Annotated in this window: 86 protein-coding genes and 1 tRNA gene (2 of these 87 cut by a window edge); 52 read left to right on the top strand and 35 right to left on the bottom strand. The window is 58.9% G+C overall.

The window, feature by feature from the left end; genetic code table 11:
• On the bottom strand, nt 1–243 hold the start of the coding sequence (locus tag JF535_RS07140) for a hypothetical protein (protein WP_207000713.1). 273 nt of this gene lie to the left of the window's left edge; only the first 243 of its 516 coding nucleotides appear in the window; it begins with the start codon at nt 241–243; its stop codon lies off the left edge, out of view.
• A 375-nt stretch (nt 244–618) separates the two neighbouring features.
• Between JF535_RS07140 and JF535_RS07145 the strand changes: the two genes are divergently transcribed.
• Complete coding sequence (locus JF535_RS07145) at nt 619–1812, top strand: tetratricopeptide repeat protein (RefSeq protein WP_207000715.1); 1194 nt, start codon at nt 619–621, stop codon at nt 1810–1812.
• A gap of 86 nt (nt 1813–1898) precedes the next feature.
• Here the strand turns inward: JF535_RS07145 and JF535_RS07150 are convergent, their stop codons facing one another.
• The 10 genes from JF535_RS07150 to JF535_RS07195 form a co-directional block, all read right to left on the bottom strand.
• Nucleotides 1899–4601, bottom strand: a complete 2703-nt coding sequence (locus JF535_RS07150) for a TonB-dependent receptor plug domain-containing protein (RefSeq protein WP_207000716.1) — start codon at nt 4599–4601, stop codon at nt 1899–1901.
• 491 nt (nt 4602–5092) lie between these two features.
• A complete protein-coding gene (locus JF535_RS07155) occupies nt 5093–5677 on the bottom strand; it encodes a MarC family protein (RefSeq protein WP_207000718.1) in 585 nt (194 codons plus the stop codon).
• A gap of 164 nt (nt 5678–5841) precedes the next feature.
• The gene (locus tag JF535_RS07160) at nt 5842–6990 is read right to left on the bottom strand and encodes a hypothetical protein (protein WP_207000720.1); all 1149 of its coding nucleotides are present in this window, start codon (nt 6988–6990) and stop codon (nt 5842–5844) included.
• A 98-nt stretch (nt 6991–7088) separates the two neighbouring features.
• Nucleotides 7089–7505, bottom strand: coding sequence for a hypothetical protein (locus tag JF535_RS07165; protein WP_207000722.1), 417 nt, complete (start codon nt 7503–7505; stop codon nt 7089–7091).
• A 1111-nt stretch (nt 7506–8616) separates the two neighbouring features.
• Nucleotides 8617–9654 carry a class I SAM-dependent methyltransferase gene (locus JF535_RS07170; RefSeq protein WP_207000723.1) on the bottom strand — a complete coding sequence of 346 codons (1038 nt, stop codon included), beginning with the start codon at nt 9652–9654 and terminating at the stop codon, nt 8617–8619.
• Nucleotides 9655–9721: 67 nt separating this feature from the next.
• Nucleotides 9722–12625, bottom strand: a complete 2904-nt coding sequence (locus tag JF535_RS07175) for a TonB-dependent receptor domain-containing protein (protein WP_207000725.1) — start codon at nt 12623–12625, stop codon at nt 9722–9724.
• 332 nt (nt 12626–12957) lie between these two features.
• Nucleotides 12958–15738, bottom strand: a complete 2781-nt coding sequence (locus tag JF535_RS07180) for a TonB-dependent receptor plug domain-containing protein (RefSeq protein WP_207000727.1) — start codon at nt 15736–15738, stop codon at nt 12958–12960.
• 406 nt (nt 15739–16144) lie between these two features.
• Nucleotides 16145–19036, bottom strand: coding sequence for a TonB-dependent receptor (locus JF535_RS07185; protein WP_242523750.1), 2892 nt, complete (start codon nt 19034–19036; stop codon nt 16145–16147).
• A gap of 137 nt (nt 19037–19173) precedes the next feature.
• On the bottom strand, nt 19174–20247 hold the full coding sequence (locus JF535_RS07190; RefSeq protein ID WP_207000729.1) for a FecR domain-containing protein: 1074 nt from the start codon (nt 20245–20247) through the stop codon (nt 19174–19176).
• A gap of 426 nt (nt 20248–20673) precedes the next feature.
• Nucleotides 20674–21201, bottom strand: a complete 528-nt coding sequence (locus tag JF535_RS07195) for an RNA polymerase sigma factor (RefSeq protein WP_207000732.1) — start codon at nt 21199–21201, stop codon at nt 20674–20676.
• 301 nt (nt 21202–21502) lie between these two features.
• Here JF535_RS07195 and dnaX point away from each other — a divergent pair, with 301 nt between their 5' ends.
• The 10 genes from dnaX (at nt 21503) to JF535_RS07245 (ending at nt 30510) form a co-directional block, all read left to right on the top strand.
• Nucleotides 21503–23641: a DNA polymerase III subunit gamma/tau gene (dnaX, locus tag JF535_RS07200; RefSeq protein WP_207000734.1), complete on the top strand. Its 2139-nt coding sequence runs from the start codon at nt 21503–21505 to the stop codon at nt 23639–23641.
• 99 nt (nt 23642–23740) lie between these two features.
• On the top strand, nt 23741–24088 hold the full coding sequence (locus tag JF535_RS07205; protein ID WP_066966865.1) for a YbaB/EbfC family nucleoid-associated protein: 348 nt from the start codon (nt 23741–23743) through the stop codon (nt 24086–24088).
• Nucleotides 24089–24201: 113 nt separating this feature from the next.
• Nucleotides 24202–24804 carry a recombination mediator RecR gene (gene recR / locus JF535_RS07210; RefSeq protein ID WP_207000736.1) on the top strand — a complete coding sequence of 201 codons (603 nt, stop codon included), beginning with the start codon at nt 24202–24204 and terminating at the stop codon, nt 24802–24804.
• Nucleotides 24805–25962, top strand: a complete 1158-nt coding sequence (gene rnd, locus JF535_RS07215; protein WP_207000737.1) for a ribonuclease D — start codon at nt 24805–24807, stop codon at nt 25960–25962.
• Between the two features lie 45 nt (nt 25963–26007).
• Complete coding sequence (locus JF535_RS07220) at nt 26008–26298, top strand: YcgL domain-containing protein (RefSeq protein WP_207000740.1); 291 nt, start codon at nt 26008–26010, stop codon at nt 26296–26298.
• Nucleotides 26299–26308: 10 nt separating this feature from the next.
• Nucleotides 26309–26761 carry a YcgN family cysteine cluster protein gene (locus JF535_RS07225; RefSeq protein ID WP_340674137.1) on the top strand — a complete coding sequence of 151 codons (453 nt, stop codon included), beginning with the start codon at nt 26309–26311 and terminating at the stop codon, nt 26759–26761.
• Between the two features lie 61 nt (nt 26762–26822).
• Nucleotides 26823–27185, top strand: a complete 363-nt coding sequence (locus tag JF535_RS07230) for a hypothetical protein (protein WP_066966850.1) — start codon at nt 26823–26825, stop codon at nt 27183–27185.
• 280 nt (nt 27186–27465) lie between these two features.
• Nucleotides 27466–28146 (top strand): YEATS-associated helix-containing protein, encoded by a 681-nt coding sequence (locus JF535_RS07235; RefSeq protein ID WP_161859294.1) that lies wholly within the window; start codon nt 27466–27468, stop codon nt 28144–28146.
• Nucleotides 28147–28317: 171 nt separating this feature from the next.
• On the top strand, nt 28318–29163 hold the full coding sequence (locus JF535_RS07240; RefSeq protein WP_207000743.1) for an AAA family ATPase: 846 nt from the start codon (nt 28318–28320) through the stop codon (nt 29161–29163).
• A gap of 165 nt (nt 29164–29328) precedes the next feature.
• Entirely contained in the window at nt 29329–30510 is a 1182-nt protein-coding gene (locus JF535_RS07245) for a vWA domain-containing protein (RefSeq protein WP_207000745.1), read from the top strand.
• A 359-nt stretch (nt 30511–30869) separates the two neighbouring features.
• On the opposite strand, the gene JF535_RS07250 is transcribed toward JF535_RS07245, so the two are convergent.
• Entirely contained in the window at nt 30870–32351 is a 1482-nt protein-coding gene (locus tag JF535_RS07250) for a peptide MFS transporter (RefSeq protein ID WP_242523751.1), read from the bottom strand.
• 245 nt (nt 32352–32596) lie between these two features.
• Between JF535_RS07250 and hrpA the strand changes: the two genes are divergently transcribed.
• The 7 genes from hrpA (at nt 32597) to JF535_RS07285 (ending at nt 42342) form a co-directional block, all read left to right on the top strand.
• A complete protein-coding gene (gene hrpA, locus JF535_RS07255; protein ID WP_207000747.1) occupies nt 32597–36496 on the top strand; it encodes an ATP-dependent RNA helicase HrpA in 3900 nt (1299 codons plus the stop codon).
• Between the two features lie 338 nt (nt 36497–36834).
• Nucleotides 36835–37158, top strand: a complete 324-nt coding sequence (locus tag JF535_RS07260) for an HvfA family oxazolone/thioamide-modified RiPP metallophore (RefSeq protein WP_207000749.1) — start codon at nt 36835–36837, stop codon at nt 37156–37158.
• A gap of 181 nt (nt 37159–37339) precedes the next feature.
• Nucleotides 37340–38212, top strand: coding sequence for an HvfB family MNIO-type RiPP peptide maturase (locus tag JF535_RS07265; protein WP_207000751.1), 873 nt, complete (start codon nt 37340–37342; stop codon nt 38210–38212).
• Nucleotides 38202–39032 (top strand): HvfC family RiPP maturation protein, encoded by an 831-nt coding sequence (locus tag JF535_RS07270; protein WP_207000761.1) that lies wholly within the window; start codon nt 38202–38204, stop codon nt 39030–39032. The genes JF535_RS07265 and JF535_RS07270 overlap by 11 nt, the downstream gene beginning before the upstream one ends.
• A 127-nt stretch (nt 39033–39159) precedes the next feature.
• A complete protein-coding gene (locus JF535_RS07275) occupies nt 39160–40113 on the top strand; it encodes an MlaA family lipoprotein (RefSeq protein WP_242523752.1) in 954 nt (317 codons plus the stop codon).
• 66 nt (nt 40114–40179) lie between these two features.
• Nucleotides 40180–41406, top strand: coding sequence for a PP2C family protein-serine/threonine phosphatase (locus tag JF535_RS07280; RefSeq protein WP_207000762.1), 1227 nt, complete (start codon nt 40180–40182; stop codon nt 41404–41406).
• A 294-nt stretch (nt 41407–41700) separates the two neighbouring features.
• Nucleotides 41701–42342 (top strand): STAS domain-containing protein, encoded by a 642-nt coding sequence (locus JF535_RS07285; RefSeq protein WP_340674138.1) that lies wholly within the window; start codon nt 41701–41703, stop codon nt 42340–42342.
• A 37-nt stretch (nt 42343–42379) separates the two neighbouring features.
• On the opposite strand, the gene JF535_RS07290 is transcribed toward JF535_RS07285, so the two are convergent.
• From JF535_RS07290 to JF535_RS07310, 5 genes are all read right to left on the bottom strand, one after another.
• Nucleotides 42380–42841: a tellurite resistance TerB family protein gene (locus JF535_RS07290; protein WP_207000764.1), complete on the bottom strand. Its 462-nt coding sequence runs from the start codon at nt 42839–42841 to the stop codon at nt 42380–42382.
• Between the two features lie 22 nt (nt 42842–42863).
• A complete protein-coding gene (gene tal / locus JF535_RS07295) occupies nt 42864–43808 on the bottom strand; it encodes a transaldolase (protein WP_207000767.1) in 945 nt (314 codons plus the stop codon).
• 58 nt (nt 43809–43866) lie between these two features.
• The gene (gene dusA, locus JF535_RS07300; protein ID WP_207000769.1) at nt 43867–44895 is read right to left on the bottom strand and encodes a tRNA dihydrouridine(20/20a) synthase DusA; all 1029 of its coding nucleotides are present in this window, start codon (nt 44893–44895) and stop codon (nt 43867–43869) included.
• Nucleotides 44896–45015: 120 nt separating this feature from the next.
• Nucleotides 45016–46224, bottom strand: a complete 1209-nt coding sequence (locus JF535_RS07305; RefSeq protein ID WP_207000771.1) for a glycerol-3-phosphate dehydrogenase/oxidase — start codon at nt 46222–46224, stop codon at nt 45016–45018.
• Nucleotides 46208–46900 (bottom strand): glycerophosphodiester phosphodiesterase family protein, encoded by a 693-nt coding sequence (locus JF535_RS07310; RefSeq protein WP_207000773.1) that lies wholly within the window; start codon nt 46898–46900, stop codon nt 46208–46210. Before JF535_RS07310 ends, JF535_RS07305 begins: the two co-directional genes overlap by 17 nt.
• A 243-nt stretch (nt 46901–47143) precedes the next feature.
• Here JF535_RS07310 and gltX point away from each other — a divergent pair, with 243 nt between their 5' ends.
• The 7 genes from gltX (at nt 47144) to rfbB (ending at nt 53757) form a co-directional block, all read left to right on the top strand.
• Entirely contained in the window at nt 47144–48619 is a 1476-nt protein-coding gene (gltX, locus tag JF535_RS07315; protein WP_066966799.1) for a glutamate--tRNA ligase, read from the top strand.
• A gap of 230 nt (nt 48620–48849) precedes the next feature.
• Nucleotides 48850–49761: a UTP--glucose-1-phosphate uridylyltransferase GalU gene (galU, locus tag JF535_RS07320; protein WP_207000775.1), complete on the top strand. Its 912-nt coding sequence runs from the start codon at nt 48850–48852 to the stop codon at nt 49759–49761.
• A 184-nt stretch (nt 49762–49945) separates the two neighbouring features.
• Nucleotides 49946–50021, top strand: a tRNA-Ala gene (locus JF535_RS07325).
• A gap of 308 nt (nt 50022–50329) precedes the next feature.
• Nucleotides 50330–51244, top strand: coding sequence for a glucose-1-phosphate thymidylyltransferase RfbA (rfbA, locus tag JF535_RS07330; protein WP_207000777.1), 915 nt, complete (start codon nt 50330–50332; stop codon nt 51242–51244).
• A 1-nt stretch (nt 51245) separates the two neighbouring features.
• Nucleotides 51246–51794, top strand: coding sequence for a dTDP-4-dehydrorhamnose 3,5-epimerase (gene rfbC / locus JF535_RS07335; RefSeq protein ID WP_207000779.1), 549 nt, complete (start codon nt 51246–51248; stop codon nt 51792–51794).
• Nucleotides 51795–51807: 13 nt separating this feature from the next.
• Nucleotides 51808–52677 carry a dTDP-4-dehydrorhamnose reductase gene (rfbD, locus tag JF535_RS07340; RefSeq protein ID WP_207000782.1) on the top strand — a complete coding sequence of 290 codons (870 nt, stop codon included), beginning with the start codon at nt 51808–51810 and terminating at the stop codon, nt 52675–52677.
• Nucleotides 52678–53757, top strand: coding sequence for a dTDP-glucose 4,6-dehydratase (rfbB, locus tag JF535_RS07345; protein ID WP_207000784.1), 1080 nt, complete (start codon nt 52678–52680; stop codon nt 53755–53757).
• Between the two features lie 62 nt (nt 53758–53819).
• On the opposite strand, the gene JF535_RS07350 is transcribed toward rfbB, so the two are convergent.
• Complete coding sequence (locus JF535_RS07350) at nt 53820–55292, bottom strand: PKD domain-containing protein (RefSeq protein ID WP_207000786.1); 1473 nt, start codon at nt 55290–55292, stop codon at nt 53820–53822.
• A 608-nt stretch (nt 55293–55900) separates the two neighbouring features.
• Here JF535_RS07350 and JF535_RS07355 point away from each other — a divergent pair.
• Entirely contained in the window at nt 55901–57685 is a 1785-nt protein-coding gene (locus tag JF535_RS07355; RefSeq protein ID WP_207000788.1) for a DEAD/DEAH box helicase, read from the top strand.
• An 80-nt stretch (nt 57686–57765) separates the two neighbouring features.
• Here JF535_RS07355 and JF535_RS07360 read toward each other — a convergent pair whose 3' ends face one another.
• Nucleotides 57766–58314 (bottom strand): cytochrome b, encoded by a 549-nt coding sequence (locus JF535_RS07360; RefSeq protein ID WP_207000789.1) that lies wholly within the window; start codon nt 58312–58314, stop codon nt 57766–57768.
• A gap of 35 nt (nt 58315–58349) precedes the next feature.
• A complete protein-coding gene (locus JF535_RS07365) occupies nt 58350–59285 on the bottom strand; it encodes a LysR family transcriptional regulator (RefSeq protein WP_207000791.1) in 936 nt (311 codons plus the stop codon).
• Nucleotides 59286–59416: 131 nt separating this feature from the next.
• Between JF535_RS07365 and metE the strand changes: the two genes are divergently transcribed.
• A complete protein-coding gene (gene metE / locus JF535_RS07370; RefSeq protein WP_207000793.1) occupies nt 59417–61666 on the top strand; it encodes a 5-methyltetrahydropteroyltriglutamate--homocysteine S-methyltransferase in 2250 nt (749 codons plus the stop codon).
• Between the two features lie 61 nt (nt 61667–61727).
• Here metE and nagA read toward each other — a convergent pair whose 3' ends face one another.
• From nagA to agaR, 5 genes are read right to left on the bottom strand one after another with little or no spacing between them, the layout of a single operon-like run.
• Complete coding sequence (gene nagA / locus JF535_RS07375) at nt 61728–62963, bottom strand: N-acetylglucosamine-6-phosphate deacetylase (RefSeq protein WP_207000795.1); 1236 nt, start codon at nt 62961–62963, stop codon at nt 61728–61730.
• 29 nt (nt 62964–62992) lie between these two features.
• Nucleotides 62993–63910, bottom strand: a complete 918-nt coding sequence (locus JF535_RS07380; RefSeq protein WP_207000797.1) for an ROK family protein — start codon at nt 63908–63910, stop codon at nt 62993–62995.
• Between the two features lie 5 nt (nt 63911–63915).
• On the bottom strand, nt 63916–65046 hold the full coding sequence (locus JF535_RS07385; protein ID WP_207000799.1) for an SIS domain-containing protein: 1131 nt from the start codon (nt 65044–65046) through the stop codon (nt 63916–63918).
• Nucleotides 65047–65062: 16 nt separating this feature from the next.
• Nucleotides 65063–66337: a D-tagatose-bisphosphate aldolase, class II, non-catalytic subunit gene (locus tag JF535_RS07390; protein WP_207000801.1), complete on the bottom strand. Its 1275-nt coding sequence runs from the start codon at nt 66335–66337 to the stop codon at nt 65063–65065.
• Nucleotides 66338–66397: 60 nt separating this feature from the next.
• Entirely contained in the window at nt 66398–67168 is a 771-nt protein-coding gene (gene agaR, locus JF535_RS07395) for a transcriptional repressor AgaR (protein WP_207000803.1), read from the bottom strand.
• A 261-nt stretch (nt 67169–67429) separates the two neighbouring features.
• Here agaR and JF535_RS07400 point away from each other — a divergent pair, with 261 nt between their 5' ends.
• From JF535_RS07400 to JF535_RS07410, 3 genes are all read left to right on the top strand, one after another.
• Nucleotides 67430–68803, top strand: a complete 1374-nt coding sequence (locus JF535_RS07400) for a Gfo/Idh/MocA family protein (RefSeq protein WP_207000805.1) — start codon at nt 67430–67432, stop codon at nt 68801–68803.
• A gap of 174 nt (nt 68804–68977) precedes the next feature.
• Nucleotides 68978–71809 carry a TonB-dependent receptor gene (locus JF535_RS07405; RefSeq protein ID WP_207000806.1) on the top strand — a complete coding sequence of 944 codons (2832 nt, stop codon included), beginning with the start codon at nt 68978–68980 and terminating at the stop codon, nt 71807–71809.
• A gap of 123 nt (nt 71810–71932) precedes the next feature.
• On the top strand, nt 71933–73195 hold the full coding sequence (locus JF535_RS07410) for a sugar MFS transporter (protein WP_207003622.1): 1263 nt from the start codon (nt 71933–71935) through the stop codon (nt 73193–73195).
• A 137-nt stretch (nt 73196–73332) separates the two neighbouring features.
• Here the strand turns inward: JF535_RS07410 and pepQ are convergent, their stop codons facing one another.
• Nucleotides 73333–74646, bottom strand: coding sequence for a Xaa-Pro dipeptidase (gene pepQ / locus JF535_RS07415; RefSeq protein WP_207000808.1), 1314 nt, complete (start codon nt 74644–74646; stop codon nt 73333–73335).
• A 100-nt stretch (nt 74647–74746) separates the two neighbouring features.
• On the opposite strand from pepQ, the gene purU reads away from it, so the two are divergent.
• Nucleotides 74747–75583, top strand: a complete 837-nt coding sequence (gene purU / locus JF535_RS07420) for a formyltetrahydrofolate deformylase (protein ID WP_207000810.1) — start codon at nt 74747–74749, stop codon at nt 75581–75583.
• A 20-nt stretch (nt 75584–75603) separates the two neighbouring features.
• Complete coding sequence (locus JF535_RS07425; protein ID WP_207000812.1) at nt 75604–76008, top strand: hypothetical protein; 405 nt, start codon at nt 75604–75606, stop codon at nt 76006–76008.
• 206 nt (nt 76009–76214) lie between these two features.
• Here JF535_RS07425 and gcvP read toward each other — a convergent pair whose 3' ends face one another.
• Nucleotides 76215–79106, bottom strand: coding sequence for an aminomethyl-transferring glycine dehydrogenase (gene gcvP, locus JF535_RS07430; RefSeq protein ID WP_207000814.1), 2892 nt, complete (start codon nt 79104–79106; stop codon nt 76215–76217).
• Nucleotides 79107–79610: 504 nt separating this feature from the next.
• On the opposite strand from gcvP, the gene JF535_RS07435 reads away from it, so the two are divergent.
• A complete protein-coding gene (locus tag JF535_RS07435; protein ID WP_207000822.1) occupies nt 79611–81368 on the top strand; it encodes a diguanylate cyclase domain-containing protein in 1758 nt (585 codons plus the stop codon).
• A gap of 244 nt (nt 81369–81612) precedes the next feature.
• Nucleotides 81613–81831 carry a putative signal transducing protein gene (locus JF535_RS07440; protein ID WP_207000824.1) on the top strand — a complete coding sequence of 73 codons (219 nt, stop codon included), beginning with the start codon at nt 81613–81615 and terminating at the stop codon, nt 81829–81831.
• Between the two features lie 27 nt (nt 81832–81858).
• Here the strand turns inward: JF535_RS07440 and argS are convergent, their stop codons facing one another.
• The gene (argS, locus tag JF535_RS07445; RefSeq protein WP_207000826.1) at nt 81859–83595 is read right to left on the bottom strand and encodes an arginine--tRNA ligase; all 1737 of its coding nucleotides are present in this window, start codon (nt 83593–83595) and stop codon (nt 81859–81861) included.
• Nucleotides 83596–83762: 167 nt separating this feature from the next.
• On the opposite strand from argS, the gene sbcB reads away from it, so the two are divergent.
• From sbcB to JF535_RS07485, 8 genes are all read left to right on the top strand, one after another.
• A complete protein-coding gene (gene sbcB, locus JF535_RS07450; RefSeq protein ID WP_207000828.1) occupies nt 83763–85202 on the top strand; it encodes an exodeoxyribonuclease I in 1440 nt (479 codons plus the stop codon).
• Nucleotides 85203–85345: 143 nt separating this feature from the next.
• Nucleotides 85346–86362, top strand: a complete 1017-nt coding sequence (locus JF535_RS07455) for an aspartate carbamoyltransferase (protein ID WP_066966679.1) — start codon at nt 85346–85348, stop codon at nt 86360–86362.
• 115 nt (nt 86363–86477) lie between these two features.
• Complete coding sequence (locus tag JF535_RS07460) at nt 86478–88853, top strand: marine proteobacterial sortase target protein (RefSeq protein ID WP_207000830.1); 2376 nt, start codon at nt 86478–86480, stop codon at nt 88851–88853.
• Complete coding sequence (locus tag JF535_RS07465; protein ID WP_207000832.1) at nt 88850–89452, top strand: class GN sortase; 603 nt, start codon at nt 88850–88852, stop codon at nt 89450–89452. The genes JF535_RS07460 and JF535_RS07465 overlap by 4 nt, the downstream gene beginning before the upstream one ends.
• Before the next feature lie 626 nt (nt 89453–90078).
• Nucleotides 90079–92748 carry a pyruvate dehydrogenase (acetyl-transferring), homodimeric type gene (gene aceE, locus JF535_RS07470; protein WP_207000834.1) on the top strand — a complete coding sequence of 890 codons (2670 nt, stop codon included), beginning with the start codon at nt 90079–90081 and terminating at the stop codon, nt 92746–92748.
• A 30-nt stretch (nt 92749–92778) separates the two neighbouring features.
• On the top strand, nt 92779–94428 hold the full coding sequence (gene aceF, locus JF535_RS07475; protein ID WP_207000836.1) for a dihydrolipoyllysine-residue acetyltransferase: 1650 nt from the start codon (nt 92779–92781) through the stop codon (nt 94426–94428).
• 628 nt (nt 94429–95056) lie between these two features.
• Nucleotides 95057–95317: a hypothetical protein gene (locus tag JF535_RS07480; RefSeq protein WP_207000838.1), complete on the top strand. Its 261-nt coding sequence runs from the start codon at nt 95057–95059 to the stop codon at nt 95315–95317.
• Between the two features lie 54 nt (nt 95318–95371).
• The gene (locus JF535_RS07485) at nt 95372–95779 is read left to right on the top strand and encodes a hypothetical protein (protein WP_207000840.1); all 408 of its coding nucleotides are present in this window, start codon (nt 95372–95374) and stop codon (nt 95777–95779) included.
• Between the two features lie 22 nt (nt 95780–95801).
• Here JF535_RS07485 and JF535_RS07490 read toward each other — a convergent pair whose 3' ends face one another.
• From JF535_RS07490 to JF535_RS07515, 6 genes are all read right to left on the bottom strand, one after another.
• Nucleotides 95802–97133: a sensor histidine kinase gene (locus JF535_RS07490; RefSeq protein WP_207000842.1), complete on the bottom strand. Its 1332-nt coding sequence runs from the start codon at nt 97131–97133 to the stop codon at nt 95802–95804.
• On the bottom strand, nt 97133–98479 hold the full coding sequence (locus tag JF535_RS07495; protein WP_207000844.1) for a sigma-54-dependent transcriptional regulator: 1347 nt from the start codon (nt 98477–98479) through the stop codon (nt 97133–97135). The genes JF535_RS07490 and JF535_RS07495 overlap by 1 nt, the downstream gene beginning before the upstream one ends.
• Nucleotides 98480–98574: 95 nt before the next feature.
• A complete protein-coding gene (locus JF535_RS07500; RefSeq protein WP_207000846.1) occupies nt 98575–99783 on the bottom strand; it encodes an ABC transporter permease in 1209 nt (402 codons plus the stop codon).
• A 21-nt stretch (nt 99784–99804) separates the two neighbouring features.
• A complete protein-coding gene (locus JF535_RS07505; RefSeq protein WP_207000848.1) occupies nt 99805–101127 on the bottom strand; it encodes an ABC transporter permease in 1323 nt (440 codons plus the stop codon).
• A 40-nt stretch (nt 101128–101167) separates the two neighbouring features.
• Entirely contained in the window at nt 101168–101869 is a 702-nt protein-coding gene (locus tag JF535_RS07510; RefSeq protein ID WP_207000850.1) for an ABC transporter ATP-binding protein, read from the bottom strand.
• Between the two features lie 119 nt (nt 101870–101988).
• Nucleotides 101989–103266: an efflux RND transporter periplasmic adaptor subunit gene (locus JF535_RS07515; protein ID WP_207000852.1), complete on the bottom strand. Its 1278-nt coding sequence runs from the start codon at nt 103264–103266 to the stop codon at nt 101989–101991.
• Between the two features lie 612 nt (nt 103267–103878).
• On the opposite strand from JF535_RS07515, the gene JF535_RS07520 reads away from it, so the two are divergent.
• Both JF535_RS07520 and JF535_RS07525 read left to right on the top strand, forming a co-directional pair.
• Complete coding sequence (locus JF535_RS07520) at nt 103879–105387, top strand: SulP family inorganic anion transporter (protein ID WP_422880006.1); 1509 nt, start codon at nt 103879–103881, stop codon at nt 105385–105387.
• A 236-nt stretch (nt 105388–105623) separates the two neighbouring features.
• Nucleotides 105624–106481, top strand: coding sequence for a universal stress protein (locus JF535_RS07525; RefSeq protein WP_207000854.1), 858 nt, complete (start codon nt 105624–105626; stop codon nt 106479–106481).
• Nucleotides 106482–106563: 82 nt separating this feature from the next.
• On the opposite strand, the gene JF535_RS07530 is transcribed toward JF535_RS07525, so the two are convergent.
• The gene (locus JF535_RS07530; protein WP_207000856.1) at nt 106564–106977 is read right to left on the bottom strand and encodes an acyl-CoA thioesterase; all 414 of its coding nucleotides are present in this window, start codon (nt 106975–106977) and stop codon (nt 106564–106566) included.
• 526 nt (nt 106978–107503) lie between these two features.
• On the opposite strand from JF535_RS07530, the gene fabV reads away from it, so the two are divergent.
• The 8 genes from fabV to JF535_RS07570 all read left to right on the top strand — a co-directional run.
• On the top strand, nt 107504–108682 hold the full coding sequence (gene fabV / locus JF535_RS07535; RefSeq protein WP_207000858.1) for an enoyl-ACP reductase FabV: 1179 nt from the start codon (nt 107504–107506) through the stop codon (nt 108680–108682).
• Nucleotides 108683–108811: 129 nt separating this feature from the next.
• Nucleotides 108812–109855 (top strand): NADP(H)-dependent aldo-keto reductase, encoded by a 1044-nt coding sequence (locus tag JF535_RS07540; RefSeq protein WP_207000860.1) that lies wholly within the window; start codon nt 108812–108814, stop codon nt 109853–109855.
• Between the two features lie 159 nt (nt 109856–110014).
• Nucleotides 110015–110245, top strand: coding sequence for a DUF2789 domain-containing protein (locus JF535_RS07545; protein WP_207000862.1), 231 nt, complete (start codon nt 110015–110017; stop codon nt 110243–110245).
• Nucleotides 110246–110421: 176 nt separating this feature from the next.
• Nucleotides 110422–111390, top strand: a complete 969-nt coding sequence (gene lpxL / locus JF535_RS07550) for an LpxL/LpxP family Kdo(2)-lipid IV(A) lauroyl/palmitoleoyl acyltransferase (protein WP_207000864.1) — start codon at nt 110422–110424, stop codon at nt 111388–111390.
• A 137-nt stretch (nt 111391–111527) separates the two neighbouring features.
• Nucleotides 111528–112403: a 4-hydroxy-tetrahydrodipicolinate synthase gene (gene dapA, locus JF535_RS07555; RefSeq protein WP_207000866.1), complete on the top strand. Its 876-nt coding sequence runs from the start codon at nt 111528–111530 to the stop codon at nt 112401–112403.
• Nucleotides 112404–112516: 113 nt separating this feature from the next.
• Nucleotides 112517–113692 (top strand): outer membrane protein assembly factor BamC, encoded by a 1176-nt coding sequence (gene bamC / locus JF535_RS07560; protein ID WP_207000868.1) that lies wholly within the window; start codon nt 112517–112519, stop codon nt 113690–113692.
• 14 nt (nt 113693–113706) lie between these two features.
• Nucleotides 113707–114480 carry an MBL fold metallo-hydrolase gene (locus JF535_RS07565; RefSeq protein ID WP_207000870.1) on the top strand — a complete coding sequence of 258 codons (774 nt, stop codon included), beginning with the start codon at nt 113707–113709 and terminating at the stop codon, nt 114478–114480.
• A gap of 72 nt (nt 114481–114552) precedes the next feature.
• Nucleotides 114553–115343, top strand: partial view of an aldose epimerase family protein gene (locus tag JF535_RS07570; RefSeq protein ID WP_207000872.1) — the 5' portion only. Its footprint extends 85 nt past the window's final position; only the first 791 of its 876 coding nucleotides appear in the window; its start codon is at nt 114553–114555; the stop codon falls past the right edge of the window.

Here is a 115343-nt window from a genome sequence, read left to right on the forward strand (position 1 = left end):
CGGACGAACACGGTAGTCGAGGAACCCTTCAACCCAGCTGTCACCCGGGTAAGCGGGCAGCTCGTCTTCCGCTACGGCGGCAGCCACGGCTGCGCCGTAGGCGTCTTTGGCTCCCTGCCATGCACCTTGCAGCTGGTCTTTGATTTCCTGCGGCAGGTGCTGTTCTGGATCCAGATCAAAACCCTTACCGGCATGAGCGTTGATATGAACACCCTCGAACAAACTGAGCAACACTGTCTTCACTTTGAGCTCGTTCGGATACTGCCAAGTCTTTCTGGAGTTTTTGTATTTCGATATTAGGCACCTTGTCTGTTTGACTTTGGTGTCCGTTGAAACGGGGGAAGATCACTTCTTGAGGGAGCCAGCTAGTTACCCATTGGGAAAGTTTCAGGCTTTCTCCGCATATCTGAACGAGGTCCTGTCGCTGGCTCAAAATCCCTCGCCCAAATCTGCTTACAGTCGGAAGTCCGAATTTTTATCTCGAAACTCCGAGTACTAACAGCTCAATGCGCCGATAAAATAAGCGGGCGTGATGTGCCTAACGTAATTGTTGTGACAGCGTTCGAGAATTTATTTCCATGATTCAGAAATGCTGGTAGTTTTCCGCGCCAACAATAGATGCTTGGACCGGATTTTATGCTATCGCGGATTTTTCTTATTATTTTGTCTTTTGGCCTCGCTGCTTGTGTTCCCTTAGGCGCGCCGCCAACCGACACAAAGAACTCACTTCAAAGCGCTTCCCCACAAATCGATGCGGGTTATCTGTTGAGTGGTCGGGCCATCTTTGGCCGCGTACTTGACGGGGGAGACTTGCCAGAGCAGGAGCTAATATCCGCAAGTCCTTCGATGATGGCATTTCTGGAGCAATTGTCACCGAATGCGCCCTTGAACATACGCTGGGCAGAGCTGGTTAGCCGGTTTAATCGTGACCAGTTTGTTGTGGAATATGATGCGCAAACGACGTTGAGTGCCGCCGAAACCTTTCAGCTGAAGACGGGGAACTGCCTTGCAGTAACTATGCTCCTGGTCTCGCTGACCCGGGAGCTTGGTATTAAAGCCTATTTCAACCAGGTAGAAACACCACAGCTATGGAAACTTGAAGACGAGCAGACTCTAGTTAATTATCGGCACATCAATATGGTTGCCGAAGTGCCCTATGGCCGCAAAGTTGTTGATTTTGGTCTCGCGGAATACGATCCGACCATGTACCAACAGCGAATCAGTGATCGCGCCGCATTCTCCCAGTATTACAGTAATCGGGCGATGGAGGTTATGCGCGCAGACGGGGATAGAGAGTATGCATTCAAGCTCATGCAGAAAGCTTTGCAGCTAGCGCCAGGGGATAGTGACATTTGGCTGAACTTGGGGGCGCTCTATAAGCGGTTCGGGCTGAACACTGAGGCGGAGCAATCGTACTTGCTTGCGATACAGTTGGACTCCCACAATACAGCAGCGCTTTCTAGCCTAAGTCGGCTGTACGGGGAGAGCGGAAATGACGAGCTGGCAGCAGAGTACAATGTCCGGGCTCATGCCATCCGGAATGAGGCTCCCTCTCTACTTTATTACCGCGCCAAAAAAGATTATGACCGAGGTAATTTTCTCGAAGCTCTGACGTTACTGAATCGTGCGGCGGAAAACAGTCGGGAGGATCATCGGGTTTATTTTTTATTGGGGAAAACGGAATTCAAGTTAGGGAGGCTAGCTGAATCAAAAAGGCACCTGGTCAAAGCTTTTGATTTACTGGATGACCAAAGTTTAATACCGGCATACCAGAGGGAGTTGAACGATTTGCAGAATAGTGTGAGTCTGTAATTTGTTTTGTCTATTAAAGAAAAAGGGGATGCCAAATGACATCCCCTTTTTCGTTGACTGAACGTCTACAACGTCAAGTCCAGCACTTAGAACTGGTAAGAAGCACCAGCCCAGAAGTAGCGGCCTTTGAAGTCGTAGAAGCTGTTCCAGTCACCGTAACCAGAAGTATCTTCCGGTACCTTGTTCGCCAGGTTATCGACACCAGCGGACAGGCGCGTGCCTTCGTTGATGTCCCAGCCTGCGCGCAGGTTCAGGTAAGTCTTGGACTGAACCGGCTTGTACGGGCTGAAACCGTCGTCGAAGTACTGGGCTTCAACGCCAGCGTCCCAGTCGTTGCCGTACCAGGTCGCGCTGGCCAGGCCGCGCCATTTCACGTACAGGCCGCCGGTGGTGCCCACGTATTCCAGGTAGTCAGAGTCTTCACCGGTTTGCTTGTTGAACTCTGAGTACTCCAACAGGCGGGAAGCCTGAGCACGCAGACCCAGACGGCCAGCGTCGAAGTGCAGGTTCTGAACGATGTCCACGTCAACACCACGGGTGTCCACCTGACCGATGTTCATCTTCGCACCTTCCAGTTTCACGATCTGGTCACCAGCGCCGCGGGTCACGAATACGCAAGCGCTTTCGATGCCGTTACGGAAACAGTCATCCAGGATACGCTGCAGGTCCGGAGAGGTGATCGCGTCTTCGATGCTGATATCGTAGTAGTCCAAAGTAATAGACAGGTCGTCTACGAAGCTCGGGGTCCACACAACACCGGCAGTGAAGGTTTTGGCTTCTTCCGGGGTCAGGTTTTCGTTGCCACCGATGTTGGTCGGAACCTGGTTCCCTGCCTGGGTGAATCCAGCGTTGACCATGTCACAGTAAGCACCCTGGCCTTCTTTGTTGGACGCGCTGGTGTCACACGGGTCGATCAGGAACTCGTAGCTCTGAGCGGAGCCGCTGAACAGCTCGTAGATGCCCGGTGCACGGAAAGAGGTGGAGTAGCTGGTACGGAAGCGCACGTCTTCAACCGGTGCGTAAACCAGGCCAACCTTACCAGTGCTCTGGCCACCGAAGGTGCTGAAGTCAGAGTAGCGCACGGCAACGTCTGCGGTCAGCTCTTCAGCGAAACGCGCACCCTGCAGGATCGGCAGGTTGAATTCCGCAAATACCTCGGTTACGTCGTACTCACCGCCGGTCGCGTCTTGCTGGTTACCGAAGGTCTCGCCGCTCTGGGTTTCCGGAGACGGATTGAATTCACCGGACTCTTCACGGTATTCAACACCAGCCGCAAAGCCCAGGGTACCGCCCTGGAATGCGATGGAATCGATGTCGCCGGACAGGGACGCGCCAACGTTTACCAGCTCGTAAGAGTTGTTCTCACGATCGTCATAGCGGAAGTAGTCCATGATTTCGGGGCTCATGCCGCCCGCGAAGTTGAAGTCCAGACCCGCTTCACCGCTGAAAATTTCATCCAGCTTGGTTTTGTTGTAGGAGTTCAGGGTTACGTTGTCGCCTTCGTTTTTGCCGTAGCTTACGAAAGTGTCCCAGCTCCAACCGTTGGAGAAGTCACCGTTCAGGCCGGTCGCAATACGGTAGGTGTCAGTGGTCTGTTCGTAAGAGCGGGTGCCGCCGGATACCGGACGGATGCGGAAGTCGGAGAAACCGTCAACCCAGTCGGTGCCGTGAGAGGCAACTGGTGCAGTCGGCTCCAGGCCTTCTGGGCTACCCTGGGCTTCCCACTCTGCTTTTGCCGCGTTGTAGGCAGCCATTTCGATTTGGTAAGCGTCGTCAGCTTTCTGCCAAGCGTCTTCCAGCTGAGACTTGATCGCGTCGGGCAGGTGTTTTTCCGGATCCAGGGCAAAACCGTTACCGGCATACATCGGCTGGGCAGCCAGCTGCTGGTTGGTGGTCTTGGTGGTGTAGCTCGCTTCACCCCACAGCTCAACGCTGTCGGTGATGGAGAATTTACCGGAAGCGGTTGCGGAAGTACGCTCCATCGCGCCGGACAGCCACATGTGCTGGCCGATGTCGTAACCGGCGTATTTGCCCAGGGTTACGCCGTCTTCGCCGATGCTAAAGCTGCCGTAGTTGGTGAAGATGTTGCCATTCGGACCCATAGAGCTGGTCAGACCGGCCCAATCGCGATCGTTGTAAGTAATTTCGTCGCGCTGGCTGTGGCTGATGTTGGCGATAAAGCTACCGCGCTCACCTTCGTTACCGAAAGTGAAGGAGATGTCGCCGTTCTCACCGCCGCCATCTTTGGTGGCACCGGCACGGGCATTGATACGAACGCCGTCGAAAGAATCTTTCATGACAACGTTGATCACACCGGCAACGGCGTCGGAGCCGTATACGGCAGAAGCGCCGTCAGTCAGTACTTCAATACGGTCGATCATTTCGACCGGGATGTTGTTCATGTCTACCGCGGAGCTAACGCCGGAAGCGGAAGAAACGAAACGACGGCCGTTTACCAGTACCAGGGTACGGGCAGAGCCGAGGTTGCGCAGATCAACGAAAGCCAGGCCTTGGCCGCCGTTGTTGTCGTTTGCGTTGATGCCGGTGGTACCCATGGACGGCAGCTGGTTCAGCAGCTCGTCGATGGTGCCCACGCCGGAGCGGCTGATCGCTTCGGAGTCAACGATAGTGATGGGGCCGGTGGTGGAGAGCGGATCACGCGCAATACGGGAACCGGTAACAATCACTTCTTCAACGGTCGGGCCAGGCACGGCTTCCTGAGCGGAAACAGCGGTGGTGGCCAGGGTGCTGAATGCTGCAATAGCAATGCTCAACTTGGTCTTGATCATAAATGCATCCTTATGTACTTAGAGGCACTTTTATTGGTTAGTTGTAATTCGAGTGCGGGCTGACTTTAAAGTATGACGATGATTTGTGGAACTAAACTGACATTATATTATCTAGCCGATATTGATTATTTTGTTCATTCTGTATGCATGAAGATCAAATATTGAGCGTGAAGAAGTATTAATATCCGCTTTTAAAGTAAACAAATGTTACATATTAATAAATTAATCTTTTTATTAGGATAACTGTAACTTTTACTCAAAAAACCATTGAGGTTGTTTTTTGAGCTGAGCTTTCGCTGTGTACGAAAATCCAGCGACCTGAAGGCTGGATAGACTTTTATAGCCCTATGTTTTGCTGGTGGGTGTTTCGTTAGCGAAAAATACTGCCAAGCCTACTGCTAGCAGTGCGGGAAAAAATTGGACAAGGGTACAAGAATGTGAGAGGGCGGATGAGGCGCCGGTGCGTCCGGTCGCCTCATGGCAGGGGCTGTTTAATTGAGGCTTTGCTTGATGCCGTCGAGGAAAAGCTGGACGGCCAGCATCACCAGCACCATACCCATCAAACGCTCCACAGCAATCAATCCGCGGTTGCCCAGCAGTCGCGCCAGTGGCGAAGAAGCGAGCAGTATCACTGCGGAAACACCCCAGGCTCCCAGTAACGCCAGTGTCCAGTCCCAGAGCTGTTCCCCTTCACTGTTTGTCATCAGCATCAGGATCGCCATCGTCGAGGGCCCAGCTACCAGAGGGACAGCGAGGGGCACAAAGAAGGGTTCTCCTTCAAGGCGCTCTCCCATAATCCCCCCTTCAATCGGGAACACCATACGAATTGCGATCAAAAACAGGATGATTGCCCCGGCAATGCGGATGGCTTCCTGTGAAAGGCCCAGCCAGGCCAGCACGAATCGCCCTCCATACAGGAACACCAGCAACACGATCAGAGCGAAGATGAGCTCGCGCATGATGACGTAGAGTTGACGCTTCGGCGGAACATTTTTCAGGGCCGCGAGGAACACCGGGATATTGCCCAGGGGATCCATGACGAAGAGGAGGGTTAAAAAAGCTGTTAGAAGATCCATTGAGCGCCCAAAATTCTAAGTTCCTACACGATGTAAACCGGGTAGGTGTTGATAGTCGGTATTGGGGCAAGAGTAGCAGTTAGTAGCTAGGACAAACAGTCGTTGATCTTCTTGTGCGGGAGTGCGTTTCGGCACTCCCGGAGAGGCTACTGTCTAAGGGAGGGCTATTGGTTAGCGAGTATAAGTTTGAGTTCCTGAGCTGCACGGTTATACATATAGAAGCGCTGATCACGATCATCGACGTTGACCTTGACGGTCCAGCTTTCCTTTTGTGAGTCTGAACTGAGGATTTCGAAGTCATAGCCTGAAAATTCAGCAAGAAGCTCCTTGAACACCTCTTTCTCCTTGCTATCTCCGGCCAAGAACACATAGGCAGCGGGTGTGCCCTCCAATACTAATGCAAAAGGCGCTCCGCCAGCCAAGGGGGTTATCGCTTTTTTGATGGTGCGATCCTTTGCGGTATATAGCCAAGTTTCCTCTTGGTTGTTTAAGGTAAGTGCTACCAGTGTGTCAGGCGCGCTTTGACTCATTGTTCGCTTCAGGGCAAAAAGCTTTTCTGAGGTAGCCGAGAGCGGGAGAAAAGAGGTCGTCGGTTCTTTAGAAAGGGAGATCCAGTTATTTTCGCTGCGCACGTGGCCTTGCATCTCACCATCGCTACTTAGACCGGTCACAAATTTTAAATCCCCCTGTGGTGTTGTTAGCAGTTCAGAGGCGAGGCTGGGCGATTCAATAGTAAAATTGCTAGTTCGACCGGTATAGATGTTGAGCGTTGTGATGATCTTCGCGCGTTTATCCCAAATGCCTTCGCTACCCCAGGGTTCGTAGGCGATGAGAATAGACTCTTCCTCTTCCGGAAGGACGTTGACTACCTCGACATTCGCACGCATGTATTTTCTGCGCTTTATGTGGCTGCCGGTCTGACGTTCCCCCGCATTGATACCGAAAAGTAGTGTCGACCTCGAGCCATCTGCATTTACGCCGAAAAGCTCTGTGTAGGTCTGCGGTCGCGTGGTTTGCCCTCCGCTACGCTCAATTTGTAACACGAGTCTTTCTGGTGTTACCCAGTAATGGCCAAGTACGCGAATTTCGGCTGGGAAAGATTCCATGTGGATTGGCTTGAAATTCGATTGTTCAAGAATGACAAGATTGTCACGCCCTTCAGATTGGGATATCACCGACATCTTGGCGCCGTCTGGTGAGATCGTCAGATCCCGATAACTTACGCTGGCTTGCACAGCACTGGAGAGGCTGGCGAAGAATGCGGTGAAAAGAGCCAGTAGAAGGGCGAACCGTTTGAAAAGTCTATTTGTCACGATGTTGTAACCTATCAGCGATCAAGAATGTGAGCATTATTGCTTGGGGTAATACTTCTTAGACGCCTCCAGGTAGCAGATCGGATGCAAACGAAAAATCAGTACTGGAGTGTCTCTAACTCGCGCATGATGCGCTGATCGGCGTCCTTTTCTCCAGACAGCTGATCGAAACACTCCTTCGCTTCGGCGATTTCCGTGCGATGCTCTCCGAATATAGAGTGATAGCGCTCTGAGCGGAGAGCAGGGTTGTAGGTTTTTTGTGTATCTTTGGAGTCGCGCTGATAGATCGATGAGCGTCGGATGGCGTTTATATTTTCTTTCGGAATTCCGAGAGAAAGGAAGTTTTCCATTTTCATTAAAGTGGGCTCTGGTCGCGAGAAGAGCTCCTCCGAATAGATCGGTAGTAGCTTGTCGCTAAACTCCTCAATAAGATCAAGTAGCTGTTGGTGCTGAATATGCCACAGGGCTACCACAGCCTTGATTTGCTCCACTTTCCTAAAGTTGGTTGATGTCATCCAAGTTTGTTTAAATTCCTGCCAAACACTGTCGCAAGAGTGGGAATGGTCGCCTTGGTTTCTTGCGGCTTATTAATATTGGTGCAAATAAATGTGTCAAGATCGGTGTAAATATAAATGCCCTTGGCATCATCGTCTTGGCAAAAGAAGTCTTCAATGAGGTTGTTTGATAGATTGGACGGCTTGATAACGGGGGGGGCACTACCAAGGTAACTTTTCGCGACGAGTGCTGTGACTCTCCCAATAAATGGCTGCCAATCAGATTTTTATAGTTTTTGCTAAATATCAGCTGCCGCTTGATGTCGGCAACTTGCCTTAATATTCACGGCTCACGAATGCTCAAGCTTACGCCAGGGCTGTGAAGCGCTCGAGATGCGAAAGTGGAGCCTGGAAATGACGGGTGGAAAATATATTTTGCCGTTTTCCTGCGATAGGAGTTTGAGTCAAGGACTCTGTCGAGAGTGCCTCTGGGAACTTCGAAGCACTCATTGAGGCTGTCTTTAATGCGCATATCCTAAAAGCTGAATTTTTGTAGGAATCGGCTGTGACATGTGCGAAAACATAAAGGCCTTTTTCAATATCTATTTTCTGTAGCAAATAGTTTGGAGAAAAAAGAAAGTTGTCAATAGTTGCGGTTGTCATATTTTTCCGAGATAAATCTGAGTGAAAGTTCCGTTGCGGTGTTCAGCTCTCTTGGTTCGCCGAACGCTGGGGCCTGCAGTATTTTCCTTCTGCCACATTTGGTTGCAATCCACCAATTTTCTGGCGAGCCCGTATTTGGCCAGCCGGAATGGCCGAATATGCTCCATGCCATATCCTAAAAATAGCGATAATTTTCGGGAATTTGTATTTTATAGATTAATGCAGATGCCTGATTAATCCTCGTCTCACCAGTTTCTTCTTGGCTAGGGGCTGTTCAGGTTCATATCTATTTCTTCGATGGTCAGCGCGTTAAATACTGGCTCGGCAGTTGGCACTTTTCCGAGAAAGTAGTTTACTGGTGGGGATGGTAGTCTAGCTCCTCGTCTACCCTAAGGGCGGGATCTCTCACAGGGACACGGATGGAATACTTTGCAGTTCTTGTTGCTGGAGAAGCGTGTGGATAATTTACTTAAATCGATTCATTTCGGACGACTTTTGTTCCATGAATGAGCCACGCACAATTCTTGCCACCTTTACTGAAAGGCAATTTTTCGAACTTATTTACAATAATTCCTTTGCTTTTAGCGGTTGATTTGATTTTATCGGCTACGTGGTCGTCAATCGCGGCTGTACACATTGACTTCATGCGCTGTGAATATGCCTGCATCTCAACTTCCATCAGCTTCAGCCACTTAAAGACTTCCTCTGGGGCAAAGTTTTGTGCATTTCGGGAAATTCGCGCTACGTCATTAAAAATTTTATCCAAGGTGCCGCCGGCGACGTTCCGACCATATTTTTTTATAAGCTCTGCGGTAGCCTTTATGGCAGGCTTTGCTTTTTCAAGCGCTACATCTATTTCTGCCTGGGTCGATTCGCGCTTCATTTTGGTTTCGAGCAGATGAATCGAGCGAGAAATAAAGAGAGTTTCTCTGAATTGCTCTAGCGCAGCATAGTTTGCTTCGCACTCTTTATGGATGCCTCCGCCATCAAGATGCGCTATTACCATAAATGTACCATTAGGCTCCAGTACTCTATAAGCCTCGGAAAATGCCTCTTCGCCAGCGTACTCAATTCCAAACTGGCTGGTAATCAGGTTGAAAGAGCAATCTTCGAAAGGCAGTCGAGATGCATCGCAGACGCGCGTAGTCACCGAGGGAAGTTTATCTGCTATTGCTCTGAGGGCTGACTCTGAGATGTCGACACAGGTGATTTCGTGCGGGCGGCTGAAAAATGCGGTTGTTGCCATACGGGCAACAATGCCGTAACCCGACGCAATATCCAGCATCCTCACTGTAGGGTATGCGAGTTCATTAAAGCATTGCTTCCACTCGCGAGTAAGAATATGGCTATCGGTCTCACCCTCCTTGTATGTTGAGCATTGACGCGTACCTTTCCAGTAGGTTTCCCAAGGGTTAGCGGAAGGCGTGGTGTCGGGCGATACACTGCTATCTGTCTGGATAGGTTTTTTCATAATCTTACAGCAGTTGGATTTCAAGATTAAAGTCATAAAAAAACCCACACCGAGGTGTGGGTTTCCATCCGAAAGGATGTTACTACCTCTTATATTACAGGAATTAGAATTCCTGAGATACGCGCAGGTAGTAGGAGCGACCAAAGAGGCGGTAAGTCGACGGATCGGTACTTGCGTTGAAGCCGAAGTCGATGTACGGAGGCGCTTCGTTGGTCAGGTTGGTTACACCCAGAGACAGACGAGTGTTCGTCGGGAAGGTGTAAGCAGCGGCCAGGTCGTGGTACAGCTGGGCATCAACCTTCTGAGTGTAATTGATGAAGCTAGCTGGAGCCTCGATTTCACCAATGTACTCACCCAGGTAGGAAACGCTCAGGTCGTTCCAGTACCAGTTCACGGAGTAGTTTGCCTTGTCTTCGGCATAAACACTGCCGTTACCAGACATGGTACCAACCTGGTCTTCAGCTTCATCGCCAGCGAAGGCGGTGCGGCTGTTTTCCAGCTGGCGAACCCACAGCAGGGTAGTTTCAAAGCGACCAAAGTCGGTGTCAAAGCCGTAACGGGCCTCAAGGTCGACACCTTTGGCGCTCAGTGCAGCGACGTTCACGTTCTGGTCGACAACTTGTGCAACACTGTAATCGCCACGGCGAGTGACCAGCTGGCAAGCGTCTGAATTACCGGCTACATAGCAGTCATTGAGGATGTACTGTGCGCCCAGAGTGGAGATCAGCTCGTCCATCTCGGTTTGCCAGTAGTCCAGAGTGACAGAGAGGTCGCCCAGAGGCAGCTCTGGGGTGACGACGAAGCCAGCAGTGAAGGTTTCGCCAGTCTCGGCACCCAAATCGGGGTTGCCGCCTACTTTTGCCAGTACCTGTGTATCCAGCTGGGGTGCTGCAGAAGCACATCCGCCGGCGATGTTGCCATCTGAGTCAGGAGTACATGGGTCAGTATACTGAGGGAAAGAATCAACCTGTCCAGCATACAGTTCGCCAATGCTTGGGGCGCGGAACACTTCGCCCTGAGTTGCGCGGAACTTTACGCCTTCGATGATCTGAGCTTCGATACCAAGCTGATACACGGTGTCTGATCCGAAGGTGCTGTAGTCATCCCAGCGAACCCCAAGGCTCATATCAAACGATTGGGAGCCATTGTCGTACAGCGGAGCAAAAAACTCTGCAAACAATGAGTTCACATTGTAGCCACCCTCAGTGCCAGCACCGGTGTTGCCAGTCACTTCTCCGGCAACCTTGGCAGAATCTGGGCGATATACCAAGTGCTCACGACGGTACTCGTAGCCGAATGCGGCGCCCAATGTGCCAGCTGGCAGCTGAGCCAAGTCACCGGAGATAGATGCGTTGAACTGATCTTGTTCGATTGTGGTTGTATCCACCACAGTTGTGCCAACGTAATCCAGCATTTCTTGGGTGAGAGAGCCTTCACCGCCAAAGAGGTCTACCGGCACACACCCAGGGATCAAGGTATTTGCGTCGCTCAGGTCAGAGTAACACTCAGGAGTGCCGTCGCCATCCAGATCCGCAGAGGGGCCGAGCGCTTTAGACAGGTTGGGGCCGTAGAACTGACCGAAATCGGCGTCCGCACGCTCGCGGAAGCCTTTATTGTAAGAAGCCTCCCAGTCCCAATCTTTAATGGAGCCCTCAAGGCCGGCGATTGCCTGGAACTGGGTAATATCCTGTTCGAAGCGGCGGTCTAGCTCGGTGACACGTCTACGCGCATCGATAATCGGCAAGCCCAGTTCGTTGTAATAGTTGTCAGGAGAGATCCCGCTGTAGAAGTTTACCACTTCACGGCCAGCACTCTGATCCGCAGTGTAAACCCACTCTGGGGAGAGTTCAGTGCCAACATTTACTTCACGGAGAACTTCACCGGTAGTCGGGTCAATAGGGTTGTAGTAACTGTTGTAACCCGGGTCGGTGGGGGAGTTGTATGGCTGAGGGGCCAGCTCCTGAGCCGATGAACGCAGGTTGGCGCGGAATTCAGAGAAGAATTTGACATTATCAGTCAGGTCGAAATTGGCCTCACTGAAAAGGTTGATGCGCTCGTAAGGGGTCTGGATGTAGTTTACCGGTGCATAGTTATAGGTGCGGCCGTCATGAGCCACGAGGCCGTTGCCCGGGTTCATGTAAACTCGGTTAGCCAGAGACGGTGTGCCAGTATTGGTAGTGGTTGGGCGTCCATCGGCGTCCAGGAACAGCAGGTTGCCGTCCGCATTCTGACGCTGAAAGAGCTCATTGGTGGTCAGACGACCCTCTGGAATCCGGGAAGATCCAACAGGGAAGCCGCTTGTGGCACCCTGGCTCTCAAAGGCCTCCGGGTCAACAATGTAGTAAGAGTCCTGGAAGAAATCCCAAGGTGTGTCAGATTGATAGATTTCTTCTTGCTTGACGTACTCAGCTCCGAATGTCACGTTACCGCCGTCAAAAGACTTGCCGGTAATGAAGCTGATGGACTCTTGTGCGCCGGCATCGGCTTCAAAAGAGTCTGAAGTTTGCATCTCAAATTTAATGCCTTCAAAGTCTTTTTTGGTGATGATGTTTACAACACCAGCAACCGCGTCGGCGCCGTAAGCAGCGGAAGCGCCGTCTTTCAGGATTTCAACGCGATCGATCATTACCGCCGGGATGGTCTGGTAGTCGCCACCGTCAACTGTACGCTTGCCGTTTACCAGAGTCAGGGTGCGGATGGCGCCCAGGCCGCGCAGGTCTACCTGAACGGAACCGTTACCGCCATTGTTGGTGGTGGTGCCGATCGGGGAGCCGGACATGGCCGGCAGACGCTGCAGCAGGTCACCAACGTCGGTGATACCGGTCGCTTGCATTTCTTCTGAGGTCAGAACGGTAACTGGGCTGGAGCTTTCCAGGTCAGCACGCTTAATGCGTGAACCGGTAACCACAACTTCTTCTACCATCTGCGCATCTTCTTGCGCGAATGCTGGCAGGGCGGGAACCATAATCGTAGCGGCTACGGCTACGGACAGGAGGTTCTTTCTCATTGTAAATCCTCTCTTGATCGTTGGATTTATAGTGTGTTGCCAAGGATTGGCGTGTGCGGAAACGACTACCCCCAAGCGGTCATTTCCTTCCCAACGTGTATTTAACGTATGGGGAAAAGGTTCCCTCAAAAAAAAATACAAATATTTGGCAGTCATCGAATGACAGCTTGGGCAGTTATGCCTGCGGGGGTTGGCGGACATTAGTCTGCATCAGTTGCATTTGCCGGTAGAGCTGGTGATGCAGGAGGGGCGGGGGGTATTGGGGGAAGGAAAGGGTGGGTATAAAAAAGCCCCGCCGGGAGGGGCGGGGCTGTGTGGAGGTATGGTGGGGCTTAGAACCGCAATGTCACGCTGCCGTAGAAGAAGCGGCCGACGGTGTCGTAGCTTCTCATCAGGGTGTTCATGTCATCGTTGTTGGTGACGTATGGCGGTTGCTGGTTCCAGACGTTACGGATACCGCCGGTCAGGGTCACGTTCTCCCAGCGGAAGTAGTTGAAGTTCACGTCCTGGTACCAGGTCGCGTCGATGTGGGTGGCGAGGTCGCCGGGCGACGGATCAAAGTCGTCCACTTCACCGAGCATGCGCACGGTGGTGAAGGCGCTCCAGCAGTCGTACTCGTAGCCCACGGTGCCGTAGAACTTCCACTCGGGGAAGGCGACGATGGCGGTAGTTACCGGGTCGGCACCGAAGTAACCTGCCAGGTCAACGGTGGGGTCCTCTGAGCTGCCGCGGTACTTCCACTCGTGGAGGTAAGTGGCGGAAAGGTTGACGCTGACTATGCCGCCACCGGCGTCCACACTGTAGTCGAATCCGAGGTCGACACCGGAGGTTTCAAAGGTCGCGACGTTCTGGCTGTTCAGCAGCTGGCCCGCGATGGTCAGGTCCGAGGCACGACGTGTGGGTGCGCCCTGGGATGGGCTAGTGCCCACTGCCGGTGCACCGGTGATCAGGTTACACAGCGGCGAGCTGAAGTTGGGGCTCTCGTAACAGCCCTGCACGATGGTATTCGTGGTTAGGGTGCCGATGGCATCGTCGATACTGATATTGAAGTAATCGACGGTGAAGCCCATATCGTCAGTAAAGCTCGGCGTCCATACCGCACCCAGTGTCCAGCTTTCCGATTTCTCTGCTTCCAGGTCCGGGTTGCCGCCAAACAGGCCGGTGGCCTGGGTGGAAGCAATGGTGGTGCCGGGAGCAATACCGTCGGCGGCACAGTTCGCCTGCACGTTGGCGTTATCTGCCGAACCATATTCGTTACACGGGTCCGAATAGCTCTCTGCCGACACGGTTGGTGGCAGGAAGAGGTCATCCAGCCCCGGTGCACGGAAACCCTCGGAGTATGTGCCACGGAAGCGCAGCTCATCCAACGGTGCGTATTCGAGTACTACTCCGAAGGTGGTGTCGTCACCAATGGTGCTGTAGTCCGAATAGCGGAAAGAAGCTTCGAACGCGAGTACTTCCGCCCATGGACGGCTATCCAGAATGGGGATGCGGACCTCGCCGTAGAATTCATCCACGCTGTAGTTGCCGCCCCAAGCGTCGCCACTGACAAAGTAGATTTGCCCAATTTGCGCGGCCCCGTCCGGGACAATTTCTGCGCGCTCTGATCTGTGCTCGTAGCCAACCGCCCAAGCGGGCGCCTCGCTCGCCAGACTCCAGTCGCCGAAATCGCCCACCAGGTTGGCTTGTACGCTGCGCAGGCTGGAGCGCTCGACCGGGGAGTTGGTCACCAGTGCATAGTTTTGCATGGCGGGGGTCAGCGACCCTTCCACGAAGGGGTTCCATGCGGGGACGTTACCGGAATCGGCAAGCGCTGCCGCACATTCCGGGTCTGCCGCACAAGCTGCCGGGTCGAGCAGATTCTGGAAGCGCACGGTATTGCCGCGGCCGCGGTCGATCTGAGAGTCGACCCAGCGCGCGTAATTGTACGAGAGGTCCCAAGTCCACTCGTTACAGAATTCGCCCTCAAGGCCGATCACACCACGCCAGGTGTTCAGGTCCTGGGAGAACGCCCGTCCGCCGGTTTCTTCCAGGCGGCGGCCAATGTTGACTGGTTCGCCAATGGGATTGTAAGGGTTGCTAACGGGTACTTCTGGGCCCCAGAAGGTGCCCTCGGCCGCAAGCAGCTGGTCTGAGCGGCGGTTTACGAACGAGAGTTCACTGAAGGCGTTGATGGTGGTGACATCTTTCCAGTCGTACAGCTCGTAGGTACCGTAGCCGTACATTGACGCCACTTCTTGCGGCGTAATCAGGTAGCTGACTGCGGCGAAGTTGTAGGCGTCGGTGGCCGCATTGAAGTCACGAACGACTCCCGTTACCGGGTCAACAATAAGCTGGTCGGAATTTGCGGTTGGGGAGAAACGGGCCGGGGTCGTGGTGGCACTGCCGCCGCACACGACGTTGCCGCCAATCTCCCGCAGGGGGCACTCGGAGAACCGGCGATCGGACTGGAAGATATCCTCCCGCTTGGTGTACTGCGCGTTGATCATCACGTGGCCGCGATCATTCGACGCGCCGAGTGTCATGGCGGCCAGGTACTCGTCACCGTCACCGTGGGTGGAAGCCCCGTAGTCGAAGGTCAGCTCAGCGCCCTCGAACCCTTTTTTGGTGATGATGTTAATCACACCGGCGATGGCGTCGGAACCGTAAATGGTCGAGGCACCGTCCCGCAGGATTTCTACCCGCTCAATGATGGAGGTCGGGATGGTGTTCAGGTCGACCACCCCGGTGGCACCGGCTGAAGAGCTCAGGCGACGGCCATTCATTAAAATCAGTGTCCGGGATGAGCCCAGGCCGCGCAGTGATACGGTTGAGAGACCGGCGCTACCGTTGTTCACCGAGGAGCCGAGCTGGCCACCGGTCATTGATGGAATGTTCTGCAGGAAGTCTTCCAGCGTTGTCTGGCCCGATTGTTCCAGTGCTGCAGCATCGAACACGCTGATAGGGGTGGCGCTATTCGCATCGGTCGCACGTTGAATGCGAGAACCGGTTACAACAATTTCCTCAACCTGCGCCTGTGCATCCTGAGCAATAGAAACGGTAGAAAAGCTGGATGTTACGGCGGCAGCTGCGATCGCGCCCTTGATTGCCCGAGAAAGACGGGTTTTGTCCATGGTATACCTCTCCTGATACCGGTGATGTTCGCCGAATATGGCCGTGCCCTCCCTGACAACTACGCACATCTATCAACAGAGGCTTGCTATCAACCCTAGAACAATTTTTCTTTCTTCAAGGTTATTCGTGAATGAAATTGCGCCTTTGGTTCGTTTTCGCCAATTGTGGCGTCAAAAAAAGAAAAAATTACGAACCGGATGTGCGGTGGTTTTGCGGCCGCGCGCAGCGAGTGGCTGCGCGGGTTTTGATGAAATAGGCTGATTCTTTGCGAAAAAAGAAATTCGCGAAGCTGCGGCCAAACAAACGCCGGTTCACAGGCCGGTATGTGTCAGCCTACGAACTGTGTGATCCGCAATCAGAATAGAGGAGAAATCTGCAGTGGTGGAGCCGTTGGCAGCGGCTGCTTCACATTGTGAAGCTGAAGGTGGTGTACCAGTAGCGCCCGGTCAGGTCGTAGGTGCGCGCATCAAAGTTATCGTTGAATGCGGAGGCGGCAAAGGGCGGCGCCTCGTCCAGCAGGTTATCGATGCCTACCGCAAAGCGATAGCCGCTGGGCATACCGTAGGCAACCTGCAAATCGTGCGTTGACCAGCTGTCGATTTTGCGAGTCACATACTGGTCGTTGACGGTGAAGCTTTCCTGCAGGTCACTGACATAATGTACGGTGTACCCGGCCTCCCAGCGCCCCCGTTGCCAGTAAACGCCGGTGTTCGCTTTCCATTCCGGCAGTGAGCCGGCCCCGCCGCTGGCAGAATCTGCAAAGGTGCCGGAGAGATCCTCAATGGGACTGCCGGGTGCCAGCTGGTTGAGGTAACTGGCCATGTGGCTGCCGTTCATGGACCAGCGGAGAAGGCCCAGTTTCCGAGATTGATGCTGGTAACGCAGGCTGGCATCGATACCGCGCACCTCCCTTGCACCGATGTTGAGGCGAGTGGCAACGATTCGCGTGATATCGCCGCGGGCATCCCGTATTACCCGGTCCCCGAACAACCCATTGGTTGCATTTTCGTTGATCAGGTACTGTGGGCTGGTATCAATGACGTCGTTCTGGCGTATCTCGAACAGGTCCAGGCTGGTATGAAAGCCGGTGTAGTCGCCGGGTGTCCACACGATGCCGAGGGATCGGTTGTCCGAAGTTTCGGGCTGCAGGTCGGGGTTGCCGCCAAATTCGGTAAGGTACTGAATACGCGCCTGGTCTGCACGGCCGCTGCAGCCTGGCAGCGAAGTAGCATTGCTATTGGTGCACGGATCGAAAAGGAACTCCTGGCTCTGGTATCCCGTCTGGTTCATGTCCACCAGCGTGGGCGCTTTGAAACCGGTGGCGTAACTGGCGCGCACCAGCAGCGAGGGGATGGGACGCCAGCGCAGCGCCAATTTCGGATTCGCAGTATTGCCGAAGTCGCTGTAATCGGAATACCGAATAGCGCCATCCAGCCACAGTGTGTCCGCCTTAAGGGGCAGGGATATTTCGCCGAATGCCTCTCCGATCAGGCGCATACCCTGCGCAGAGCCAGAGGCGATACCGCCAATCAGTGACAGTCCGTTGATGTCGGTCGAGTTGAAGTCGATGGCTTCACGGCGAACTTCCACGCCGGCGGCGGCGAGAATGTCGCCGGCGTGGTTCCGCCCCAGCGGCCCGTCGGCAATATAGGTCAGGGACGCCATGCGGCTGGCGCCGTTCACGCGGTTTTCCCCGCGTATGAAGTCCAGCTGTTCGCCATCAATACTGCCCGGGGTGCCGAGCAGGTTGATCGGCACGCAGTTGGATTCCACGTTGCAGATGTCGCTGCCTTTCAGTCCGGCGGACAGGCGAAGCGGGTCGATGAGGTTGGTCAGGCGCTCTCTGGCCTCGGTGTAGTGTGCGGCCGCGGTGAGCTCCCACTGCCAGTCTCCGGCATCGCCCTTCAGGCCGCTATTCAGGCGCCAGGTGTCGGTGCTGTTGTACTGAACCCGTGGGCCCAGTTCCAGCACGCGTTTGCGCACGTCGGTGATTTCTTCGCCAAACGGGTTGTACACCTGGTCAGCGGCAATGGTCAGGTCGCCGTTGTCAAAGCGAGTGAACACCGGCGTGGCCGCCATGGTGGATTCGGCGCGGGTGCGCACGGCCATCAGCTCTGCATAGGTTGCCACCGTGTCGCTGAGACGGTGGCTGCCGGCTATATACAGGGACTGCTTTTCCGAGGGCACCAGCGCGGAGGTCTGCTCGCGGAAGTTGTACAGGTCTTCCGTGGTCCACGGGGTGTAACCGTCGCCGCGCTTGCTGACAACGCCATCCGACAGGGCGATATACCCCTGCGGGGAAGCGGAGGAGCGTAGATCGGTGCCGCCGCGGGAGCGGTTGTCGGCAGAGGCGGAGAGATCGCGGTCGCGGCTGAAAATTTCCCCCTGGCGGTAGTGGGCCAGGCTGAACATCAGATGGCGCTCTTCATCACCGGCACCCCAGGTCACACTGTACGACTGGGTTTGCTGGTCGCCGCGCTCGGCTTGGCCGTAGTAGCTGTTCAGTGAGAGGCCATCGAACTCGCGGCGTAAAATGATGTTCACCACGCCGGCAATCGCGTCCGAACCGTACACCGCGGAGGCGCCGTCTTTCAGTACTTCAATGCGGTCAACCGCAGACAGCGGGATGGTATTGAGGTCGGCTGCTTCGCCTCCGAAGCCATTATTGACGATACGGCGGCCGTTGATCAGCACAAGAGTATTGCTTGCCGGCAGTCCGCGCAGGGTCACGGTGGCGGTGCCGTTGCCGCCGTTGGTAACCGAGGTACTGGTGGAGTTGCCGGACACCGCCGGCAAAAACTTCAGGAGCTCGGCGACTGTCTGGGCGCCGGTGATTTCCAGCTCTGGTTGCGCGAGTACGTCAATCGGGGCGTAACTGTCGAGTTTCAGGTGGCGCAGGTGGCTACCGGTCAGGTTGCGTCCGGTGACTGTGATTTCTTCCGCAGGAAGGAGTTTTGCGTTGCCGCCTTCATCGACTTCCTCGCTCCGTGCGATCACGGCGATGGCATTGGTGCCCGTGTGGGTGAACGTGAGGGCGGTTTTCTTCAGCAGCTGGTGCAGGGCGGGGGCAATACTGCCATCCGGGGTGTCCAGGTGCTGCTGAGGGATATAAATAGAAGAAGCACTGCGATCCTGAACAACGAGGGAAACCCGGCATTGGCGCCCAAGGGTGATCAGCGCCCGGGATAGAGGGCCCGAGGCAAGCTTTACCCCGGATTTGGGGCAGGACGCAACGGCACTTTCAGAGAGTGCCAGTAGGCCCGTCAGTGACAGTACAGCCCAGTGCCTGAAATTCAACTCTGCTCATCCCACCTGCAAAACCGACGCGATCGGCGATCGGGCACTGCAGCTTATTGCTGTTTAGTAGTGTGGTTGGGGTGACTGATGCGCTTTTGGCTAAAAAAAGAACGGCCACCCGAGGCAGGTTTTATATCTCAGTTAGGCTTGGCTGACAAGAGAGTCAGGTTGGGATTGCTCTGGTCCTGTTCGAGACCCAGTGCTGCGGCGATCGCAGCTAGGGTGCTTTCCGGGTCGGTCAGCTCGAAGGTGCCGGACAGCGTCTGGTCGCTCACCGCAGGGGAGGCGGCGGCAGGAACCTTGAGGTAGCGGTTGAGTTCTTCCAGGGCTTCGCCGAGGGGTGTCTCATCAAAGACCAGTTGTCCGAGAGTCCAGTCCAGTGCCTCTTCTGGTGAGGTGCGGCCAACGTCAGACAGGCCACTGTTGGACACGCTTACCTTCTGGTTGCGGGTCAGCTTGACGGACTCTGGCTGCAGGCCGCTGGCGGTGCGAGCTTCACTGACGGCCACGGTGCCCCCGGTTACCGAGACACGGGTATTTTCCGGGTTGCGCTCTACGTTGAATTGGGTGCCGAGGACGCGGATGTTGGCGCTGCCAGCTTCCACGGTAAACGGGCGCGAGGTCTGGCGAGCTACATCAAAGAAGGCTTCACCGCGCAGCAGCTGTGTGCGACGGGACTCCCGGCTAAAGCTGACAACCAGTTCAGAGTTGGTGTTGAGCTTTACTTCAGAGCCATCGGGCAGGGCGATGGTGCGGGTCTCGCCAACGGCGGTGGTGTACATCTGCTGAGGGGCCGGGGCTTGCTGAAGCCACTGGTTGCCGATCCAAAGGGCAATGCCCAGGCAGGCAGCCACGGCGCTTCCGCCCATCAGCCACTGAGGCAGGTTCCAGCCGCCAACGTCGCTGGTGCTGGTGTGCGCGGTGGGTCGGGATTTGGGGGTTGCGGAGTTGCTGTTCGCTCGGTAGTCGGCGCTCGGGACGCTCTCCGGGTAAAGCTCATCCAGGGGCATATGGGAAAGTGCGCCCAGGTCACCCCAGAGTTCCGCCATTTCATCAAACGCCTGGCGGTTAGCAGCGGACTCGGCCATCCATTCGGCAAAAGCGCGGCGGTCAGCTGGGCTGATCGCGTCGGATCGCAGGCGAGCAACCCAGGCACATGCCTGGTCCAGCCTGTCTTCCGTTGGAACGTCTTGTACTTCCTGAGGGTTCACCGCACCAATACCTTGTTTTCCGATAACCTGTTTAACTGCCTGTCAGAGATGACTATGAAGTATTAGTACTTTGCGGGGCCACCAACGTGGCGCCTGTTACTACCCTATTGCACCAATATGGTGCTTAGGTTCGCTACTAATATCAACAGCTCTGTCTTCCATGTGCAATATTTGCGACAAATTATCGCAAAACTTAGCACATATTTACTGCGGGGTCCTTGTTTTGTTGCAAGGGTGCCGCTGCTCTTAGATAAGACGAATGATGTTCCGGGCCCCTCAAACAATTTTTAAAGTTTTTGCTGCAAGGCAGTGCGCCGGTCAGTGCCAATGCGCCAATCTTGTTCAGGGTCGGAGGGTAATGATCATAAATAGCGCTCGTCTACCGAAATGAGACGAGGTGGGTCAGTGCTGAGATGCGCGGAAGGGTTATAAATTTCCGACTTTCTTGCGACACATTTTCAGGGCCTGGAGAATGTACTTCTCCACGCTGCTCACGGAGATGTTCATTTCCTGGGCAATTTCGGCGTAGGAGAGGCCGCGGCTGCGATGCAGCAGGAAGGCCTGGCGGCACTTCAGGGGCAGGCTGTCCATGGCATCGTGAATCGCCTGCAGCTGCTGGCGGGCGGCCAGAACTCGCTCCGGTGACTGGTGGAAGGCGTGGTCGTCGTCGGTGGCAGTAGCGCCTTCTGCGGGGAGTTGCTGGTTTACGTACTCCAGATGCAGCTTGCCCCGGCGCAGTTGGTCTACCGCCAGGTTATTGGCGATCTGGAACAGGTAGGCACGGGGGTTTTCGAGGTCTTTCTCGTCGCTGAGTTTCTGCAGGCGCAGATAGGCGTGCTGGGCTATGTCCTCAGCATCTTCGGTGCTGCGCACGATACGGGTGATAAACCGCACCAGTGCCTGGCCGTGGTCGGCAAACAGCTTCTCCAGAAGTGTCTTCCGGGCTCTATTCATCAGTTGGCGAAATCCCCGTACAGCGCTCGTATTGCTTGTTGTTGTGAGTGCCTTGCCGTCGTTGGCTTTACCGGCATTGGTCTCGAGCACGGGCAAGTTATAACACAGGCGCACAGCAATCGACGAGTGGTCGTTTTGGCACGATGAGTTGATCAGGCAGGTGTGGAGGGGTCTTTGGCTGCGCCCGGTGCTGGCGGGTCTCTATTCCTGCGCGGGGATGCCGGTATAATGGCCGGCTTCTCGCGGTGTCGGCCGCGACATACATCGATCCAACCACAGCACCTGTAGGTGCGGAGAGCGAATGAGTTATCAAGTACTGGCGCGCAAATGGCGGCCGCGACTGTTCCGGGAGATGGTGGGGCAGGAGCACGTGCTACAGGCCCTGATCAACGCCCTGGATAACAATCGCCTGCATCATGCCTACCTGTTTGCCGGTACCCGGGGGGTGGGCAAGACCACCATTGCACGGATTCTGGCCAAGTGCCTGAACTGTGAAACCGGCGTCAGCTCGGAGCCCTGTGGTCAGTGCTCGGTTTGTACCGAAATTGCCGACGGCCGGTTCGTTGACCTCATTGAGGTGGACGCGGCATCCCGCACCAAGGTCGAGGATACCCGGGAACTGCTGGAAAATGTCCAGTACGCACCGACGCGCGGGCGCTACAAGGTGTACCTGATCGATGAGGTGCACATGCTCTCCAATAGCTCGTTCAATGCGCTGTTGAAGACGCTGGAAGAGCCCCCACCCCATGTAAAATTCCTGCTCGCCACCACGGACCCGCAAAAATTGCCGGTGACGGTGTTGTCCCGTTGCCTGCAGTTCAACCTCAAGAATATGAGCCCGGAGCGCGTGGTAGCGCACCTGCGTTTCGTGCTGGAAAAAGAACTGGTGCCGTTTGAAGAGGCGGCGCTCTGGCATTTGGGCCGCGCTGCGGATGGCAGTATGCGGGATGCCATGAGTCTGACCGACCAGTCCATTGCCTTCGGCGGCGGCAAGATTAGCGAAAGCGAAGTGCGTGCCATGCTTGGCACGCTGGACAGCACTCTGGTGTGGAAGCTGGTGCAGGCGCTGGCGGAAGAAAATCCCTCCGCCCTGTTTGCCGCAGTGGATGAGCTGTCCCAGCAGGCGCCGGACTACAGCGCGGCGCTGGCGGAGCTGGCGGCCATTCTGCACCGCATCGCCATCGCCCAGGTGCTGCCGGAAGCCATCGACAATGCGCTCGGGGATGCGGAACTGTTGCAGCATCACGCCGCTTCCATGGCCGCGGAAAATGTCCAGCTTTTCTACCAGATGGCCTTGCTCGCACGTCGCGACCTGCCGCTGGCACCGGATCCCCGCGGCGGCTTCGAAATGGCATTATTGCGGATGCTCGCCTTCAAACCCCAGGGGGTTGCGAATATCCCCACGGCGAGCCTGTCCGGGGCAAACCCGTCTGCCGCGGCTCCCGCGCCGGCGCCGCTCGCGCAGAATGCGCCGGCTCAGGGCCCCACACCCGCACAAGGCTCTGCCGAGGTGCCGGCCTCGACGGTATCGGCGCCTGAGGCGCTGCCTGCCCACGCGCCCTCGGAAAACGTGGCAGCACCGTCCCGAGAGCCGCAGGCATCTCCAGTGAGCGCTGAGCCGGTTGCTGAAACGGCGGCCCCGGAACGCGCTGCTGGCCAAGCTCATGGCCAAGCCCCTGCGTCGGTCGATGACGCGCCGCCCTGGTCTGAAGATCCCACACCGCCGGCTTCGGTTACACAACGCGCCCCCGAAAATCCGGAACAGGCGCTACCGGCAAAAAAGCCCATCGCTGAGCCGGTGCCGCCGCAAGCTGTGGTGGAGGCGCCGGCACCTGCGGTCGACCCCCAAGCACCGGCGTCGCCCCCAGCTCAGCCCAGCGATGATCGCGCGGCCCTGCGTGAGCAGCTGCGCCAGCAGGTGGCAGCAGTGGAGTCGACACCTGCCCAGGGGCTAGTGGAGCAGGCGCCGGCCCGGCCGCAAACCCCGGAGGCAGCGGCCACACTCCAGTCGCCGCAGGAAGCGCAGCGGCCAGTGCCCAGTGCACGCCTGGATGCCCTGTCGCCGGGCAGCTGGCCAGCCATGTATCCCCAGATCGGGGTGACCGGTATCCTCCACTCCATTGCGTCGCATCTGGAGTTACTGGGGCGGCAGGACAATATACTGTCTTTTACCCTGGACCAGTCGTTCAGCAGTCTGTATGACGAGGGCCACCAGCGCCGGCTGGCGGACGTGCTTGGCGACTTCTTCGGCCAGCCGGTCACGGTGGTGATTCAGGTGGGAGAGGTACATGGCGGCACGCCGGCGCGCCTGATCGCGGCCACCAAAGAAGCGCAGCTGCTCTCCGCTCGGGATGCACTGAACAAGGATCCCGTGGTGCAGGATTTGCAGTCCGAGCTCGGTGCCCAACTGGTGCCGGAATCGGTCGAGTATCTCGGGTAACTTTTACGTTGCCCGTTATGTCGGATAGGTGACGCCAAAGAAAATTCGGAGCTCACGTCCGCAAGAAATGTATGAATTGATTAGGTGGTAGAAGCCATGATGAAAGGTTTTGGCGATTTGATGCAGCAGGCCCAGAAAATGCAGGCCGACATGCAAGAGCGCATGGAAAAAATGCAGAAAGAGCTGACGGATCTGCGCGTCACCGGCGAGTCCGGTGCGGGTATGATCAAAGTGACCATGAATGGTCGTCACGATGTGGTGGATGTAAATATCGACCAGAGCCTGCTCGGCGAAGACAAGGAAATGCTGGAAGATTTACTGGCAGCCGCGGTCAACGACACCGTACGACGCGTGGAAGAAGTCAGCCAGAAACTGCAAAAAGAACAGATGGGCGGTCTCGCTGCTGGTATGAACCTCCCGGAAGGGTTCAAGTTCCCCTTCGGTTGATACCTGGAAGTGTCGATTGCTGCTGGCGCAGGGTGTCGACACTGGTCCGCCCAAGTGATTTTCGGGTCCGGCAAGGACCCTTTTTCTTTTTTTGAAATGGTCGAACGCACAATATGTTCAGCCCCCTGATCGAAGACCTGATTCGCGCTCTGCGCTGCCTTCCCGGCGTCGGCCCGAAATCCGCGCAGCGGATGGCCATGTATTTGCTGGAAAAAGACCGGGATGCCGCCGGCCTGCTGGCCACCTCATTACAACAGGCGGTGGAAAAAGTCGGCCGCTGTAGCCGCTGCCGCACACTGACGGAACAGGAAGTTTGTTCCCTGTGCAACAACACCCGTCGGGATCACGCGCTGCTGTGTGTGGTGGAAACGCCGGCGGATGTGCTGGCCATCGAGCAGGCGGGCAACTACCACGGGCTGTACTTTGTGCTGCACGGTCATTTGTCGCCGATTGATGGTGTCGGCCCTGCCGATATCGGCCTGGATCTGCTCGGTGAGCGCTTGGGTGAAAAAGACGGTGGCGGTATTGGCGAACTGATTATCGCCACCAACCCGACCGTGGAAGGTGAAGCAACCGCGCAGTTCATCGCCGAACGCGCGCGCGCCAAAGGCGTTTCTGTCAGTCGTATCGCACACGGTGTACCCATCGGGGGGGAGCTCGAATATATCGATGGCGGAACCCTGGCCCACGCTTTCAACAGTCGCACGGTGTTGTAAATGACGGACCTGAAAACCAGTACCTCCATCGCCGAGAAGAAACTGGTGGATACCACACCAGTGTGGATTGACAGCAGTGAACAGTTGCGGGCGCTGTGCGAACGCTTGCGCACCCAGGCCGCTGTGGCATTAGACACTGAGTTCATGCGCAGCCGCACGTTTTACCCGCTCCCCGCGCTGGTGCAGTTGGGCGATGGCAAGCGCTGCTATCTGGTGGACAATCTGGCGATTGAAGACCTGGAGCCGCTGCGAGCATTACTGCTGGATACCCGCGTGACCAAAATCATGCACAGCTGCAGCGAAGATCTGGAAACACTGGATCGCCTGCTGGGGGTGGTGCCGGAGCCGATCTTTGATACCCAGATTGGTGCCGCCATTACCGGTATGGGCGCAGGGCTTGGCTATGCCGCTACGGTGAGTCAATTGCTGCAGATTGAACTGCCCAAGAGCGAAACCCGCTCGGATTGGCTACAGCGCCCATTGAGTGAATCTCAGAAGAATTATGCTGCGCTGGATGTTGCCTGGTTGCCGCTGGTGTACGCCATGCTATTGAAAACCCTGCGGGAGCAGGAGCGTCTGGCATGGTTGCAGGAGGACTGCTCTGCGGTCGTCGACGCGGCGAAAACACCGGAGCCACCGGAACTCTATTACCGCAAGGTAAAGGGGGCCTGGCGTCTACAGCCGGCTCAGCTGGCCGTATTGCAGGACCTTTGTGCCTGGCGTGAGCGGGAAGCGCGCGCGCGCAATATGCCGCGCAACCATTTGCTCAAAGAAAATGTATGCATGAGCCTCGCCCAGGCCATGCCCAAGTACCTGGCGACCCTTTCCCAGCCCGGGCTGGAGGGCAAAACCCTGCGCAAGTATGGCGACACTTTGTTGCAGATCATCGCCCAGGCCGGAGCGCGCAGTGACCTCCCTCCGAGGCTGCAGCAACCGCTCAACCGAGAGCAGGGCGAGGTGCTGAAACTGCTGCGCAAAAAGGTGGTCGCACTTGCAGAGGCGGCGGGGCTACCGCCGGAGATTCTGGTGCGCAAGAAAGAACTGGAGCAGCTGGTACAGGCGGATACTCCGGTACTCGAAGGGCGGCTGACAGGCTGGCGTCGCGCCGTGGTTGGTGAGCCGCTGCTGGAAGAATTAAAGGCACTGAAGCGTGGTTGAGGTCGCCAGCCGGCCCCTTGAAACATTGAATCGAGAACGTAATTGATGAAGGTCGTGTGTGATATTTACCGCAGTCCGCGGGAACAAGAAATGTACCTGTATGTAGAAAAACAGCAGGGGCTGAGCGGCGTGCCGGAGAAACTGCAGGAGCTGTTCGGCAAGCCCGTGCACGTGAGCACCCTGTTGCTGACCGCGGAGCGCAAGCTCGCACGCGCGGATGTGGAAAAGGTCATGCACGCTGTCAAGGATCAGGGCTACTATCTGCAGATGCCGCCGGTAGTGGATGATGAGATGCGGGCGATTGCCGCCCAGAACAGCAAGCTCCCGCGGGGCTGAGCAGGTCACTGTGGTAAGCCAACGCCCCTTCTGGCAGCGCAAAAAACTTGCGGAAATGACGCCGGCTGAGTGGGAGTCGCTGTGTGACGGCTGTGGACGCTGTTGCCTGCATCGCCTGGAAGAGGAAGATTCCGGTGAGGTCTTTACCACCTGTGTCGCGTGCAAATTGCTGGACACGCACAGCTGCCGTTGTAGCGACTACCCGAATCGCAAACAGCGGGTGCCGGATTGCATTCAGCTGACGCCGGAAGATGCCGCCAGTTTTACCTGGCTACCGGCCACCTGTGCTTATCGTATTCTTGCGCAGGGCGGATCACTGCCGGTATGGCATCCGCTGGTGTCCGGCGATCCGGAGAGTGTGCATCGGGCTGGCATTTCCGTACGGGATAAGGTCGTCAGCGAAACCGAAGTGCCCGTGGAAGACTATGAAGAATACATCGTCACCTGGGTGGGTGGCGATTAAGCAGTGCGGCATCGCCGCCCAATCGTCAACAAATAACAGCAAACGAAAAGCGAATTACAACATGGCGGAAGAGTTCAAATTTGCCTGGTCGATTTATGCCGGTGGCACGGTCATTCTGCTGGCCGCAGGCTGGTGGTTTATGCGTAACTGGAGCTGGTCCTGGGTGCGCAACCTGATTTTGCTGGAGGCGGCCACAGTGTTACTGGTTCCCGCGCGGGGCGCAGCCGATGGTCCGCTGATGCCGGTGCTCCCGCTGTTTGTTTACCAGACCGTCTTTGAGGAAGAGGGCGCCGCCCCGGAAGTGGCTGCCAGCCTGGTATTTGCCGCCGCCGGTGCGCTGGCAGTAATGCTCATTGTGGGCATTGTGACCCTGATACTGCGCCGCCGAAAAGACCGGCCAATGACCGAGAGTGACCAGTACTAATCATCCATTTCTTCGAATCAGCGCCAGTGGCCGACGCGCGCGGTAACTGGCGCCATTTCATTTCTCCTGCCGCGCTCTGCGGCTCCCGACCAGCCTTCCAACTGCTATATCTATTAAGGCCCGCCGCAATCTCCGCCGCTATGCTCCGCAGGCAGAGCGTTCAACCGGTGAGAAATCGTATGGCGCTTGCGCCAGGGTGCACCCGACAACGGCCAAGACGCCGAAGAAAAAACGCACAAAGTTCAGCAGTGCCTGTAGTGCATGGAATAAAGGGACAGGGATGCTTGATCACCTGCTAATACTGACCGCGGTCATGCTGGTCTCCGGTATCCTCGGTGGCTTGGTGAATTACTACCAGATGCTGTTTACCGAGGAAGACCCCGCGGGCCTGGCCCGTTGCCTCATCATGGGCCTGTGCGGCGCCTTGATGGTGCCCATTTTCCTCAAGTTCACCCAAAGTGACCTGCTTATCGAGATACAGGGCGACCCCTCCCGCCTGCTGATCTTTACCGGTTACTGCCTGCTCGCGGCGATCGCCTCGCGCATGTTTGTCTTCAATGCCGCCCGGCGCCAACTGCGTGATGCCAGCATCGCCCGCGCTCGGGTAGAGAACCTGGAGCAGGAAATCCGCGCGATGCAGCTGGAGATGATGCCGCTGCTGGAGCACGAGATCGAGGGTGACCCGGATCAGGGCCCCACACTGGACTTCAATCAGATTCGCAAACTCGACGACAATGCCCTGCACGTACTCAGCCTGCTCAATAACGGCGACTGCGTGTTCCGTTCCCTGGCCGGCATGGTGCAGGAGGGCAATATGGAAACCAACTCGGTGGCACGTGCTCTCAACAGTTTGCTGGTGCTGGAAATGGTCGGCAAAATTCACAGCCACCTGGGCATCCGCTGGTACATAACCGATAAGGGTCGCCAGGTGGTGCGCCGCCGTCGCGCAGAAGTGGCCTGATTACGCCGAACCATGCGGCGCCCGCCTATTCCTGACTGTCGGTCCACTCCTGGTCGCATTTTTCTCGTGTGCGGCCACTGCCGTCATTTATTCTGACTGATTCCGCCTTGGGCACCCTCCCGCTCTTCCTTTACCATGGACGCTTTACCTGTAAAGCAATTCGGAGCGGCCATGAAATTCACCGGAACCGACAGTTACGTCGCCACGGACGATCTGCAAATGGCGGTGGACGCGGCAGTGACCTTGCAGCGCCCACTGCTGATCAAGGGGGAGCCGGGCACCGGCAAGACCCTGCTGGCAGAAGAAGTGGCCAGCAGCCTTGGCCTGAAACTGATCCAGTGGCATATCAAATCCACCACCAAGGCCCAGCAAGGGTTGTACGAGTACGATGCCGTCTCGCGCCTGCGCGACTCCCAGCTGGGGGTCGATCGGGTGCACGACATCGGCAACTACATCAAAAAAGGCAAGCTGTGGGAGGCCTTTGAGGCCGACGAGCGGGTGGTGTTGCTGATTGATGAGATCGACAAGGCCGACATCGAATTCCCCAACGACCTGCTGGTGGAAATCGATCGTATGCAGTTTTATGTGTACGAAACCGGCGAGACCATCACCGCCAAACAGCGCCCGATTGTGATCATCACCTCCAATAATGAAAAAGAGCTGCCGGATGCATTTTTGCGCCGCTGCTTCTTCCATTACATCAGCTTCCCCGACCGCGCGACCATGCAGAAAATCGTGGATGTGCACTATCCGGATATCAAGCAGCAACTGGTGTCGGAGGCAATGGATATTTTCTTCCAGATCCGCGAGGTGCCGGGGTTGAAGAAAAAGCCTTCCACATCCGAGCTGATCGACTGGCTGAAGCTGTTGATGGCCGATGATATTTCCGAGGATGTGCTGAAAAATCGCGATGCGACGTCTGCGATTCCTCCGCTGTATGGCGCGCTGCTGAAGAACGAGCAGGACGTGCATATGCTGGAGCGTCTCGCTTTCATGGCGCGTCGTGAAGGGCGCTAAAGTTACATTTCGTGGCGGTGATGCTGGCGGGGGGAGGTTTGCGAAACACGCCGTAAACCCATCCTTGGGGGCTCTGCACCGCCATCCATGGCGGTGAAGGTTTCGCAAACCTCCCCCCGCCAGCACCACCTTCGCCCGAACTCCTTACTTCGTCGTGCTTTTACTATGCTCATTGGATTTTTCCTGAACCTCCGCCGCCACCAGCTTCCGGTATCTATCACCGAGCTGCTATCGTTGCTGGAAGCCCTGCAGCAGCGTCTGGTGTATGCCAACCTGGATGACTTCTATTTCCTCGCCCGCACCTGTCTGGTCAAAGACGAAAAGCACTTCGACAAGTTCGACCGCGCCTTCGCTGCCTACTTCAAAGACCTGGAAACCCTCGACGATATTCTCGAACAGATGATCCCCGAGGACTGGCTGCGCGCGGAGTTCATGAAGCAGCTGAGCGATGAAGAAAAAGCCAAAATCGAGTCCATGGGCGGGCTGGAAAAAATGCTCGAGGAGTTCAAAAAACGCCTCGAAGAGCAGAAGAAAAAGCACAGCGGCGGTAACAAATGGATCGGCACCGGCGGCACCAGCCCGTTCGGCAACAGCGGGTATCATCCCGGCGGTATCCGTGTTGCCGGCCAGAGCCGCAACAAATCCGCCTCCAAGGTGTGGGAAAAACGCCAGTATCGCAACCTCGACGACAGCGTCAGCCTCGGTACCCGCAATATTCAGGTGGCCCTGCGCAAACTGCGCAAGTTCGCGCGCACCGGTGCGGCGGAAGAACTGGACCTGAACGACACCATCCGCTCAACCGCCCGCAACGCCGGCCTGCTGGACATCAAGATGGTGCCGGAGCGACACAACGCGGTGAAGGTACTGATCTTCTTCGACGTCGGCGGCTCCATGGACCCATACGTGAAACAGTGCGAAGAACTGTTCTCTGCGTGCCGCAGTGAATTCAAGCACCTGGAGTATTTCTACTTCCACAACTTTATTTACGAGCATGTGTGGAAAGACAACCACCGCCGCTACTCCGAGGCCACCCCGCTGGTAGAAGTGCTGCGCACCTATGGCAAGGATTACAAGGTGATTTTCGTCGGCGACGCGTCCATGGCGCCTTATGAAATTACCAGCCGCTTTGGCAGCGTGGAGCACATGAATGAAGAGCCCGGCGCGGCCTGGATGCAGCGGGTAACCAACACCTATGAAAAGCTCGTCTGGCTCAATCCCACCTCAGAAGAATACTGGCAGTACACCGCCAGCATCAGCATGACCCAGCGTCTGGTGGACGGACATATGTACCCGATGACCATCGAGGGGTTGGATAGGGCGATTGCCTATCTGGTGAAGGGGCGTTAGACCAACCCTGAACTTCTGCGGTGGCGGCAAGGCACCGGGTGCGGGTTTTCAGGACCGAGCTAGGCGCCCCCCTGTGAGCCCATCCCTGGGCGCTGCGGCGGCGACGTCCCTGTCGCCGACGCTCCTGAAAACCCGCACCCGGCACCTTGCCTTTGCGTCAAAGTATTACGCTTCGATCCGATGCGGTTGTGGTCGGGATTTATTCAAAGTGAATTGGTTTGAATTGAAGGTGGCGATACCGGGTGCAGCCTTGTGAAACCTTCCGCGAGAGGGACCTCGCGGAAGAGCCCCCAGGGATGGGTTTACGGCGTGTTTCACAAGGCTGTACCCGGTAGCGCCATCGCCACCGGGCTTAAAAATTACTCCCCAAACTTCCGCTTGGGCGCCACATCGTGGTCGGCGGTGATGCCGATTTCTTCCTGGGTGGTGTCTTTCACCACGGTGTGTTCCTCTTCCGCGCCGTGCATCCAGTCCACCAGCTTCTCTCGAATAAAGAACAGGATCAGTCCGGCCGTAATCGCCGCAATCGCCACACCGCCAAAGGTTGCCAGCGGTCCGGACTCGCCCACCAGCTTGCCGATCTCTGCCGCGCCCTTATTGGCAATACCGATAAACGCAAACCACAGCCCCATCATCAGAGACAGATAGCGCAGCGGAGCCAGCTTCGTCACCATCGACAGCCCGATCGGCGACAGGCACAGCTCACCAATGGTGTGGAAAATATACGCCACCACCAGCCACCAGGGGCTCGCTTTCGCGGTCTCCGAATCCCCGATCTGCATCGCCGCACCCACCATGGAGACGAAACCGAGCCCGAGGAAAATCAAGCCGAGGCTGAATTTCCCCGGCGAAGTCGGCTCCCGCGAGCCCAGGCCCACCCAGATACTCGCCATCACCGGCGCCAAGATGATGATGAACAGCGGGTTCACCATCTGTAGCCAACTGGCCGGAATTTCGAAGCCGAAAATATGCAGGTCCGTGTTGTACTTGGCGAACAGGTTCATCGAACCCGCCGCCTGTTCAAAGCCTGCCCAGAAAATAACCGTGAACAGCCCCAGAATCAGGATCACCTTGATACGGTCGCGCTCTTCCAGCGTCAGCGGGCGTTTTTTGTCATCACCGCCAAGGTTCGGCTTCAGCCCCAGTTTTGCCGAAGGCTGGTTGCCAATTTCACCCAGCATCCTGTCGCCCTGGGTCATCTGCAGAATCAGGCCAAGCAGCATGCCCAGGCCGGCCACCACAAACGCCAGCTGGTAATCCACCTTCTCACCAATCCAGCCGATGACCAGATAACCGAGAATCGAGCCCAGGTTGATGCCCATATAGAAAATGGTAAAGGCGGTATCCCGGCGCTTGTCGCCCTCGTCATACAGGTCGCCCACCATGGTGGAAATGTTCGGTTTGAAAAAGCCATTGCCGATGATCATCAGCGCAAGGCCGAGCCACAGCCCGTAAATCTCGGTGCCGTCCGGCAGCCACTTGTGCGGGAAGCCCAGGGCAAACTGCCCCAGCATCATCAGCACCCCGCCGAACATGATGCAGCGCCGCTGGCCCCACTTGTTGTCGGCCATCCAGCCACCGAGGATCGGCGTCAGGTACACCAGCATGGCGTAGGTGCCCAGGTAGCTCAGCGCCTTGGACTGCAGCTCGGTATCCGACAGCGCATCCCAGCCGAAGGCGGCAGCGGCCGCAGCGGAGGTCAGGTAAAACACGAAGATGCCGCGCATGCCGTAGTAGCTGAGGCGCTCCCACATCTCGGTTCCGAACAGCAGGAATAGCCCCTTCGGGTGTCCCATCATCTCGCCGGCGCTGGCCGGGGGCTTTGGCTTGAGATCTTGCATGGGGGCTCCTGAACATGTTCGCGCAGCGGTTGCCGGCTTGCTCTGGCAAGTGCGGCTCATCCGTGGGCTATTGCTGGAAATTTGTTGCACGTGGGGCCCGCTGAAGGGGCTTAAACTGCGCCAATGACCTGAGTATAGGCAAAGCCTTCCGCGCAGAGGGACGAGCGCAAGTTTAGGCACAGACCCAGGCAGTCCCCAGCAGGTATAATCGCCGGTTTGCCGTTTTCCTCTGAATAAGCAGTCATATGAGCCGAGAGTCCAGCCAGCCGAATTTGCAGCAGTATCAGCAGCGGTTGCCCCAGTGTATGGGGCGCGACCGCTTTGAGCTGCAGCGCACCCTCAGGAATATTCAGCGGCGGCTGAAAGAGGGCAAGCCCGCGGACCGGATGCTGGCGCAGCTGGAATCCCGGGTAGCCGCATCGCTGGCGCTGGCCGAGGCGCGCCGGCAAAAGCTGCCCAGGGTGGAGTGGCCCGAAGGGCTGCCGGTAGTGACGCGGCGGGAAGAAATCGCGGAATTGATCGCCGCCAACCAGGTCGTGGTGGTGGCCGGTGAAACAGGCTCGGGCAAAACCACCCAGTTGCCCAAAATCTGCCTGGGGCTGGGCCGCGGTATTTACGGTCAGATCGGCCACACCCAGCCGCGGCGGATTGCCGCGCGCACCGTGGCCAATCGCATTGCCGAGGAACTCGGGCAACCACTGGGGGACTCCGTCGGTTATCAGGTGCGGTTTACCGACCAGAGTACCGAGCACACCCACATCAAATTGATGACCGACGGCATTCTGCTGGCCGAAATCCAGCGCGACCCGCTGCTCAACCAGTATGACACCCTGATTATCGACGAGGCCCACGAGCGCAGCCTCAATATCGACTTCCTGCTGGGCTACCTGAAAACCCTGCTGCCCCGGCGCCCGGATCTCAAGATCATCATTACATCTGCCACCATCGACCTGGAAAAATTCTCCCGGCATTTTGACAACGCGCCGATCATCGAGGTGTCTGGGCGAACCTACCCGGTGGACATTCACTACCGCCCGCCCGCAGACAGTGATGCAGACCTGAATGAACAGATCATCGGCGCGGTGGAAGAGCTGCTGCACGAGGAAAAATCCTCGTCCCGCCGCGGCGGCGACATTCTGGTGTTCATGAGCGGTGAGCGGGAAATCCGCGAGTGTGCCAAGGCATTGCGGGACGCCCAGTTGCCGCACCTGGAAGTGCTGCCGCTGTATGCGCGCCTCAGCCTGGCCGAGCAGAGCCGGGTGTTTGCGCCGCACAAGGGGCGCAGGATTGTGCTTGCCACCAACGTGGCGGAAACCTCGATTACCGTGCCGGGTATTCGCTATGTGATCGACCCCGGTACCGCGCGTATCAGTCGCTACAGTTATCGCAGCAAAATCCAGCGTTTGCCGGTGGAGGCCATTTCCCAGGCCAGTGCCAACCAGCGTGCCGGCCGTTGCGGCCGCGTCAGTGCCGGCGTGTGTGTGCGCCTGTATGAAGAGAGCGATTTTATCCAGCGCCCGGAATTTACCGATGCGGAAATCCTGCGGACCAATCTGGCCGCGGTGATTTTGCAGATGCTGCAGCTGCGCATTGGTGATATTCGCGAATTCCCGTTCGTCGACCCGCCCGACCAGCGCCTGATCAACGACGGCTACAACCTGCTGCAGGAATTGAAAGCGGTTGATGGCAAGGGGCATGTCACCAAACTGGGGCGCGCACTGTCGCGGCTGCCGCTCGACCCGCGCCTTGGCCGTATGCTGATGGAGTCTGGTCCCGCAGGTAGCCTGCGGGAACTGCTGATTATTGTCAGCGCACTGGCGGTGCAGGATCCCCGCGAGCGACCGGCAGAAAAGCGTCAGGCAGCGGATGAAAAGCACCGGCAGTGGCAACATGAGCAATCGGATTTCCTGACCCTGGTCAACCTGTGGGATGGCTATGAAGCCCAGCGACAGGACTTGAGCCAGAACCAGCTGCGCAAGTGGTGCCAGAAAAACTTCCTGTCCTGGCTGCGCCTGCGCGAGTGGCGAGACATCCACCACCAGCTGCGTCTCGCCATCCGCGACCTGGACCTGAAACTGAACAAGGAGCCCGCGGACTACGCCAGTGTGCACAAGGCGATTCTCCCCGGGCTGCTGGACAATATCGGGGCGCGCGACGAAAACAAGGAATTCCTCGGCTGTCGCAATCGCCGCTTCCATATCTTCCCCGGTTCCGGCCAGTACAAGAAGCCGCCGCGCTGGGTGGTCGCCGCGCAACTGCTGGAAACCAGCCGCCTGTTCGCGCACACGGTGGCCAAGATCGAACCCGATTGGGTGTTGGGCTGTGCCGAGCACCTGGTCAAGCGCAATTACTTCGAGCCCCATTACAATCCGCGCTCGGGCGCAGTGATGGCGTTTGAAAAGGTCACCCTGTACGGCCTGGTGCTGGTAGATAAACAGCGTATCCATTTCAGCAAGCTGGACCCGGTTGTCGCGCGCGAGGTGTTTATCCGCGAGGCGCTGGTGGAGCAGCGTTACCGCGGTAAAGGCAAGTTCTTCAAGCATTACAAAGCGCTGCTGGAAGAGCTGGAAGATCTGGAAGCAAAATCCCGACGTCGCGATATCGTCGTGGATGACGAGGTGGTGTACCGCTTTTTCGATGAGCGTATCCCTGCGGATGTGGTCAATCTGGCGGGCTTTGAAAAATGGCGCAAGCAGGCGGAACAAAAGGATCCGCAGCTGCTGTTTCTGCCCCGCGATCTGATGATGCAGCAGGATGCGGAACATGTCGGCGAAGCCCAGTTCCCCAACTCCCTGATCAGTGGCGGTATTGAGTATCCGCTGAGCTACCACTTCGAGCCCGGCAGCGTTGACGACGGTGTGAGCATCCAGGTGCCGGTGGGTGCCCTGCACCAGGTGCCGGCGGCGCGGCTGCAGTGGGTAGTGCCGGGAATCTTGCGCGACAAGTGCATCGCCCTGGTAAAAAACCTGCCGAAGCACTACCGCAAGTACTTTGTGCCGGTGCCCGCGGCGGTCGACAAGGCGCTGCCGCGTATGCAGCCGGAGAATGCCCCGCTGTGGCAGGCGCTTGCCCACGAGCTCAAGCGCCAGACTGCGCAGGCGCTGCCGGAAGAAGCCTGGCAGCAGGCGGAGCTGGCGGTGGAGGATTTCTACCGGTTCAACATTCAGGTGCTCGACGAAAAAGGGCAGTTACTGGATCAGGGCCGGGACCTCGATGTTCTGCAGGCCCGCTACCGAGACCGTGTGCAGCAGGAGCTGGCGAGCGCCGGCGATGGGTTCGAACGGGCAGGCATTACCGAGTGGGACTTTGGCGCACTGCCGGAAACGCACCAGCTCGATCAGGGTGGCCTCAAGGTGCGTGCGTACCCCGCGCTGATCGCACACAAAGACAGCGTCGACTTGAAGCTGCTGGATAACCCCGAGGAAGCACGGCGCTTGACCCGCGCAGGTGTGTGTCGTCTGGCCATCCTGCATCTGCCCGAGCCGGTGAAGTATCTGCGCAAGGAATTGCTGAAAGGTAAAGAGCTGGGCTTGAGCGCCGCAGACCTTGGGCGCCGCGAGGAGGTGGCCGACGATATCCTGATGGCGGCGGTGCGCGAATGTTTCTGGGAAGACGAGTGCTGGCCCCGCACTCAGGAAGACTTTATGGCGTCGCTGGCGCAGCGGGAAAAACTGGTCGCGGTAGCACAGGAAATAGCCAATTTACTAGTGAAGGCCCTGTCGCAGCTGGTGCCTCTGCGCAAACAGATCAAGCAGCAGAAGAATCTCGCCGTGGCCATGGCAGTGGGGGACATCAATCGTCAGCTGTCCGGGCTTTTCTACCGCGGCGTACTGTTCCACACGCCACTGGAGATGCTGCGGCAGTATGGCCGCTTCCTCAAGGGTATTGAGTTGCGCCTGGAGAAAGCGGCCCTGGACCCCAACCGGGATCGCCGCCTGACGGCGGAGTTCCAGCAGGCCGAAGAACCGTATCTGGCGCTGGCGAGCAAGCAGGATTCACTATGGATGGCCGGGGATCCCCGCCTGGTGGAATACCGCTGGATGCTGGAAGAGTTCCGGATTTCACTGTTCGCGCAGACCCTGAAAACCCAGATGCCGGTGTCGATCAAACGGCTGCGCAAGTTCTGGGGCGAGCTGGAATACTGAGCCGGCGGGCTCGCCGCCCCCTGGCCTGATGACAGCGCTGCCGTGCATCTGTTTTTATTTTCCCGGCGTATGTAAGAATGTGCCTGCACCTACGACCTACATACAGTCCTCGCTGAAGAGGCCCTCGTGGACCTGGCTCACGTTTTGTTAACGTCGCTGAAATTCGCTTGAACTCGCGATATGAACCACTGGTCTGACTTTGGGGGCATTTCAGTCTCGGGGCACTATAATCCGGGAGCGGTGATTTTCTCGTCTGCGGGGGTACCTAAACCAGCGCGACCTGAAATGAGCAGCCTCTTAGTACGCATACATCTGGAACTTCCAACAGGAGAACGATCATGAACAAGAAAAACCTGCCGATGGCGGCCGCTGTGAGTGCTGCTTTTATTGCGTCTGCAGCCATGAGCACCGCTGCCTCTGCGAATCCGTTTACTGCGACCGAGCTGACTGCTGGCTATAACCTCAAAATGCTGGACGACCACAAGCAGAAAGAAGGCAAGTGTGGCGAAGGCAAGTGCGGCGAAGGCAAAAAGAAAGAAGGTAAGTGCGGCGAAGGCAAGTGCGGCGAAGGTAAAAAGAAAGAAGGTAAGTGCGGCGAAGGTAAATGCGGCGAAGGTAAAAAGAAAGAAGGTAAGTGTGGTGAGGGTAAGTGCGGCGGCTGATCGCAGCTTATTCCCAGGAACCTTTCTTCGGAGCGTTTCTTCGGAATCTTTCTCAAGAACCTTCAATAGGTACCTTCAACAGCCCGGCCTAGCGCCGGGTTGTTTGTAAACGTAAAAGAGCTAATTCAAGTTGCAGTGTGCCCTGAATAAGGGCCTGCACTGCGAACGCGGGGTGTACTCAATGCGCCAAACACATCATTACCCCGTTCAGGGCGCCGGCCTTGGGCTCAGGCGCTCCATGATGGGGGAAACCGTTTCCCCGGAGCAGGTGGATTTTCTCGAAGTCGCGCCGGAAAACTGGATCGGCGTGGGCGGGAGATACGGCCGCTGGTTTCGTGAGTTCACCGAGCGTTTTCCCTTTGTCATTCACGGCCTGTCTCTGTCCATCGGCGCGCCGGACCCGCTGGATGAAGCGCTGGTGCGGGCCATCAAACAGTTCATGCGCGATCACAACATCCGTTGTTACAGCGAACACCTGAGTTACTGCTCTGAGCAGGGCCACCTGTACGACCTGTTACCCATCCCCTTTACCGAGGAAGCCGTGCACTATGTTGCCGGTCGAATCCGGCGGGTGCAGGACATATTGGAGCAGCGTATCGCCATGGAGAACGTGTCCTATTACGCGGCGCCCGGGCAGGAGATGTCGGAGCTGGAGTTTTTGAACGCGGTGCTGCAGGAGGCCGATTGTGACCTCTTGCTGGACGTGAACAATATCTATGTAAACGCCATTAATCATCGCTACGATGCGGAGTCTTTTCTCGCCGGGTTGCCTGCAGAGCGTATCCGCTATGCCCATGTTGCCGGGCATTTCGATGAGGCCGAGGATCTCAAGGTGGACACCCACGGCGCGCCGGTAATCGACCCGGTATGGCAATTACTGCAGCGTGCCTATGAACTCTTCGGGCCCATCCCCACTCTGCTGGAAAGGGACTTCAATATCCCCCCGTTACCGGAACTGTGTGAGGAGGTGCAGCGTATTCGCGCCTGTCAGGCGGCGGTGTACGACGGAAAGGATGCGTCGCCCCGGCCGGCGGAGGCTGTGTATGGCCGTTGATCAGCGCGAGAAAAAAGCAGCAGGCTTCCGGCAGATACAGGGTGACTTCGCCGCGCACTTGCGTGCGCCGGACCAGGTAGATGCGCCGGCAGGTATTGAAGACCGCCGCATGGGTATCTACCGGGATCTGATCTACAACAATATCGAGTCGTTCATCGCCGGTGGATTTCCCGTATTGCGCAGCATTCTGGACGACGATCAATGGCATGCCATGGTGCGTGACTTCGTGCGCACTCATCAGGCCCACAGCCCGTACTTTTTACAGATCAGCGAAGAGTTTCTTCAGTATCTGCAGGCGGAGCGCGCAAATGGTGAAGGCAGCAGCAGGGACCCGGCCTTTCTGCGGGAGCTTGCCCATTACGAGTGGGTAGAGCTGGCGCTCGACGTGAGTGAGGCGGTGTTTCCTGCGGGGCTTGAGCTTGAATACACCGACGAGCAGTTGTTGGATTGGGCGCCAATCCCCTCGCCACTGGCCTGGAATCTCAGTTATGTATTCCCGGTGCATCATATCGGCCCCGCGTTCCAGCCGGCCGAGCCGCCGCAAACTCCGACATTTCTTGTGGTTTACCGCAATCGCGCCGATGATGTCGGCTTCCTGGAGGCCAACGCGGTGACATCACATTTATTGTCGCTGATTCAGTCGCATAATGCCGCGGACGATGAAGTGGCGGAGCCAGAGCTACTCTCCGGCCGCGCATTGCTGGAGGCGCTTGCTGCGGATATTCAGCACTCGCAGCCGGCGCAGGTAGTGGAGTTTGGTAAGGAACTCCTGCGCAAGCTCCACGCCCTGGATATTCTCGCGGGCTTCCGGCCCGTATAAAACCTTTCAGTGGACATGGCGAAAACTGCCAGCTGCTATGCTGCCTAAGCGGCCAGTGGTAATATCGCGAAAACGGAAAAAAGAACCTGGTTTGTACAATCGAAAATATTTTGCGAGGAGCAGGGAATTGCTTGAGCGCACACCTTTAACTGCCTGGACTCTGGCCGCTTTGCTGTCAGCGCCTCTGGCAATGGCGCAGGATGCGTCAGATCCATTCGCAGAAATTCCTGACGAAGCCGCGGCCGCCGCCCCCGCATCACAGCCTGCTCCCGAGCCGGCCGGTGATGCTGATCCCGCTGAAGTTGATGATTTTGGCGCCGGTAACGAAGGCGACGGCGCTGCAGGTGCGGATACCGGTAGCGCGGATGACTTTGGCTCCGAGCTTGAAAGTGAATACGGCTTTGATCCGGCAGACGAATTCTCCAGCGCGGAGGAGCCGGAGGATCGCGATCCCTGGGAGGGGTTCAATCGCGCCATGTTCCGCTTCAATGACACCGCGGATCGCTGGTTCCTGAAGCCTGCCGCAGTCAGTTATCGTCAGATAACGCCGGTTTTCATGCAGACGGGCATCTCCAACTTTTTCGCCAACATGCACGAAGTCAACAATGTGCTGAACAACATCCTGCAATGGAAGTGGGGGCAGGCGGGCAATGACACCGGACGCTTCCTGATAAACAGCACTGTCGGTGTTGTAGGGTTGTTTGATGTAGCCCAGCACATGGGGTTGGAGCGCAGCGATGGCGAGGACTTCGGCCAGACCCTGGCCGTGTGGGGGATGGAGTCCGGCCCTTATCTGGTGGTGCCGTTTATGGGCCCTTCCACGGTGCGTGATGCGCCCGCTATTGTGGTCGACTGGTACACCAACCCGCTGACCTACCTGGAAGACAATGCCGTCGAAAATACCCTGAAAGGCATCGATCTGATCCAACTTCGTGCGAGCCTGCTGCAAACCGAGTCGCTCCTTCAGGGTGACCGTTATGTGCTGATGCGTGATGCCTATTTGCAGCGGCGCGAATTCCTGATCAACGATGGTGAGCAGGAAGATGATTTTGGCGGCGACCTGGATGAATACGACTTCTGATACCCGCTTTGCCAAACCGATGCCGGTGTATGCCGGATGTCGGCCAGCTGCTGTGCGCAGGGTGCCATGTTGAGCGCACCTGCGGTGGCAGCGGCTCAGGTCGGTGAGTGCGCGCGCCATGCGCTGTTGCTGATCGACCCGGATTCCCCCTCTTGTGGCCTGGTGCAGGGCGCGCTTGCGCGGCTCGGTTATCAGGTAACCGTTCTGGATAGCGGCGTGCAAGCCATCGGGCAGTTCACGCCCGACAGCCACCAACTGGTGATTACCGACCTGTACCTGCCGGATATGGGCGGGCTGGAAGTGCTGCGCAAAGTAAAGCACCTGTCGCCCGATACGCCGGTGGTGGTGCTGGCATCCGACAGTGAAGTGGACGATGTAGTGCAGGCACTGCGCCTGGGGGCCAGTGACTATCTGCTGAAACCGATTGCCGATGAGAGCGTGATCGACCACGCGCTGACCCGGATCATGGAAGCTCGTGAGCTGGCCGCGCAAAATCGTCAGTACCGGGAGCAGCTGGAGTCGCGCAACCGCGAACTCAAGGAGCACATCGACCTGCTGCAGCGGGATCACCAGGCCGGCCGGCAGCTCCAGCAGCACTTGTTGCCGCGCACGCCTTACGAATACCCGGCCGGAATCAAGGCCGCCTACCGCCTGCAGCCCTCCCTGTACCTGAGCGGCGATTTCATCGACTACGGTCTGTTTGGTGAGCGCTTTGTGGCGTTTTACCTGGTGGATGTTTCCGGGCACGGGGTGTCGTCTGCGCTGGTAACTGCACTCATCAAGCACAGCATCATGCATCTGCTGAGGGAGCGGCCGCTGTTCAGCCAGCTGAATACCCTCGACAGCGACCTCACCGAAATCCTGGAAATGATTAATAGCGAGCTGCTCGCCACCCGGCTGGACAAGCATGCCAGCATGTTTGTGGGAGTGCTGGACAGTCGCGCCCGGCAACTGCACTACGCGGTGGCGGGGCAGGTGCCGATGCCGGCACTGGTGACCAGTGATGGCGCCCGCTGGCTCTCTGGCAAAGGGCGCCCGCTAGGGTTGTTTGAGCACGGTGGCTGGGAAGTGCGCCATTGCAGCCTGCCCGCAAGCTGGCGTCTGGTGGCCTGCTCGGATGGGGTGCTCGAGCTGCTGACGGGGGATCTGCTGCAGAGAGAGGATGACCTGCTGCAACTCATTGATCGCAGCCGGGGCGACCTTGACAGTCTGTGCGCGGCGCTCAAGGTGGACACCGCCGAATCTTTTCCCGATGACATCACCATCCTGACCCTGCGCCAGGACGAGCGTTAGTGGTCCATTTCTTGCTGTGTTTTTTGCTGCCCCGGCCAGCGATGTAGCTCCCGATGCCAAATACAGGACGCCTTGTCGGCCTGTGCCTGATCTATGTCAGGCATGCGCCGCACATTCATGAGACATTCATAAAAGGTATTGGAAACTGGCTCCGCGAACAGGGTTTTGTGGGGCATAAGGAGAGCCCGGAAATATAAACTACCGGACTTTCTGGTCACACCTGTTAACCCGTTCACACTGGTCTTGTCAGTACCGGTGGGCAGGAGTAAGCTCCGCCCCACTTCTGGCTCTATCGTGCGAATCCTCGCAGAGGTGCGGATTGAGCTAGGCTTGCACAAGGAACTGTGCCGCGGTCACAAGCCGCAAATCATCTATCTCGCCCCTGGCTCGGGACAAGAGCGGGGAGCGCGTGAGGTTACTATGCAGTCCGGGCAGATCATGGTTGGCGACCACCAGGGCATCTACGTGGTGAAGCTGGTTGGCGATGTACGCCTCAATTTGTGTACGTCTTTCGATAGTTTTATCGACAAGATGTTTTCCCACAGCGAATTCCGCGGTGTGGTGTTTGATATGCACGAAACCCAGGGGGTCGATAGCACCACACTGGGGCTCATGGCGAAAATTGCGTTCCGCAGTGCCGAGCGCAAGGGCGGCCGGCCGCTGGTGTTGTGTGACGACCGCGGACTGCTGCACCTGCTGGATTCCATGGGATTTGACGCGCTGATGGATATCTCTTCCGATGCCGACAATGACGCCTATCAGGCGGAGCCGGCTCCCCTCAAGTGCAATACACCAGACGAGCAAAGCGCGCGGGAAATGGTGCTGGAAGCGCACCGCGTGTTGATGAGCATGAACGAGCAGAACGAAGCCACGTTCCGTGACCTGGTGCATGCGCTGGAGAGTGAGCAGACCGCGAAGGCGGCTGCAAACCACTAAGCCTAGCGCACTCTGTAAGCCGCGAGCAGACGCCTGCTCAGGATTCAATATCCCGGTCGCGAGCCTCGGCGCGGGCGCGGGTAAACAGGCCATGGGGCAGGTAGATCAGTTCCGCCACGCGCCGGATCAGGTGCTCCTCAAAGGCGTCGATCTCCCCATCCGCAAAGGCCACTTCCCACATCTGCTTGATCAGCAAATATTTGTCCCGCTCACTGAAGTTGTCGTTCACGGTCTGCGTGAACTCATACAGTGAGGTGGCTTCATTGCGATCTGCCAGGGCCTGTTCCACCATGCTGCGGGCGGTGTCCTCATCGAGCTGGTAATGCTCCCGCAACAGGCGCACCAGTGCAGCGTGCTCGCGCTCATCCACCTTCTGGTCGGCGGTAGCGATCTCCGCCATCAGTGCAGCGCTGATCATGCGCACGTCTTTTTCGGTGCGCACCTCCACACTCTCTCCGCGGCCGATCTGGTCGAACAGTTTGCGAATCTGCTGCAACATGGCGTTTCCTTGTTCTGGTGTGTTAGCGCGCGGCTTGTAACAATTCCTCGAGCTTCAACTGATCCGCGACAAAATTGCGGATACCCTCTGCCAGCTTCTCCGTAGCCATCGCGTCCGCATTCAGCTGGTAGCGGAATTCCGCCTCCCGCATGGGGGCGGCAGGGCGCGCCTGGTTGGGAATGTCGCTATTGAGGCCATCGGCGAGGGTGCCGTTGTCATCCTGCAGTTCCTGCAGCAGCTGCGGGCTGATGGTGAGCTTGTCACAGCCCGCCAGGGCCTCGATCTCGCCGGTGTTGCGGAAGCTGGCGCCCATCACGATGGTGGGGTACTCGCGGGCCTTGTAGTACTCGTAAATGCTGGCCACGGAGAGCACGCCGGGGTCGTCTTTCGCAGTGTAGTCATCCCGACCGGTGCTGGCCTTGTACCAGTCGAGGATACGGCCCACAAACGGGGAGATCAGGGTGACGCCGGCTTCGGCGCAGGCTACCGCCTGGCACTGGCTGAACAGCAGCGTCAGGTTGCAGTGGATGCCCTCGCGCTCCAGTACCGAGGCCGCGCTGATGCCCTCCCAGGTCGAGGCGAGCTTGATCAGAACCCGCTTGCGGTCGATACCGGCCTGCTCGTACATGGCGACCAGCTGGCGTGCGTATTCAATGCTGGCGGTGGTGTCGAATGACAGCCGCGCGTCTACTTCGGTGGATACCACTCCGGGAACAATTTGCAAAATCTCATGACCGATGGCCACCGCCAGTTTCATCGCGGCGAGAGCGATCACGTCGCCGCCTTTCTGTTCCGCCCAGGCGATGGAGTCCTTCAGGTGTTGCTGGTACTGGGGGAGCTGAGCGGCCTTGTACAGCAGTGATGGGTTGGTGGTGGCATCTTCCGGCTGATAGCGGCGAATGGCTTCGATGTCCCCGGTATCGGCGACCACCAGGCTGCGCTGTTTGAGTTGCTCCAGTTTGTTCATGTTCCCCACGTCCTTATTGCGAATGTTGACTTGTTTTTTTGTGTGCCCAGAGCGCGGGTCAGGCGGCTTGCGTGACCAGCGCCAAAGCGTGTTCCAGTACTTCCGGCCCCGCACCTGCGGTATGTGCGTGCTCACTCAGGTGTCGGCGGAAGCGCCGTGCCCCCGGTACGCCCTGGAACAGCCCCATCATGTGTCGGGTAATATGATTCAGGCGCTGGCCGCGCGACAGTTCCCGCTCGATGTACGGCAGCATGTTGCGTACCACTTCGGCGGGTGTTGGCCCGGGTTCACCGTCAAACAGTGCGGCATCCACCCCGGCGAGCAGCCCCGGCGTCTGGTATGCCGCGCGCCCGAGCATAACACCATCCAGTTGTTGCAGATGTTCGCGACACTCATCCAGTGTGTTAATGCCGCCATTGAGGACAATTTCCAGCTCGGGGAAATCCTGCTTCAGCTGGTACACCATCTCGTACTTCAGTGGCGGCACTTCACGATTTTCCTTGGGGCTCAAGCCGTTCAGCCAGGCCTTGCGCGCATGCACAATAAACGTAGTGATGCCGGCCTGTGCCTGCGCTTCCACAAAGCGCGTGAGCCCCGGGTAGTCCTCCATATCGTCAATACCGATACGGTGCTTCACGGTGACGGGTATCGATACCGCACTCTGCATCGCTCCCAGGCACTCCGCAACCAGGTCCGGCTCTGCCATCAGGCAGGCACCGAAGCGTCCTTTTTTCACCCGGTCACTGGGGCAGCCGCAGTTCAGGTTCACTTCGCTGTAACCCCAGCGCTCGGCAATTTCCGCGCAGCGCGCCAGGTCCTGCGGATCACTGCCACCCAATTGCAGCGCCACCGGCTGTTCTTCCACATTGAAATCCAGGTGACTCTGCTGGTCGCCAAACAGAATGGCGCCGGTGGTGACCATTTCGGTGTAGAGCAGGGCGTGCTGGCTGAACTGCCGCCAGAAATAACGGCAGTGACGGTCGCTCCAGTCCATCAGAGGTGCGGTGCAGAAGCGGTGCGAAACAGCCGTTGCCGTACCCGCGGTGATGGGGGTGGGGGCAGTTGAGGATGGGGAAGATTCGGACATAAACAGCAATCAGAGGATAAAACTGCGCGCAGTATAACAAGATACAGCGCGTTTCCCCGGATCGCGGCTCATCGGGCGCGGGACATTAGGCGACTGGACGCGGCAGACGCAAACGGGCAATCACAGGTTGCGCTCTTTGGCGTCCTCGCGGGTACCGGATGCCTGGGTGGCGGGTGGCGCTACCCAGTCGGCTTTACTCGCCAGCAGCGGGCGCAGTTTTTTTACCACACTGCGCGCGGTAGCGCGGTAACTGGTGAGCTTGCCTCCGGCCACCGCGACGATCCGTGGGCACTTGGGGTTGTCGGTGCAGATCATGGTCTCGCGACTGCGGGAAAAGGGATTGTCGCTGGCGTGCGGCAGCACCCGCAGCCCCGCCCAGCTGTCGCTCAGGTCACTTAACTGCAGCGGTCGTGTCTCCGGGAAGTACTGCTTCAGTGTGCGCAGCAGGTAGGCTTTTTCTTCCAGCGTGGGGGCCACCTCGGCGGGATCGCCGTGGTAGGGGCGTTCGGTGGTGCCAATCAGGGTTTCACCCTGCCACGGCATCACGAACACCGCTCGGCCGTCTTCCGCCTCCACATAAAATATTTTATTGGCGAGTTTTAGTGGTACCTGAATATGGGTACCGGCAACCAGCTCGAGTGGTGGCAGCTTCGCGCTGGGTGTGCACTTGCTGTTGGTCTCTTCGATCCAGGGCCCACTGCAGTTCACCAGCGCACGGCAGTGAAGGGTGTTGAGCTGGCCGTCGTGGAAGTAATCAACCCGTACGAACTTGTCAGTCACCTCCGCACCCACCAGGCTAGCGGGGCAGAGTAGCTCGGCGCCACCGCGCACCGCGGTCTGGATGACCTCTCGGGTCAGCGCGGCATCGTCGGTTTGCGCATCGTAGTAGCGGTACACCGCCAGCAAATCGTCGCTGTTGAGCCCGCACAGGGCGTCGTAATCCTGGGTGTTTACCGAGCGGAAGCGGGCGTAGGAGGAAAACAGCCCGGAAAGCAGCGCGTAGAGGCTGAGGCCCAGGCGTATCTTCCAGCTTGGGCGGCGGCTGTGCCGGTACACCGGGATCAGGAAGGGCACCATGTGTACCAGGTCCGGCTTGTTGGCCAGTAGCCAGCGGCGCTCTTTCAGGCACTCGTAAACCAGCGAGATTTGCCCGCTCTCCAGATAGCGCAGCCCGCCGTGAATCAGTTTGGAGGAGCGCGAAGAAGTGCCGTAGGCCACAGATTCCTGTTCCAGAATGGCCACCCGGTGCCCGGCGGCTGTCAGCGCCTCCGCGACACCGGCACCCTGAATACCGGCACCGACCACCAGCACATCATATTCCGTAGACATTACTGGCCTCCCGGGAGCGCATCAACAGCGGCAGATTGCCCGTAAGGATGTGGTGTGCACCACGATGGTGCCAATGCACCGCCCCCTGCGCGGTATTGATCTCCTGCACGACCCACTGCCAGGGACCCGGCGGCAGCTCCTGGCAATCGACCGTTGTGTGGTCGATAAACAGGAAGTCTGGCGCCAGCGTGACGACATCGGCAGAAAGGCAGCGCGCAACACTCGGCACGCGCAGGGCCACCTGATAGAAGCCCAGGTTGCGGGCAAGCCGCAGGCTGCGCAGGTCGGACGCCAGGATTACGAACGCATCGGTACAGCCGGAAATTTCATCGCGCAGCGCACGGATCGCCGCCTCCGCACCCATATGCGACAAGGTTTGCGGGTTCAATTCCACAAACCACTCCAGGTGCCGGTGGCGGCTGGCCCAGTCCACCAGCTGCTGAAAGCTGCTGAGGGGCAGTGCCTTGAGGTCACGGTCTTTCAGGTGGTGGAGCGGCGTCGAAATGCCCGCCTGAACAAAGTCCATTCCCTCGCCGGCACAGCACCAGGCCGTGCGGTCCTTGCTGAACTGTACCTCGGTGGCAATGGCGCAGGCACCGAGACCATGTGCGCCCTCGAAGGCGGCAAGGGTATTTTCCGGGTGGTGAATTTTGTCGCCTAAATGCGCAATCAGCATTGATGTGAATTCCCGCCGGGTGAGGCTTTATTGTGTGAATAAAGGAGGTGGGAGATACTGCGAAATCTCTATATGAAAAATAGTTGCTGTGGGGTGGGTTGCAAGGAAGGACTGGCGCACTTTTGAAGCTACTGATACACCGGAGCAGAATCGCACTGTGCGGCCCCCAAGCCCGGCGATATAATGCCGCGCCTTTATCGTCTATCTTCCATTTCCAATTACCAGTCCAATATCAGGATTCCAATGACCGTAAGAACCCGTATCGCGCCATCTCCCACCGGTGATCCCCACGTAGGTACTGCCTATATTGCCCTGTTCAACCAGTGTTTCGCCCAGGCCCAGGGTGGCCAGTTTGTACTGCGTATCGAAGATACCGACCAGGCGCGCAGCACCCCGGAATCCGAGCAGGCGATCCTCGACAGTCTGCGCTGGCTGGGGCTCGACTGGCAGGAGGGCCCGGATGTGGGCGGTCCGCACGGCCCCTACCGCCAGAGCGAGCGCGGCGACATCTACAAGCAGTACTGTGACGAGCTGGTCGCCAAAGGCCACGCCTTTCATTGCTACCGCACTGCGGAAGAATTAGATCAATTGCGCGCGCAGCTGCAGGAGTCCGGCAAGGTAACCCTCAAGCCGAGTGATCTCGCGCTGCCCGCGGAAGAAGTCGAGAAGCGCAAGGCGGCGGGTGAGCCCTACGTGGTGCGCATGAACGTGCCGGAGTCCGGCACCTGTGTGGTGGAAGACCTGCTGCGCGGCACCATCGAGATTGACTGGGCGCAGGTGGATGCGCAGGTACTGCTCAAGTCCGACGGCATGCCCACCTATCACCTGGCCAACGTGGTGGATGACCACCTGATGGAGATCACTCACGTGCTGCGCGGCGAGGAATGGATCAATTCCGCGCCCAAGCACAAGCTGCTGTACGAATACTTCGGCTGGGAGATGCCGGTTCTCTGCCACCTGCCGCTGCTGCGCAACCCGGACAAGACCAAGCTGTCCAAGCGCAAGAACCCCACCTCCATCCTTTATTACCAGCGCGCCGGCTTTATGCCGGAAGCGCTGCTGAACTACCTCGGCCGCATGGGTTGGTCCATGCCGGACGAGAGCGAGAAGTTCACCCTGGCCGAAATGCTCGCGCATTTCGACATCCAGCGGGTATCCCTCGGCGGCCCGGTATTCGATGTGGAGAAACTGAGCTGGCTGAATGGCCTGTGGATCCGCGAGCTGGAAGACGAGCAGCTGGCCGACCGTCTGCAGCAGTGGCTGCTGAACCGCGAAAACCTGCTCAAAGTGCTGCCCCAGGCCAAGGGCCGCATGGAAACCTTCGGTGACTTCCTGCCGTTGGTCAGCTTCCTTGCTTCTGGCAAGCTGCCGCTCAGCGAAGAGAGCTTTGCTGGCAACAAGCTGGCGCTGGACGACCAGAAGAAGCTCCTGCAATTTACCCTGTGGAGGCTGGAAGCGCTGCGCAGCTGGAGCAAAGACACCATCTTTGCCACCGTCAAAGAGCTGTCTAATCAGATGGATATCAAGCTGAAGGACTTCAACGCGCCCCTGTTTGTGGCCATCAGTGGCACCACCGCCAGTTTCTCGGTGATGGACGCCATGGAACTGCTCGGCCCCGACCTCAGCCGCGCCCGTCTGCGCCAGGCCGTCGAAGTACTGGGCGGCGCTGGCAAGAAGGTGCTGAAGCGCTGGGAAAAAGAGTTCGCGAGCCTCGGCTGAGGCCGCCTGAACAGGCGTTTGTGCGTCACCAATGCCACTCGGGCATCCGAAGTGGCATTTTTATTGCCTGTCTAAAAGTCATAGTGCCGAGTGGCGTTCTTCTCCCGAAGAAATATGTGGCGCCCTATCGAACCAGTTGTGTGACAGTTGTCACATTTCGTGGGTAGAATCCCGCCAGGTTGAGGATTAACGGATTAACCGGAAACCATTCAGACGAATAAGGAAATAAAATGACCGCAGTCAAAAAAGCAGTCATCCCTGTTGCGGGTTTGGGGACCCGCATGTTGCCCGCCACCAAGGCCATCCCGAAAGAGATGCTGCCGATCGTGGACAAGCCGCTGATCCAGTACGTGGTAAATGAAGCGGTCAAAGCCGGGATCAAGGAAATTGTCCTGGTCACCCACGCCAGTAAAAACGCCATCACCAATCACTTTGACACCTCCTTCGAACTGGAAGCCCAGCTGGAAAATCGCCTCAAGCGCCAGCTGCTGGACGAAGTGCGCGCGATCATCCCGCGTGATGTCACCGTGATTTCCGTGCGCCAGGCAGAGGCGAAGGGCCTCGGTCATGCCATTGCCTGCGCCCGTCCGGTGGTTGGCGACAACCCCTTCGCGGTGCTGTTGCCCGACGTGCTGGTGGATGAATACGCCGCCGATCTCACCAACACCAATCTCGCGGCCATGGTGCGTAACTTTGAGCAAACCGGTGCCAGCCAGATCATGGTGGAATCCGTCGACTGGGAAGATGTGAGCAAATACGGTGTGGTGGACTGCTTGGGTGCAGATCTCAAGGTGGGTGGTGTTGCCAAGATCGACGGCATGGTAGAAAAGCCCAGCGTCGATGCCGCCCCCTCCAACATGGCCGTGGTTGGCCGCTATGTTTTGCCGGCGGAAATCTGGTTCCTGCTGGATCAAACCCAGCCGGGAGCCGGTGGCGAAATCCAGCTGACCGATGCCATTGATGAGCTGCTAAAAGTCCAGCAGGTAGATGCCTACCGCATTGTTGGCCACAGTCACGATTGCGGCAACAAGCTGGGTTACATGAAGGCCCAGTTCGAGTACGGCCTGCACCACCCGGATATTGGTGCCGGACTGCAAGAGTTCCTGACCAAACAGAAGCCACGGGTCGAAGCCGTCGCTTGAGGCCTTGCTGCCATTGAATACAGGGCCAGCGGCTGACCCTGTATTCACCAGAAACCGCGGGCACCCACCGCTCAGCGGTTTCTAACTAATTGATTAAAAAGTCGTTTTTTCTGGTTGACACCCGAAGGGCCGCTGTTAAAATGCGCCTCGCTTTCGGGGGAAACCCAATCAAGAAAGCAACTTTGGGGCTATAGCTCAGCTGGGAGAGCGCAACACTGGCAGTGTTGAGGTCAGCGGTTCGATCCCGCTTAGCTCCACCAAATCAAAAAAGGCCGCATCCGAAAGGATGCGGCCTTTTTTGATTTGGCAGTGCTGCCCGGGCGCGAGGAGCCAAAACCAACGCTCATCGTGCGCGGGTCCGGCTGGCGTACCAGCGACCCCGAAAGGGTGAGCAGGTAAAGCCCGCGCAAATGAGCGACCCGTTTACCGCGGGGGAAGCTCAAAGTCCCGGTAGAATGTCCGGGCAAAACATGGAAGTCAAAGCAGTGATTACGTGGAGGTTCGTGAGCCCCGAATTGCTGCGAATTACCCAGCCAGTAGGCACGAAGAAACTCACTTGGGGAAGCACATGGAAATAGTGAATACAAATAGAAAAGCAATCATCCTCGCGGGCGGTTCCGGCACCCGGCTATACCCGCTGACCAAAGGTGTCAGCAAGCAGCTCATGGCGGTGTACGACAAGCCGATGATCTATTACCCGCTCACCACCCTGATGATGGCGGGCATCCGAGATATTCTGATTATCACCACGCCGGAAGAGCAGTCGCTGTTCCAGAAGCTGCTGGAAGATGGCAGCCAGTGGGGTATCAACCTTACCTATGCAGTGCAGCCCTCCCCAGACGGCCTGGCCCAGGCGTTCCTGATCGGCCGTGAGCACGTGGGCAACAATCCCAGCGCATTGGTACTGGGCGACAATATCTACTACGCAGAGCGTTTTAACGAAGTCCTGAAAAGCGCTGACCAGCGCACCGAGGGTGCCACAGTCTTCGGATACCATGTCGCCGATCCCCGCGCCTACGGGGTGGCCGAGTTTGATGATGCAGGCAAGGTCATCAGCATCGAAGAGAAGCCCACGCAGCCGAAGTCCAACTACGCCGTGACCGGCCTCTACTTCTACGACAATCAGGTGTGCGACCTGGCGCGGGAGATCAAACCCAGCCACCGTGGTGAGCTCGAAATTACCGACCTCAACCGCATGTACCTGGAGCAGGGCAAGCTGCACGTCGAGCTGATGGGGCGCGGCTCCGCCTGGCTGGACACCGGTACCCACGATAACCTGCTGGAAGCTGCTCAATTTGTGCAAACCATTGAGCGTCGCCAGGGCCTGAAAATCGCCTGCCCGGAAGAGGTTGCGTTCCGTAAAGGTTTTATTGATGCAGAGTTGCTGGAAAAGCAGGCGCAGCCTTTGATGAAAAGCGGCTACGGCGAATACCTGATGCAGCTGATTGCTGATTCCCAGCGCGACCCCAGGTTTGCACGTTGATATGAAAGTACTGGAAACCAAAATCCCCGATGTAAAAATAATCGAGCCAAAGGTCTTCGGCGACGAGCGTGGGTTCTTCCTGGAAACCTTCCGCCAGGACTTCTTCCATCGTGAATGTGCCGAGCGTACCTTTGTGCAGGACAACCACAGCAAATCCAGCCAGGGTATCCTGCGGGGTTTGCACTATCAGACCGAGCACACCCAGGGCAAGCTGGTCCGCGTTACGTCCGGAGAAGTGTTCGATGTGGCCGTAGACCTGCGCAAACGCTCTCCCACCTTCGGCCAGTGGGTCGGTGTGCTGCTGAACGAAGACAACAAACGCCAGCTCTGGATCCCGGAAGGCTTCGCCCACGGTTTTTACGTGACCAGCGAATTCGCCGAGTTCGTCTACAAGTGCACCGATTATTACGCGCCCCAATACGAACACTCATTGCGCTGGGACGACCCGGAAATTGGGATCGAGTGGCCCCTGGTCAATGGTGAGGCCCCCAAGCTTTCCGCCAAGGATGCCGAAGGTAAACTCCTGAAAGACGCTGCCGTCTTTGGTTGATGGGGTCTAAATAATGAAAATTCTCATCACCGGTAAAAACGGTCAGCTCGGTAAGCAGTTGCAGCAGCGAGCTCCTAGTGATACCACGGTCGTTGCCCATGGCCGCGACACGCTGGATATCGCCAATAAAGAGCAGGTCTTTGCCGTTCTCACGCGGGAGCAGCCGCAGGTTGTTATCAACGCCGCGGCCTACACGGCCGTGGATAAAGCGGAGTCCGATAGCGAACAGGCACACCTGATTAACGCGCGCGGCCCGGAAAACCTGGCTCTGGCCTGCCGCGAGCTGGGCATTCGCCTGATCCACGTTTCCACCGACTTCGTGTTCGACGGCGAGCAGTCCCGACCATACCGGGCACAAGATATAAGAAGCCCGCTGGGTGTATACGGCGCAAGCAAGGCTCGCGGCGAAGAGGCGGTCGAAGCCATACTGCCCGAAGCCATCATCGTGCGTACCGCCTGGGTCTACAATCGCGAGGGTGGCAACTTTGTCACCACCATGCTGCGCTTGATGCGGGAGCGCGACCAGCTGGGTGTGGTGGCCGACCAAATCGGCACACCGACTTGGGCTGGCACCCTGGCGGAGAACATTTACGGGCTGGTAGCAAACCAAGAAGCTCGTGGTATTTATCACTGTACCGACGCCGGCGTCGCCAGCTGGTACGACTTCGCCGTAGCTATTTACGAAGAAGGCATGAGTGCAGGCCTGTTGCCGAAAGGGCGGCAGGTCAATATCGCCCCCATTGCCACCACCGACTACCCAACCCCGGCCGCGCGCCCGTCCTACAGTGTTCTGGACAAGTCCCGGTTGGCAGAAGATACCGGCCAGGCACTACAGCACTGGCGCCAGGTATTAAGGTCTGTCCTCAATTCAGCGGAACTGTAAATGAGCAATCTACTCGTCACTGGCGGTGCCGGTTTTATCGGTGCCAACTTCGTCCACTACTGGATGAAAACTTACCCGCAAGACAAGGTCGTCGTGCTGGACGCACTCACCTACGCCGGCAATAAAGCCAGCCTCGATCCGGTGGCGGAAAACCCCAACTTCGTATTCTGCCGCGGCAATATCTGCGATACCGAGCTGGTAGAAACCCTGCTAAAGGAGCACCACATCGACACCTTGGTGCACTTCGCCGCAGAGAGCCACGTAGACCGCTCCATCACCGGCCCGGATGCGTTTATTGAGACCAACATCATCGGCACCCACAGCCTGCTCAAGGCCGCAAAGAAAGTCTGGCTGGACGAGGGGCTGAACACGGAAGGTCACCGCTTCCACCACGTTTCTACCGACGAAGTGTATGGCACGCTGGAACCCAACGATCCCGCCTTCAGCGAGACCACCCCCTACGCGCCTAATAGCCCGTATTCCGCGAGCAAGGCCGCGTCCGACCATCTGGTGCGTGCCTACCACCATACTTACGGCTTGAAGGTCACCACCAGCAACTGCTCCAACAACTACGGCCCCTACCACTTCCCGGAGAAACTGATCCCGCTGGTCATTACCAACATCCTGCACGATAAACCGTTGCCCATTTACGGGGATGGGCAGCAGATCCGAGACTGGCTGTACGTGGAAGACCACGCGCGCGGTATTGACCTAGTGATCAAGAAAGGCCGCCTGGGGGAGTGCTACAACATCGGTGGTATTAATGAGTGGACGAATTTGGATATCGTGGAGCGAATCTGCGACATGATGAATCAGAGGTTTTCCACTGACCCAGCCTTGGCAGCTCGTTTTCCCCGCGCTGGAAAAGCGATCGATGGGCGTTCTGACGAACTGATCACTTTTGTGACAGATCGTTTGGGGCACGACCGCCGCTATTCCATAGATCCGTCCAAGTCCAGGGAGGAGCTTGGGTACCGCCCTGCGGAATCATTCGCGAGTGGTTTAGAAAAAACAGTACTGTGGTATTTGAACAACGAAAGTTGGTGGTTGCCACTGGCAGGTGCTCGCCGAGCTGATTAACTGAAGTTGTAAACAAAAAAAGCGCAGCCGAGGCTGCGCTTTTAGACTGTGCCTGGCGAGTGTTATTCGTCAGCAAAAGTTCGCAGGGCGCCAATGGCCTCAGCGACAGGCTCGGAATAGTCGTCGTCAGTCTTGTTGCTCAGGCGGTCCATCAGGAAATCGACAGCCGTTTCCTTGTCAATGGTCTGGCTAAGCAGTGCGTATGCAGCGGTCTGCATACCAAATTCCGGGTCTTCTGCGGTGAGCGTATAGGTCTCATCGCGGATGCCCAGGCCAAACTCTTTGTAGATCAGGTTGGTATAGATCGCATTGGAAGGATTGGTCGCCAGCTGGCCAGGCAGCTCTTCCTCGTACCACGCTGAAAACGCCGCGAAGTAAGTGTCTGCACCTTCAAGGCCATTTTTGTCTGCCAGATAGGCACCCATCAGCTGGTTATAGCTGTCGTAGCCCCAAAGGCTCGGGTAGCTGGCATAGTTATCGCGCGGAGGGTTGGTGCCCGTGTGGCCGTATTTTGCCTGCACCTGCGACCACATTGCTTCGGCTACCTCGAGGAATTTTTCCTTGCCGGTCACTTCGTGCGCGTACAGGAATACGCCCAAGTCAGCACTGGCAAAGTTGCTGTTGCTGGTTGGGTCAGCGCTGGTGCGCTGATACATATCTTCAAACGCCAGTTCCGCAATCTCTTCATAGCCTGCACGGTGCAGGAAGTGCGCGATGGGCGCGGTGATGTTCTTTGCGGCACCTGAATCGGTACGCTTCCATTTGAAGAGGCCATTGCCCATTGCGGAGTCATTGACGAGGAAGCCGCCCACATAGACGTTTGCAAAGTCGGAGGTGGCAACGAAATCGGTCAGAGCCTTGATTTGCGCGTGGATGTCACCGATGACTTTTGCTTCAGCGGTGGCCTGGCTGCTCGCATCAAAGTCGTCTGTTGCAGTGACCTCGAAGGTCAGGGTCTTGTTGAACTTGGTTGCCGGGGCAACAAAAGTTGCTTCGTTCGCTTCTGTTGCGAGTGTTACATCGAAGCCTTCTTCTGCGTCCACCTGTTTCCAGCTATAGGTCAGCTCTTCGCTGTAGTCGTCAGCACCGGTGGCGATCAGGGTAACGGTCTGCTGGGTTGCTGCCGGCTCGACTGCGGCGATGGATACGGTTGGAGCGGCGTTAGGAAGAACCTCAACAGTAACCGCGGCAGTATCGGATTCGCCGTCTTCGTCCTGAACGGTAACATTAAAGGTAAGGGTCGATGCTTCGCTCAATCCTGGGGCAACAAACTCGAGAGTTTCGCTTTCGCTGCCGTTCAATTCAACCGTCGCACCGCCGGTCTGAGCCCAGAGGATAGAGGTCACGTTGTCTTCAGCGTCAGTAACTACGGCGCTGATGGAGACCACGCTCCCGGGCGTGGCCGCTTCAGTCGGCGCCACCTCAACAACCGGTGCAGTGTTGGGGATTTCAATAGTTTGGCGACTTTTTGAGTCGTTGTCGCAGCCAGCAATGACGGCCGCCGAAGCAACGATGGCCAGTGTTTTCTTGATCATGAGATTCCCCCTCAAAATTTATCTTGTTTGTAATATTCTTCCAGTGAGATTTGGGTCTCTTTGGTTTTGTGACGTCCGTCTCACTTGGCGCACTATTAAACGTTAGTTGACGGGGTTGAGCAACCTGTTTTACTTCTCCCTTCAAGCAGGTTAAAAAATGTTCTTTTGAGGCAGTTGCGTGGGAAACATGGATTACACATTCGCGGATAACCTTGCGACCATTGCATCAGCTTGTGCTTGTATCGGTGTTGTTTTTCAATCGTGGTTATGAAGAGGATCGCAGTGACGGTCGATTTGCAGATATCCATTATTCTGCGCTGCTCAAAAAATAAACTGGCAGTTCTCCGCCAAACTGGTAGACTGCGCAGCCTCTTGTCCTGGCCCGTACCTGGCGTTAAGCCCGAGTAAGGTGCCAACAGGGACAATTGTCAAAATGGGTAACAGACCTCCTCGCCACAGGCCCCTGTCTCTGAGTTGAATGAGCTTGAAATAGCCGGTGCTATTAATGGGCTTCTTCGCCTTGCCCAGCAATCCTCAGTCGTGCGCTATGGTTATCCCATTGGGATGAGCGCCGACTCGGCTCCTATGTACATTCAAGTGAACTCTATATGACCGATCATTCTGCACCTGCTGGTTTTGACCAGCTGGGCCTGCCGACACAAATTCTCGAAGCTGTTTCCAAACTGGGTTACGAAACCCCATCCCCTATTCAGGCACAGACTATCCCGTCACTGCTGCAGGGCCGCGATGTGCTGGGCCAGGCCCAGACCGGTACCGGTAAAACGGCCGCCTTTGCGCTGCCGCTGCTGGCGAGCCTTGACCTGAAAAGCAAGCGCCCGCAGGCACTGGTATTGGCACCCACCCGCGAACTCGCCATCCAGGTGGCCGAGGCGTGCCAGTCTTACGCGTCCAACCTGAAAGGTTTCCACGTTGCGCCTATTTACGGTGGCGCCGACTACCGCGGCCAGATCCAGCAACTGAAGCGCGGTGTGCAGCTGGTTGTGGGCACCCCCGGCCGCGTGATGGACCACATGCGTAAAGGCACCCTGGACCTGTCCGGTCTGAAAATGCTGGTGCTGGATGAAGCCGACGAAATGCTGCGCATGGGCTTTATCGACGACGTGAAGTGGGTGCTGGAGCAGATCCCTGATCAGCGTCAGATCGCGCTGTTCTCGGCCACCATGCCCAGAGAGGTTGCGACCATTGCCCGTGAGCATCTGCGCAACCCGGTGGAAGTGAAGATCAAGGTCAAGACCGAGACCGCCGATACCATCCGCCAGCGCTACTGGCCGGTGGGTGGTCTGCACAAGATGGATGCGTTGACCCGGATTCTCGAAGCCGAGCCGGTGGATGGCACCATCATCTTTGTGCGTACCAAGAACGCCACTGTTGAGATTGCCGACAAGCTCGCCGCCCGCGGTTTCGCCAGCTCTGCCCTGAATGGCGATATGGCACAGAACCTGCGCGAGCAGGTGATCGACAAGCTGAAGAAAGGCAAGCTGGATATCGTGGTCGCCACCGATGTGGCAGCCCGTGGCCTGGACGTGAAACGTATCAGCCACGTGATCAACTACGACATTCCCTACGACACCGAAGCCTATATCCACCGCATCGGCCGTACCGGCCGCGCCGGCCGCGAAGGGGATGCCATCCTGTTCGTCGCGCCGCGCGAACGCCGCATGCTGCGCGTGATCGAAAAGGCCACCAAAAAGCCGATCGAACGTCTGGAGCTGCCCACCGCCAAGGCGGTAAACGCCTCGCGCATGGAAAAATTCCGCCAGCGCATTACCGATACACTGGAAGGCGGCTCTGACCTGGCACCTTTCCGTGATTTGGTGGAACAGTACCTGTCAGCAAACGACGTGGACCCGCTGAACGTGGCTGCGGCACTCGCTGCCATGTCGCAGGGCGACCAGCCATTGCTGCTGGACGAGCGTGAGCCGAAGCAGCGCGATTTCAACGACCGCAGCGATCGCCGTGACCGTGATTTTGGCGACAGGGATGACCGCAAACGCAGCAAGCGGGAGCGCAAGCCCTTCGACAAGGAAAAGCACGTTGGTCCGCCCGATGAAGGCAAAGAGCGCTTCCGCATCGAAGTCGGCCGTGATCACGGCGTACGCCCGGGCAGTGTGGTGGGTGCTATCGCCAACGAAGTGGATCTCGACAGCAGCTACATCGGCCGCATCGAAATCTACCCGGACTACACCACCGTGGACCTGCCGGAAGGCATGCCCAAGGAAATCTTCAACCACCTGAAAAAGGTGCGCGTAAACGGTCGGCCGATGAATATCGCCAAGTTTACCGAGCAGGCGGGCAGCAGTGCGGGCGACAAGCCGCCGTTCGCAGCCAAGAAGCGCAAGCCGGCCGGCAAACCGAAAAAACCGCGCGATTGATAGGCATTTTTGTCGGGATGAAACGGCATAAACAAAAAGGGCACCCAACGGGTGCCCTTTTTGTTTTTATTGACTGAAAATTATTGGGTTTTGCCAAACGGCAGCATCTGCCGCAGGGTGTTGTCCTTGCTGACCAGGTGATGCCACAGGGCGCCGCCGATATGCAGTACCAGCAGAATGAGCAGGGCGTTCCACAAAAATTCCTTGTGGATGAACGCGAATTGTTTAGCCAGTTCGATATTTTTGCTGAAGAGGGCGGGCAGGTCGAACAGCCAGAACAGGGTGGTGTCGCGGCCGGCAAACTGGCGCATGAGCAGGCCACTGAGGGGCATGCCAATCATGATGATGTACATCAGGCTCTGAATCAGCAGGGATACGGGCTTCTGCATGCTGCTGCCGTACAGTGTCGGGCGGCCGTGGGTGGCGCGCCAGTAGAGGCGGAAGAGACCCAGGAACAGTACGGCAAAGCCTACGGAAAAGTGCCCTACCATCCACCAGCCCCGCATCGGGTCACCTTTCTCGTAGAGTTCATGCAGTTCTACGGAGGCCCAGGCAAACAGAATAAAGAATGCGATGAGCCAGTGCAGTGTCTTGAGTGCCTTGCTCCAGCTATTGGGTGTGGAGGCCATACTTATCCCCTTTTGTAATGACTGTTATGTGTTATTCAGACGGTTGTTGTTGTGGTCGCAGTGCGCACGCCATTCAAGTTGGCGAAGCAGGTGTCCCGCGCCGTGCTGAGGAAATCCTGCAAAAATGCCTGGTCCCGCATCTCGTCGCGCACCGCAGCGTAGAGTGTACTCCACAGGCCGGATTTTCCTAACCGCAATTGGCTGACCAGCCCCTTTTGTAAATATTCGTAAAGCGCCCAGTTGGGCAGTGCGCATACTCCGCGTCCACTGACCACCAGTTGCACCATCATCACCGTAAGCTCGGCAGTGCGCACCGATGCGGGTTCGATGCCCGCGGGGTCGAGAAAATGCTGAAAAATATCCAGCCGCTCCCGCTCCACCGGATAAGTAATCTGCACTTCGTTTTCCAGGTCCTGCGGCGTGACCCATTTGCTCGCCGCCAGCGGGTGCTTGCGGCTGACCGCCAGGCACATCTCAAAGCTGAACAGGGGCGCGTAGTGGATGCCCTTGAGGGACGGGTCCGGGTTGCTGGTTACCACCAGGTCCAGGTCGCCACGGACCAGCGCGGGCAGGGGCGCGAAATGAAAGCCGCTGGACAGGTCCAGCTCCACTTCCGGCCAGTCGTCCCGATAGGCGTCGAGGGTCGGCATCAGCCACTGATAACAGCTGTGGCATTCGATGGCGATATTTAGCCGTCCCGCCTGCCCGGAGGCCAGCCGTGCCAGGTCCCGCTGGGCCACGGCCACCCGCGGCAGTACGTCGTCGGCCAGTTGCAGTAGCCGCAGGCCGGCGCTGGTAAAGCGCAGCGGGCGGGATTTACGGATAAACAGCGCCTGTTGGTGGCGGTCTTCCATTTCCCGGAACAGGTGGGAGAGGGCGGACTGGGTCAGGTGCAGGCGCTCGGCGGCGCGCACCATGCTGCCGGTTTCCCGCAGGGTGGTCAGGGCGCGCAAGTGGCGTAGCTCAATCATCTTTAGTGAATTTCATGTTGCGGGCAAAAAATATGAAATTGATTGAACATGGTATGGCCTGCAGAATCAACCCCCTGATTTAGGTACCCCCGGCGATTGGCTCGGGGCGGTTTGTTATTGGGGGAAGGGACATGGCACAGACACATATTCTTGGGTATCCGCGTATCGGCGCGCAGCGCGAACTGAAGCGGGCGCAGGAGGCCTACTGGAAGGGCGAGATCGACCAGAAGGCCCTGCGGGCGGTGGGCGCACAGGTGCGCAGCCAGAACTGGCGGGCTCAGCAGCAAGCCGGCCTCGCGTACACCACGGTCGGCGACTTTGCCTGGTACGACCAGGTGCTCAATCACTCGCTGATGTTTGGTGTGGTGCCCGAACGCTTTGCCGTCGATGCGGCGGACAACAAGCTCGATCAGTATTTTCGTATGGCGCGCGGCCGTGCGCCTTCCGGTGCACCGGTGGCCGCCAGTGCCATGACCAAATGGTTTGATACCAACTACCACTATCTGGTGCCGGAGTTTTCTGCTGACCAGGAATTTGCCCTCGACAGTGAATGGCTGCTGGAAGAAGTGCGGGAAGCCCAGAGCCTGGGGCACAACGTCAAGCCGGTGGTGATCGGCCCGCTCACTTACCTGTGGCTGGGGCGGGGTGTGGAAAACCCGCTGGATCTGCTGCCGAAACTACTGCCGCAGTATCTCGCGCTGCTGGCGCAGCTGGCCGATGCAGCAGCGCAGTGGGTACAGATTGATGAGCCCATTCTGGGGCTGGATCTGCCCGCCCAATGGCGCGATGCGTTTGCGCCCACCTACGCCGCACTGGCGAACGCCAGCGGTAGCAAACTGCTGCTCGCAAGCTACTTTTCTCCGTTGCGGGAAAATTTCGACCTCGCGTTTGCCCTGCCGGTAGACGGTGTGCACATCGATGCGGTGCGCGCGCCCGAAGAGCTGGCCAGTACGGTGGGCGCCCTCGGTCGCCAGCAGGTACTTTCAGTGGGGGTGATCAACGGACGCAATGTGTGGCGCACGGATCTGGCGCACTGGCAACGGGCGCTGGCGCCGCTGGCAGAGCAGTTGGGGGAGCGCCTGTGGCTATCCGCCAGTTGCTCCCTGTTGCACAGCCCGGTAGACCTGACCACGGAAAGCGGCCTCGCCGAATCCGACAGGCAGCGCCTGGCTTACGCCCGCCAGAAACTCGATGAACTGAACGCGCTGCAGCAGGCCCTGCTGCCAGGTGCCGCACAGCTCGCGGACACCGCCAAAACCGAGAGCCGCAGTGAGGCCGAGGTGCGCGCAGAGCTCGCCAACACCTGGCGCGCGCAACCGTTTTCCGAGCGGGTGGCGGTGCAGCGCGCGCGCTGGGAACTGCCGCTGTTGCCCACCACCACCATTGGCTCGTTTCCGCAGACCGATGTGCTGCGTCAGGTGCGCAAGCAGTTCCGCAACGGTGAGATTTCCACGCAGGATTATCACGATCACCTGCGTGCGGAAATTGCCGAGGCCATTCGCCGTCAGGAAATTCTCGGCCTCGATGTACTGGTGCACGGGGAAGCCGAGCGCAACGACATGGTGGAGTATTTTGGCGAACAGCTGGACGGCTTCATCCACACCGGCAATGGCTGGGTGCAGAGCTACGGTTCGCGCTGTGTGAAGCCACCGATTATTGCCGGGGACATTTCCCGCCCGCAACCGATGACCGTGCAGTGGAGTGCATACGCCCAGAGCCAGAGCAAGAAGCCGGTAAAAGGCATGCTCACCGGGCCGGTGACCATTCTCAACTGGTCCTTCCCGCGCGAGGATATTCCCCGCGCCGTGAGCTGCCTGCAGATCGCCCGGGCGCTGCGCGAAGAAGTGCGGGACCTGGAGGCGGCGGGTATCGGCATTATCCAGATCGATGAGCCGGCACTGCGCGAGGGCGTACCGCTGCGGGCGTCTGGCCACGACGATTATTTTGCCTGGGCGGTGGGCTGTTTCCGTTATACCTGTAGTGAAGTGAAGGCAGAAACCCAGATTCACACCCACATGTGCTACTCCAATTTCAACAGCATCATGGATGCAATTGTGGCACTGGATGCGGATGTGATTACCATCGAATCCGCCCGTTCCGATCTGCGCCTGTTGCAGGTGTTTGCTGGTGAGCAGGGCGGCTATCCGAATGAGATCGGACCGGGTATTTACGATATCCACTCGCCCAATGTGCCGGAGCGCGCAGAACTGGTGGCGCGCCTGCAGCAATTGCTGGAAGTGATTCCCGCGGAAAAACTCTGGGTAAACCCGGATTGTGGATTGAAAACCCGCAACTGGGCGGAGGTGGGCTCCGCGCTGCTGAACATGGTGGAGGCAACCCGGACCGTGCGCGCCGGATTAACGCTGGCGGAGTCCGCGTAAGAGGATCAGCGCAGTTTTCTGACGGATTGGCCGGCCGCTATGGCCGGCTTTTTTTGGCGGTTTAGAACAGCTCTGCCAGGAATGGCGCAAGCGTATCGCAACAGAATACCGGCTTGCCCGCGACAAACGTCGCTTCTACTTCACCATTGGCATTCAGCAGTGCGAGATCGGCATTCTTGCCGGGAGCGATGGAGCCGGTATAGTCGTCGATGCCGAGGAATTTTGCCGGCGACAGGCTCGCCATATGCAGTGCCTCGCGCCATTCGATACCTGCGAGCTTGTGCAGGTTGGCGGCGGCGCGTTCCAGTGTCAGGGTGCTGCCGGCCAGCGAGCCGCTGTCGGTGCGCGCCACACCCGCTTCCAGATTGATGTCCATTTTGCCCAGTTGATAACGGCCGTCAGCAAGACCGCCGGCATTGATGCAGTCGCTGATCAGGGTGACGCGCGCCGGGTCTTTTAATTTACAGATCATCTGCAGAATTGCCGGGTGCAGGTGTACCCCATCGGCGATCACTTCCACGTTGGCATCCTGCACCAGCACCGCACCGGTACAGCCGGGCTCGCGGTGGTGGATGCCGCGCATGCCGTTGAACACGTGTACGCCGCCACAGGCACCGGCATCCAGGGCCGCGCAGGTCTGCGCGTAGGTGGCGTTGGTGTGCCCCAGCATGACCTTGACGCCGCGCTGTTGCAGATACGGAATGATCTCCATGGCACCGTCCACTTCCGGCGCCAGCGCCACGACTTTCAGTTGTTGGTGGGAGGCCTCGAGCAGGGCATCCATGCGTTCGCGAGTGGGGGTGAGAAAGTAGTGATCGTTGTGCGCGCCCTTGTGCTCGCTGGCAAAAAACAATCCCTCGCTGTAACCGCCGAGCACCCGTGCGCCCGGTTGCGGCGCCAGTGCCGAGCGCCCCAGGTTGTCCATGGCGGCGAGGGTTTCTTCCCAGCTGCTGGTGACCGTGGTGGCGAGGAAACCGGTGACACCGTGCTGTGCCACGGAGCGCGAGATGGTTTGCAGCGCCTCCGGTGTCGCGTCCATCACATCGCAGCCTTCGCGGCCGTGAATGTGCAGGTCGATCAGGCCCGGTACCAGGGTGATTCCCGGCAGTTCAATGACCGGCACACCGCTGGTGGGCGCTGCGGTAATTTCACTGATGCGGCCGCCCTCGATGCCGAGGTAGTGGCCGCAGAGCGCCGCCGTTTCGGTAAAGATGGTCTGCGGCTTTAAGTACACCGGGTGAGTGTTTTTGGCATCGTTCATGGCGTCGTTCATGGCGTCGTTCATGGCATTGTTCATGCGAAAGGCCTTGGATGGTGTAGGGCGGGCTAGTGCGGGCTTTCCGCAAACTGCCGGGCGAGCAGTGCCGCGCCGCGGGCGCCGCTGGCATCGCCGAATGTGGGCGGCACAATGGGCGGGGCCGTGAAGCCGGCGAACAGGTGGCTTTCGATGGCCCGGGGCAAATCCCGGTACAGTTCTTCGATACGCGACAGGCCGCCGCCCAGCACAATAACGTCCGGGTCGTGGGCCATCATCAGGTTGGCAAAGGCAGCGCCGAGCAGGTCCAGGTGAATTTCCCGGGTGGCCAGCGCATGGGTATCGCCAGAGCGCCACCGTTCAACCAGCTCGGGTACCGTCACCGTTTGGCCACAGTACTGCCGGTGCAGGTTGGCGAGGCCGGGGCCGGCAATATACGGCTCCAGGCAGCCCACCAGGCCGCAGCCGCAATTGAGCAGCGGTAGCTGGTACTTCTGGCGCAGTGCGGCAGGCAGTGGGTGGTGTCCGTACTCACCGGCAATGCCCTGGCGGCTGCGGTAGAGTTCGCCGTTGATGACCAGGCCCCCGGCCGCGCCGGTGCCGAGTACGGCGCCGTACACTCTGGCGTAACCGTCGCCGGCACCACCGTGAGCTTCCGACAGGGCAAACAGTCGGCAATCGTTTGCGATGGCAATCGGCCGCTGCAGGCGCGCCTGCAAAACCTGCGCGACATTTTTTCCCGTGGCGCAGGGTACGTTGGCCGACAGCGTGCGTCCCTCGCGGTCGATCAGGCCGGGCATGCCGATGCCCACCAGCCCGCGCCCACCGTGGCGCTGATCCGCCTCTTCGATCAGCGTTACCAGTGTGTCGATAAACCCGTTGAAGTCCTCCACCGGGGTGGCGACCCGCGCGCTGTCCAGCTTGCGCAGCCGGTCATCGAAACATGTGATTTCGATTTTGGTGCCGCCAATGTCCAGTCCGTAAATCAACTGTATTACTCGCTTGCGCTGCCTGATTCCAGGGGATAAATGGTCACGCCCTGTACCACGCGATTCACTTCACCGGTGGGGCAGGGGTTGTCCGGGGTAATCCCCAGCGCCAGGGATTTGTAAAACGACAGCGCCTGCGCAACCACGATGTAGTACAGCGCGAGCCAGGCTTCTGCCAGTGCGCTGGTGTCTGCGAAATCGGCGGGGCACAGGATCCACGGTGTGGTGCCGTCTTTTTTGAGCTCCGCCAGCAGATCGTCGTCGTAGCGGCGGCAGTAGGCGTCGTTGCTTTGCAGCAGCACCACTAATGTCTTGTCGTCGAGCATGGACTTGGGGCCGTGACGAAAACCCAGTGGGCTTTCCGCATGGCAGTCCACCTTGCCGGCGGTGAGTTCCAGCATTTTCAGCGCGGCCTCGGTGGCGATACCTTTCAGTCCGCCGGCGCCGAGAAAGACCACCCGTTTGAAGTCCTGCTGGGCAATGCGCTGGATTTCCGGGAGCTGGTTCTCCAGCAGGTTGCGGGTCACTGCGGCCAGCGCCGGTAGCTGGGCGGCTTGCGGCGCAAACACTTCCAGAGTGGCGAGCAGCATGGAGGTGAAGCTGCTGGTCATGGCGAAACTCTGGTCCAGGGTTTCTTCTGGCATCAGCAGGGAATAGCTGTTGTCGCTACCGCTGGCGCGCTTGGCCAACTCCCCGTCAGGGTTGCAGGTAATGACCAGGTGGTAGCACTGCGCTACACACTGGTTGGCCAGGTCATAGGCGCCGACACTCTCCGGGCTGTTGCCGGAACGGGCGTAGGAAACCAGCAGGGTGGGCACCTGCCGCAGCAGGTATTCGTGTGGGTTGCTCACCAGGTCGGTGGTGCTGATGGCTTCCACGCGGCGCTCCATGGCGCGGGTGAGGTAGGGGGCGACCGTCTCGCCGGCGTAGGCGGACGTGCCCGCACCGGTGAGGATGATGCGCAGGGAGCTTTGTTGCAGCAGTGGCTGCAGCCATGCGTGCAGCTGCGTGCGCTGCGCCTCCACGAGGGCGGCGGTGCGCTGCCAGGAATCCGGCTGCTGGGCGATTTCGCGCGCGGTGTACTCGGCCTTGTTCTGGCGGAGTGTGTCGGCGTCGATATTCAGGGTGTTATACATCTTTATTGGTCCTGTACTACTGCTTCCAGCAGGCGTTGGCATAGGCGGCGGTGACCTGGCGGATACGCGCTTTGATCAGTGCGCGCGGTGCGTTTTCGAGCTGGCCCTCGCGGACCAGATGGTATTCCTGGGGGAAAAACTGGCTCAGCAGGGGCAGCGGTATTGGTGCGCCCGAGAGGTTGTCCAGCAGGGTGTTCACCGCAGCATTGACCGCGTTGTCCGGCCAGTAGTAGCGGATGCGGTCACTGTAACTATAGCGTCGGTAAAGTGGCTGCTGGTCTGGGGCCACCTCGTAGAAACTCTGCCAGTAACCCGGTTGCGCCTGCATGCGCGCTTCGCAGACCGCGCGCAGGTTGGACTTCTCCCCAATGCCCGGCAGCTCGTCTTCGATATAGCTGAGGGCGAACAGGGCTTCGCGCAGGGCAAAGGTCAGCTGCGGGCCCACCTTCAGGATGGCGAAGTGGTCGCGCACCAGTTGCTGGTAGGCGGCGTCGGTCTGGTAATCGGTGGAATGCGCTTCAAACGCGATACCGCCGGTTTCCTGGGCCAGGGCTTTCAGTTCGGTGGCCTTGTGCGGCTGGTAGTCGATGATGGCGGTGTGATCGAACTCCACACCGGGCTGCACTACCAGGCCCACAACCCGTGACCAGGCAGCATCGAGGCCGCGCTCGGCAAAGGCGCGCTGGTGCAGCTCGATGGTATTGCGCGCGTGCTCTGGCCGGGTCACTTCCAGCTCGGTAATGGCTTCCTTGGCGCCGCCGGGCGGCGGCACTTCGGTGCCAATCACGTACACCACCTGCCCGGATTTGCCGCAGCGTGCGGCGGCGTCTTCGGCGGCGCGGCACAGGTCGGCGGCGCGCTCGGCGATCACTGCGTCTGCCAGTGGCAGCGCATCGTCGGCGCAGGGCATGCTGCAGTCCAGGTGGATCTTGCTGAAGCCGGCGGTGACGTAAGCGTCGATCAGGTCGCGCGCCTTGGCCATGGCCTCCGCGGCGGGCTCGTTCTGCCAGCACACCGGCCCCAGGTGGTCTCCGCCGAGAATAATGCGGCTCGCATCCAGCCCGGTGCGCTCGGCCAGGGTTGCCACGTAGTCGAAAAAGTCTGCCGGTTGCATGCCGGTATAGCCGCCAAACTGGTTGACCTGGTTGGCGGTGGCCTCGATGAGCAGGGGCGTGTCGTCTGCCAGTGCCTGCTCCATGGCTGCCTCAAGCACCAGGCCGTGGGCGGAGCAGATGGCGTAAATCCCGCGCGCTTCCCCTCCCAGGTTGGCTCTTATCAATTCTTGCAGCATGGTAAATCCTTGTTGTCTGAGTGTTTGGCGTCCGCAGGGTGACCCCTGCCGGGGCGCGATTCAGTCGACGATCACGACCCTGACCCCAGCATCGGTCAACGCCTCATGGAATGCCTCGGGAATCCCGCGGTCAGTGATGAGGATGTCGATGTCGGAAAAGTCGCAGATCTTGTGCACCCCGGAGCGCTTGAACTTGGAGGAGTCGGTCACCGCAATCACCTGCCGGGCGACCTTGCACATCAGGCGGTTCAGGTTGGCCTCGTATTCGAAATGGGTGGTGATGCCGCCCTGGAAGTCGATGCCGTCCACGCCCAGGAATACCTTGTCGAAGTGGTAGCACTGCAGGGCGTCTTCCGCGGCGCGGCCATAAAAGGACAGCGACTTCTTGCGCAGGGAGCCACCGGTCATCAGAACTTCCACGCCCTCTGCATCCACCAGTTTCTGCGCCACGTTGAGGCCGTTGGTCATCACCACCAGGCGGCGGAAGTGTTGCAGCTCGCTGGCCATCTCCGCGGTGGTGGTGCCGGAATCCAGGATGATGGTGTCCTGCTCGCGGACTTCGCGGGCAGCGGTGGCGGCGATTCGGCGCTTGATATCCAGGTGCTCCGTGACCTTTTCGCGCACAGACAGCTCCGGGCTCACCCGGTTGCTGGCCACGGCGCCACCGCGGGTGCGCACCAGCAACCCCTTCTGGTGCAGATAGTTGAGGTCGCCGCGGATGGTCACGGTGGAAACGCCATATTTCTCGGCGAGCTCCGGCACCTGCACGCGGCCGGCATCAATCGTCGTCTGCACGATGTCGTGTCTACGCTCAATGGTATTGGCTGTCATGGGGCGTCCTTGATGAAATCAGACGTGCATTCTACGAAACTTTCACAAGCTTTCAAATTAAATTTATTTTTCGCGCACTTTCGTTTCTATTTTTGGTTTATAAATCAATAGCTTATGGGTATATTTTGGCGCAGGGCGCAGTTTTGCTGGCGCCAAAACGAAAGTTTTTGAAGTGTTTTTTTGTTGAAGCGCCAGTTTCGCTTGGTTATTGTCAGCTCCACACAGAGATCACCGTTTAGCAGGTTTCGAGGTATAAGATCAATGAGCCAAATCGATCGTCGAAAGTTTCTGAAAGCCGGCCTGACTGCGGCCGCTGCCGCCACTGCCGCGGGCTGTGCCACCAATGCCGCCACCGGTAACAACCTGCTGGCACCCAAGGGCCAGAAGTCGGTCATGGGGCTGGTTGTACCGCCGATGGACACCGTACGTGTGGGCTTTATTGGTGTTGGTGAGCGCGGTGTGGGTGCGGTAAAGCACTTCTGCAACATCGACGGCGTCGAAATCAAGGCGATCTGTGACACCGATCCGCTGGTGCTGGAGCGCGCGGTCAACCTGGTCACCAGCAAGGGGCTGCCCAAGCCCGCCGCCTACGGCAAGAACGAGCACTCTTACCGCGACCTGCTGGACCACAACGATATCGACATCGTGATTATCTCCACCCCCTGGCGCTGGCACGCGCCCATGTCGGTGGAAACCATGCTCAGCGGCAAGCACGCCATGGTGGAAGTGCCGGCGGCGGTGACCGTGGAAGAGTGCTGGCAGCTGGTGGACACCGCGGAGAAGACCCAGAAGAACTGCATGATGCTCGAAAACGTGTGCTACGGCCGCGACGAGCTGATGGCATTGAACATGGTGCGCATGGGACTGTTTGGCGACCTGCTGCACGGCGAGGCCTCCTATATTCACGAGCTGCGCTGGCAGATGAAGGAAGTGCACCGCAAGACCGGCTCCTGGCGCACCCAGTGGCACGCCATGCGCGATGCCAACCTGTACCCCACCCACGGCCTGGGCCCGGTTGCCCAGTACATGAACATCAACCGCGGCGACCGCTTCGACTATCTCACCTCCATGAGCAGCCCGGCCCTCGGCCGCGCCGCTTACGCCGAGCGCGAATTCCCGGCGGATCACCTGCGCAACCAGGTGGACTACATTGCCGGTGACATCAACACCAGCCTGATCAAGACCGTGAAGGGCCGCACCATCATGGTCCAGCACGACACCACCACACCGCGCCCTTATACCCGTCACAACCACATTCAGGGCACCAACGGCGTCTTCGCCGGCTTCCCCAACCGCATCGCCCTGGAGAAAGGTGGTCGCAAGAGCTACCACGAGTGGGACTACGACATGGACTACTGGTACGGCAAGTACGACCACCCGCTGTGGCGCCGCATGGGCGAAGAAGCCGAGCGCAACGGCGGTCACGGCGGTATGGACTTCCTGATGTTCTGGCGCATGGTCTACTGCCTGCGCAATGGCCAGCCTCTGGATCAGGACGTTTACGATGCGGCGGCCTGGTCTGTGGTCACCCCGCTGTCGGAAGCCTCTGTGAAAGACCGCGGCAACAGCAAGGACTTCCCGGACTTTACCCGCGGCGTGTGGAAAACCGCTGCTCCGCTGGGCATTGTAAGTTGATGTGCGGGCGGGCTTTCTGCCCGCCCTGATCATCCCGCCACGGAAGGCTTTCTCTCTCCATTTTGAAACGATTATTTGCCTGCAATAAGGCGAAGGGGCCGCTGTACGCCTGCTGTTTGTGCGCTGTGCCCAACCACCACCACGACTTATAAAAACGACATTGGGTAAACGATTATGCTCGACAACAAAAGAACGACACTCAGCCTGGTAATCGGGGCACTGGTCATGGCTTCCCAGGCTATGGCGCAGGATGTGGACACTCAGGAAGCGGAAGATGTTTTTGAAGGTTCCGCCAGTGAAACCGTGGAAGAGGTTCAAGTAACGGGTATTCGCAGCAGTATCAAGAACTCCCTGGATATCAAGCGCGATGCGGTGAATGTGGTGGATTCCATCGTCGCCGAGGACATCGGCAAGTTCCCGGACCAGAATATTGCCGAAGCCCTGCAGCGCATGAGCGGTATCACCATCACCCGCAACGGGGGCGAGGGGCAGAAGGTCACGGTGCGCGGCCTCGGCGGCGACTACAACGTGACCACCATCAACGGTCGCCGTATGGCGTCCGAGCACAGTAGCCGGGATTTCAACTACGACCTGATTGCAGCAGAGTTGTTGAAAGGGGTGGAAGTTTACAAGTCGCCGGTGGCACAGACCCAGGAAGGCGGCATCGGTTCGGTGATCAATATCCGCACCCGCCGCCCGATGGATTTCCCCGGGCTGGTCATGCAGGGGTCGCTCAAGGGGATTTACGAAGACCGCACCCAGGACATGAATCCGCAGGCGTCGTTTCTGGTGAGCAATACGTTTTTTGATGGCACCTTCGGTGCCCTGCTGACCGGGGTGTATTCCGAGCGCACCCTGCGCACCGATGGTTACTACGGCAGCGGCTTCTACAACGAAGGCGCCGAAGACTGGATGACCGTACGCGAAGACGTCGACGGCGATGGGGAGTTCGATCCGGACGTCGACAACGAGTACGGCACCACGCTGCCCGGATACGTGCAGTACCGCAACTGGCAGGATACCCGCGAGCGCACCGGTGTCAGCCTCGCGCTGCAGTGGCGTCCGCGCGACGACATCGAAGTGAACTTCGACTCCATCTACTCCGCCTACGATACCAATGGCGAGGAGTACCAGATTTCCTTCGTGACCTACGACGAGTGGTGGACACCGGGTGTGCCCAGTGTCGGCGACCTGGGGTTCGACGATAACGGCCTGGTCAATGCGGTGACACTGACCGATGGCGCCATGGTGGAGCTGCTGAATACCTCGGTACCGCGCAACACCGAAACCTATCAGGTGGGCACCAATGTGGCCTGGGATATCCGCGACGATTTCCGCGTGTCCCTGGATGTGTCGCATTCGGAATCGGAAATCCGCAACACCGGCGACAACCGCTATGTGGTCGCGCGCGGTTTCGTGGATGAGGTGCGCATCGATGGTTCCGGCAACAATCTGCTGCCGGACATCACCATGGATCCCGCGCTGTCGCACACCTCGCCGTTCGGTGCGCACTACAGCTATAACTCGGGCAATACCATCAGCGATGCGGTGTCCGAGATTCGCCTGGACGCGGACTGGGCGCCTATGGGCGACCTGATCAGCTCGGTCAAGTTCGGTGTGAATTACGGGGACCAGAGCAAGTCCCGGCTGACCTTCGCTTCCGAAAATGCGTCCATGTTCAGTAACGGCGGCGACTATTTTGAGCACTACCCGGATTTTGATCCGGACCTGTCGACGGTTGAAATTATCAATGGCCTGAAGTTTTTCCGTCTGCCCGCCGACGTATTGCGCCCGCCGCGCTTTGACGACTTCCTCGACGGCGAGCCGGGCAAGCACCCACTGCCGTGGGCGAGCTTCGACTACGACAAGCTGATGGCCTTCTACGAAAGCATCAGCCCGGAAGCGGCGGCCATGGTGCGCGCCACCTATCAGCCCACCCAGTCGTTTGATCTGGGGGAGTCCACCCTGGCCGCGTACCTGCAGGCAGACCTGGAAACCGAAGTACTGGACCGCCCGCTCACCGCCAACTTCGGTGTGCGTGTGATTGAAACCTCCGTGAACAGTGCCGGTTACTCATTGGACCCGGATGCGGTGCGCTTTGAGCAGGATGACGACCCAGACAACGTCACCGGTATCAAGGTGGTGGGCAAAATGGCGGATTACCAGTACCGGGTCGAGTTCCAGGACTCCTATCTGGATGCGCTGCCCAGCATGAACCTGAAGTGGGAATTGAACGACGAACTGGTGTATCGCCTCAGCGCCGGCCGCGTGATTACCCGCCCCAGCATCGACTCGCTGAAGGCCTACAGCTATATCGACCTGAATGAGTTTGAGTTGCACACCGCCAACCCGGGGCTGGAGCCCATGCGCGCCAACCAGCTGGATACGGCGCTGGAGTGGTACTTCTCCGATTACGGCGCGCTGACCGCCACCGTGTACTTCAAGGATATCGAGTCCTTCACCGAATACGGTCGCAACGGTGTGCGCGAAATTGATGGCTACGAGTTTGAGGTGTACAGCGCGCTCAACGGCGACGAGGGCGCCATGGTGCGCGGCCTTGAGCTGACGTACCAGCAGTCCCTGAGCGATCTGCTGCCCGCCCCGTTCGATGGCCTGGGCGTGCAGATGAACTATACCTATGTGGATAGTGAGTACGACAATGCCGAGCGCCGCCAAGAAGGCCTGCCCTTTGTCGGCATGCCCAAGAATTCGTACAACGCGGTGGTGTACTACGAGCAGGATCGTGCACAGGCGCGCCTGGCGTACAACTGGCGTGGCAAGGTTCTGACCAACCCGGACGCCTGGGGTGGCCCCAGCTGGGATGCGGAGTACGGGCAGCTGGATTTCAGCGCGGATTACGATCTGACCGATAGCTTCAATCTCAGCCTGAGTGTGAACAACATTACCAACGAGCGTAACTGGGGCTATGTCATGCGTCCGGAACAGGTGAACCACCTGACCCGCTATGGCCGCCTGTTCAACCTGGGGCTCAGCGCGAGCTTTTAAACTTCCTCCTTATCGCCCGGCTCCCCAGGGAGTCGGGATTTTTTTGCATTACCTGGGGGCAACGTGAGTACCGTAACCGTGCAGCAAAATGTTCCGACCGCCCGTAAAAGCAGCCTGTTACCGATGGCGATCATCGGCATGCTGTTTTTCATTTTCGGGTTTGTGACCTGGCTGAACGGGTCGCTGATTCCATTCCTGAAGATTCTTTGCAATCTGAATGAATTTGAGGCCCTGTTCGTCACTTTTGTGTTTTATATCGCCTATACGGTGATGGCCCTGCCCATGTCGTACATCCTGCGCCGCACCGGTTATCGCAACGGTATGGCACTGGGGCTCGGCATTATGGGGGTGGCGGCACTGGTGTTTATTCCGGCGGCGCAGACCGGCAGTTATGCCATTTTCCTGCTGGGGCTGTTTGGGCTGGGCGCCGGCCTGACCATTCTGCAGACCGCGTCCAACCCGTACGTGGTCAAGATTGGCCCGGTGGAAAGTGCGGCTACCCGCATCGCCATCATGGGCATCATCAACAAAAGCGCCGGGGTGCTGGCGCCGCTGGTGTTTACCGCGCTGGTGCTGTCGGGGTTGTCCGACTTCAATACCCAGGCGGTGTCCCAGCTGAGCGGTGAAGCGCGCGCGGAAATGATGGACGCCGTCGCCAATCGCCTGATCACGCCGTATCTGTATATGTCCGGCCTGCTGTTTCTGCTGGTGGGGCTGATCAAGTTTTCCGGGTTGCCGGAAATTGAAGAAAACACCGGCGGTGAAGACGATGGCCGCTCCGGTGTGTGGCAGTTCCCGCAGGTGGTGCTGGGGGCGCTGGCTCTGTTTGCCTACGTGGGTGTTGAGGTGATTGCCGGCGACACCATCGGTCTGTATGGCGAGGAGACCGGTGTTGCACATTTTTCTTCGCTCACCTCTTACACCATGGTGTTTATGGTGGTGGGCTACCTGTTGGGCGTGTTCTGTATTCCCCGCTGGATCAGCCAGCAGCAGGCGCTGACCGGCTCGGCGATTGCCGGCGCCCTGTGTGTACTGGGGGTGCTGTTCAGCTCGGTCGAGAGTACCGCGCTGGCGTCCGCGCTCTGGGGCTGGACGGGTATTCCGGTGATTCCTGACTCGGTGTTTTTTGTGGCGCTGATGGGGCTGGCGCACGCGTTGGTGTGGCCAACGGTCTGGCCGCTGGCGCTGGACGGCCTGGGTCGCTTTACTGCGCAGGGCTCTGCGCTGCTGATCATGGGGATTGCCGGGGGCGCCATTATTCCCCTGATTTTCGGCAAACTCTCGGAGGTGTCTGGCACCTTCCAGGCAGGCTACTGGGTGGCGTTACCCTGTTACCTGTTCATTCTGTTTTACGCGCTGAAAGGGCACAAAATGCGCACCTGGTAATGCGCATCTGCTAGTGCGCACCCGGCGAGGATGCGCCGAATCCTATTCGTTTGTCACGACGACCATGTATCCCGCGGGTTATCCTGCGGGATACCAGCCCTCTTTACCGAGGGCTTTTTTTTGCCTGCGGAAAAGCGTTACTGATCCGCTTCGCAATCCCGCGTCATGTTTTCCACCCGGTCGGCATGCACAATCAGGTTGTCCTCGATGCGCACGCCGCCGAACGGACGCAGTTTTTCCACCTTGTCCCAGTTCACTTCATCCGCCAGTTGCGACTCTTTCAGGTCGGCCAGCAGGCTCTCGATGAAGTACAGGCCCGGCTCGATAGTAAATACCTGGTTTTCCTCGATGGTACGGGTGGTGCGCAGGAACGGGAATTCCTTCGGCGGCGGGGTGGTGCCGCCTTCCGGCGCGGTCTGGTGACCGCCCACATCGTGTACCTGCAGGCCGAGGAAATGGCCCAGGCCGTGGGGCATGAAGGTGCCGGTGAGCCCGGATTCCACCGCGCTGTCCGGCGCGGTCTTGATCACACCGAACTGCTGCAGCAGCTCGCCCACCTTGTGGTGGCAGCTGCGGTGCAGGTCCACATAGGAAGCGCCCGGGGTGAGGCCCGCCACCAGCTCCTGCTCCTTCTCGTGCATTGCCGCCACCAGCTCCGCGAACTCGCCATCGCGATACGCATACGAGCGGGTAATGTCGGCACAGTAGCCGTTACAGTCGGCACCGGCGTCGATCAGGAAGCTGCGTCGCTCGCTCTCCGGCAACCGTTCGGTGGAAAGATGGGTGTAGTGCAGGATGGCACCGTGCTCGTTGAGGCCCACAATATTGCCGTAGGGCATGGTGTTTTCGCCCTGACCCGCCGCCTGCAGGTAGGCCAGGTTGATGTCAAATTCGCTGGCACCTGCCCGGAAGGCATCTTCCGCGGCCTTGTGCGCGCGTACCGCGATACGGTTGGCTTCCCGCAGGCAGGCGAACTCATACGGCGTCTTGTAGGCGCGCGCCCAGTGCAGGCGGTCGATCAGGTGCTGCGGGTTGCGCTCGCCGATGTCCCAGCCTTCGAGCTTGCCGGTTTCACCGATAAACGCCGCATCTTCCCCGCTCAAAAACGCCTTGGCCTCGTCCGGTTTGGCCAGCAGCTCGATATCGTATTCGTCGCTCCAGAAGGTCTGGGGGGCGGGCGGCACGTAGTGCCAGAAATCCACCGGGCGGTAGAACAGCAACTTGGGCTTCTGGCCCCGGCGATACACGACCCAGCTGTGCGGGTTGTCGGTGACCGGCACCAGGGCCTTGAACTGGGGATTGACGCGAAACGGGTAGTAATTGTCGTCGAGGAACTGCACCGAGGGCGCGCCGCTGAACACATTCAGGGTTTCGAACCCGCACTGCTCGAGGATCTCGTCGTAGCGCTTGCGCAGCGTGGCCAGGTGTTCACTGAAAAGTTGCTTGTCCATAAAGCCCCTAAAAATTGATCAATTATTGCCCTGCGTGGCAGGTGCACGAATGCACATAGTGTATAGTCGGCACTCTGAATAATTAGTCTGATTTTTGCCGATGGAAAAGAAGATACTGCTAACGGACTGCCCGGACGCCAAAGGCCTGATCGCCAAGATCACCAACATCTGTTACAAGCACCAGCTCAATATCACCAAGAACGATGAGTTCGTGGATCGCGCCCAGGGGCGCTTCTTCATGCGCACCGCGCTGGAGGGCAACTTCAACGATGCCACGCTGTTGGAAGACCTGGATCTGGCGCTGCCCGCCGGCGCCGAGCGCAAGCTGGTGGCCAGCGGACGCAAGCGCCTGGTGCTGATGGTCACCAAGGAGTCCCATTGCCTCGGCGATATCCTGATGAAGTGTTATTCCGGGGCGCTGGATGTGGAGATTGCTGCGGTTATCGGCAACCACAATGTGTTGCAGCCGCTGGTGGAGAAGTTTGATATCCCGTTCCACTGGGTGCCGGCCGATGGCCTGGAGCGCGCGCAACACGAAGAGCAGGTGATGCAGCTGGTCGACAGCTATGCTCCTGACTATCTGATTCTCGCCAAGTATATGCGGGTGCTCACCCCGCAGTTTGTTGCCCATTACCGCAAGCGCATCATCAATATCCACCACTCCTTCCTGCCGGCGTTCATCGGTGCCAAGCCCTACCAGCAGGCGTTTGAGCGCGGGGTGAAAATTATCGGGGCCACCGCGCACTTCGTGACCGACGACCTGGATGAGGGGCCGATCATCGAGCAGGATGTGATCCACGTGGACCACGGCTACTCGGCGGAGTCCATGGCCAGCGCCGGGCGCGATGTGGAAAAGCAGGTTTTAAGTCGCGCACTGCAACTTGTGCTGGAAGAGCGTGTCTTTATTCATGGCAACCGCACCGTGGTATTCAAATAACTTTTCAAAAAGGGAACGTGATGCTCAGCCGCCTGTACTTCTATTCCTTGATTGCGCCCGTGGTTTTTCTCGCAGGGTGCGCCAGTGCGCCCAGTGCCCCGAACCCCGGGCTGAAGGAGTCTTTCCATACCGAAATTTTCGCCAACGGCTCCAAGCGTTTTACCTATTCCCTGGAAATGGCGGCGCCGATGATTCGCGGGCCGTACACCGAAACGCCGAATATGCGCAGTGGCATGGTACGGCAACAGCAGGTGGCAAGGGCTTCTCGGGGAAGCCGGAGCCAGGAGCGCGACTTCGAGCACGCCCTGGAACTCAAGCTGCAGGAAACCGGCTTCTGTCGCGATGGCTATTTTGTGATTGATCGGGTGGTGTCTCAGCTCGGCGGCGAAGTGCGCGGTGAATGTCGGGATGCGGCGCAGCGGTAGATGCTGTTGTGAATCGAAGCTAATTACACCGGAGAGAAGGCGGAGTGCCGGATAAGGTTTTTCGAAAGCGTCGGCGACAGGGATGTCGCCGACGCAGCGTACAGGGACGTATTCACCGCGGTTTCGAAAAACCTTATCCGGTGCTCTGCCGCCACTAAACGATTTTCGAAGCTTAAAAAAACCGGAGCAGTGCTCCGGTTTTTTTATCAGTCCATATAGCTCTCAACCGGCGGGCAGGAGCAGATCAGGTTGCGGTCACCGTACACATTGTCGATACGGTTGGACGCGGGCCACACCTTGTGGTGCTTCAGCCAGGCGGCCGGGCGACCGGCGACTTCGCGGCTGTAGGCATGGGTCCACTCGTCGGCCATCACGTCGTCCTGGGTATGCGGCGCGTTGTGCAGGGGGTTGTCCTCCGCGGTGTACTTGCCGCTGGCCACATCTTCCGCTTCCTGGCGGATGGTCGCCATGGCTTCGACGAAGCGATCCAGCTCTTCCTGGGCTTCTGATTCGGTGGGCTCGATCATCAGGGTGCCGGCGACCGGGAAGGACATGGTGGGCGCGTGGAAACCGAAGTCCATCAGGCGCTTGGCGATGTCTTCCTCGGTGATGCCGCTCACTTCCTTCAGCGGGCGCAGGTCGATCAGGCACTCGTGGGCGATGAAACCGTTGCTGCCCTTGTACAGCAGCGGGTAGTGCTCACTCAGCTTCTTGGCCACGTAGTTGGCGTTCAGGATCGCGGTCTCGGTGGCCAGCTTCATGCCGCTCTTGCCCATCATGCGGATGTACATCCAGCTGATTGGCAGGATGCTCGCAGAGCCCCAGGGTGCCGCAGAAATGGTGCCATTGGCTGGATCGTTGCCGGGCACTTCGGTGACCGGGTGGCCCGCCAGGTACGGCTTCAGGTGTTCGCCCACGGCGATCGGACCCATGCCGGGGCCGCCGCCACCGTGGGGGATACAGAAGGTCTTGTGCAGGTTCAGGTGGGATACGTCACCACCGAACTTGCCGGGCGCGGCCACGCCGATCAGGGCATTCATGTTGGCGCCGTCGATGTACACCTGGCCACCGGCGTTGTGGATCAGCTCGCAGATCTCGCGAATACCTTCCTCGAATACGCCGTGGGTGGACGGGTAGGTGACCATCAGCGCGGCGATGCGGTCGCCGTGCTCTTCCACCTTCGCCTTCAGGTCGGCGATGTCCACGTTGCCCTTGTTGTCACAGGCAACTACTACCACTTTCATGCTCACCATCATCGCGGACGCGGGGTTGGTGCCGTGGGCGGACGCCGGGATCAGGCAGATATCGCGCTGGCCTTCACCCTTGGCTTCCAGGTATTTCTTGATCGCCACGAGACCGGCGTATTCACCCTGGGAGCCGGCGTTGGGCTGCAGGCTCACCGCATCGTAACCGGTACAGGCAGCCAGCATCTGTTCCAGCTGGGTGAACATCTCGCGATAGCCTTCGGCCTGGTCGGCGGGGGCGAACGGGTGCAGCTTGCCGAACTCCGGCCAGGTCACCGGGATCATCTCCGCGGTGGCGTTGAGCTTCATGGTGCAGGAGCCCAGCGGGATCATGCTGTGGTTGAGGGCGATGTCCTTGGACTCCAGAGTCTTCAGGTAGCGCAGCATCTCGGTTTCGGAGTGGTGCGTGTTGAACACCGGGTGGGTCAGGAAGTCGCTGGAGCGCTGCAGGCCTGCGGGTACGCCAGCGGGGCCCTTGGCCGCCAGTTCGCTGTCGAGCTTGCCCAGGTCCAGGTTGTGTTCGCTGCCCACGAATACCGCCAGCAGCTCGGAAACGTCGGCCAGCTTGGTGGTTTCGTTCAGGCTGATACCGAGGGCGTCGCTGCCCACCTTGCGCAGGTTGATCTCAGCATCGATGGCGCGGTCAAAGATTGCAGCCTGCTTGTCGCCCACCGCAACGGTCAGGGTATCGAACCAGGTTTCGTGGGTGAGGTTGAAGCCAGACTGCTGCAGGCCGGCGGCCAGAATGTCGGTGAGACGCTGGATGCGCGCGGCGATGGTCTTCAGACCGTCCGGGCCGTGGTAGATGGCGTAGAAGGCGCTCATCACCGCCAGCAGTACCTGGGAGGTACAGATGTTGGAGTTGGCTTTCTCGCGGCGGATGTGCTGCTCGCGGGTCTGCATGGCCATACGCAGGGCGCGCTTGCCCTTGCTGTCGACCGAGACACCGATAATGCGGCCGGGCGCGGAGCGCTTGTAGGCTTCGCGGAAAGCGAAGAAACCGGCGTGCGGGCCACCGTAGCCCATGGGGATACCGAAGCGCTGGTTACAGCCCACGACCACGTCGGCGCCCATCTCGCCCGGCGCTTTCAGCGCAACCAGGCTCATCAGATCGGCGGCCACGGTCACCAGGGCGTTGGCTGCATGCACCTTGGCGATCAGGTCGGTGAGGTCACGCACTACGCCGGTGGAACCCGGGTACTGGAACAGGGCGCCGAACAGCTCTTCCGGCAGGTCGGTTTCCGGGTTGCCGACGACCACGTCAAAGCCGAAGTGTTCAGCGCGAGTCTGCACCACGGCAATGGTCTGCGGATGGCAGTCCTGATCCACAAAGAAGGTGTTGGACTTGTTGCGCTTTACCTGGCGCTTGCACATGGCCATGGCTTCCGCTGCAGCGGTGCCTTCGTCCAGCATGGAGGCGTTGGCCAGGTCCATGCCGGTGAGGTCCATGATCATCTGCTGGAAGTTCAGCAGGCCTTCCAGGCGGCCCTGGGCAATCTCGGGCTGGTAGGGCGTGTAGGCGGTGTACCAGCCCGGGTTTTCCAGCACGTTGCGCAGGATCACGTTGGGGGTGATGGTGTCGTGGTAGCCCATACCAATAAAGGTACGGAAGATCTTGTTGCGGCTCGCCAGGGCTTTCAGTTCCGCCAGCGCTTCCTGCTCGTCCACGGCGTCCGCCAGGTCCAGGTCGTCGGACTTGCGGATGGCGGCGGGAACGGTTTTTTCAATCAGTTCGTCCAGGGTGGCGACACCGAGGGTGTCGAGCATGGCCTGGGTCTGCGCGGCGTCCGGGCCAATATGGCGGCGGATGAAGGCGTCGTGCTGTTCCAACTGCTTGAGGGAAGGCTGGGTCATGATGGTTGGATTCCTGTAAACACTGAATGTGCTGCCGGCAGGCTGCTGTGGAAACAGCGTACCGGTAAAAAATAGCAAAGTGAGCCGGCGATGGGGCCCAATTTAAATCGGGTCGGCGGTGCAGTGAGCGGATGCGGTCACAAGCGGCATCCGGCCATGGCGGCGCGACAGTCTCGGTACGCGCAGACGGCATGCCTGCAGGCCCCGGCCGGCGCGCATCTTAGCAATGGTGGTGATTGCGGGCAATTGATGTGCAATCCGGTCAAATCTGTGCTGCATTCCGTACATATTTGTGACATATATCCTGTTTTGGTGCTTTTGGCGTTATTTTATTCTGCGGGGCAGGGCGTTCAACGGCGAAAATACAGGTGTGCGCCATACTGGGGGCATAACAAGAGGGAGTGTTCAGGCCTGTGGGGTGCTGTAGCCCGGCGGCCATTGCTGCTCACTCTCCGGCGACTCACCAGTGACCATAGTCAATCCCAGGGATTTCGGGGCTTCATTGTGCTGCATACGGCCAGACTCAATACGCTGCGCTTCAAGGCCTGCCTGTTCTCGTTGCTGCTTGTGGTGGCAATGTGTCTGTTCTTTATTCTGCTGGGCAGCGGCAGCCTGCAGTCGCTGCTGGCGAAAAACCGCGAGCACCGCCATCTCAACTTTCAGTTTCAGGTTTCCGGTCTGTTGCAGCAGTCGCGGCAGGAAATGGCCCGCCTGGCGGAACTGATCGCGCTGAGCCCACGCGGGCGAATTTCATCCCGAGACGAACTGCGCAAAGCGATGAATCGGCAATGGGAGCTGCTGCAGCACAGCTGGGAGCTGCACTCCCTTAAGGTGTATGACCCGGGCGGCAAGCCTGCGCTGAGCTGGGGGTCGCCACACGGCACCCTGCGCCCGGGGCAGGTCAGCCTGGTGCTGTTGCGCGGCCAGCCTCTGGAGCTGGTGCACTGCGAGCCCACCTGCGTGCAGAGCCTTGCGGTGCCCATGCGCGCGCGCGGTGGCGACTATGTGTTGCAGGTGGACCGACCGCTGGCGAAGCAGCTGCGCCGCTTCCGCGAGATGACCGGCTCGGACATCGGCATATTGTCCGCCGTGCGCGACGCGCAACCGGCGCAGCCAGGCAACGGGTATCTCGCCGGCTGGCAGCGGGAGGTGTTGTCACTCACCTCCCGGGAGCGGCTGTTACCGTTGCTCACCCGGGTCTCACAGCAGGTTGCCGGGGTCGAATCGCTGGGGCGGGCGCGCGTTTATGAACAGGACAACCGCCAGTTTGATATTCGTACCATGAGCATGGATGCGGACGAGGCCGGGGCGCAGTTTGTATTTGTGGAAGATGTCTCCGGGCAAGTGGAGCACATCGACGAGTCGGTGAAACTATTACTGCTGTTTTCTGTGCTCGGCGCACTGATTTTCAGTGCCGCGGTGGCAGGCACCCTGTGGGGGCCGATTGAGCGACTGCGACGGCTGGCGGAGGCCTTGCCCCTGCTCACCAACGGGCGCTTCGCTGATGCGCGCCGCTTGATCCGCCCGGTGAAAAAATCACTGGATAAATACGATGAGCTGGATGTGCTCGACAACACCGGCTTGACCGTGTGCGACCAGCTGGAAGACATGAGCGAAATGGTCGGGCGCAAGACCGCGCAGCTCGAACAGATTGCCATGCACGACAGTCTGACCGGCCTGGACAATCGCTACAGCCTGCTGGAGCAGCTGGAGTTTTATCTGGAGCTGGCCCGGCATCAGCCTCTGCCGGTGCCTGAACAGGGGTATCTGTTTTTTATTGACCTGGATGACTTCAAGCAGGTCAACGACACCCTGGGGCATCAGGGCGGTGATGAATTGCTGAGCGTGATCGCGCGGCGCTTGCTGAGCGTGATGCGCTGCGGCGATATTGTCGCGCGCCTCGGCGGCGATGAGTTTTGTGTTTTTGTGCGGGACATCAAGGGCCCACATGCTTACCAGACACTGGCCGATAAACTGCTGAATACCGTGGCGCAGCCGGTAAAAATTGGTGACAGCCTGGTCGAGGTCACCATGAGTGTGGGAGTGGTGGCTATCGATGAGACCGCGGGAACGCTGGAAGACATTCTGCAGAAGGCCGACATGGCGATGTACCACGCCAAGCGTCACGGCAAAAACAAGTATCAACTCTACACCGCCGACTTGCCGGGCTTGTCGGAACCGATTGTTGCCTCGCCCAATCACACCATTCCCGGCAGGGAAAAACCCGCGCAACTGGAGCTGGTTACGTCCAAGCCCCGGTAGTCGCCTGCGCTGGGGTGCCCACGCCTGATGCTGTCAAACGCGCCAGATCAGAGAACGTTTTTTCGCGTTTTGCGGCGGCCTCTGCGTCTCTGGTCTATCTTTAAAGTGATCCTGCTCGCGAATTTCGCACCCATGTACCCAGGGCGAAAAAAACGGGCAGCAGGAAAAAGAAGGCGCTGGAATATCCGCAGCGTCGTGCAGGCTGGGTCAAAAGCCCGGTAGGAAAAGGTTAACCAGTCCCCCAATGGCGCGCAAAATATACACCACCAACGATCAGCTTCTCGGCAGCTATTTACGCAATTTACTGGAGTCAGCGGGTTACTCCGTCCTCACCCAGAAAACCCGGGTAGAGCTGGCTCAGGGTGGGATGGACTGGAACTCCGAGCTGTGGCTGATTCGCGATTGCGAACTCGCCAAAGCCCAGCAGATTGTGCAGCAGGCGCTCTCCAGAGAAAGCGCCTGAACCGACAGCCGGATTCGGCCGTCAGATTTACATCTTCTCCAGGGTCTCGATCCCCAGCAGTCCCAGGCCAGTAGACAGGGTGCGTGCCACCAGGTCACACAGCTGCAGGCGGCTCTGCTTTTCTTCCTCACTGACACCTTCCTTGAGTACCGGACAGGCTTCATAGAAGCCCATATAGGTGCTCGCCAGTTCGTACAGATAAGTACACAGCACATGCGGGAACGTATCCTTGGCCACCTGGTCGAGCACCTCGCCAAACTGGTTCAGTTTGATGGCCAGGGCGCGCTCGGCATCGGTACCGAGGGTGATGGCACCGGTCAGTGATGATGGCTCGACGCCGGCGCGGCGGAAGATACTGCGCACACGGGTGTAGGCGTACTGCAGGTAGGGGGCGGTGTTGCCCTCAAACGCCAGCATGGCGTCCCAGTTGAACACGTAATCGTTGGTGCGGGTTTTGCTCAGATCCGCGTATTTCACCGCGCCAATACCCACCACGCGGCCGATCTCTGCCTGTTCTTCTGCGCTCAACTCCGAATTCTTTGCCGCTACCAGCGCAGTAGCGCGCTCTACCGCTTCGTCCAGTAGGGCGGCCAGCTTTACGGTGCCGCCGGTGCGGGTTTTAAACGGCTTGCCGTCGTCGCCCATCATGGTGCCGAAGGCGCAGTGCTCCAGAGTCTGCGTGTCGGCGATATAGCCCGCCTTGCGCGCCACGGTAAAGGCCTGCTGCAGGTGCAGGGACTGGCGCGCATCCACCACATACAGGATACGGTCGGCGTTCAGCACGTTGGCGCGGTAGCGGATGGCCGCCAGGTCGGTGGTGGCATAGAGGTAGCCGCCGCCTTGTTTCTGGATGATCACCACACTGGGGTTGCCTTCCTTGTCGGCCATTTCCGGCAGGAAGGCGACGATCGCGCCCTGGTCTTCCACGGCAATGCCGCGGTCCAGCAAGTCTTTCACCAGCACCGGCAGGTCGTCGTTGTACTGGCTCTCGGCGTACACGTCCTTGCGCTGCAGGGTGACGCCCAGTTTTTCGTAGATTTCTTCCGCGTGGCTGATGGAGATATCGATAAAGCGCTGCCAGAGTTTCAGGCAGTCGGCGTCACCACCCTGCAGCTTCACCACGTAGGCCCGCGCGCGGTCGGCAAAGCCTTCCTCTTCGTCGAAGCGCACCTTGGCTTCGCGGTAAAACACTTCAAGGTCGGCGAGGGCGACTTCGGCATCCTTGTTTTCAATCTGGTCGGCCAGGTGCGCCAGCAGCATGCCGAACTGGGTGCCCCAGTCGCCCATGTGGTTCTGGCGGATGACTTGATGCCCCTGGAACTCCAGCAGACGGGCCAGGGCGTCACCGATGATGGTGGTGCGCAGGTGGCCCACATGCATTTCCTTGGCCAGGTTGGGGTGGGAGTAATCCAGCACCGCCGTTTGCGGTTCGCTCACCTTGGCAATATTGAGGCGCTCATCGGCGCGGGCCGTAGCCAGGGTCTCTGCCAGCCAGGCGTTGTTCAGGTGGATGTTGATGAAGCCGGGGCCGGCGATCTCGACCTTCTCGATCATCGGTTGCTCGCCCAGGTGCTCGACAATTTTGGCGGCCAGCTCGCGGGGGTTGCTGCCCACTTTCTTGGCCGCGGCCATGGCGCCATTGGCCTGGTAGTCGCCAAAGCCGGCTTTCTTGGCCGGGGCGACTGCCGGACTGCACTCGGCGGGAATGCCGGCGGCGGTCATGGCAGCCTGGAAGATGTCGTTGAGCTGGTGGCGAATATTCATAAGTGGGCGCTATCCCGTGGCGATTCTGGAAAATGGGAGTCTGGACAATATAGAAGAACGCGGGATTTTAATGGGCGGCGGTGGCATTGCAACCTGCGCGGTGTCTGTTCACTGGGTTAACATGGCGCGCACAGTGATGAATAGAGCAATAAGCCGGGGAGGGAGACATGTCTGGGACCACGCTTTACTGGCACGATTACGAAACCTGGGGTGTCGACCCGGGGGCAGACAAGCCCTCCCAGTTTGCCGGTATCCGTACCGATGAAGACCTCAATATCGTCGGCGAGCCGCTGATGATCTACGCCCGGCCCGCGAGTGATTGCCTGCCACAGCCGATGGCCGCACTGGTCACCGGGCTGGCACCGCAGAAGGCGCTGGCTGAGGGGTTGCCGGAAATTGCCTTTATCCAGCGTATTCTCGACGAGCTGGGTGCGCCAGGCACCTGCGGTGTGGGCTACAACAGCCTGCGCTTTGACGATGAAGTGACCCGCCACACCCTGTACCGCAACCTGCTGGACCCCTACGAGCGCGAATGGCGCTCGGGCAATAGCCGCTGGGACATCATCGATATGGTGCGGCTCACGTACGCGCTGCGCCCCGAAGGTATCCAGTGGCCGGAGCGGGAAGCTGCCGATGGGCGGTGCGTGCCGTCCTTCCGCCTGGAGGAGCTGACCGCAGCCAACGGTATCAGCCATGAGGGCGCGCACGACGCGCTCTCTGACGTCCGCGCCACCATCGACATGGCGCGCCTGATCCGCAAACAGCAGCCCAAGCTGTACGATTACGTGTACAACCTGCGCCGCAAGCAGGAAGTGGCCAAGCTGCTGAATCCGCGGGACCGCAAGCCGCTGCTGCACATTTCCGGCAAGGTGCCCGCCATTCACGGTCACCTCACCTACGTATTGCCCCTGGCCATGCACCCGGTCAATCGCAACGCAGTCATCTGCGCCAACCTGTCTATGGACCCACAGCCGATCCTCGATCTGGACCCGGAGGCCCTGCGCGAGCGCCTGTACACCGCACGCGACAAGCTCGGCGAGGGCGAATTGCCCGCAGGATTGAAGCTGATCCACTTGAACCGCTGCCCGGTGCTGGCGCCCGCCAACATGCTGTCGGACCAGCGGGCCGGGGAACTGCTGATCGACAAGTCCGCCTGCGAGGCCAATTGGCAGGCGCTGAAGGGGCTGGACCTGACCGAAAAGCTGCACCAGGTTTTCCTCGATGGCGACTTTCCGGCCAAAGATGTGGAGGCACGGCTGTACGACGGCTTTATGAACGATGCCGACCGCGATCTGTGTCGCCAGCTGCACAATGCCCTCACCAGCCGGGGCCCCGAGGCACTGGCGGGGCCGGTGGCGTTTTCCGATTCGCGCCTGCCGGAACTACTCTTTCGCCTACGGGCGCGAAACTTCCCGGAAACCCTCAATGAGCAAGAGGCCGAGCGCTGGGAAGAGTGGCGTTACCAGCGGCTGACGGACCCGGCGTTTGGGGCCAGTATCACCATGGAAGCGTATTACGAGGAGATCGCGCGGCTGCGCGCGGAGCACCCGGAGCGCTCGGCGCTGCTGGACCAGCTGGAAGCCTGGGGGGATGCGCTGTTGGCCTAGTAGCCCCGCGGTGCGCGGCGGGATGGGAGACCGGCAGCTGCAGCCAATTTGCGGCTGTTCCCGGCGCACTCCGCCGCGTAGAATACCGCCCGCTAAAGCCGCCGGTGATCCCGGCGCAACTATGTGCTTAGAGTGGAGCAGCAATGGACTTTATCGGTGCCAACATCCTTTCCGTCAGTCAGTTTGAACGGGGCGACATCGATCGCATCTTTGCCGTGGCAGACACCATGGTGCCCTACGCCCGCCGGGAAAAAGTCACCCGCGTACTTGAGGGCGCCATCCTCGGCAATATGTTTCTGGAGCCCAGTACCCGCACGCGGGTAAGCTTCGGCTGCGCGTTCAACCTGCTCGGCGGCACCGTGCGTGAAACCGTCGGCATCTCCGCCAGTGCCCTGGCCAAGGGCGAATCCCTGTACGACACCGCGCGGGTGCTCTCCGGGTACTCCGATGTGATCTGTATGCGCCATCCGCAATCCGGCTCGGTGGCCGAGTTTGCCGCCGCCAGCCGCGTGCCGGTGGTCAACGGCGGTGACGGTGCCAACGAGCATCCCACCCAGGCTCTGCTCGACCTGTACACCATTCGCAAGGAGCTGGAAGGCAAGGGCAGCTCCCTGGACAATTTCCGCATCGCCATGATTGGCGATTTGAAATACGGCCGCACCGTGCACTCCTTGTGCAAGCTGCTGTGCCTGTTCAAAAACGTGCAACTGGTATTTGTCTCCCCGCAAGAACTGTCGATGCCGGAAGCGGTGATTGAAAAACTCCGCGAGGCCGGTCATCAGGTATCGGTATCCGACCAGCTGGAGCAGTCAATCAAGCATGTGGATATCGTGTACTCCACGCGCATCCAGGAAGAGCGTTTCGAATCCCAGGAAGAGGCCGATCGTTACCGTGGCCGTTTTCGCCTGAACCGGGATATTTTCACCCGCCACGCCGAACCCAATACGGTCATCATGCACCCGCTGCCGCGGGACTCCCGCGCCGAGGCCAACGAGCTGGACTCGGACCTGAATGAGCATCCGAGCCTGGCGATCTTCCGCCAGACCGACAACGGTTTGCTGGTGCGCATGGCACTGTTTGCCATGCTGCTCGGGGTGGAAGACAAGGTCGACCAGTACGCGCGGCCGATCACCTGGCAGACGCGCCGCAATATGGTGTAACAGCGGCGCTGCCATAATTCGCCTTAATTGACCTTAAAAGGGCCGGAATTCGGCCCGCCCCCCGCCAGTTTGTTTTCTTTTAATGCCTCCAGCACTTACTTTTCTGGAGGCATCCGTGAACCGTCCTTTTTTCCATCCACCGCGTATTCCGCGCGAACTGCTGATTCTCCCGAGCGACGAGTATTACCGCCGTCGCTATCGCAAAAAACACCCCGGCAGTTGGTTGCTGTTTCTGGTTACGGTAATTGCGGTGTTGGTGGCCGCGGCAGGCGCGCGTGCGCAGGATGTGCCACCGGTTGCTGAGGAACCGTTCGACAGTGTCGGCTTGAGTGAATCGGGCAGTGGCGATCTGTTGTTCAAAAGCGGCGAGTCCGGACGCTATATTCCCGCCATTCACCTGGGTACCGAGGCAGACATTCGCGTGCGCGGCCTGGTTGCCGAAGTCACCCTTGCGCAGCAGTTTCGCAACACCAGCAACCACTGGCAGGAAGCCGTGTATGTGTTGCCGCTGCCGGAGAACGCGGCGGTAAATGGCCTGGAGATCGTGATTGGGGAGCGGCGCATTGTGGGCAAGGTGCGCGAGCGCGAGGAGGCGCGCAAGGTGTACAAAAAAGCGCGCGAGGCAGGCCAGCGTGCGGCGTTGCTGGAACAGCAGCGCCCGAATCTGTTTACCAGTCGCGTTGCCAATATCGCACCGGGTGAATCCATCTCGGTAGAAGTGCGCTATTTGCAGAACCTGCGCTTTGACAGTGGCCAGTTCAGCCTGCGCCTGCCCAGTACCCTCACGCCGCGCTTTATGCCCGGGTCGCCGGCGGCCTCGGTGCAAACGGTTTCGTTAAACGCCCACGGCTGGTCGCTGCCCACGGATCAGGTGCCGGATGCGGATCAGATCTCGCCGGTGATGATGCCCGCGGCAGCGCTGGCCAGCCTTGGCAACAGTCATCAGATGAAAATCCGCATCGACCTGGGTATGGGGTTGCCGCTGGCAGATATTTACAGCCCGTACCACGAGGTGAGCTTGCGCCGTGAGGAAAATCAGCACTATCGGGTCAGCCTGAAGCAGGGTGCGGTGCCGATGGATCGGGATTTTGTTCTTTTCTGGCGACCGCAATCCTCGGCAATGCCGTCCGCCGCCCTGTTTGCCGAGCAGTCGGCGATAGCGGCAGAACCGTCTGCGCAGTACCTGCAGCTTTTACTGTTGCCACCGCAGGAAGCACTTGCTGCGCGCAAGCTGCCCCGCGAGGTGGTGTACGTGGTGGACACGTCCGGATCCATGGGCGGCAACTCCATTCGCCAGGCCAAGGAAAGTCTGCTGCTGGCCCTGTCTCGCCTGACCGCCGCGGACCGTTTCAATATCATCGAGTTCAACAGCAGTCACCAGAATCTATTCCCGCGCCCCCTCGCGGCCACCCCCGCAAATATCCAGCATGCCCGTCACTGGGTCGAGGCACTGCAGGCGACGGGCGGTACCCAGATGGCTCCGGCGTTGACCGAGGCCTTGTCGCAGCAGCTTGACCAGCAGGCTGGCGCCTTGGTGCGGCAGGTGGTGTTTATTACCGATGGTGCGGTGGGTAACGAGGCGGCGCTGTTTGAAATTATCCGTCAGCGGCTTGGTGAAGCCCGTTTGTTTACCGTGGGTATCGGTTCTGCCCCCAACAGCTTCTTTATGACCAAGGCTGCACAGTATGGACGCGGCAGCTTTGTGCACATCGGTGAACTGGCCCAGGTGCAATCGAAAATGGGCGCGCTGTTTGAAAAGCTGGAGAGCCCGCTGGTAACCGACCTGCAGGTGCAGTGGCCCGTCGGCATCAAGGTGGCGTCCTATCCGCAGCGATTGCCCGACCTGTACCGCGGTGAGCCGGTGCGACTGGTTGCCCGGGTCGAAGGTAGCGCACTGGGTAACGATGCCAGCGGTGAAGTGGTGGTGAGCGGACGTCTTGCCGGCAAGCGCTTCTCGCGCACACTCTCCCTCAGTCAATTGACCGTGGAGGCGTCCGGCAAGGGCATCGGCAGTTTGTGGGCGCGGGAAAAGATTGCGGCACTGCGCGATGCACAGCGCGAGCGCGGGCCGCTGAATGATCCCGAGGCGGTGGATCCGCTGCGCGAGCAGATCCTCGGCCTGGCGCTGGGTTATCAACTGACCAGTCCCTACACGAGCTTCGTTGCCGTGGAAGAAACGCCGGTGCGCCCCCGTTCGGAAACCCTGCGTTCGAGCCCGGTGCCCAATGCCGTTGCTCACGGTCAGGTGCTGCAGTCGTTTAGTTACCCTGCTACTGCAACCGGCGTATATGGGCAAATGATGCTCGCCGCGGCGCTGCTGGCACTGGGTGGTTTGCTGCGCACGCTGCGGCGGGGGCCGCAGGTGGCCGCGCGGGTGCTGGGGCACTGGCGGGCGTTGCGCCGGGCGAGGGCTGCGGTGGAACGCGGGGTGCGTCGCTGGCTGCGCAAGGTAATCCCCGATCTGCGTCGCGGCAAACGGGGGATGCCATGAGACGCCCGAAAACGCTCGCTTCCTGTGCCTCTGTGCTGTGTATCGCCCTTGGCCTGTGGCAACTTGGGGGTGGCGCCTGGATACTGTTGAAGGCAGAGGTGGCGCAATACCTGATTAGCGATGCCTGGCAGCGCCAGCTCGCCAGCGGCGAGGTGCAAAAACCGTGGCCCTGGGCGGATACCTGGCCGGTGGCACAGTTGCAGCTGGGGGCGGAAAAGCCACTGGCGGTGTTACAGGGCACCAGTGGCCAGGCACTGGCCTTTGGCCCCGGTTTGCTCAACGGTTCGGGGGAGCCCGGCAATCTGGACGAACCGCGCACCACGGTGATTGCCGCGCACCGGGATACCCATTTCCGCAATCTGGCCGTGCTGAAGCCGGGTGCGCTGATTCAGTTGCAGGACCGGGCGGGACGCTGGCACAGCTTTCGGGTGCGTGGCGCGCGGGTGGTCGACAGCGAAGCAGAGCCATTGCCGGTGATCGATACGCCCGGGCTGCTGCTGGTCACCTGTTATCCGTTTGATGCGGTCGATGCGAGTGGGCCCCTGCGCTACCTTGTTTATGCCGACTATCTGCGTCCGGAATCTACGGTGCAGCTGTAATGGGAAAGAGCCTTTGCACGTCGGCGGTGCCGCGGCCGGTTTTTGGCCTGGCACGGCCGTACTGTCATGGCGCTCCGATAACCGCGGAACGGCTTCTGGCTGTGACCAGAATTGCCATTCTGGACTCAATTTTGTAATAAAAAATGGCGCTTTGGCCGTTATTTGTTTCGGCAAATGCGTCAAATGGCAAATAATTGTTTTACAAATTGGTTTTATTTGTTACTAATCGTCCTGTCTGGAAAAACGTTTGTAGTAATACTACAATCGCCCCCGCTTAAGTACATGCAGCCGGTTAATTGAGGGCATTCCTGTGCGCCGCAAGGTGCTCGCCCTACAGTTGACGGGCCGAGAATTCAACGCCGAATTCAAAGTCGAGCCGGTATTAACGAGCCTCCGAGCAGGTTCGGGTGGCCGGCGGTATTCAGGTCGCGCAGTCCCTCCCGTTTCCGCGTTAGTGCTGAAACGTTGATCAATGTTCGTTGCTTTTCCGCCATTTCAGGCGGTGATCTGGCGAACCTGGGCGCAGGACCCGGGGGAAATCCCGGTGTTTTGGGGTACTGTTGCGCAACAAAATTCTGACCATAAAAACACCGACTCGACGTCGTATATTCGCCGAGGAGCATTTGATGCACGAAGAAACCGACATTCAGGAAACGCAGGAATGGCTGGACGCGCTGCAGGCGGTCATCCGCCACAGCGGCAAGGAACGCGCTGCGTTCCTGATCAAGCAGCTGTCTGACCGCGCCACTAACACCGGCGTACAGCTGCCGGCTGCCATCACCACGCCGTACCGCAACACCATTCCGGCGGACGCGGAAAAGCGCATGCCGGGTGACCTGTTCATGGAGCGTCGAATCCGCTCCCTGATCCGCTGGAACGCACTGGCCATGGTGGTGCGCGCCAACTCCAACAGCGACAGCCTCGGCGGCCACATCGCCAGCTTCTCATCCGCCGCCACCCTGTACGACGTTGCGTTTAACTATTTCTTCCGCGGTAACGAGGGTGAAGAGCGCGGCGACCTGATTTTCTTCCAGGGCCACAGCGCGCCGGGCATCTACGCCCGCTCCTACCTGGAAGGCCGCTTCGACGAAGAGCAGCTGGACAACTTCCGCCGCGAAGTGAACGGCAAGGGCCTTTCTTCTTATCCGCACCCCTGGCTGATGCCGGAATACTGGCAGTTCCCCACCGTCTCCATGGGCCTGGGCCCGATCCAGGCGATCTACCAGGCGCACATCATGCGCTACCTGTCTGCCCGTGGCCTGTCGCCGCGCGGCGATCGCAAGGTGTGGGCATTCCTGGGCGACGGCGAGTGTGACGAGCCGGAATCCCTGGGCGCCATCGCCCTGGCGGGCCGCGAGAAGCTGGAAAACCTGGTATTCGTGGTCAACTGTAACCTGCAGCGCCTGGACGGCCCGGTGCGTGGCAACGGCAAAATCGTGCAGGAGCTGGAAGGCGTATTCCGCGGTGCCGGCTGGAACGTGATCAAGGTCCTGTGGGGCCGCCTGTGGGATCCGCTGTTCGAGAAAGACGAAAAAGGCCTGCTGCAGAAAGTCATGGACGAGACCGTCGATGGCGAGATGCAGAACTTCAAAGCCAACGGCGGCGCCTATACCCGCGAGCATTTCTTCGGCAAATACCCGGAACTCAAGGAGATGGTCAAGGACTTCTCCGACGACGAGATCATGAAGCTCAACCGTGGCGGCCACGACCCGTACAAGGTCTATGCAGCGTACGCCGAAGCCATGGCGAGCAAGGGCAAGCCCACCGTGATTCTGGCGCAGACTGTAAAAGGCTACGGCCTGGGTGCTGCCGGTGAAGCGGCGATGGACACCCACAACGTGAAGAAGATGGACACCGAGGCGCTGAAGCGCTTCCGCGACCGCTTCGCGATTCCGATTACCGACAAGGAAATCGAAGAAGTCCCTTACTACCGTCCGTCTCCGGACAGCCCGGAAATGAAGTACATGGCGGAGCGTCGCAAGGCGCTGGGTGGCCCGGTACCATCCCGCACCACCGACGTGGCCAAGCTGGAAATTCCCGAGCTGGATGCCTTCAGTGCCCTGACCAAAGGCTCCGGTGACCGCGAAATTTCCACCACCATGGCATTCGTGCGCGCACTGTCTGTGCTGGTGAAAGACAAGAAGATGGGCAAGAACGTGGCGCCCATCGTGCCGGACGAAGCCCGTACCTTCGGTATGGAAGGCCTGTTCCGTCAGCTGGGTATCTACTCGTCCCAGGGCCAGAAATACACCCCGGTCGATCACGGCCAGATCATGTATTACAAGGAAGACAAGAAGGGCCAGGTGCTGGAAGAGGGCATCAACGAAGCCGGTGCCATGTCCGCATGGATGGCGCTGGCCACCGCCTACAGCAACCACGGCGTGCCGATGGTGCCGTTCTACATCTATTACTCCATGTTCGGCTTCCAGCGCATCGGCGACCTGGCCTGGGCGGCGGGCGACATGCAGGCGCGCGGCTTCCTGATCGGTGCCACCGCTGGCCGTACCACCCTGAACGGTGAAGGCCTGCAGCACCAGGACGGCCACAGCCACGTGCTGTCTGCCACCATCCCGAACTGTAAGAGCTACGACCCGGCCTACGGCTACGACCTGGCCGTGATCATGCGCCAGGGTCTGAAGGAGATGTACGAAGAGCAGAAAAACCTGTTCTATTACGTCACCATCGAGAACGAAAACTACCTGCAGCCGGAAATGCCGCAGGGCGTTGAAGAAGGCATCATTCGCGGTATCTACAAGCTGGACAACAACTGTCGCAAGCCGGGCAAAGGCAAGGCCGCGAAGAAGCACGTACAGCTGATCGGCGCCGGTTCTATCCTGCGCGAAGTGCTGGCGGCAGCAGACATTCTCGCCGACCAGTTCGGTGTCACCTCTGACGTGTGGAACCTGACCTCCGCCACCGAAGCGGCCCGCGAAGGCCAGGACGTGGCGCGCTGGAACATGCTGCACCCCGCTGAAGCACCGCGCAAATCCTGGATTGGCGAGCAGTTCGAAGGTAACCAGACCCCCGTGGTGATCTCCACCGATTACATCCGCTCTTATGTAGAGCCGCTGCGCGAGTTTATCGACGGTGACGTGATTGCGCTGGGCACCGACGGCTTCGGTCGTTCCGACAGCCGCGAACAGCTGCGTCGCTTCTTCGAAGTGAACCGCAACTACGTGACGATTGCCGCGCTTAAAGGCCTGGCAGACCAGGGCGTGATCGAGGCGAGCGAGGTGGCTGACGCCATCAAGAAGCTGAACATTGACCCGGAAAAAGTAAATCCGCGTCTGGTCTAAACCCGCTGACAAGGAATAAGGCAAAAAATTATGGCAAAACAAGTCATTAAAGTGCCTGATCTCGGCGGCGCCGATCAGGTAGATGTCATTGAAATCGCCGTTGCCGTGGGCGACACGGTGGCGGAAGAGGATGCGCTGATTGTGGTGGAGGGTGATAAGGCCTCCATGGATGTGCCCGCACCGTTTTCCGGCAAGATCCTGAGCCTCTCCGTTAAGGAAGGTGACAAGGTCTCCGAAGGCGACGTGATCGGTGAAATGGAAACCGACGCGGCAGGCGACGACGCAGATAGCGGCGCGGCGGAAGAAGCTGCGCCCGCTCCGGCGGCTGAGCCTGCTCCGGCACCCGCCGCGGAATCAGCGGCTGCACCGGCGCCTGCCGGCGAAGAGAAGGAAGAAGAAATCAAGGTTCCCGACCTCGGCGGTGCCGATGCGGTGGACGTGATTGAAATCTCCGTTTCCGCCGGCGACAGCGTGGAAGAGGGCGATGCCCTGATCGTGGTGGAAGGCGACAAGGCGTCCATGGACGTGCCGTCTTCCGCAACCGGCACCATCGTGTCTATTTCCGTGAAGGAAGGCGACAAGGTGTCCACCGGCGATGTGATCGGCGTGATCAAGACCTCTGCTGGCGCTGGTGCGGCTCCCGCACCGGCGCCTGCGGCAGAAGCATCCGCGCCCGCTCCGGCGGCAGCGCCGGTCAGTGAGGCCGAAGCGCCTCAGCAAGCACCGAAGCGTGATCCACACGTGGAGCGCGATCACACGCCGTCCGCGGAAGTGTACGCCGGCCCCGCGGTGCGCAAACTGGCGCGGGAACTGGGTGTGACCCTGAACAAGGTCAAGCCCTCCGGTCCCCGCGGTCGTGTGACCAAGGATGACCTGCACGCCTACATCAAGGAGCAGGTGAAGAAGGCCGAGAGCGGCGCCGCTGGTGGCGTCGGTGGCAGCATTGGCATCGCGCCGATGCCGGAAATCGACTTCAGCCAGTTTGGCCCGGTCACCACCGAGCCCATGAGCAAGATCCACAAGCTCACCGCGGCCAACATGTCCCGCAACTGGCTGAACGTGCCCCACGTGACCCAGTTCGACGACGCCGACATCACCGAGCTGGAAGATTTCCGCAAGGCGATGAAAGCGGAAGCCGAAAAGCGTGGCGTGAAGCTGACGCCGGTGCCATTCCTGCTGAAAGCCGCGGCGGCCGCCCTGCGCGAAGTGCCGAGCTTCAACGTATCCCTGCACAACGATGGCGAGCACATTGTTAAAAAGGACTACGTACACATCGGTATGGCGGTGGATACGCCTAAGGGCCTGATGGTTCCGGTGATCCGCGACGTGGATAAGAAAGGCCTGTACGAACTGGCAGAAGAAGCTACCGCCATGGCCATCGCGGCCCGCGACGGCAAGCTGAAACCCCGCGATATGCAGGGTGCCTGCTTCACCATCTCCAGCCTCGGCGCCATCGGTGGCACCGGTTTTACCCCGATCGTCAATGCGCCGGAAGTGGGTATCCTCGGTGTTTCCAAGCTGGCGATCCGCCCGGAGTGGAACGGCAAGGAGTTCGTACCGCGCAAGATGCTGCCGCTGGCACTGTCTTACGATCACCGCGCCGTGAACGGTGGCGATGCCGGTCGTTTCCTGACCTACCTGGCTGGCGTGCTGGCCGACGTGCGCAAGCTGCTGCTGTAATCGTCGGATTCACAGCGACAAGCGAAAAACGCCAAGGGCTTTGCTCCTTGGCGTTTTTTTTATGTCTGCTTTTTGCGTCAGAAAGTCTCGATGGGGTCGCAATTTTCGGGCAAAAAGAGCGCCCGCAGCCACTGGCTGTCGTCAAACTATCGGCAGCGTTGAATCTCGCGCATTTAATTCTGGTTAAATCATGATCAACGTCGTCGAACACTTCCTGCGCGCTAAACTGAAAATAGTAAAGAGTGGAAATCGGGAGATGGGATTTCCCGGTTGTGGTCCGGCAGTGATCAAGTTGCGAGGTAGTTGAGCGATGATCCGCACAGGGATAGCAGCGGTGGCGATATCCGCCACACTATGTTTACAGGGTTGTATCTTCGTACCTTACGAAAATGAAAACAGTTACGATCCATTCTTTTTCAACCCCGATGATCAGTCCCAGAGCGCGGACTTCGTCGAGGTGGGCCACTACTTGCCCAATGCGGCAGTGCCCCCGGCTGCCAGCCGGCAGTGCTCAACGGATGTGGAAGGTAGCCGGGTAGGATCTGCATGCTGGTTTTTTCCGATCATGCGGATGTACTGAGTGGTGGCAAACTGGTTTTTATCCGGTAGCAATTGTTAAGGAGGTCACATGCGCAAGCGCGTAACGATTTTTTCTGTGATGGCGGCAGCAGCACTGTTGTCGGCCTGTGGTACCAGTAGCGTGCGCGATCAGGTGGTCTACCCTAACAGTGCGCCCATCCCCCGGGCTCCGGTGCATGCGGAGCAAAAAACCAATTACGATGGTTGCCCGGGCGATGCGGAAGAACTGGCGCCGGGCTCAATCTGTCCGGCCACCGCACAGTGCTACGAAATCTCCGGCGGCCGCCGCTGTATCGTTTACGAAAAGTAAGCCCGGCAGTATGGGCGCGGCGGTAATCACAGCCGGAATCACAGAGGAAGTGATATGAAGCTGCGCCTGTTTTGTGTGTTCATGACGGTCATTGCCGCAGGGTTTGCCACAGGTTGTGCCCATACGGGTGACAGCCTGGAAAATGCCGCCAGCCTGGATGGCTTCTGGTGTGATCTTACCGGTACCCCTGCGACCTATTATCAACGGCCGCTGCCTGCCAACCTGATGCCCGCATATCCACGCGAATGTTTTGCGGGCGACACGCAGGTGCCGACGGCCAATGCCTGTCTGGTGGATGATGCGGTGTGCTACCAGCTGGATAGCGGCCCCTGGTGCACGGCCGGGCGCACGCCCCAGTGTCCGGCGGGTGCGGCCCCCATCACCATGGATGCGCCCTGCCCGGAAGGTGGCAAGTGCTGGATCTACAGTGAGGGATTGCGCTGCCACACGGCGGGTGCCTGAGCCCAGCGGACGACCCTTTTCCTCAGAGGTTTTCAGGCCACGGTAGCCAGAGGTTGACCTGAAGGCCGCCCTCACTGCGGTTGTGCAGCCGGATCTGCCCGCCATGAGCATCGGCAATTTCCCGGCACAGAGCCAGCCCCAGGCCGACGCCCTGGGGCTTGGTGGAATAGAACGGCAATAGCGCCTGCTGTATTACCTTGTCACTCATACCACTGCCGCGGTCAGCCACGGTGAGCAGCTGGCCGTGGGCGTCGGTTTCAATCTCCAGGGTAATGTCCTCTTCCGCACTACCGGACTCGCTGGCATTTTTCAGCAGATTTAACAGCGCCTGCTCGATTTGCGCCGGGTCGAAGTAACCCGGGCGCAGGGGGAGTTCACCCTCCAGCCGGAAGGGGTGTAGTGGCTGCAGCTGCTTGACCAGGGTGGACCACTCTACCTGCTCGCAGACCGGTGGCGGCAGTTTGGCGAAGCGTGCGTAGCCCTGGGTAAATTCGGTGAGGTGGCGACAGCGATCGGCAATCACATCAAACACACCGGCCAGTTGCTGCGAGTCGATTTTTTCCGATAACAGTTTGCCGCTGTGGGCCATGGAGGAGATGGGGGCCAAGGAGTTGTTCAGCTCGTGGCTGATCAGGCGAATCACCTTTTTCCACACCTGTACTTCGGCGCGTGTCAGTTCACGGGTCATTTCCCGCAGCAGGATCAAGCGGTGCTTCTGTGAGTTGAGCACAAAGGTGCTGTTGCTGATGTGCAGTGTCTGGCTGACGTCGCCGTCCAGATAGCTGGTGAGCCCGTTCTGTTTTTGCTCGATGGCCTGAGCCAGCTCGGGAGGACAGCGGGGAAGAATCGTTTCCAGCCGATGTCCCTGCAGGGGCTTGCCCTGGTGGAGCAGGTGGCGCGCGCTGGTGTTGGCGTAAATGATGTGTTCGCTGTGATCGATCAGCAGTAGAGCCAGCGGCGAACTCTGGATGACCGTATCCAGCAACAGTTCCCGCTGGTGAATATGGGCCCGTTCGCGCCGCAGTATTTCTCCCACCTCGTTGTAGAGCTCCGCTAGCTGGCCCAGCTGATCGTTGCGGTTCAGTGCCAGGGAGATGGAAAAGTCACCGTCGCGAAAATTCAGCAGGCCGCCCTCAAGGGTTTCCAGTGCGCGGTTCAGATTGTGGGTGAACGGGCGCAACAACAAAAACGACAGCACCAGTGCCAGTAGTAGCCCGGCACTCCACGCCAGTGCAGGGCCGGCGCCGAAGTGCAGCAGGCCGAAGGGAATACTTATGCCCAGGGCCACAGCGAGCATCACCACACCAAACAGTTTGCCCTCCAGGGAGGTTTTCGGAGTCGGGCTGCGGGGCATTAGTAGGGAATTCCGTATTTATCCAGGCGGCGGTACAGTGCCTGGCGACTCAGACCCAGCTCACGTGCGGCCTGGGCGATGATGCCGTTGCAGTTGGCCAATGTCTGCTCCAGCAGTTCCCGGCTGGGTTCGAAGTTGTGGTCCGGGACCTTCAGTTGTGCCTCTTCCGGCAGTGCCAGCGTCGACTCCTCGATGGTGTCTCCCCGGGTGAGGACGGCGGCACGCTGCATGACATTCTGTAATTCGCGCACGTTGCCGGGCCAGCTGTAGCGCATCAGGCGTTGCTGGGCCTGCGGCGCGAGGTGTTTGCCGGTTGCCGCGAGGAAGCTGCGGGCCAGGGGCAGAATATCTTCCGGCCGTTCGCTCAATGCCGGCAGCTTCAGCTCGATCACGTTCAACCGGTAGAACAGGTCCTGGCGGAAGCGGCCGTCACTGATCATTTGCTGCAGATTGCTGTTGGTCGCACTGATGAACCGCACGCGGACCTTGCGGGTCTGGCTGCTGCCAAGACGCTGGAACTCGCCGGTTTGCAGGACGCGCAGTAACTTCACCTGGCCACTGGCCGAGAGTTCACCGATTTCGTCGAGAAACAGGGTGCCGCCATCGGCGGCTTCGAATCTACCCTGGCGGACCTGGTTACCGGACCCGGTATAGGCTCCGGCCTCTGCGCCGAACAGTTCCGCTTCCATCAGCTCTTCCGGCAGGGCACCGACATTGACTTTGATATAGGGGCCATCCTTCACACTGGAGTTGATCTGGACAATATCTGCAATCTTTTCTTTGCCCGCGCCGTTGGGGCCAGTGATTAATACCGGCACGTCGGAGTGGGCCACCTGGGTAGCCATTTCCAGTAATGTCTGCACGCTCTGACTGCGGTAGACGATCTCCTGCAGGTCGAACTGTTGTTTCAGTTGGTCTCGTGCCTGCTGCGCGCGACTCTGGGACTGGCGCTGCTGCTGTTGCAGGTCGTGCAGCTCCATCAGGTTCTTGATGGTGGCAACCAGCTTGTTATCGTCCCAGGGTTTGCCCACGTAATCCGCGGCACCGGCCTTGACCAGCTCGACGGCCATTTCCAGCTGGGTCCAGGCGGTAAGCAGTATCACGGGAATGTCGGGCTGCAGCTCGCGCAGCGCAAAAAACAGTGCGCGACCTTCTTCACCGGAAGTGGTGTCGGTGGTGAAGTTCATATCCTGAATGACAAGACTGATATCCGGGTTTTCCCGCAACAGTTGTAATCCCGCCTGGGGAGTGATGGCGGAGAGCGTCTGGATATCATGAAGGGACAACAACAGGGAAAGCGCAGAGATGATGCTGGTGTTGTCGTCGATGATCAGTACTTTGTCCAACTCGCGTTTCCTGTTGCGGCGGTGTCTAACTCGGATTGTGGCGGTCCCGCGAAACCCTATAGGGTGCAGGACCTAATCATCAGATTATGGAGAAATTACACGCTTCGGGTCGCCATCGCCGGCGAAATATTGGCAGCGCGCATGGCCGGCATCAAAGCGGCAGCAATACTCACGAGCAACAATACTATCGCACACACGGTAAGCAGCGGTAATGTAAGAGCCGGTTGTGAAAATTCGCTCACCATCAGCTGATTGATGATCAGTGCGCCCGCGGTGCCCAGCCCCAGGCCGGTACCAGCAATCAGGGCGTTTTCAACCAGAAAATAGCGGCTGATATTGGCGCGGGTGGCACCCAGTGCACGGCGGATACCGATCTGTTTGGTACGCTGGTTGATCCAGAATATGGTCAAACCGATGATCCCGAGAGCGACAATGAAGGTGAGCAGGGCCATTACCAGAGACAGCACTTTGATCATGATGTTGTCGCTGATGTAAGTACGCTCCAAATTTTCGCTCAGGGTTTCCACATGCACGACGCGCTGAGGGTCACGCTTGTTAAGCAAATCCTCCACTTTCTTGAACACCTCGTCCCGCTGGCCTGGTTCGGCTCGGATCATGTAGCGTTTGTGGTTGCCAGTGACCAGCAGTGGATAGAAAACGACGTTGCCTGCACGGGACCAGGCCGGCCAGGCACCCAGGTGCTGCTCGACCACACCGATGATTTCCACCGGGTTGTCATTGGCTCCGCTATAAAAAAACTTACCGATAGCAGATTCGCCTGGATACAGCTTTTCGGCAAACTGCTTGCTGACCACAGCCATGTTGCTGTGATACTGATCATTCGGTCCGATAACGTGTTCGTCGGCAGGAGTAAAACTGCGACCTTCGATTAGATTGAGGCCGAGGGTGTTAATAAAGTGTGAGTCCACCTGATAGTAGTTGGCGTTTTCGCCACCGATCTCCTGATTGGGCTCGGTGAAATAGGTGCCCGCGGAACCGGATCCGGACAGTGGAATCTGGTTGGTTGCGGAGGCATCCACAACACCAGCTGTACTGCGCAGCAGATCCAGGTCAGCTACGACGGCTCCTGCCATATCGTATTCAGTGGGGATAGGCATATAGGTCGCGGCGATAATGTTTCCTACATCCATACCGGTGGGGCGCGCCACCTGTTCCATGCGATCTTTTACGATCACGCTGGCATTACTCACAATGGCAAGAGTGAGTGCAAGCTGCAGGGCGATCAGCAATGCGGATACCTTGTTGCGCCAGAGGGCGGACAACATGGGTTTTAGCTCGAACATGTTATTTTCCTTTTCTCTGGGTTACTGGGTCTTCAGGTAAACGGATGGATTGGTGCGGCTGATGCGCCAGGCCGGGTAAAGGCCGGCGATAATGCTCGCGAATATGGCGAGGCCGACCGCGGCCAGCATCATTTCCCAGTTCATGGTGGCGATCTGGTCTACCTGGCCCATCGCCAGTGCGCGAATACCCGTCAAACCGGCCAGCGCGAGGACAATACCAAACAACCCGCCGAGCACACCGATACAGCTGCTTTCGATCAGGTGCTGGGTGAATATGGCGTTACGACTTGCGCCCAGTGCCCGGCGCACGCCGGCCTCCGGGGCTTTGCGTAAAAATTTTGCCAGCAGCAGGGCAACAGCATTGACCACGCACACTAACAGGAAGGCCAGTGATGCCCAGCCCAGTACCCGGTTGTCGTTGTCCAGTACTTCATTCAGAACCAGCCATTCAGACGGGTGTGACAGAGCAAAGTTCAGTGGGCGTTCAAAGCGACCCTGTTCTTTTTGTTGGCGGATATAGCCGGTGAGGAACTGCTCGTACGCTTCTTTCTGTTCGGCGTTGTCCAGTTCTACCCAAAATTGAATCCACACATGCTCTCCGAGAAGGAAGCGTTCGTAGCCTTCGGCGCCCTCTGGTGCGCTGCTTGTCCAGCCATTGGTGTTGCCCCAGCTGTAAATCTCATACATGCGGTGCAAGCCGAAGGGGATATACAACTCTTCGGCGTCCGCGAAGGGGTTGTTGTTAAGATCGTAAATCTTGGGCGATGGGTTCCAGTGCTTGAGCACACCGACAACGGTAAAGGGTTCGCCGTTCAGTTGTACAACCTTACCGACACTGTTTTCACCGCCAAACAGTTTTTCATTAGTTTCTTTACTGAGCACCACAGATTGCACCGCTGCAATATCCGCCTCCTTGTTCCAGGTGCCGCCGTATTCAAACGGTACGTCGAACAGGGAAAAGAAATCACGGGTGGTTACACGAGTATTGGCGGTAAACGGGCGCATTTCAGACTCGTCGATATTCACGGTAAACCCGAAGCGGTGCATGGCAACCTGACGGGTGGGAATATCCGAACGTAGCAGGGCAACCGCATCGGGGTAGGTGAGCTGCCATGGAATTTCGTTGGCGGTATCTGCGGCCTGGTTCGGGTCCCAGCTATCCAACTGCACGGCATAGAGGACCTTGTCTTTATGCTCCAGTGCGTTCTGCGACATCATGTAGTTCAAGGTCATCACGGTCATGGATGCGCCCACGCCCACGGCGATGGCGGCGATCATGAGCGCGCTCAGTGTAGGTGTTCCCCGCAGGCTGCGCATGGCGAGGCTGATGTAGTAGCCGATCATTTCGGTGTCCTTTTCTCTTATTCAGCGATGCGAATTCAGCTTATGCGGTGGCGAGTTCGGGCTGTGCAATGTTCTGGCGAAGATCGGAAACCTGTCCGTCCACAATCTGGATGTTGCGGTGTGCGCGGCGCGCCAGATCCGGATCGTGGGTGACCATGACGATAGTGGTGCCCCATTCGTTAATAAATTCCAGCAGCTCCATCACCTGGCGGGCCATCAGCGAGTCGAGGTTGCCGGTGGGTTCATCCGCAAGCAGAAAGCGCGGCTCGCCGGCCAGTGCGCGGGCGATGGCAACGCGTTGTTGCTGACCACCGGACAGTTGTGCCGGCAAGTGTTTGGCGCGGGCGGCGAGGCCGACCTGTTCGAGGGACTTCTCGATGCGGCGACGGCGTTCCTTGGCATTGAAGCCGCGGTAGCGCAGTGGCACGTCGATGTTGTCGAACAGGTTGAGGTCGGGAATCAGGTTGAATCCCTGAAAAATAAATCCGATTTTCTCATTGCGCAGGTGTGAACGGTCGCGGTCGGAAAGTCCACCCACTTCCTGTCCGTCCAGCAGGTACTCGCCGCCGGTGGGTGTTTCCAGCAGGCCGGCGATATTCAGGAAGGTGGTTTTTCCGGAACCACTGGGGCCGGTGACAGAAACAAATTCGCCTTCCTTGACCTCCAGGCTGAAATCCCTGAGTGCATGGGTTTCGATGGCGTCGGTGCGGTAGCTTTTACGGATATTGTGCATTTTCAGCATGATGGATTTCCTTGTCTTCGTAGTCAGTATTTTTGATGGTGGATGCGCTGCGCTTATCCACCCTACGGATTCACCGTATTTATTCATGTGGGGTGGATAAGCGCAGCGCATCCACCAATTCAATCTCTCAGTGCAACGATCTGGGCATTTTCCAGCGCGTCCGCAGAGGAAGTGATGATCTGGTCGCCTTCCTGCAGGCCGGAAACAATTTCCACCTGGTTCAGTCCCAGTGCGCCAATGGTGATCGGCACTTTTACCGCCTGCTGCTGGTCGTTCAGCTTCCACGCAAAGCGCCCCCCGGTCTGATCCAGGAATGCGCCGCGCTTCACCAGAATCACGTCGTTACGACTCTCCAGCAGAACGCGGGCGGTCATGCGCAAATTCTGGCGCAGGTTTTCGGGCTGCTGCAGGAAGCGCACGCGGGCCACGACCTGGCCGTCGATGACCTCGGGGGCAATTGCGGTGATTTCGCCGGGCAGTTGCGTGCCGCCCATATTGATTACTACCTCCATGGCGAGCCCCAGGTCATCGGCGTAGTTTTCCGGCACCGCGGCTTCGAGTTCGAAACTGGTGAGGTCGACCACCGTAAGCAGCGGCGCATTGGCGGCGACGGCTGAGCGCTGGGTGGCGGCGAGGCTGCCGATGGTGCCGTTGACGGGGGAGACGATCTGCAGCTCGTTGACCTTGCGTTGCAGCTCTTCGACCTGGAGTTGCTGCTGGTCCACCTGCAGTTGCAGGGTCTGGGTTTCGAAGGTGAGGGCTTCGTTTTCCAGCTGGGAATTCTGCACCGCCTGTTGGTATTCGAGTCTGGCGCGGGCGAGGTCGTCACTGGCTTTTTCGAAATCCAGCTGAGAGATGATCTGTTTTTCCATCGACAGCTCGGCACGCTTCAGTTCGCGCTCGGCGGCGGCCAGGTCGACTTTCGCCAGATCGGCTTTCTGGGTGTTCTCCAGGCGCTGGCGTTTGGCCTGGATTTTTTGCCGCGCCAGCTCCACGGCGAGCTTGCTGTACAGGGCGCTTTCCTGGGCGAGCTGATTCTGCAGCTGCGGGCTGTCCACTTCCGCCAGCAGCTGGCCCTTCTCCACAGCATCGCCGGCCTTTACCGCAAACTTGACGATGCCCTGGGCGGGACTGAACAGGGTAGGGCTGTTGGCGGCCACCACCTTGCCCTGAACCACCAGATCCCGTACCAGATCCCCGCGCTCCACCGCCGCAATATTGACCCGCGCCAGTGACACGCTGGCATCCACCGCACTGGTGCTCTGCCAGCTCATCAGCCCCCACACCACAAACGCGGCGGCGCCAATACCGAGCCCGGTGCGCTTCAGCAGCCGCGGGTTTTTCCACGGGCTCTGCGGGGTGAGTTGGACGTCCTGCCCGGAGGTATCTCTGATCATGTTGTTCCCAAGTTCTTAGAATCTGTTCTTCTGCCACTTTGATGCGCGTCTTCCCGCGTCCGGATGCAAAGCGGAATTTGTAGATGCAGCGGCCTTATCGCAATTGCCGTGCCAAGGCGGTTTTTTGTCTTAAGTATCTGATATATATAGAAAATAAATTTTCAAAAAGTTTTTGGATGGCGGGTGAGGTGTCCGCAAAAAGTGTCCGGACAGGCTGTGTCCGTGGGGCCGGACAGGAGTGGGAAAGCGCGACATCGGCCGGAAAAGTGCAGGCGTTTGATGAGAAGATCCCGATGTCGGGTACAGCTTTGCAAGACGTTGATTCGGGCCAAGGCCCTCACCCTTCGGGCGCCCATGGCGTCCAAAGCTGGCGCTTTGTCCGCGAGAGGGACCTCGCGGAAGAGCCCCCATGGATGGGTTAAGGGGGGGCGCCTAGCTCGTGTCTTGCAAAGCTGTACCCGGCAGCGGGATCGCCACAAAACCAGACCAAAGCACTGAGCGTTCTTTAGCCACAACCCCCAAGATGCTAGAATCCGCGCCCCTATTTACGGCCCCGCAAAAGAGGGCTCGAAAAGACCCTCAAGTCAGAATCCCAGACAGGCTCACCTGATTATGCAGTTCTCCAACACTTTGTTGTCGTCCACCAGAAACGACTGGTTCGGCAATATCCGCCGCGACGTGCTCGCTGGCCTCGTCGTGGCCCTGGCCCTGATCCCCGAGGCCATCGCCTTCTCCATCATCGCCGGTGTCGACCCGCGGGTGGGCCTGTACGCGTCTTTCTGTATTGCGGTGGTGATCGCCTTCGTCGGTGGCCGCCCGGGCATGATCTCTGCCGCCACCGGCGCCATGGCCCTGCTCATGGTTACTCTGGTGAAAGAGCACGGCCTGCAATACCTGCTGGCCGCCACGTTGCTCACCGGTGTGCTGCAGATCATCGCCGGCTATCTCAAGCTCGGCAGCCTGATGAGCTTTGTGTCCAGGGCCGTGGTGACGGGGTTTGTGAACGCACTGGCCATCCTCATCTTTATGGCGCAGCTGCCCGAACTCACCGATGTTACCTGGCACGTGTACGCGATGACCGCCGCCGGCCTCGGTATCATCTACCTGTTCCCCTACGTGCCGGTGGTGGGCAAGGTCCTGCCGTCGCCGCTGGTGTGCATCCTGGTGCTGACCGCCGTGGCCGTCGTGATGGGGCTGGATATCCGCACCGTGGGCGATATGGGCGACCTGCCAGACACCCTGCCGATCTTCCTGTGGCCGGATGTACCGCTCAACTTTGAAACCCTGAAGATCATCTTTCCGTACTCTGCCGGTCTCGCGGTGGTGGGCCTGCTGGAATCCCTGATGACCGCCACCATCGTGGACGATCTGACCGATACCAACAGTGACAAGAATCGCGAGTGCAAGGGCCAGGGTATCGCCAATATCGGTGCGGGCATGCTCGGCGGTATGGCGGGTTGCGCGATGATCGGCCAGTCGGTGATTAATGTGAAATCTGGCGGTCGCGGCCGTTTGTCTACGCTGGTGGCGGGTGTGGGTCTACTGACTCTGGTGGTATTCCTGAGTGACTGGGTGGCGGTGATCCCGATGGCGGCGCTGGTGGCGGTGATGATCATGGTCTCTATTGGTACCTTCGACTGGGGTTCCATCCGCGATCTGAACAAGTTGCCGTTGTCGACCAATCTGGTGATGCTGTCCACGGTGATTGTGGTAGTGTTTACCCATAACCTCGCATTTGGTGTGTTTGTGGGGGTGCTGCTGGCATCGCTGTTCTTCGCCAACAAGGTGAGCCACTTTATGTATGTGCGCTCGGAGCTGGATGAAGAGGCAAATTGCCGGACCTACAGGGTGGTGGGGCAGGTGTTCTTCAATTCGGCGGACAAGTTTGTTGCGGCGTTTGATTTTAAAGAGGCGCTGGACAAGGTGGTGATTGACCTGAGTCGCGCGCACTTCTGGGATGTATCGGCGGTGTACTCGCTGGACAAGGCGGTGGTGAAGTTCCGCCGCGAGGGCGCCGAGGTTGAGCTGATTGGCCTGAACGAAGCCAGCTCGACCATCGTTGACCGCTTTGGGGTGCACGATAAGCCGGAAGAAATTGAGAAGGTTTTGGGGGGGCACTAAGCCCGGAGCTTCGCGTCGGGAGCTCTGTTTTGGCGCCGTGGAGCCGAAACACTGGGTGGAAGTTTTTGAAATCGCACAAGTACATCCCTGTAAGCTCCGGCGGCGACGTCCATGTCGCCGACGGTTTCAAAAACTTCCACCCAGCATTTCGGCTTCTCCCTTGTCCCTTCACTCCGTAAGCGAGGACCGCACTCCGTAGTTTATTAAGTTGGATAGCGACAGAGAGAAAATAATAAATGACCGAACAAAAAGATCCGCTGGTACTCTCCTGCATTGATGGCTCCCGCTTTAGTGGCGCTGTCTGTGATTATTCCGCCTGGATCGCCAGTCGCGCCTCCGCTCCCATCAAGCTGCTGCACAATATCGAACGGGTTACCACGCCCGCGGTTGCCGATCTCTCTGGCAGCATTGGCCTTGGTAGCCAGGAGGAATTGCTGGAGGAGCTCACGAGTCTTGAGCAGCAGCGTTCCAGGCTGCTGCTGGAGCAGGGCAGGCAGATGCTGGATGGCGCGCGGGAGCGTGCGCTGAAGGCGGGGGCTGAGCGGGTGGTTACCTGCCAGCGGCACGGTTCGCTGGTGGAGTCTCTGGTGGAGCTGGAGGATCACATTCGGGTGCTGGTGCTCGGTATCCGTGGTGAAGAGCATGAGGCTTCAAACAAGGGGCTGGGGGCGCAGCTGGAGTCGGTGGTGCGTTCGCTGCACAAGCCGATTCTGGTGGTGAACCGTGAGTTCAAGGCGCCGCGCTCGATCATGTTGGCGTACGATGGCAGTGAGTCGGCGCGCAAGGCGCTGGATATGGTGGCCAGCAGTCCGGTATTCAAAGACGTCGAGTGCCACCTGGTGTATGTGGGAGATGGTGCCGAGTCTGTGCTGGCCGACGGTGCCGAGGTGTTGAGCCATGGTGGGGTGTCGGTGGTTAGCGTCAACCTGCAGGGTAAGACGGTGGAATCCCTGATCGCCTATCAGCAGGAACACGATATCGACCTTACCGTGATGGGCGCTTTCAGCCACAGTAAGTTGCGCGACCTGTTGTTGGGCAGTGTGACGGCCAAGATGCTGCTGGGCACCAACCAGCCGCTGTTGCTGTTGCGTTAACACACGCGTCTGCGCCGATTTCTCTCCCGAAATAAAAAAAGCCCGTGGCGGATAACCGCTACGGGCTTTTCTTTATCGTGATTTAGCTGGCGAGTTTACGGGCCTCGCTGGTCGAGTTTGCCGCTTCTGCCAGGGTCATTCCCGCTTTCTTGTGGGGTGTCGGTTTGCCTTCGGCATCCAGCGCGACAAACACAATCCGCTCCACCCGCACAATCAGCTCGCGGGTCTGTTTGTTACGCATTTCGCAGTGCACGGTAAGCGAGGTGCGGCCAATGTCCGTCACCTCGAAGCCGAATTCCACAACGTCCCCGCAAACCGCGGAGCTGACAAAATCGATTTCGGACATCAGCTTGGTCACGATATTGGCGGTGCCCATCTGGCACCCGGCGAAGATGGCCGCCTCCTCATCTATCCACGCCAGTGCCTGGCCGCCGAACAGACGTTGGGCCGGGTTCAGGTCGCCGGGTTTTACGAAATGACGTGAGTAGTACTTCATCGGAAATTACCTCGCTGCTTTTCCTTGAAAAATAAAAGGGCCCCGCGTTCCTTCGCGCTGCCAGGGGAGGTTTTGCATTTAGTGTGCCAATGCATTGCGGGCCTTATACGGCGTGGTGCGGGCGTCTCGGCCGGGGGAAATAAGTGACTCCGCATGCTTGTTTTAGTCAGATGTGTTCAAAAAATGTGCGTTGCGCACAGGAAGGGGGCGTAAGAAAAGCGGCGCCTCTGGCTAAACTGGCCGCCACCCCCGAAGTTCTGGCCACCAATCTCCCCAAGCGTGACCTGTCACTCTGGGCGTTGCCCGTAAACGCCATTAGAATGGGCGCCTTTATGGCCGGCCAGTCGGCCCTGGGACCCCTGAAAACCTACTGCGCGTGCGCCTGGCGGCGTCCAGCGGTGCTCGCAATCCTCACGTACTGAAGTACGCTCCGGTTGCTCTGCTCCGGTGGCCACCATCAGCCCCCCGCTCGCTGCGGTTTTCAGCGGCCCCATCAATTCGGAATCACCAACGGAGAGAGCCCGGCATGATCATCAAGCCGAAAGTACGCGGATTCATCTGTACCAATGCCCACCCGCAGGGCTGTGCCGCCAACGTGCGCGAGCAGATCGAATACATCAAATCCCAGCCCGCCATTGAAGACGGCCCGAAAAACGTTCTCGTGATTGGCGCCTCTACCGGTTATGGCCTCGCCTCCCGTATCACCGCGGCGTTTGGCTGTGGTGCCAGCACGCTGGGTGTCTTCTTCGAGAAGCCGCCCACGGAAAAGCGCACCGCCTCGGCCGGTTACTACAATTCCGCGGCCTTTGAGGAAGAAGCGCACAAAGCCGGCCTGTACGCGAAAAGCATCAATGGCGATGCCTTCTCCAATGAGATCAAGGCCCAGGCCATCGACCTGATCAAGCAGGATCTCGGCAAGGTCGACCTGGTTATCTACAGCCTCGCCTCTCCCCGTCGCACCGACCCGGAAACCGGCGAGCTGTACAGCTCCGTGCTGAAGCCTATCGGCAAGTCCTATACCGCCAAGAACCTCAACACCGACAAGCTGGAAATTTCCGATATCAGCGTCGACCCGGCCAGCGAAGAAGAAATTGCTGCCACCGTCAAAGTCATGGGCGGTGAAGACTGGGAACTGTGGATGAAGGCCCTGGGCGAAGCCGGTGTGCTGGCGGACGATTGCAAAACCGTGGCCTACACCTACATTGGTGAAAAACTCACCTGGCCGATCTACGGTCACGCCACCATTGGTAAAGCGAAAGAAGACCTGGATCGCGCGGCCAAGGCCATCAGCGACAGCGGTAGCGCCAGCGCCAACGTGGCGGTGCTGAAAGCGCTGGTTACCCAGTCCAGCTCGGCCATCCCGGTGATGCCACTGTATATCTCCATTGTCTACAAGGTGATGAAGGAAGAAGGGACCCACGAAGGCTGTATCGAGCAGCTGTACCGCCTCTACACCGAAGGCCTGTATACCGATAGCCCGCGCCTGGATGACACCAACCGCTTCCGTATGGACGAGAAGGAACTGCGCCCGGAAACCCAGGCCAAGATTGAAAAGCTGTGGCCGGAAGTGACCGAGGAAAACCTGTTCGATTTGACCGATTACAAAGGTTACAGCGACGACTTCCTCAAGCTGTTTGGCTTTGGTGTAAAGGGTGTCGACTACGAGGCTGAGGCCAGCCCGCTTGTGGAAGCCGACTTCAAGTAAGCCGCTTGCGCAAACGCTGCCCTGAAAACGCCGGCCTCACTCGCCGGCGTTTTTTGTTGTAGGCTGCGGCGTTTTAACCGCGACGGTTACTGAATCTAAATTGTCATCGAACACCAACAGGGGAGCGCCATGGAACAGCGTCAGCTCGGAAAAACCGATATTCAAGTCAGTAAAATCTGTCTGGGTACCATGACCTTTGGCGAGCAGAATACCGAGCAGCAGGCGTTCGAGCAGCTGGACTATGCGGTAGCGCAGGGCGTCAATTTTATAGACTGTGCGGAAATATATCCGGTGCCGCCCAAGCCCGAAACCTATGGCCGTACCGAAGAAATTATCGGTAACTGGCTGCAACAGCGCGGCAAGCGTGCGGACGTTGTTCTGGCGAGCAAGGTCACCGGTCGCAGTGCTGCCAACTCCGGGGTGGGGCATATTCGCGGCGGTCCACGCCTCGATCGCGCACAGATTCTGCAAGCCTGTGATGACTCCCTGGTGCGCCTGCAAACCGATTACATCGACCTGTATCAGGTGCACTGGCCCGAGCGTCAGGCCAACTTCTTCGGCAAGCTCGGCTACCAGCACGGCGACGATGACGGCGTGGACATCAGCGAAACCCTGTCTGCCCTGCAGGAGCTGGTGGATGCCGGTAAGGTGCGCCACATCGGTCTTTCCAACGAGACCCCCTGGGGCATGCACCGCTACCTGCGCCTTGCGGCCCACGGTAACAAACCGCGCGTGGCGTCGATCCAGAACCCCTACAGCCTGCTGAACCGCACCTTTGAAGTAGGGCTGGCGGAGATGGCGATTCGCGAGCAATGCGGGCTGCTTGCCTATTCCCCACTGGCGTTCGGCACCCTGAGCGGCAAGTACCTGCAGGGTGCCCGGCCGGAGGGCGCGCGCCTCACCCTGTTCGAACGCTTCCAGCGCTACACCGGTGAGCGCGCGATCGCGGCGACGGAACAGTATGTGCATCTGGCGCGCGAATTTGGCCTGGACCCGGCACAGATGGCGCTGGCTTTTGTTACCCAGCAACCCTTCGTCACATCCAACATTATCGGTGCCACCACACTGGATCAGTTGCAGAGCAATATTGCCAGTGCGGAACTGGTGTTGAGCGCCGAGCAACTGGAGGCGATTGATGCCATTCACCAGCGGAGCCCCAACCCAGCCCCTTGAAATCGGCGGTCGGTGACGGCAGTCCTGTGTAGGCGGTCCCTTGGTGCAGTGAAACCTGCCAATCCTGCGGGGCTATCTAAACTCACGGGTAGCTATACTCACAGGTAGGATTCCGCGCCCGTTGGGGCCGGGTGAGACACCACATGAATGGGAGGTTGTATGGAAACCGGTCACCACACCCTGAACGACCTGTTTGCCCAGCTTGGCCTGGGCTCGGATGACACCGCGATCGAAGACTTTCTGGGCCGGCACCATCTTGCCGGAGAGGAAAAACTGACCAAAGCGGAATTCTGGAGTGACAGCCAGCGCAAGTTCCTGCATGACGCGATCGTGGAAGACTCGGATTGGTGTGAGGTGGTAGACGAGCTGGATGCCCTGTTGCGGCATTGAGTTGCGGTGCTGACTGCGGGCCGCGGGCACTGCAGTTGCGGAGACTGCCCGGTCGCCATTGAATCCGTGATCTCGGTAGTACCCTCCGGAGGATGGGCGCGGCTATAATGCGCCGTTTTCTTCCGGTCGCCCCGGCGCCCGGTTGCCCATTCCCTGTTCGCCGCTGTCCGCTATCTATGGAAAAACCGCATTTTCGTGTCGCCCTGTTACATCCGCGTTACTGGCTGACCTGGTCCCTGTTCGGGCTCTGGTACCTGGTGGCGCAGTTGCCCTACCGCTGGCAAATGACCCTCGGTCGAGGGGTGGGCAAACTGATGCTGCGGTTCGCCAAAAGCCGCCGAATTATCGCCGAGCGCAATCTGGCGCTGTGTTTCCCCGAGCTTCCCCCGCGCAAGCGCGAGCAACTGTTGCGTCGCAACTTTGCCTCCAATGGCATCGCGCTGATGGAAACCGGCATGGCCTGGTTCCGCTCCAGCCAATGGCTGCGCAAGCGCTTTACCATCGAGGGGCTGGAGTACCTGCAGGCGCCCCACGAGCGCGGCCAGGGCGTGGTGATGATGGCGATGCACTTCACCACCCTGGAGATCGGTGCTGCCTTTATGTCGATGAGTCACCCGGTGGATGGCATGTATCGCCCGCACAAGAACCCGGTGTACGACTACATGCAGCGCAAAGGGCGCGAGCGGCACGGGGAGAGTTCCAATGTGCTGCAGCGCAAAGATGTGCGGGGCATGCTGCGCGCGCTGCAAAAGGGGCGTGCGGTCTGGTATGCACCGGATCAGGATTACGGCATCAAGCAGGGCGTATTTGCCCCGCTGTTTGGTGTGCCTGCTGCCACTGTCACCGGCACCTCGCGCTTTGCGCGGGTGGGGCGTGCACAGGTGGTGCCTTACACCGTGACCCGCCTTGAAGAGAAAGGCCTGTACCACGTAAAGGTGTTTCCGCCGCTCGCGGAAATTCCCTCCGGAGACGAACAGAAAGACGCGGTACTGGTCAATCAGTTTGTCGAGGCGCGTATGCGCGAGAACCCGTCCCAATATATGTGGGTACACCGTCGCTTCAAGACGCGCCCGGAGGGGGAAGAACCCTTCTACCCGGCGCGCAAGCGGCGGCGTAAAAAGCGCAAGCCCCTCGCTTCGCGCTGATCAATAAATAGCCTGGTGGATGCGCTCTGGTCGGATGACTTTTTTGCGCTGGCATCCAACTGGCACGCTCAGTAACATACCGCATTCATTTTTTGGCGGCACAGGCCGGCACCAGCCCGGCTGGAGAAGGAGTTGCAATGATTTCCGGCAGTATGGTGGCACTCGCCACACCGATGTATGCAGATGGCAGTCTCGACTGGGACAAGCTGCATGAGCTGGTGGAGTGGCACATCGAGCAGGGCACCCGTGCGCTGGTGGCCGTGGGTACCACCGGTGAGTCGGCGACCCTTGACGTGCATGAGCACCTGGAAGTGATCCGTCGTGTGGTCGATCAGGTGGCCGGGCGCATTCCCGTGATTGCCGGCACCGGTGCCAATTCCACCACCGAGGCGATCGAGCTCACCGCCACAGCGGCCAAGTGTGGCGCCGATGCCTGTCTGCTGGTGACCCCCTACTACAACAAGCCTACCCAGGAAGGGCTGTACCAGCACTTCAAAACGGTGGCCAAGACCGTCGATATCCCGCAAATCCTCTACAATGTGCCCGGGCGCACCGCGGTGGACATGCTGCCGGAAACCGTGCAGCGGTTGTCCGAGGTGAGTAACATCGTCGGGATCAAGGAGGCGACCGGAGACCTGGAGCGCGCGCGGCAGGTGATTGCGCGGGTGCCGGAAGACTTCGCCGTCTACTCCGGCGATGACGCCACGGCGGTGGAATTGATGCTGCTCGGCGGCCACGGGAATATCAGCGTTACCGCGAATGTGGCCCCGGCGGCGGTGGCCCAGATGTGTGAGGCGGCTCTGGCCGGCGACGCGGATACGGCCCGCGCGATCAATCAGCGTATCGAAATATTGCACAAAACGCTGTTTGTGGAGTCCAACCCCATACCGGTGAAGTGGGCACTGAAAGAAATGGGTCGCATCGAAGAAGGTATTCGCCTGCCGCTCACCAGTCTGTCACCGGAGTTTCATGCGGTAGTGCGCGACGCCTTGCGCAGTGCAGGCGTACTCTGACAGCTGATAGATTCTGCCGGCTTCTGTGGGAATCTCCGCAGAAGCTACCCCGGCGCTGCCTGAAGCCGCGACCGGATAATTGCGACCAGGACTGATTCGACAAGGTATCAATAATGACAAAATTTACCGCCGGAGCCCTGCTGTGCGCTGCGGTTACCACCCTGAGTGGCTGTGGCATCTTTGGCAAGGACGGTTATTTCCGCGACCGCGGTGACGACTACCAGCTGGCTGACAGCCTGCCGCCTCTGCAGATGCCGGAAGGTGTTTCCTCCAAGCATCAGGAAGAACTTTACGAGATCCCGCAGATCAGCGGCGAGGTGGAGCGGGGTGATTTTGTGGTGCCGCGCCCGCAGGCGCTGTCGGTTAACGTGGGCCTCGACCGGGTGAAAATCCAGAAGCTGGGTAGCCGCCGCTGGGTTCTTGTGAATCAGCCGCCGGATGAGGTGTGGCCGCAGCTACATTACTTCCTGCGCACCACAGGCTTGCAGTTGGCCATGTCGGACGCCGGCGCTGGCATGATGGAAACCACCTGGCTGACGTTCGGCGACAACCCGGACACCAAAGACAAGTACCGCTTGCTGGTGGAGTCCGGGGTACAGCCGGATACCACTGAAATCCATGTTCGCCACCTGTCTGCGCCGCTGGAAACACCCGCGAGCGCAGCGGTGAGCTGGCCCGCCCAGTCCTCCAGCCCCGAGCGGGAAGGGTGGATGATCGACGAGATGTCCAGCGCCCTCGCCGCCGATGCAACCGGCGCAGCGGCCTCCCTGGTGGCGCAGGCCATTGGCGGTGGCAAGGTCAAGGTGCAGGTGATGGAGCCCGCGGGTAAGGAACCTTACATCGCGTTGGGTCTGGCCATGAACCGGGCCTGGGCCACGGTGAGCCATGCGCTCAATACCGGCGCCTATCGCCTGCACAAGGAAGATTCGGATATCGGTGTTTTCTATGTGACTTACGATCCGGAGCGCGAGCTGTCGGAGGAGGATGAGGGCTGGTTCTCCCGTTGGGGCTCTGGTAGCAACGAAGACAAGCTGGCCAAATCCGCAGAGGCTTACAGCCTGCAGCAGGTGCTGGCGAATATCGACATGACATCTTCTGTACAACCGGCGTTGTTTGCGGGTATGCAGGGGCTGGGCGGTGCTGCCGACAGCAATATCCCCGGTTACTTGGTGGTGCTGCGCGGCGTGGACGATGCGATTGAAGTGCGGATTCGCAGTACCCGCGGGTTGCCGCTGACGCGGGCCAAAACCTCTGAACTGTTGATGGCCATACGCCAGAACCTGATCTGACCTCGGGCGCAGTCATGGCGATCAGATTTGCCTCCCTGGGTAGCGGCAGTAAGGGCAATGGCACTCTGGTCGCCTCTGGCGACCACTGCCTGCTGGTGGACTGCGGTTTTACCATCAAGGAAACCGAGCGGCGCCTGGCGCGGCTCGGTGTCTCTCCGGCAGACCTCACTGCCATTCTCGTCACCCACGAACACAGCGACCATATGGGCGGTGTGGGACCTTTTGCGCGCAAGCACCGGATCCCGGTTTATCTGACCCCGGGCACCTTGCGTGCGCGTGACATCGGCACATTGCCCACGGTCCACCTGATCGAAGGTCATCAGCCGTTCGTGGTGGGTGACATACAGGTGACACCGGTGGCGGTGCCCCACGATGCGCGTGAAGCGGCACAATTCGTCTTCCGCAGCCGCGGCAGCAGCCTGGGTCTGCTCACCGATCTGGGGACAATTACCCCCCATGTGGAAGCCCACTATGGCGACTGCGACGCACTGGTACTGGAAGCGAATCACGACCCACAGATGCTGGCGCAGGGGCCCTACCCGCCCTCGCTAAAACGGCGGGTGGGCGGTGCCTATGGTCACCTGAGCAATCAACAGGCGGCCGGATTCCTGCAGCGAGTGGGCAGTGATCACTTGCAGCACCTGGTTGTCGCACATATCAGTGAAAAAAATAATAGTCTGGAGCTGGCGCGAGCCGCCCTTGCCGATGCCGCCGAGCGCGCGGCCAACTGTATTTTCGCCTGTCAGCAGGAAGGGTTTGACTGGCTGCAGATTGAAAAGGCAGAGTAACGTCTGATCCGGGCTGGCGGCGTCCGTCTTCGGCCCCTTACCACTCACATCCGGGAAACGGAGTTTCTATTCGTGGCAGCGCACGATCATCTGGCCTCGTATATCACGCGCACCGACAGCGGTGCCCTCTATGACAAACCGGGTCTTGACCTGTTAGTGGTGCAGACCGGGCTTTGCCGTGCAGTGATTGCGCTGCAAGGTGCCCAGGTACTGGAATTTACCGCGCAAGGGCGCGCGCCGTTGTTGTGGCTGAGCCCTGCCGCGGTGTTCGAGGCCGGCACCCCGGTGCGCGGCGGAGTGCCGCTGTGCCTTCCCTGGTTTGGCGAGAACACGCGCGACCCGGCCAAACCCAAGCACGGTCTGGTGCGCAGTCAGCAGTGGGAACTGGCGGGCAGTGAAGAGCGTGCAGACGGCAGCGTGGTATTGGTATTTCGTTTTCGGCATGCCGGCGATGCGCTGTTCGCCAGTAGTTTCGAGTGCGAGCTGCGCGTGGGGTTGGGTACCGCGCTGGCGTTCGACCTGGCTTTGACCAACACGGCCGAGGTGGCGACGGAGTACAGCTGGGCGCTGCATACCTATTTTGCGGTGGAGGATATCGCCGGTGTCGAGGTAGAAGGGTTATCCGGTGTCAGTTACCGGGATAAAACCCGGGGCTTTGCGCGCGATGTGCTCGACGGCATGCAGGTGTTTACCGGCGAGGTGGACCGGGTATTTGAACAGGCACCCGCGCAGCAAACCATTCATACCCCCAACCCGATTACCACCCGCAGTGCGGGCTGCCATACGGTGATCACCTGGAATCCAGGTGCCGAACTCGCCGTGACGATCGGCGATATCGGCGCGCATTTTTCCGGCTTTGTGTG

The organism is Microbulbifer salipaludis (assembly GCF_017303155.1).
Lineage (GTDB): Bacteria > Pseudomonadota > Gammaproteobacteria > Pseudomonadales > Cellvibrionaceae > Microbulbifer > Microbulbifer salipaludis.

Bases quoted from the DNA above. Each gene is read 5' to 3' on its own strand.
- JF535_RS07195 (WP_207000732.1), bottom strand. From the start codon at position 21,201: ATGAATAGAGCCCGGAAGACACTTCTGGAGAAGCTGTTTGCCGACCAC.
- argS (WP_207000826.1), bottom strand. From the start codon at position 83,595: ATGAATATTCGCCACCAGCTCAACGACATCTTCCAGGCTGCCATGACC.
- JF535_RS07145 (WP_207000715.1), top strand. From the start codon at position 619: ATGCTTGGACCGGATTTTATGCTATCGCGGATTTTTCTTATTATTTTG.
- JF535_RS07290 (WP_207000764.1), bottom strand. From the start codon at position 42,841: ATGTTGCAGCAGATTCGCAAACTGTTCGACCAGATCGGCCGCGGAGAG.
- JF535_RS07455 (WP_066966679.1), top strand. From the start codon at position 85,346: ATGGACTTTATCGGTGCCAACATCCTTTCCGTCAGTCAGTTTGAACGG.
- rnd (WP_207000737.1), top strand. From the start codon at position 24,805: ATGACGGACCTGAAAACCAGTACCTCCATCGCCGAGAAGAAACTGGTG.
- JF535_RS07385 (WP_207000799.1), bottom strand. From the start codon at position 65,046: ATGTATAACACCCTGAATATCGACGCCGACACACTCCGCCAGAACAAG.
- dusA (WP_207000769.1), bottom strand. From the start codon at position 44,895: ATGTCCGAATCTTCCCCATCCTCAACTGCCCCCACCCCCATCACCGCG.
- JF535_RS07480 (WP_207000838.1), top strand. From the start codon at position 95,057: ATGCGCAAGCGCGTAACGATTTTTTCTGTGATGGCGGCAGCAGCACTG.
- JF535_RS07405 (WP_207000806.1), top strand. From the start codon at position 68,978: ATGCTCGACAACAAAAGAACGACACTCAGCCTGGTAATCGGGGCACTG.
- JF535_RS07400 (WP_207000805.1), top strand. From the start codon at position 67,430: ATGAGCCAAATCGATCGTCGAAAGTTTCTGAAAGCCGGCCTGACTGCG.
- JF535_RS07280 (WP_207000762.1), top strand. From the start codon at position 40,180: ATGTTGAGCGCACCTGCGGTGGCAGCGGCTCAGGTCGGTGAGTGCGCG.
- hrpA (WP_207000747.1), top strand. From the start codon at position 32,597: ATGAGCCGAGAGTCCAGCCAGCCGAATTTGCAGCAGTATCAGCAGCGG.
- JF535_RS07505 (WP_207000848.1), bottom strand. From the start codon at position 101,127: ATGATCGGCTACTACATCAGCCTCGCCATGCGCAGCCTGCGGGGAACA.
- JF535_RS07170 (WP_207000723.1), bottom strand. From the start codon at position 9,654: ATGACTTTAATCTTGAAATCCAACTGCTGTAAGATTATGAAAAAACCT.
- aceF (WP_207000836.1), top strand. From the start codon at position 92,779: ATGGCAAAACAAGTCATTAAAGTGCCTGATCTCGGCGGCGCCGATCAG.
- purU (WP_207000810.1), top strand. From the start codon at position 74,747: ATGGAAAAGAAGATACTGCTAACGGACTGCCCGGACGCCAAAGGCCTG.
- JF535_RS07515 (WP_207000852.1), bottom strand. From the start codon at position 103,266: ATGATCAGAGATACCTCCGGGCAGGACGTCCAACTCACCCCGCAGAGC.
- JF535_RS07545 (WP_207000862.1), top strand. From the start codon at position 110,015: ATGGAAACCGGTCACCACACCCTGAACGACCTGTTTGCCCAGCTTGGC.
- JF535_RS07520 (WP_422880006.1), top strand. From the start codon at position 103,879: ATGCAGTTCTCCAACACTTTGTTGTCGTCCACCAGAAACGACTGGTTC.
- JF535_RS07440 (WP_207000824.1), top strand. From the start codon at position 81,613: ATGGCGCGCAAAATATACACCACCAACGATCAGCTTCTCGGCAGCTAT.
- JF535_RS07425 (WP_207000812.1), top strand. From the start codon at position 75,604: ATGCTCAGCCGCCTGTACTTCTATTCCTTGATTGCGCCCGTGGTTTTT.
- JF535_RS07260 (WP_207000749.1), top strand. From the start codon at position 36,835: ATGAACAAGAAAAACCTGCCGATGGCGGCCGCTGTGAGTGCTGCTTTT.
- JF535_RS07265 (WP_207000751.1), top strand. From the start codon at position 37,340: ATGCGCCAAACACATCATTACCCCGTTCAGGGCGCCGGCCTTGGGCTC.
- nagA (WP_207000795.1), bottom strand. From the start codon at position 62,963: ATGAACAATGCCATGAACGACGCCATGAACGACGCCATGAACGATGCC.
- lpxL (WP_207000864.1), top strand. From the start codon at position 110,422: ATGGAAAAACCGCATTTTCGTGTCGCCCTGTTACATCCGCGTTACTGG.
- JF535_RS07245 (WP_207000745.1), top strand. From the start codon at position 29,329: ATGCTCATTGGATTTTTCCTGAACCTCCGCCGCCACCAGCTTCCGGTA.
- fabV (WP_207000858.1), top strand. From the start codon at position 107,504: ATGATCATCAAGCCGAAAGTACGCGGATTCATCTGTACCAATGCCCAC.
- JF535_RS07525 (WP_207000854.1), top strand. From the start codon at position 105,624: ATGACCGAACAAAAAGATCCGCTGGTACTCTCCTGCATTGATGGCTCC.
- JF535_RS07230 (WP_066966850.1), top strand. From the start codon at position 26,823: ATGGCGGAAGAGTTCAAATTTGCCTGGTCGATTTATGCCGGTGGCACG.
- JF535_RS07530 (WP_207000856.1), bottom strand. From the start codon at position 106,977: ATGAAGTACTACTCACGTCATTTCGTAAAACCCGGCGACCTGAACCCG.
- JF535_RS07485 (WP_207000840.1), top strand. From the start codon at position 95,372: ATGAAGCTGCGCCTGTTTTGTGTGTTCATGACGGTCATTGCCGCAGGG.
- JF535_RS07310 (WP_207000773.1), bottom strand. From the start codon at position 46,900: ATGCTGATTGCGCATTTAGGCGACAAAATTCACCACCCGGAAAATACC.
- agaR (WP_207000803.1), bottom strand. From the start codon at position 67,168: ATGACAGCCAATACCATTGAGCGTAGACACGACATCGTGCAGACGACG.
- pepQ (WP_207000808.1), bottom strand. From the start codon at position 74,646: ATGGACAAGCAACTTTTCAGTGAACACCTGGCCACGCTGCGCAAGCGC.
- JF535_RS07205 (WP_066966865.1), top strand. From the start codon at position 23,741: ATGAAAGGTTTTGGCGATTTGATGCAGCAGGCCCAGAAAATGCAGGCC.
- JF535_RS07240 (WP_207000743.1), top strand. From the start codon at position 28,318: ATGAAATTCACCGGAACCGACAGTTACGTCGCCACGGACGATCTGCAA.
- aceE (WP_207000834.1), top strand. From the start codon at position 90,079: ATGCACGAAGAAACCGACATTCAGGAAACGCAGGAATGGCTGGACGCG.
- bamC (WP_207000868.1), top strand. From the start codon at position 112,517: ATGACAAAATTTACCGCCGGAGCCCTGCTGTGCGCTGCGGTTACCACC.
- tal (WP_207000767.1), bottom strand. From the start codon at position 43,808: ATGAACAAACTGGAGCAACTCAAACAGCGCAGCCTGGTGGTCGCCGAT.
- JF535_RS07155 (WP_207000718.1), bottom strand. From the start codon at position 5,677: ATGGATCTTCTAACAGCTTTTTTAACCCTCCTCTTCGTCATGGATCCC.
- rfbD (WP_207000782.1), top strand. From the start codon at position 51,808: ATGAAAATTCTCATCACCGGTAAAAACGGTCAGCTCGGTAAGCAGTTG.
- JF535_RS07150 (WP_207000716.1), bottom strand. From the start codon at position 4,601: ATGATCAAGACCAAGTTGAGCATTGCTATTGCAGCATTCAGCACCCTG.
- dapA (WP_207000866.1), top strand. From the start codon at position 111,528: ATGATTTCCGGCAGTATGGTGGCACTCGCCACACCGATGTATGCAGAT.
- JF535_RS07410 (WP_207003622.1), top strand. From the start codon at position 71,933: ATGGCGATCATCGGCATGCTGTTTTTCATTTTCGGGTTTGTGACCTGG.
- sbcB (WP_207000828.1), top strand. From the start codon at position 83,763: ATGTCTGGGACCACGCTTTACTGGCACGATTACGAAACCTGGGGTGTC.
- gltX (WP_066966799.1), top strand. From the start codon at position 47,144: ATGACCGTAAGAACCCGTATCGCGCCATCTCCCACCGGTGATCCCCAC.
- JF535_RS07165 (WP_207000722.1), bottom strand. From the start codon at position 7,505: ATGACATCAACCAACTTTAGGAAAGTGGAGCAAATCAAGGCTGTGGTA.
- rfbB (WP_207000784.1), top strand. From the start codon at position 52,678: ATGAGCAATCTACTCGTCACTGGCGGTGCCGGTTTTATCGGTGCCAAC.
- JF535_RS07250 (WP_242523751.1), bottom strand. From the start codon at position 32,351: ATGCAAGATCTCAAGCCAAAGCCCCCGGCCAGCGCCGGCGAGATGATG.
- galU (WP_207000775.1), top strand. From the start codon at position 48,850: ATGACCGCAGTCAAAAAAGCAGTCATCCCTGTTGCGGGTTTGGGGACC.
- JF535_RS07390 (WP_207000801.1), bottom strand. From the start codon at position 66,337: ATGCTGCAAGAATTGATAAGAGCCAACCTGGGAGGGGAAGCGCGCGGG.
- JF535_RS07365 (WP_207000791.1), bottom strand. From the start codon at position 59,285: ATGATTGAGCTACGCCACTTGCGCGCCCTGACCACCCTGCGGGAAACC.
- JF535_RS07565 (WP_207000870.1), top strand. From the start codon at position 113,707: ATGGCGATCAGATTTGCCTCCCTGGGTAGCGGCAGTAAGGGCAATGGC.
- gcvP (WP_207000814.1), bottom strand. From the start codon at position 79,106: ATGACCCAGCCTTCCCTCAAGCAGTTGGAACAGCACGACGCCTTCATC.
- JF535_RS07500 (WP_207000846.1), bottom strand. From the start codon at position 99,783: ATGTTCGAGCTAAAACCCATGTTGTCCGCCCTCTGGCGCAACAAGGTA.
- recR (WP_207000736.1), top strand. From the start codon at position 24,202: ATGTTCAGCCCCCTGATCGAAGACCTGATTCGCGCTCTGCGCTGCCTT.
- JF535_RS07270 (WP_207000761.1), top strand. From the start codon at position 38,202: ATGGCCGTTGATCAGCGCGAGAAAAAAGCAGCAGGCTTCCGGCAGATA.
- JF535_RS07360 (WP_207000789.1), bottom strand. From the start codon at position 58,314: ATGGCCTCCACACCCAATAGCTGGAGCAAGGCACTCAAGACACTGCAC.
- JF535_RS07355 (WP_207000788.1), top strand. From the start codon at position 55,901: ATGACCGATCATTCTGCACCTGCTGGTTTTGACCAGCTGGGCCTGCCG.
- rfbA (WP_207000777.1), top strand. From the start codon at position 50,330: ATGGAAATAGTGAATACAAATAGAAAAGCAATCATCCTCGCGGGCGGT.
- JF535_RS07305 (WP_207000771.1), bottom strand. From the start codon at position 46,224: ATGTCTACGGAATATGATGTGCTGGTGGTCGGTGCCGGTATTCAGGGT.
- JF535_RS07235 (WP_161859294.1), top strand. From the start codon at position 27,466: ATGCTTGATCACCTGCTAATACTGACCGCGGTCATGCTGGTCTCCGGT.
- JF535_RS07465 (WP_207000832.1), top strand. From the start codon at position 88,850: ATGAGACGCCCGAAAACGCTCGCTTCCTGTGCCTCTGTGCTGTGTATC.
- JF535_RS07540 (WP_207000860.1), top strand. From the start codon at position 108,812: ATGGAACAGCGTCAGCTCGGAAAAACCGATATTCAAGTCAGTAAAATC.
- rfbC (WP_207000779.1), top strand. From the start codon at position 51,246: ATGAAAGTACTGGAAACCAAAATCCCCGATGTAAAAATAATCGAGCCA.
- metE (WP_207000793.1), top strand. From the start codon at position 59,417: ATGGCACAGACACATATTCTTGGGTATCCGCGTATCGGCGCGCAGCGC.
- JF535_RS07180 (WP_207000727.1), bottom strand. From the start codon at position 15,738: ATGGACAAAACCCGTCTTTCTCGGGCAATCAAGGGCGCGATCGCAGCT.
- JF535_RS07510 (WP_207000850.1), bottom strand. From the start codon at position 101,869: ATGCTGAAAATGCACAATATCCGTAAAAGCTACCGCACCGACGCCATC.
- dnaX (WP_207000734.1), top strand. From the start codon at position 21,503: ATGAGTTATCAAGTACTGGCGCGCAAATGGCGGCCGCGACTGTTCCGG.
- JF535_RS07350 (WP_207000786.1), bottom strand. From the start codon at position 55,292: ATGATCAAGAAAACACTGGCCATCGTTGCTTCGGCGGCCGTCATTGCT.
- JF535_RS07220 (WP_207000740.1), top strand. From the start codon at position 26,008: ATGAAGGTCGTGTGTGATATTTACCGCAGTCCGCGGGAACAAGAAATG.
- JF535_RS07175 (WP_207000725.1), bottom strand. From the start codon at position 12,625: ATGAGAAAGAACCTCCTGTCCGTAGCCGTAGCCGCTACGATTATGGTT.
- JF535_RS07490 (WP_207000842.1), bottom strand. From the start codon at position 97,133: ATGCCCCGCAGCCCGACTCCGAAAACCTCCCTGGAGGGCAAACTGTTT.